The 115,343-nt window shown below is 72.2% G+C and carries 95 protein-coding genes and 1 pseudogene (1 of these 96 running past the window's edge); 46 read left to right on the top strand and 50 right to left on the bottom strand.

Translation table 11 applies throughout. The annotated features are described in order from the left end of the window. From ACFU97_RS02310 to ACFU97_RS02285, 6 genes are all read right to left on the bottom strand, one after another. Positions 1 to 747: the 5' portion of a siderophore-interacting protein gene (locus ACFU97_RS02310; protein ID WP_384249735.1), read on the bottom strand. 87 nt of this gene lie to the left of the window's left edge; the window shows 747 of its 834 coding nt (coding positions 1–747); its start codon is at positions 745 to 747; the stop codon falls past the left edge of the window. Positions 748 to 790: 43 nt separating this feature from the next. Continuing rightward, positions 791 to 1,834, bottom strand: coding sequence for an ABC transporter substrate-binding protein (locus ACFU97_RS02305; RefSeq protein WP_384249732.1), 1,044 nt, complete (start codon positions 1,832 to 1,834; stop codon positions 791 to 793). A gap of 150 nt (positions 1,835 to 1,984) precedes the next feature. Continuing rightward, a complete protein-coding gene (locus ACFU97_RS02300; RefSeq protein ID WP_384249729.1) occupies positions 1,985 to 3,145 on the bottom strand; it encodes an acyl-CoA dehydrogenase family protein in 1,161 nt (386 codons plus the stop codon). A 5-nt stretch (positions 3,146 to 3,150) separates the two neighbouring features. After that, positions 3,151 to 4,110, bottom strand: a complete 960-nt coding sequence (locus ACFU97_RS02295) for a hydroxymethylglutaryl-CoA lyase (protein WP_384249726.1) — start codon at positions 4,108 to 4,110, stop codon at positions 3,151 to 3,153. After that, positions 4,107 to 6,041, bottom strand: coding sequence for an acetyl/propionyl/methylcrotonyl-CoA carboxylase subunit alpha (locus tag ACFU97_RS02290; protein ID WP_384249724.1), 1,935 nt, complete (start codon positions 6,039 to 6,041; stop codon positions 4,107 to 4,109). Before ACFU97_RS02290 ends, ACFU97_RS02295 begins: the two co-directional genes overlap by 4 nt. 11 nt (positions 6,042 to 6,052) lie before the next feature. After that, complete coding sequence (locus ACFU97_RS02285; protein WP_384249721.1) at positions 6,053 to 7,669, bottom strand: carboxyl transferase domain-containing protein; 1,617 nt, start codon at positions 7,667 to 7,669, stop codon at positions 6,053 to 6,055. Positions 7,670 to 7,765: 96 nt separating this feature from the next. Between ACFU97_RS02285 and ACFU97_RS02280 the strand changes: the two genes are divergently transcribed. From ACFU97_RS02280 to ACFU97_RS02260, 5 genes are all read left to right on the top strand, one after another. Further along, the gene (locus ACFU97_RS02280; protein WP_384249719.1) at positions 7,766 to 8,359 is read left to right on the top strand and encodes a TetR/AcrR family transcriptional regulator; all 594 of its coding nucleotides are present in this window, start codon (positions 7,766 to 7,768) and stop codon (positions 8,357 to 8,359) included. A gap of 98 nt (positions 8,360 to 8,457) precedes the next feature. Further along, on the top strand, positions 8,458 to 9,615 hold the full coding sequence (locus ACFU97_RS02275; RefSeq protein ID WP_384249717.1) for an acyl-CoA dehydrogenase family protein: 1,158 nt from the start codon (positions 8,458 to 8,460) through the stop codon (positions 9,613 to 9,615). Between the two features lie 46 nt (positions 9,616 to 9,661). Then, positions 9,662 to 10,543, top strand: a complete 882-nt coding sequence (locus ACFU97_RS02270; protein ID WP_384249715.1) for an acyl-CoA thioesterase — start codon at positions 9,662 to 9,664, stop codon at positions 10,541 to 10,543. Between the two features lie 5 nt (positions 10,544 to 10,548). Continuing rightward, positions 10,549 to 11,514 (top strand): cation diffusion facilitator family transporter, encoded by a 966-nt coding sequence (locus ACFU97_RS02265; protein ID WP_384249713.1) that lies wholly within the window; start codon positions 10,549 to 10,551, stop codon positions 11,512 to 11,514. A 52-nt stretch (positions 11,515 to 11,566) separates the two neighbouring features. Next, complete coding sequence (locus ACFU97_RS02260) at positions 11,567 to 12,235, top strand: maleylpyruvate isomerase N-terminal domain-containing protein (protein WP_384249710.1); 669 nt, start codon at positions 11,567 to 11,569, stop codon at positions 12,233 to 12,235. A gap of 45 nt (positions 12,236 to 12,280) precedes the next feature. Here ACFU97_RS02260 and ACFU97_RS02255 read toward each other — a convergent pair whose 3' ends face one another. Continuing rightward, positions 12,281 to 13,069: a phosphatase gene (locus ACFU97_RS02255; RefSeq protein WP_384249707.1), complete on the bottom strand. Its 789-nt coding sequence runs from the start codon at positions 13,067 to 13,069 to the stop codon at positions 12,281 to 12,283. A 70-nt stretch (positions 13,070 to 13,139) separates the two neighbouring features. Beyond that, a complete protein-coding gene (locus ACFU97_RS02250) occupies positions 13,140 to 14,705 on the bottom strand; it encodes a PucR family transcriptional regulator (protein ID WP_384249704.1) in 1,566 nt (521 codons plus the stop codon). 121 nt (positions 14,706 to 14,826) lie between these two features. On the opposite strand from ACFU97_RS02250, the gene ACFU97_RS02245 reads away from it, so the two are divergent. From ACFU97_RS02245 to ACFU97_RS02235, 3 genes are all read left to right on the top strand, one after another. Continuing rightward, a complete protein-coding gene (locus ACFU97_RS02245) occupies positions 14,827 to 16,287 on the top strand; it encodes a sodium:solute symporter (RefSeq protein ID WP_384249702.1) in 1,461 nt (486 codons plus the stop codon). A gap of 66 nt (positions 16,288 to 16,353) precedes the next feature. After that, positions 16,354 to 17,322: an agmatinase gene (gene speB / locus ACFU97_RS02240; RefSeq protein WP_384249699.1), complete on the top strand. Its 969-nt coding sequence runs from the start codon at positions 16,354 to 16,356 to the stop codon at positions 17,320 to 17,322. Further along, complete coding sequence (locus ACFU97_RS02235) at positions 17,319 to 19,004, top strand: thiamine pyrophosphate-binding protein (RefSeq protein ID WP_384249697.1); 1,686 nt, start codon at positions 17,319 to 17,321, stop codon at positions 19,002 to 19,004. Before speB ends, ACFU97_RS02235 begins: the two co-directional genes overlap by 4 nt. 7 nt (positions 19,005 to 19,011) lie before the next feature. Here ACFU97_RS02235 and ACFU97_RS02230 read toward each other — a convergent pair whose 3' ends face one another. Then, positions 19,012 to 19,815 carry an endonuclease I family protein gene (locus ACFU97_RS02230; protein ID WP_384249695.1) on the bottom strand — a complete coding sequence of 268 codons (804 nt, stop codon included), beginning with the start codon at positions 19,813 to 19,815 and terminating at the stop codon, positions 19,012 to 19,014. 132 nt (positions 19,816 to 19,947) lie between these two features. Beyond that, positions 19,948 to 22,179, bottom strand: a complete 2,232-nt coding sequence (locus ACFU97_RS02225) for a glycosyltransferase family 39 protein (RefSeq protein WP_384249692.1) — start codon at positions 22,177 to 22,179, stop codon at positions 19,948 to 19,950. Positions 22,180 to 22,335: 156 nt separating this feature from the next. On the opposite strand from ACFU97_RS02225, the gene ACFU97_RS02220 reads away from it, so the two are divergent. The 5 genes from ACFU97_RS02220 (at position 22,336) to ACFU97_RS02200 (ending at position 30,101) form a co-directional block, all read left to right on the top strand. Then, entirely contained in the window at positions 22,336 to 23,187 is an 852-nt protein-coding gene (locus ACFU97_RS02220; RefSeq protein ID WP_384249690.1) for a serine hydrolase, read from the top strand. Between the two features lie 53 nt (positions 23,188 to 23,240). Further along, entirely contained in the window at positions 23,241 to 24,275 is a 1,035-nt protein-coding gene (locus ACFU97_RS02215) for an esterase-like activity of phytase family protein (protein WP_384249687.1), read from the top strand. Between the two features lie 98 nt (positions 24,276 to 24,373). Continuing rightward, positions 24,374 to 28,096, top strand: a complete 3,723-nt coding sequence (locus tag ACFU97_RS02210) for an ABC transporter ATP-binding protein (RefSeq protein ID WP_384249685.1) — start codon at positions 24,374 to 24,376, stop codon at positions 28,094 to 28,096. 94 nt (positions 28,097 to 28,190) lie between these two features. After that, the gene (locus tag ACFU97_RS02205) at positions 28,191 to 28,586 is read left to right on the top strand and encodes a hypothetical protein (RefSeq protein ID WP_384249683.1); all 396 of its coding nucleotides are present in this window, start codon (positions 28,191 to 28,193) and stop codon (positions 28,584 to 28,586) included. A 75-nt stretch (positions 28,587 to 28,661) separates the two neighbouring features. Then, positions 28,662 to 30,101 carry a S28 family serine protease gene (locus tag ACFU97_RS02200; RefSeq protein ID WP_384249681.1) on the top strand — a complete coding sequence of 480 codons (1,440 nt, stop codon included), beginning with the start codon at positions 28,662 to 28,664 and terminating at the stop codon, positions 30,099 to 30,101. A 35-nt stretch (positions 30,102 to 30,136) separates the two neighbouring features. Here ACFU97_RS02200 and ACFU97_RS02195 read toward each other — a convergent pair whose 3' ends face one another. Then, the gene (locus ACFU97_RS02195; protein WP_384249679.1) at positions 30,137 to 30,778 is read right to left on the bottom strand and encodes a hypothetical protein; all 642 of its coding nucleotides are present in this window, start codon (positions 30,776 to 30,778) and stop codon (positions 30,137 to 30,139) included. A 128-nt stretch (positions 30,779 to 30,906) separates the two neighbouring features. Beyond that, positions 30,907 to 32,700: a glycoside hydrolase family 3 protein gene (locus tag ACFU97_RS02190; RefSeq protein ID WP_384249677.1), complete on the bottom strand. Its 1,794-nt coding sequence runs from the start codon at positions 32,698 to 32,700 to the stop codon at positions 30,907 to 30,909. A gap of 523 nt (positions 32,701 to 33,223) precedes the next feature. On the opposite strand from ACFU97_RS02190, the gene aroA reads away from it, so the two are divergent. Beyond that, positions 33,224 to 34,465, top strand: coding sequence for a 3-phosphoshikimate 1-carboxyvinyltransferase (gene aroA / locus ACFU97_RS02185; RefSeq protein ID WP_384249675.1), 1,242 nt, complete (start codon positions 33,224 to 33,226; stop codon positions 34,463 to 34,465). Here aroA and ACFU97_RS02180 read toward each other — a convergent pair. Continuing rightward, positions 34,462 to 36,063 (bottom strand): DnaJ C-terminal domain-containing protein, encoded by a 1,602-nt coding sequence (locus tag ACFU97_RS02180; RefSeq protein ID WP_384249672.1) that lies wholly within the window; start codon positions 36,061 to 36,063, stop codon positions 34,462 to 34,464. The genes aroA and ACFU97_RS02180 overlap by 4 nt on opposite strands. 16 nt (positions 36,064 to 36,079) lie before the next feature. Next, positions 36,080 to 36,481 (bottom strand): hypothetical protein, encoded by a 402-nt coding sequence (locus ACFU97_RS02175; protein ID WP_384249670.1) that lies wholly within the window; start codon positions 36,479 to 36,481, stop codon positions 36,080 to 36,082. Positions 36,482 to 36,590: 109 nt separating this feature from the next. Between ACFU97_RS02175 and ACFU97_RS02170 the strand changes: the two genes are divergently transcribed. Continuing rightward, entirely contained in the window at positions 36,591 to 37,271 is a 681-nt protein-coding gene (locus ACFU97_RS02170; RefSeq protein WP_384249668.1) for a GNAT family N-acetyltransferase, read from the top strand. Continuing rightward, on the top strand, positions 37,268 to 37,855 hold the full coding sequence (locus ACFU97_RS02165; RefSeq protein ID WP_384249666.1) for an RBBP9/YdeN family alpha/beta hydrolase: 588 nt from the start codon (positions 37,268 to 37,270) through the stop codon (positions 37,853 to 37,855). Before ACFU97_RS02170 ends, ACFU97_RS02165 begins: the two co-directional genes overlap by 4 nt. Positions 37,856 to 37,864: 9 nt before the next feature. On the opposite strand, the gene ACFU97_RS02160 is transcribed toward ACFU97_RS02165, so the two are convergent. The 4 genes from ACFU97_RS02160 to ACFU97_RS02145 form a co-directional block, all read right to left on the bottom strand. Continuing rightward, positions 37,865 to 38,665 carry a sugar phosphate isomerase/epimerase family protein gene (locus ACFU97_RS02160; protein ID WP_384249663.1) on the bottom strand — a complete coding sequence of 267 codons (801 nt, stop codon included), beginning with the start codon at positions 38,663 to 38,665 and terminating at the stop codon, positions 37,865 to 37,867. Positions 38,666 to 38,676: 11 nt separating this feature from the next. Next, positions 38,677 to 39,609 carry a GNAT family N-acetyltransferase gene (locus ACFU97_RS02155; RefSeq protein ID WP_384249661.1) on the bottom strand — a complete coding sequence of 311 codons (933 nt, stop codon included), beginning with the start codon at positions 39,607 to 39,609 and terminating at the stop codon, positions 38,677 to 38,679. A 76-nt stretch (positions 39,610 to 39,685) separates the two neighbouring features. Next, complete coding sequence (locus ACFU97_RS02150; protein WP_384249658.1) at positions 39,686 to 40,285, bottom strand: dihydrofolate reductase family protein; 600 nt, start codon at positions 40,283 to 40,285, stop codon at positions 39,686 to 39,688. A gap of 472 nt (positions 40,286 to 40,757) precedes the next feature. After that, on the bottom strand, positions 40,758 to 41,822 hold the full coding sequence (locus ACFU97_RS02145; protein ID WP_384249655.1) for a LacI family DNA-binding transcriptional regulator: 1,065 nt from the start codon (positions 41,820 to 41,822) through the stop codon (positions 40,758 to 40,760). Positions 41,823 to 42,110: 288 nt separating this feature from the next. Between ACFU97_RS02145 and ACFU97_RS02140 the strand changes: the two genes are divergently transcribed. Genes ACFU97_RS02140 through ACFU97_RS02130 form a run of 3 tightly spaced genes read left to right on the top strand, consistent with a single transcriptional unit; the run spans position 42,111 to position 45,243 of the window. Further along, positions 42,111 to 43,262, top strand: a complete 1,152-nt coding sequence (locus ACFU97_RS02140; RefSeq protein ID WP_384249653.1) for a Gfo/Idh/MocA family protein — start codon at positions 42,111 to 42,113, stop codon at positions 43,260 to 43,262. Continuing rightward, positions 43,259 to 44,410: a dihydrodipicolinate synthase family protein gene (locus ACFU97_RS02135; protein ID WP_384249650.1), complete on the top strand. Its 1,152-nt coding sequence runs from the start codon at positions 43,259 to 43,261 to the stop codon at positions 44,408 to 44,410. Before ACFU97_RS02140 ends, ACFU97_RS02135 begins: the two co-directional genes overlap by 4 nt. 38 nt (positions 44,411 to 44,448) lie before the next feature. Further along, the gene (locus tag ACFU97_RS02130; RefSeq protein WP_384250289.1) at positions 44,449 to 45,243 is read left to right on the top strand and encodes a sugar phosphate isomerase/epimerase family protein; all 795 of its coding nucleotides are present in this window, start codon (positions 44,449 to 44,451) and stop codon (positions 45,241 to 45,243) included. Between the two features lie 66 nt (positions 45,244 to 45,309). Here ACFU97_RS02130 and ACFU97_RS02125 read toward each other — a convergent pair whose 3' ends face one another. The 10 genes from ACFU97_RS02125 to ACFU97_RS02080 all read right to left on the bottom strand — a co-directional run bounded on the left by ACFU97_RS02125 (position 45,310) and on the right by ACFU97_RS02080 (position 59,405). Next, positions 45,310 to 48,720, bottom strand: coding sequence for an SAV_2336 N-terminal domain-related protein (locus ACFU97_RS02125; RefSeq protein WP_384249648.1), 3,411 nt, complete (start codon positions 48,718 to 48,720; stop codon positions 45,310 to 45,312). A gap of 3 nt (positions 48,721 to 48,723) precedes the next feature. After that, positions 48,724 to 49,674 (bottom strand): AAA family ATPase, encoded by a 951-nt coding sequence (locus ACFU97_RS02120; protein ID WP_384249645.1) that lies wholly within the window; start codon positions 49,672 to 49,674, stop codon positions 48,724 to 48,726. 43 nt (positions 49,675 to 49,717) lie between these two features. Next, positions 49,718 to 51,889, bottom strand: coding sequence for a trypsin-like peptidase domain-containing protein (locus ACFU97_RS02115; RefSeq protein ID WP_384249643.1), 2,172 nt, complete (start codon positions 51,887 to 51,889; stop codon positions 49,718 to 49,720). 3 nt (positions 51,890 to 51,892) lie between these two features. Beyond that, positions 51,893 to 52,273 carry a CU044_2847 family protein gene (locus ACFU97_RS02110; RefSeq protein ID WP_384249640.1) on the bottom strand — a complete coding sequence of 127 codons (381 nt, stop codon included), beginning with the start codon at positions 52,271 to 52,273 and terminating at the stop codon, positions 51,893 to 51,895. A 284-nt stretch (positions 52,274 to 52,557) separates the two neighbouring features. Beyond that, on the bottom strand, positions 52,558 to 52,947 hold the full coding sequence (gene rbsD, locus ACFU97_RS02105) for a D-ribose pyranase (RefSeq protein ID WP_384249638.1): 390 nt from the start codon (positions 52,945 to 52,947) through the stop codon (positions 52,558 to 52,560). After that, entirely contained in the window at positions 52,944 to 53,846 is a 903-nt protein-coding gene (locus tag ACFU97_RS02100) for a ribokinase (RefSeq protein ID WP_384249636.1), read from the bottom strand. Before ACFU97_RS02100 ends, rbsD begins: the two co-directional genes overlap by 4 nt. An 87-nt stretch (positions 53,847 to 53,933) precedes the next feature. Further along, positions 53,934 to 55,880: a substrate-binding domain-containing protein gene (locus ACFU97_RS02095; RefSeq protein WP_384249634.1), complete on the bottom strand. Its 1,947-nt coding sequence runs from the start codon at positions 55,878 to 55,880 to the stop codon at positions 53,934 to 53,936. Further along, entirely contained in the window at positions 55,870 to 57,390 is a 1,521-nt protein-coding gene (locus tag ACFU97_RS02090) for a sugar ABC transporter ATP-binding protein (protein ID WP_384249632.1), read from the bottom strand. Before ACFU97_RS02090 ends, ACFU97_RS02095 begins: the two co-directional genes overlap by 11 nt. After that, positions 57,387 to 58,415 (bottom strand): LacI family DNA-binding transcriptional regulator, encoded by a 1,029-nt coding sequence (locus ACFU97_RS02085; protein ID WP_384249630.1) that lies wholly within the window; start codon positions 58,413 to 58,415, stop codon positions 57,387 to 57,389. Before ACFU97_RS02085 ends, ACFU97_RS02090 begins: the two co-directional genes overlap by 4 nt. Before the next feature lie 351 nt (positions 58,416 to 58,766). Next, positions 58,767 to 59,405, bottom strand: a complete 639-nt coding sequence (locus ACFU97_RS02080; RefSeq protein ID WP_384249627.1) for a hypothetical protein — start codon at positions 59,403 to 59,405, stop codon at positions 58,767 to 58,769. A 96-nt stretch (positions 59,406 to 59,501) separates the two neighbouring features. On the opposite strand from ACFU97_RS02080, the gene ACFU97_RS02075 reads away from it, so the two are divergent. Both ACFU97_RS02075 and ACFU97_RS02070 read left to right on the top strand, forming a co-directional pair. Beyond that, positions 59,502 to 61,760 carry an ATP-dependent RecD-like DNA helicase gene (locus ACFU97_RS02075; protein ID WP_384249625.1) on the top strand — a complete coding sequence of 753 codons (2,259 nt, stop codon included), beginning with the start codon at positions 59,502 to 59,504 and terminating at the stop codon, positions 61,758 to 61,760. 251 nt (positions 61,761 to 62,011) lie between these two features. Further along, positions 62,012 to 63,301, top strand: coding sequence for a citrate synthase (locus ACFU97_RS02070; RefSeq protein WP_384249622.1), 1,290 nt, complete (start codon positions 62,012 to 62,014; stop codon positions 63,299 to 63,301). A 583-nt stretch (positions 63,302 to 63,884) separates the two neighbouring features. Here the strand turns inward: ACFU97_RS02070 and ACFU97_RS02065 are convergent. The 3 genes from ACFU97_RS02065 to ACFU97_RS02055 form a co-directional block, all read right to left on the bottom strand. Next, on the bottom strand, positions 63,885 to 66,143 hold the full coding sequence (locus tag ACFU97_RS02065) for a heavy metal translocating P-type ATPase (protein ID WP_384249620.1): 2,259 nt from the start codon (positions 66,141 to 66,143) through the stop codon (positions 63,885 to 63,887). 20 nt (positions 66,144 to 66,163) lie between these two features. Continuing rightward, complete coding sequence (locus tag ACFU97_RS02060) at positions 66,164 to 66,403, bottom strand: heavy-metal-associated domain-containing protein (RefSeq protein ID WP_384249617.1); 240 nt, start codon at positions 66,401 to 66,403, stop codon at positions 66,164 to 66,166. 126 nt (positions 66,404 to 66,529) lie between these two features. After that, on the bottom strand, positions 66,530 to 67,207 hold the full coding sequence (locus ACFU97_RS02055) for a TetR/AcrR family transcriptional regulator (RefSeq protein ID WP_384249615.1): 678 nt from the start codon (positions 67,205 to 67,207) through the stop codon (positions 66,530 to 66,532). Between the two features lie 124 nt (positions 67,208 to 67,331). Here ACFU97_RS02055 and ACFU97_RS02050 point away from each other — a divergent pair, with 124 nt between their 5' ends. Next, entirely contained in the window at positions 67,332 to 69,623 is a 2,292-nt protein-coding gene (locus tag ACFU97_RS02050; protein WP_384249612.1) for an MMPL family transporter, read from the top strand. Further along, positions 69,574 to 70,617 (top strand): zinc-dependent alcohol dehydrogenase family protein, encoded by a 1,044-nt coding sequence (locus tag ACFU97_RS02045; protein ID WP_384249610.1) that lies wholly within the window; start codon positions 69,574 to 69,576, stop codon positions 70,615 to 70,617. Before ACFU97_RS02050 ends, ACFU97_RS02045 begins: the two co-directional genes overlap by 50 nt. On the opposite strand, the gene ACFU97_RS02040 is transcribed toward ACFU97_RS02045, so the two are convergent. From ACFU97_RS02040 to ACFU97_RS02025, 4 genes are all read right to left on the bottom strand, one after another. Then, positions 70,598 to 71,161 (bottom strand): GNAT family N-acetyltransferase, encoded by a 564-nt coding sequence (locus ACFU97_RS02040; RefSeq protein ID WP_384249607.1) that lies wholly within the window; start codon positions 71,159 to 71,161, stop codon positions 70,598 to 70,600. The genes ACFU97_RS02045 and ACFU97_RS02040 overlap by 20 nt on opposite strands. A 75-nt stretch (positions 71,162 to 71,236) precedes the next feature. Continuing rightward, a complete protein-coding gene (locus ACFU97_RS02035) occupies positions 71,237 to 71,446 on the bottom strand; it encodes a helix-turn-helix transcriptional regulator (protein ID WP_384249605.1) in 210 nt (69 codons plus the stop codon). Between the two features lie 437 nt (positions 71,447 to 71,883). Continuing rightward, positions 71,884 to 72,732: a helix-turn-helix domain-containing protein gene (locus ACFU97_RS02030; protein ID WP_384250287.1), complete on the bottom strand. Its 849-nt coding sequence runs from the start codon at positions 72,730 to 72,732 to the stop codon at positions 71,884 to 71,886. Between the two features lie 255 nt (positions 72,733 to 72,987). Continuing rightward, positions 72,988 to 73,908, bottom strand: a complete 921-nt coding sequence (locus ACFU97_RS02025) for a sugar phosphate isomerase/epimerase family protein (protein WP_384249602.1) — start codon at positions 73,906 to 73,908, stop codon at positions 72,988 to 72,990. Positions 73,909 to 74,033: 125 nt separating this feature from the next. Here ACFU97_RS02025 and iolC point away from each other — a divergent pair, with 125 nt between their 5' ends. The 5 genes and pseudogenes from iolC to mmsA all read left to right on the top strand — a co-directional run bounded on the left by iolC (position 74,034) and on the right by mmsA (position 79,716). After that, entirely contained in the window at positions 74,034 to 74,984 is a 951-nt protein-coding gene (iolC, locus tag ACFU97_RS02020) for a 5-dehydro-2-deoxygluconokinase (RefSeq protein WP_384249600.1), read from the top strand. A 53-nt stretch (positions 74,985 to 75,037) separates the two neighbouring features. Next, on the top strand, positions 75,038 to 75,919 hold the full coding sequence (locus ACFU97_RS02015; RefSeq protein WP_384250285.1) for a deoxyribose-phosphate aldolase: 882 nt from the start codon (positions 75,038 to 75,040) through the stop codon (positions 75,917 to 75,919). 40 nt (positions 75,920 to 75,959) lie between these two features. Next, positions 75,960 to 76,256: pseudogene (locus ACFU97_RS02010) on the top strand (hypothetical protein); the annotation flags it as partial. 50 nt (positions 76,257 to 76,306) lie between these two features. Next, positions 76,307 to 78,199 (top strand): 3D-(3,5/4)-trihydroxycyclohexane-1,2-dione acylhydrolase (decyclizing), encoded by a 1,893-nt coding sequence (gene iolD, locus ACFU97_RS02005; protein ID WP_384249597.1) that lies wholly within the window; start codon positions 76,307 to 76,309, stop codon positions 78,197 to 78,199. 14 nt (positions 78,200 to 78,213) lie between these two features. After that, positions 78,214 to 79,716: a CoA-acylating methylmalonate-semialdehyde dehydrogenase gene (gene mmsA / locus ACFU97_RS02000; RefSeq protein WP_384249594.1), complete on the top strand. Its 1,503-nt coding sequence runs from the start codon at positions 78,214 to 78,216 to the stop codon at positions 79,714 to 79,716. 78 nt (positions 79,717 to 79,794) lie between these two features. On the opposite strand, the gene ACFU97_RS01995 is transcribed toward mmsA, so the two are convergent. Further along, a complete protein-coding gene (locus ACFU97_RS01995; RefSeq protein ID WP_384249591.1) occupies positions 79,795 to 80,634 on the bottom strand; it encodes a hypothetical protein in 840 nt (279 codons plus the stop codon). A gap of 300 nt (positions 80,635 to 80,934) precedes the next feature. Between ACFU97_RS01995 and ACFU97_RS01990 the strand changes: the two genes are divergently transcribed. The 6 genes from ACFU97_RS01990 to ACFU97_RS01965 all read left to right on the top strand — a co-directional run bounded on the left by ACFU97_RS01990 (position 80,935) and on the right by ACFU97_RS01965 (position 91,128). After that, entirely contained in the window at positions 80,935 to 82,338 is a 1,404-nt protein-coding gene (locus ACFU97_RS01990) for an APC family permease (protein ID WP_384249588.1), read from the top strand. A 201-nt stretch (positions 82,339 to 82,539) separates the two neighbouring features. Continuing rightward, positions 82,540 to 85,197 (top strand): alpha/beta fold hydrolase, encoded by a 2,658-nt coding sequence (locus tag ACFU97_RS01985; protein WP_384249585.1) that lies wholly within the window; start codon positions 82,540 to 82,542, stop codon positions 85,195 to 85,197. Next, positions 85,194 to 86,057 carry an ABC transporter permease gene (locus ACFU97_RS01980; RefSeq protein WP_384249582.1) on the top strand — a complete coding sequence of 288 codons (864 nt, stop codon included), beginning with the start codon at positions 85,194 to 85,196 and terminating at the stop codon, positions 86,055 to 86,057. Before ACFU97_RS01985 ends, ACFU97_RS01980 begins: the two co-directional genes overlap by 4 nt. A gap of 147 nt (positions 86,058 to 86,204) precedes the next feature. After that, the gene (locus ACFU97_RS01975) at positions 86,205 to 87,773 is read left to right on the top strand and encodes a von Willebrand factor type A domain-containing protein (RefSeq protein ID WP_384249579.1); all 1,569 of its coding nucleotides are present in this window, start codon (positions 86,205 to 86,207) and stop codon (positions 87,771 to 87,773) included. Between the two features lie 86 nt (positions 87,774 to 87,859). Continuing rightward, a complete protein-coding gene (locus ACFU97_RS01970) occupies positions 87,860 to 89,779 on the top strand; it encodes an AMP-dependent synthetase/ligase (protein WP_384249576.1) in 1,920 nt (639 codons plus the stop codon). A gap of 119 nt (positions 89,780 to 89,898) precedes the next feature. Continuing rightward, positions 89,899 to 91,128 (top strand): glycoside hydrolase family 26 protein, encoded by a 1,230-nt coding sequence (locus ACFU97_RS01965; protein ID WP_384249573.1) that lies wholly within the window; start codon positions 89,899 to 89,901, stop codon positions 91,126 to 91,128. A gap of 3 nt (positions 91,129 to 91,131) precedes the next feature. Here the strand turns inward: ACFU97_RS01965 and ACFU97_RS01960 are convergent, their stop codons facing one another. From ACFU97_RS01960 to ACFU97_RS01925, 8 genes are read right to left on the bottom strand one after another with little or no spacing between them, the layout of a single operon-like run. After that, entirely contained in the window at positions 91,132 to 92,241 is a 1,110-nt protein-coding gene (locus ACFU97_RS01960; RefSeq protein ID WP_384249570.1) for a GNAT family N-acetyltransferase, read from the bottom strand. Continuing rightward, positions 92,238 to 92,909, bottom strand: a complete 672-nt coding sequence (locus ACFU97_RS01955) for a lipopolysaccharide biosynthesis protein (protein WP_384249567.1) — start codon at positions 92,907 to 92,909, stop codon at positions 92,238 to 92,240. The genes ACFU97_RS01960 and ACFU97_RS01955 overlap by 4 nt, the downstream gene beginning before the upstream one ends. After that, entirely contained in the window at positions 92,906 to 94,048 is a 1,143-nt protein-coding gene (locus ACFU97_RS01950) for a glycosyltransferase (RefSeq protein ID WP_384249564.1), read from the bottom strand. Before ACFU97_RS01950 ends, ACFU97_RS01955 begins: the two co-directional genes overlap by 4 nt. Continuing rightward, complete coding sequence (locus ACFU97_RS01945; RefSeq protein WP_384249562.1) at positions 94,045 to 94,836, bottom strand: polysaccharide deacetylase family protein; 792 nt, start codon at positions 94,834 to 94,836, stop codon at positions 94,045 to 94,047. The genes ACFU97_RS01950 and ACFU97_RS01945 overlap by 4 nt, the downstream gene beginning before the upstream one ends. Next, positions 94,826 to 96,517 carry a murein biosynthesis integral membrane protein MurJ gene (gene murJ / locus ACFU97_RS01940; protein WP_384249559.1) on the bottom strand — a complete coding sequence of 564 codons (1,692 nt, stop codon included), beginning with the start codon at positions 96,515 to 96,517 and terminating at the stop codon, positions 94,826 to 94,828. The genes ACFU97_RS01945 and murJ overlap by 11 nt, the downstream gene beginning before the upstream one ends. Continuing rightward, positions 96,514 to 97,842, bottom strand: coding sequence for an O-antigen ligase family protein (locus ACFU97_RS01935; protein WP_384249556.1), 1,329 nt, complete (start codon positions 97,840 to 97,842; stop codon positions 96,514 to 96,516). The genes murJ and ACFU97_RS01935 overlap by 4 nt, the downstream gene beginning before the upstream one ends. A 6-nt stretch (positions 97,843 to 97,848) precedes the next feature. Beyond that, positions 97,849 to 99,309, bottom strand: coding sequence for an exopolysaccharide biosynthesis polyprenyl glycosylphosphotransferase (locus tag ACFU97_RS01930; protein WP_384249553.1), 1,461 nt, complete (start codon positions 99,307 to 99,309; stop codon positions 97,849 to 97,851). A 20-nt stretch (positions 99,310 to 99,329) separates the two neighbouring features. Then, positions 99,330 to 100,454 (bottom strand): glycosyltransferase, encoded by a 1,125-nt coding sequence (locus tag ACFU97_RS01925; RefSeq protein WP_384249550.1) that lies wholly within the window; start codon positions 100,452 to 100,454, stop codon positions 99,330 to 99,332. Positions 100,455 to 100,813: 359 nt separating this feature from the next. Here ACFU97_RS01925 and ACFU97_RS01920 point away from each other — a divergent pair, with 359 nt between their 5' ends. Beyond that, positions 100,814 to 101,143, top strand: coding sequence for a hypothetical protein (locus ACFU97_RS01920; protein WP_384249548.1), 330 nt, complete (start codon positions 100,814 to 100,816; stop codon positions 101,141 to 101,143). Positions 101,144 to 101,575: 432 nt separating this feature from the next. Here the strand turns inward: ACFU97_RS01920 and ACFU97_RS01915 are convergent, their stop codons facing one another. The 4 genes from ACFU97_RS01915 to ACFU97_RS01900 all read right to left on the bottom strand — a co-directional run bounded on the left by ACFU97_RS01915 (position 101,576) and on the right by ACFU97_RS01900 (position 103,482). Further along, a complete protein-coding gene (locus ACFU97_RS01915; protein WP_384249545.1) occupies positions 101,576 to 101,896 on the bottom strand; it encodes a hypothetical protein in 321 nt (106 codons plus the stop codon). 58 nt (positions 101,897 to 101,954) lie between these two features. Further along, positions 101,955 to 102,272, bottom strand: coding sequence for a hypothetical protein (locus tag ACFU97_RS01910; protein WP_384249542.1), 318 nt, complete (start codon positions 102,270 to 102,272; stop codon positions 101,955 to 101,957). Positions 102,273 to 102,334: 62 nt separating this feature from the next. Then, positions 102,335 to 102,655: a hypothetical protein gene (locus ACFU97_RS01905; RefSeq protein ID WP_384249540.1), complete on the bottom strand. Its 321-nt coding sequence runs from the start codon at positions 102,653 to 102,655 to the stop codon at positions 102,335 to 102,337. Positions 102,656 to 103,095: 440 nt separating this feature from the next. Continuing rightward, positions 103,096 to 103,482: a hypothetical protein gene (locus ACFU97_RS01900; RefSeq protein ID WP_384249538.1), complete on the bottom strand. Its 387-nt coding sequence runs from the start codon at positions 103,480 to 103,482 to the stop codon at positions 103,096 to 103,098. Between the two features lie 276 nt (positions 103,483 to 103,758). On the opposite strand from ACFU97_RS01900, the gene ACFU97_RS01895 reads away from it, so the two are divergent. From ACFU97_RS01895 to ACFU97_RS01870, 6 genes are all read left to right on the top strand, one after another. After that, positions 103,759 to 104,514: a beta-glucanase gene (locus ACFU97_RS01895; RefSeq protein ID WP_384249536.1), complete on the top strand. Its 756-nt coding sequence runs from the start codon at positions 103,759 to 103,761 to the stop codon at positions 104,512 to 104,514. A 106-nt stretch (positions 104,515 to 104,620) separates the two neighbouring features. Continuing rightward, complete coding sequence (locus ACFU97_RS01890; RefSeq protein ID WP_384249533.1) at positions 104,621 to 105,280, top strand: hypothetical protein; 660 nt, start codon at positions 104,621 to 104,623, stop codon at positions 105,278 to 105,280. 271 nt (positions 105,281 to 105,551) lie between these two features. Beyond that, a complete protein-coding gene (locus ACFU97_RS01885; RefSeq protein WP_384249530.1) occupies positions 105,552 to 106,055 on the top strand; it encodes a DUF5949 family protein in 504 nt (167 codons plus the stop codon). Continuing rightward, positions 106,055 to 106,636: a vitamin K epoxide reductase family protein gene (locus ACFU97_RS01880; protein WP_384249527.1), complete on the top strand. Its 582-nt coding sequence runs from the start codon at positions 106,055 to 106,057 to the stop codon at positions 106,634 to 106,636. Before ACFU97_RS01885 ends, ACFU97_RS01880 begins: the two co-directional genes overlap by 1 nt. A 108-nt stretch (positions 106,637 to 106,744) precedes the next feature. After that, positions 106,745 to 107,260, top strand: a complete 516-nt coding sequence (locus ACFU97_RS01875) for a tyrosinase family oxidase copper chaperone (protein WP_384249524.1) — start codon at positions 106,745 to 106,747, stop codon at positions 107,258 to 107,260. Then, a complete protein-coding gene (locus ACFU97_RS01870; protein WP_384249521.1) occupies positions 107,244 to 108,113 on the top strand; it encodes a tyrosinase family protein in 870 nt (289 codons plus the stop codon). The genes ACFU97_RS01875 and ACFU97_RS01870 overlap by 17 nt, the downstream gene beginning before the upstream one ends. A 51-nt stretch (positions 108,114 to 108,164) precedes the next feature. Here ACFU97_RS01870 and ACFU97_RS01865 read toward each other — a convergent pair whose 3' ends face one another. Continuing rightward, positions 108,165 to 109,124, bottom strand: coding sequence for a D-2-hydroxyacid dehydrogenase family protein (locus ACFU97_RS01865; protein WP_384250282.1), 960 nt, complete (start codon positions 109,122 to 109,124; stop codon positions 108,165 to 108,167). Between the two features lie 73 nt (positions 109,125 to 109,197). Next, complete coding sequence (locus tag ACFU97_RS01860) at positions 109,198 to 109,758, bottom strand: hypothetical protein (protein WP_384249518.1); 561 nt, start codon at positions 109,756 to 109,758, stop codon at positions 109,198 to 109,200. A gap of 106 nt (positions 109,759 to 109,864) precedes the next feature. Between ACFU97_RS01860 and ACFU97_RS01855 the strand changes: the two genes are divergently transcribed. From ACFU97_RS01855 to ACFU97_RS01835, 5 genes are all read left to right on the top strand, one after another. Beyond that, positions 109,865 to 110,377: a PadR family transcriptional regulator gene (locus ACFU97_RS01855; protein ID WP_384249516.1), complete on the top strand. Its 513-nt coding sequence runs from the start codon at positions 109,865 to 109,867 to the stop codon at positions 110,375 to 110,377. A gap of 102 nt (positions 110,378 to 110,479) precedes the next feature. Beyond that, positions 110,480 to 110,842, top strand: coding sequence for an ArsR/SmtB family transcription factor (locus tag ACFU97_RS01850; RefSeq protein ID WP_384249513.1), 363 nt, complete (start codon positions 110,480 to 110,482; stop codon positions 110,840 to 110,842). After that, a complete protein-coding gene (mgtA, locus tag ACFU97_RS01845) occupies positions 110,835 to 113,513 on the top strand; it encodes a magnesium-translocating P-type ATPase (RefSeq protein WP_384249511.1) in 2,679 nt (892 codons plus the stop codon). Before ACFU97_RS01850 ends, mgtA begins: the two co-directional genes overlap by 8 nt. 108 nt (positions 113,514 to 113,621) lie before the next feature. Continuing rightward, the gene (gene tatA / locus ACFU97_RS01840) at positions 113,622 to 113,819 is read left to right on the top strand and encodes a Sec-independent protein translocase subunit TatA (RefSeq protein WP_384249508.1); all 198 of its coding nucleotides are present in this window, start codon (positions 113,622 to 113,624) and stop codon (positions 113,817 to 113,819) included. A 448-nt stretch (positions 113,820 to 114,267) separates the two neighbouring features. Next, positions 114,268 to 115,343, top strand: a 1,076-nt coding sequence (locus tag ACFU97_RS01835; protein WP_384250280.1) for an LCP family protein, incomplete at its 3' end; no start/stop codon positions are given.

Genomic DNA, 115,343 nt, shown 5'->3' with positions numbered 1-115,343 from the left:
GCCGACGAGGTGCCGGCGCAGCTGCTTCACGCACCCGCTCTCGCCCGCGATCCAGGCGTACGGGCGCTCGGCGGGCGGGAGTTGGGCGGAGCGCAGGGCGTCGAGGGCCATGGGGGACCCCTCGACGCCGTTCGCGTCCTGGACCAGCCAGGTGATCTCGGCGTCGGCCTCGGTCGCCAGATCCTGGATGTCTCCCGCGTCCCGCACCTCCAGCCAGGCGCGGGCGCGGGTGCCCGCGGGCAGGGACTCGAGGATCGCGGAGACGGCCGGGACGGCGGTCCCGTCGCCCCAGAGCAACAGCAGGTCGGTGTCGGCGGGCGGCCGGAACCGGATCGCGCGGTTGTCCGCGAGCGCGGGGCCGAGCAGCACGACGCGGTCGCCGGCGGCGGCCCGTGCGGCCCAGCGCGAGGCGGGGCCGGCCGGGGTGTGCAGGACGAAGTCGATGTCGATCTCGTCGGGGTCGCGGCGCAGCGAGCGGAGCGTGTACGAGCGCATCACCGCTCGTACGCCGTCCGGCAGTTCACGCCAGGCCTGCCACCAGCTGTCGCCGAGCTCGTAGGGCACGGCGGGCTCGCGCTGGCCCGGGTGCGGCAGGAAGAGGGAGAGGGACTGGTCGCATCCGCCGGAGCGGAACGCGTGCAGGTCCTCGCCGCCGAAGGTGACACGCAGCAGCGACGGCCCCAGCCGCCTCGTCCGCGTGACCTGAAGGGAGAAGAAACGGAACGGGGCGGCTACGGCCGTCGTCATGGCATGGCTCCTGAATCGACGTCAGGGGAGGGCGTGCCGGCTGTCAGCTGACCTTCTTCGCCTTCTCGAGCGCTTCCGCGAGGCTCGTGAGAAGGGGGGTGCACTTGTCGTACGACAGGATCGGCTCGGGGGAGCGGCCGATGACCTGGCCCGCCTTGACCGCGGGCAGCTTCTTCCAGGTCGCCTTGGTGATGTCGGCCGGCTGGATCGCCGAGGTCCGGTCGTCCATCATGATGATGTCCGCCTGGTACTTGTCGACGTTCTCCCAGCTCAGCGACTCGTACCAGCCGCCGCCCTTGGCCTTCGCCTTCTCCGGGGGCTCGACGAAGTTCACGCCGAGCGCCTTGAAGTACTCCAGGTCGACGGAGAGGTTCGTGCCGGAGACGTAGAAGAGCGTGTCGGCCGCGGAGGCGGCCATCACCTTGATGTCCGGCTTGGCCTTCGCGGCCTTGCGCAGCCGGGCCGCCGCCTCCTCGAACTTCTTCTTCGCGTCGGTGACCGCGGCGGCCTTCATGTCCGCGCCGAGCGACTCCGCGAGCGCCCACATGCGCTGCAGCGGCTCGGTCAGCTGGCGGTCGTAGACGGAGATGCCGACGCTGGGGGCCAGCTGGGCGATCTTGTCCTTGGATGCCTCGGGGACGTACCAGAGCGTGCCGGCGTCGTCGAACATCGTGCTGATGAGGACGTCGGGCGCGAGGGCCGCGTACTTCTCGACGTTGAACTGGTCCCAGACGTTGCCGAGGATCGTGACCTTGCTGATGTCCATGTCGCCGGCCTGGACGTCGGGCTTGCCGTCGGTGGTCTTCGTCGGGCCGAAGACGCCCTTGACGCTGATGCCGTAGTCGTAGAGGGCGGCGGCGACGCCGGTGAACGCGACGATGTTCTTGGGTGCCTGGTCGAGCTTCACCGTCTTGCCGCGGTCGTCCTTGAAGGTCCAGGGGCCGGACTTGGCGGCGGTCGTCGCGTCGGAGCCCCCGCTTTTCGCGTCGTCGTCACCGCAGGCGGCGAGCGCGGCACCGAGGCCGAGGGCGCCGCCGGCGGCCAGGATGCCGCGACGGGTGAGATGGGTGGCTCTGGCGTTGGACATGGTGAGGCTGCTTTCGAACGGGGCGGAACGCCCGCCGGACAACTTTCAACGTAGGTTAGCCTAACCTCAGTCGATGTCCAGGGGTGGGGGCGTTCCGCGCCCGAGCCTGTCCTCAGCCTGTGAACCGCCGGTGCCCCGCGGTGCCGGGGATCAGCCGGCCAGGCCCAACTCCCGTGCGATCAGCATCCGTTGCACCTCGCTCGTGCCCTCGCCGATCTCCAGGATCTTGGAGTCGCGCCACATCCGGGCCACCGGGTACTCGTTCATGAAGCCGTAGCCGCCGTGGATCTGGGTGGCGTCGCGGGCGTTGTCGACCGCGACCGTGGAGGAGTGGAGCTTGGCGAGCGCGGCCTCCTTCTTGAAGGGGGCGCCGGTCACCAGCCGGGCGGCCGCGTCCCGCCAGGCGAGCCGGGCGGTGTGCGCCTTCATCTCCATGTCGGCGATCTTGAACTGGATGGCCTGGTTGGCGCCGATGGGGCGGCCGAAGGCGTGGCGCTCCTTGGCGTACTTCACCGACTCGTCCACACAGCCCTGGGCGAGGCCGGTGGCGAGCGCCGCGATGGCGACGCGGCCCTCGTCGAGGATGCGCAGGAACTGCGCGTACCCGCGGCCCTCGGTGCCGAGCAGGTTCGCCGCCGGGACGCGGACGTCCGCGAAGGACAGCTCGCGGGTGTCCGAGGCGTTCCAGCCGACCTTGGAGTACGGCGCCGCGACCGTGAAGCCCGGGGTGCCGGACGGGACGATGATCGACGAGATCAGCGGCCTGCCGTCGGGCTTGCGGCCGGTGACCGCGGTGACCGTGACCAGGCCGGTGATGTCGGTGCCCGAGTTGGTGATGAAGCACTTGGTGCCGTTGATCACCCACTCGTTCGTCGACTCGTCGAGGCGGGCCGTGGTGCGGGTGGCGCCCGCGTCCGAGCCGCCGTCGGGCTCGGTGAGGCCGAACGCGCCCAGGATCTCGCCCGAGCACAGCCGCGGCAGCCACTCGCTCTTCTGCTCCTCGGTGCCGAAGAGGTGGATCGGCATGGCGCCCAGCGAGACGCCGGCCTCCAGGGTGATGGCGACGGAGGAGTCGACGCGGGCCAGCTCCTCCAGCGCCACGCCCAGTGCCAGGTAGTCGCCGCCCATGCCGCCGTACTCCTCGGGGAACGGCAGCCCGAACAGGCCCATGCGGCCCATCTCGCGGACGATCTCGTAGGGGAACTCGTGGTGCTCGTAGAACTCGCCGATCTTGGGCGCCACGACGTCGTGGGCGAACGCCTCGACGGTGCGGCGGAGTTCTTCGAGCTCGGGGGAGAGACGGAAGTCCATGACGGTCACTGCTCCTCAGTGGCCTCGGCGGCCTCGGTGTCCTTGTGGGACAGGGCTCGGACGGTGCGGGACGGGCTGGGTCGGCCCAGTTGGCCGGCCATCCACGCGCTGGTGGCGACGAGACGGCCGAGGTCGACTCCGGTGTCGATGCCGAGACCCTGCAGCATCCACACGAGGTCTTCGGTGGCGAGATTTCCGGTGGCCGACTTGGCGTACGGGCAGCCGCCCAGGCCGCCCGCCGATGCGTCGACGGTGGTGACGCCGTGTTCGAGGGCGGCGTAGGTGTTGGCCAGCGCCTGGCCGTAGGTGTCGTGGAAGTGGACGCCCAACCGCTCGACGGCGGTGCCCTGTTCGCCGAGCTCGTTCAGGAGCGCGCGCACATGGCCCGGTGTGGCGACCCCGATCGTGTCGCCCAGGCTCAGTTCGTCGCAGCCCATGTCCAGCAGGGCCCGGCAGACCCGGACCACCTGCGGGATCGGGACCGGCCCCTCCCAGGGGTCGCCGAAGCACATGGACAGATAGCCGCGGACATGGACCTGCTGGGACTTGGCGCGGGCCACCACCGGCTCGAACATGGCCAGCGCCTCGTCCACGGTGCGGTTGAGGTTGGCCTTCGCGAAGGACTCGGTGGCACTGGCGAAGACCGCGACGCGGCGGGCACCGAGGGCCAGGGCCCGGTCGAGGCCGCGCTCGTTCGGGACGAGCACCGGCAGGTCCACCGGGAGGCCGGAGACCTGCGGGAACAGCTGCTCCGCGTCGGCGAGTTGGGGCACCCACTTGGGGTGCACGAAGCTCGTGGCCTCGATCGTGGTCAGGCCGGCGTCGGACAGCCGGCGCACGAACTCCGCCTTGACCTCCGTCGGCACGGTCGCCTTCTCGTTCTGCAGGCCGTCACGGGCGCCGACCTCATGGATGCGGACCCGGGCCGGCAGACCGGGAGCCGGTACCGCCATGGGCAGCGTCATTTCTCCTCCTCGTGCGGTGCGATGACGGCCAGCACCTGATCCATGGCGACCGTCGTGCCCGGCGCGACGTCCAGTTCGGCGACCGTGCCGGCGTGCGGGGCGGAGATGACGTGCTCCATCTTCATCGCCTCGACGACCAGCAGGCTCTGGCCCGCGCCCACCTCGTCGCCGACGGCGACCTTCACCACGGTGACCGTGCCGGGCATGGGGGCGGTCAGCGAGTCGGCGCCGGCGTGGCCCGCGCGCGTGAGGGACGCGGCGACCGGGTCGTGGTCGCGCACGTGCCAGGCGTCGCCGTCGCGGCCGATCCAGTCGCCGGCGCGGTGGAAGGTGTGCCGCACGCCGTCCAGGGTGACCGCCACGGTGTCGCCGGTGACGGTGTGGGCGCCGCGCGCCTCGTGCGTGACGGGGTCGAGGCCCGGCAGCCGGAGGGGGAAGGCGACGGGCCGGGGCGTGCCGCCCAGCCGCCAGCCGCCGGGCACCGAGAACGGGTCGCGCCAGCCGTCGCCGGCCGGCTCCAGCGCCTGCAGCCGTACGGCCGCGGCCGCCTCGTAGACCTCGTCCGGGACGTCGGTGGAGACGAGCGAGTCCACCTCCCGCTCCACCAGGCCGGTGTCCAGCTCGCCCGCGACGACGTCAGGATGGGCCAGCAGGCGGCGCAGGAACCCGGCGTTGGTCTGCACGCCCAGCGTCACCGTCGCGGCGAGGGCCGAGCGCAGCTTGCGGATCGCCGTCTCGCGGTCCGGGCCGTAGGCGATCACCTTGGACAGCATCGGGTCGTAGAGGCTGCCGACCTCGGTGCCCTCGCTGAGCCCGGAGTCGGTGCGGATGCCGTCGCCCTGCGGTTCGCGCAGTCTGAGGACGGTGCCGCCGGAGGGCAGGAAGCCGCGCGCGGGGTCCTCGGCGCAGACACGGGCCTCGATCGCGTGCCCGGTCAGCGTGATGTCGTCCTGCGCGTACGGCAGTTGCTCGCCCGCCGCCACCCGCAGCTGCCACTCCACCAGGTCCAGGCCCGTGATCAACTCGGTGACCGGGTGCTCGACCTGGAGGCGGGTGTTCATCTCCATGAAGTAGTACGACGACGGGTCGCCGCCCGGCACGATGAACTCCACCGTGCCCGCGCCGCGGTAGCCGCAGGAGCGGGCCGCCTGCACGGCCGCCTGGCCCATGGCCGCGCGCGTGGCCTCGTCGAGGAGCACGCTGGGCGCCTCCTCGATGATCTTCTGGTGCCGGCGCTGGAGCGAGCACTCGCGCTCGCCCAGGTGCACGACGTTGCCGTGGCCGTCGGCGAGGACCTGGATCTCGATGTGCCGGGGCCGGTCCACCCACCGCTCCACCAGGAGCGTGTCGTCGCCGAAGGAGGCGCGCGCCTCGCGCCGGGCGGAGGCGATCTCGTCCGCCAGCCTCTCCTCGTCCCGCACCAGCCGCATGCCCTTGCCGCCGCCGCCGGCCGAGGGCTTCAGCAGCACCGGCATGCCGATCTCGCGGGCGGCGTCGGCGAGCTGGCCGTCCGTCAGGCCGCTGCCGCTGGAGCCGGGGACGACCGGGACCCCGGCCGCCTTCACCGTCTCCTTGGCGCGGATCTTGTCGCCCATCAGGGAGATGGCGTCCGCGGGCGGTCCGATGAAGACCAGCCCGGCGTCCTCGCAGGCCCGCGCGAAGGCGGCGTTCTCCGCGAGGAAGCCGTAGCCGGGGTGGACGGCCTGGGCGCCGGTGCGGGCGGCGGCCTCCAGCAGCCGCCCGGCCGACAGATAGCTCTCGGACGCCGGGGCCGGACCGATCCGGACCGCCGTGTCGGCCTCGCGCACATGGCGTGCTTCGGCGTCCGCGTCGGAGAAGACGGCCACCGAGCGCACGCCCAGGGAGCGGAGCGTACGGATCACGCGGACGGCGATCTCGCCCCGGTTGGCCACGAGCACTGTGTCGAACATGGGTCCCCTCCTCACATCCGGAAGACGCCGAACTGGGGGTCACCCAGGGGCGCGTTGGCACAGGCGGTCAGTGCGAGACCCAGCACCTGGCGGGTCTCCAGCGGGTCGATGACGCCGTCGTCCCAGAGGCGGGCGGTGGCGTAGTAGGCGTTGCCCTGGCGCTCGTACTGCTGCCGGATCGGCGCCTTGAAGGACTCCTCGTCCTCGGCCGGCCACCCCTCGCCCCGGGCCTCCAGCTGGTCCCGCTTGACGGTGGCGAGGACCGAGGCGGCCTGCTCGCCGCCCATGACGGAGATCTTGGCGTTGGGCCACATCCACAGGAAGCGGGGGGAGTAGGCCCGGCCGCACATCGAGTAGTTGCCCGCGCCGTACGAACCGCCCACGACGACCGTCAGCTTCGGCACGCGCGTGCAGGCCACGGCCGTGACCATCTTGGCGCCGTGCTTGGCGATGCCGCCCGCCTCGTAGTCCTTGCCGACCATGAAGCCGGAGATGTTCTGCAGGAAGACCAGGGGGATGCCGCGCTGGTCGCACAGCTCGATGAAGTGGGCGCCCTTCTGGGCGGATTCGGAGAACAGGATGCCGTTGTTGGCGACGATCCCGACCGGGTGGCCCTGGATGTGGGCGAAGCCGGTGACCAGGGTCTGCCCGAACTCCGCCTTGAACTCCGCGAACCGGGAGCCGTCGGCCACGCGGGCGATGATCTCGCGCACGTCGTACGGGGTGCGGGAGTCCACCGGCACCGCGCCGTACAGGCCGTAGGGGTCGACCTTCGGCTCGGCCGCGGGGCGCACCTCCCAGGGCAGCGCGCCGCGCGCGGGCAGCGTGGCGGCGATGGTGCGGACGATGCTCAGCGCGTGCGCGTCGTCCTCCGCGAGGTGGTCGGTGACGCCGGAGATGCGGGAGTGGACCTCGCCGCCGCCGAGCTCCTCGGCGGTCACCACCTCACCGGTGGCGGCCTTCACCAGGGGAGGGCCGCCCAGGAAGATGGTGCCCTGGTTGCGGACGATGACCGCCTCGTCGCTCATCGCCGGGACGTACGCCCCGCCGGCCGTGCACGAGCCGAGGACCGCGGCGATCTGCGGGATGCCTGCGCCCGACATCCGCGCCTGGTTGTAGAAGATCCGCCCGAAGTGCTCCCGGTCCGGGAAGACCTCGTCCTGCATGGGCAGGAAGGCGCCGCCGGAGTCGACCAGGTAGATGCAGGGCAGGCGGTTCTCCAGGGCCACCTCCTGGGCGCGCAGGTGCTTCTTCACCGTCATCGGGTAGTACGTCCCGCCCTTGACGGTGGCGTCGTTGGCGACGACCACGCACTCGCGCCCGCTGACCCGGCCGATCCCGGCGATGACGCCGGCGGCCGGTGCCGCCCCGTCGTACAGCCCGTCGGCGGCCAGCGGCGCCAGCTCCAGGAACGGTGAGCCCTGGTCGAGCAGCGTGTCCACCCGGTCGCGGGGCAGCAGCTTCCCGCGCGCGGTGTGCCTGGCCCGCGCCCTCTCGCCGCCGCCGAGCCGCGCCGCGGCCAGCTTGCCGTGCAGCTCCTCTACGAGTGCGCGGTGCGCCGCCTCGTTGGCCCGCCAGGCCTCCGACGCGGGGTCTGCCGCGCTCGTCAGCTCCGGTGCCTCGTGCATCCTGCGGTCCCCTCACCCAGTGGTCGGACTGTTAATGAGCGTTAACCATTTCCATCAGGTTAACGACCGCTAACCTTCCTGTCTAGAATTACCTTCATGGCCACCAGAACCGACGCCCCCACCCGCCGCGAGCAGATCCTCAAGGAGGCCGCGCGGCTGTTCGCCGAGCGCGGTTTCCACGGGGTCGGAGTCGACGAGATAGGTGCCGCCGTCGGCATCAGCGGCCCGGGCCTGTACCGCCACTTCGCGGGCAAGGACGCGATGCTCGCCGAGCTGCTGGTGGGGATCAGCGGCCAGCTGCTGACGGGTGCGAAGCGGCGCCTCCAGGAGGCCGACGGGACGCCCCCCGAGGCGGTCCTCGACTCGCTCATCGAAGGGCACATCGACTTCGCGCTCGACGACCGTCCCCTGATCACCCTGCACGACCGCGAGCTGGACCGCCTGCGGGACAGCGACCGCAAGCTGGTGCGCCAGCTCCAGCGGCAGTACGTCGAGCTGTGGGTGGCGGTGCTGCGGGAGGTCTACCCGGGCGTCACCGAGCCCGCGGCCCGGTCCGCCGTGCACTCGGTCTTCGGCCTGCTCAACTCCACCCCGCACCTGGGCCGCCCGGGCTCGCTGCCCGGCCGCGGGACCACGGCGGAGCTGCTGCACCGCATGGCCAAGGGGGCCTTCGCGGCCGCCGCGGCGTGACGAGCGTTACGGGATCTCCTCTGGACGCCTCTCCCTACCCGCCGGTACCTTAAGAATCTGAGCAAGCGCTTAGACACGGGAACCAGGAGGTGGCGGCGGTGCGCCGTACGGTGTTCAACGAGGACCACGAGGCGTTCCGGGAGACCATCCGGGCCTTCATCGAGGCCGAGGTCGTGCCCGTCTACGACGAGTGGTTCGCAGCCGGCCAGGCGCCGCGCGACTTCTACCACAAGCTCGGCGAGCTGGGCATCTTCGGCATCAACGTGCCCGAGGAGTTCGGCGGCGCGGGCCTGGACACCCACAAGTTCGAGGCGGTCCTCTACGAGGAGACCGCCCGCGCGGGCGTCCAGTTCGGCGGCTCCGGCGTGCACGTGCTGCTCGCCCTGCCGTACATCAAGATGCTCGCCACCGACGAGCAGAAGAAGCGCTACCTCGAGAAGTTCGTCACCGGCGAGGAGATGTGGGCCCTCGCGATGACCGAGCCGGGCACCGGCTCCGACCTCGCGGGCATGAAGACCACCGCCAAGCTCTCCGAGGACGGCACGCACTACGTCCTCAACGGCGCCAAGACGTTCATCACCGGCGGCGTCCACGCCGACCGCGTCATCGTCTGCGCCCGCACCTCCGCGCCGACCGCCGAGGACCGCCGCTTCGGCATCTCCCTGTTCGCCGTCGACACCAAGTCCGAGGGCTACTCCATCGGCCGCAAGCTGGACAAGCTGGGCCTGAAGACCTCCGACACCGCCGAGCTGGCGTTCGTCGACGTGAAGGTCCCGGTCGAGGACCTGCTCGGCGAGGAGAACAAGGGCTTCTACTACCTCGGCCACAACCTCGCCTCCGAGCGCTGGGGCATCGCCTTCGGCGCCTACGCGCAGGCCAAGGCCGCCGTGCGGTTCGCCAAGGAGTACGTCCAGGAGCGCACCGTCTTCGGCAAGACCGTCGCGTCCTTCCAGAACACCAAATTCGAGCTGGCCGCCTGCCAGGCCGAGGTGGACGCCGCCGAGGCCGTCGCCGACCGCGCCCTGGAGGCCCTGGACGCCGGCGAGCTGACCCCCGCCGAGGCCGCCAGCGCCAAGCTGTTCTGCACCGAGGTCGCGCACCGCGTCATCGACCGCTGCCTCCAGCTGCACGGCGGCTACGGCTTCATGAACGAGTACCCGATCGCCCGTCTCTACGCGGACAACCGGGTCAACCGCATCTACGGCGGCACCAGCGAGATCATGAAGACGATCATCGCCAAGAACATGGGTCTGTAAGACCCCGGAAACCCGAGGAAACGACTGGCGGGTACAACTGTCTGCCATGAGCCAGGCACTACAGGTTCTCCTCGATCTGCTCGACCTGGAGCAGATCGAGGAGAACATCTTCCGCGGGCAGTCCCGGTCCGCCGTCGTCCCGCGCGTCTTCGGCGGACAGGTGGCGGCCCAGGCCCTGGTCGCCGCCGGGCGCACGGTCCCCGCGGACCGGCACGCCCACTCCCTGCACGCGTACTTCCTGCGGCCCGGCGACCCGGGCGCGCCGATCGTCTACGACGTCGACCGCATCCGTGACGGACGCTCCTTCACCACCCGCCGGGTGGTCGCCGTCCAGCACGGCAAGCCGATCTTCCACCTCTCGGCCTCCTTCCAGGGCGACGAGGAGGGCCTGGACCACCAGGCGCCGATGCCGGCCGCGCCCGACCCGGCCACCCTGCCCACCTCCCAGGAGCGGCTGCGCGGCTACGGCCACCTCGACCCCGTGGTGGTCGAGAAGTTCCTGGAGGCACGCGAGGCCGTCGACCTGCGCTACGTCGAGGAGCCGCCGTACGGGAAGTTCGGCGAACCGCGGGAGCCGCACTCCCAGGTCTGGTTCCGCACCAACGGCAAGCTCGAGGGCGCCATCGACGAGCCCCTGCTGCACGTCGTGCTGGCCACGTACGTCTCCGACATGACCCTGCTCGACTCGGTGCTGCTCGCGCACGGCCGCGGCGGCTGGGCGGTCGGGGACGTGGTCGGGGCCTCGCTCGACCACGCCATGTGGTTCCACCGGCCCTTCCGTGCCGACGAATGGCTGCTGTACGACCAGGAGTCGCCCTCGGCGCACGGCGGGCGCGGGCTCGGACAGGCCCGTATCTACACCCAGGACGGGCAGCTCGCCATCTCCGTCATCCAGGAAGGTCTGGTGCGCGTTCCTCGGGAACACTGAGGGGCATGACGCCTGAACAGGAGGGCGGCGGCGAGAGCGTCTTCACGGTCGTGGTCGCCGCCGTCGCCAATCTCGGGATCGCCCTCGCCAAGGCGGTCGCCGGCATCATCAGCGGATCCAGCGCGATGCTCTCCGAGGCCGCGCACTCGGTCGCCGACACGGTCACCGAGGTCCTGCTGCTGACCGCCCTCAAGCGCAGCGAGAAGCCCGCCGACGAGGAACACCCCCTCGGCTACGGCCCCGAGCGCTACATCTGGGCGATGCTCGCCGCGGTCGCGACCTTCGTCGGCGGCGCGGTCTTCTCCATCTACGACGGCATCCACACGCTCGCGGCGGGTGAGGAGCTGGGCGATCCGCTCGTGTCGTACGTCGTGCTGCTGATCGCCTTCCTGCTGGAGGGGTTCTCGCTGCGCACCGGGCTGCGCCAGGCGCGCGGTGAGGCCCGGCGGGTGCGGGCACCCTTCAAGCTCTACCTCCGCCACACCCCCGACACCGCCGTGAAGGCCGTCGTCCTGGAGGACTCGGCCGCGCTGATCGGCCTGGTGCTCGCCGCGGGCGGCCTGCTCGGCGGGCAGCTCACCGGGTCCGGCGTCTGGGACGGCGTCGCCTCGCTGCTGATCGGCCTGCTGCTGCTCGTCGTCGCCTGGGTGCTGGGCCGCTCCAACGCCGAGCTGCTCATCGGGCGCCCGCTGCCGAAGCCGATGCGGCAGCGGATCCGCGCCGAGCTGCTGGAGGTCGAGCACATCGAGGCCGTCCTCGAACTCATCACCCTCATGCAGGGCCCGCGCGAAGCGCTGGTCGCCGCCAAGATCGACTTCCGTGACCGCTCGACGGCGGCACAGATCGAGTGGGCCTGCGAAACCGCCGAACTCCGCCTGCGCTCGGTCTTCCCGGCGGTCACCCGGGTGTACCTGGACCCGACACCGGGGTTCGCGCAGCGGCGGTCGGAGGGGCTGAACCCCTGGCCGTGAGGGGCCCTGAAAGTCGGTTGAGGCGGGCGGCCCGGCACGGTGGGATGGCCGTATGACGGAGACCTGGAACTGGCGCGGCGGGCGGATCAGGGACGCGTTCCTCGTGGCCGCGGACATCGCCGCCCGGCTGCTCGCCGAACCGGCCGTCGCCGCCGGCTGGGACCGGCCGAGCGTGCTGGAGCACTTCCGTGTGCGGGGGCTGGCCGGGCACATGTTCTGGCAGGAGCTCGCGCTGCCCGGGCTGCTCGCCGACCCGGTGCCCGCCCAGCCGGTGGTGTCGCTGCGCACGTACTACCTGGAGAAGGTGATCTGGCTGGACGCCGGCCCCGGCGCACCCGTCAGCGGGCGGATCCGGGAGGGCGGCGAGGCGACCGCCGCGGACGGCCACGCGGCGCTGCACGCGCGCGTGCGCGAGGCGCTGGACCTGCTGCGGACCGAGGTGCCCGGCGCGCCCGCCGCACGGCCGCTCCACATCCCCTCCTGGGGCGACTGGTCCCTCGAACTCGACGACTTCCTGCTCACCCGGCTGCTGGAACTCGTCGTGCACAGCGACGACCTGGCGTCGAGCGCGGGCCTGCCGGCTCCGGCGTTCCCCGAGCAGGTCACCGCGCCCGTGGTCGAGCTGCTCGCCCGGCTCGCGGTCCGCCGCCACGGCACCGTGGACGTGATCAGGGGGCTCGCCCGCGCCGAGCGCGCCCCCGCCTCGATCGCCGGAATCTGAACGCCGGAATCCGTCCGCCGAAGTCCGGCGAACTCCGGCGGTGGCTCAGGAGAGCCCCGCCTCCGCCAGCAGGTACGCCGTCATCGGGTCGTAGTGCCGCGGGCTGACGACGTGGTCGTCGAGCGGGACCACGACCTGGACGGTGCCCTCCGACTCCGCGAGGAAGAGCGCCGGGTCGTTGCAGTCCGCGTAGCCGACCGAGTCGACGCCGTGCTGGCCCGCGTAGCCCGCCCAGCCGTGGTCGGCGACGACCAGGTCCGGCAGCGGGCGGTCGGAGTTGCCCAGCGCCGTGAGGATGGCCTTCATCGGCTCGCCGGAGTGCGTGTGCCACAGGGAGGCGCCGTGCTCCAGGACCGCGACGTCCGCGAGCTGCCAGACGTAGCCCTCCTCCGTCTGGAGCCCCTCCGGGATCACGGTGATCTCGCAGCCGGCCCCCCGCAGCGCGGCGGCCGTGGCCCGGTGCACGTCGAGCAGCCCGCCCGGGTGGCCGGTCGCGAACAGCACCCGCTGCTGCCCGTCGGCCGCCTTGCGCAGCCGCGCCGCCATCCGGTCCAGGGCGTCGACGGTCAGCTCGGGATCGATGGTGTCCTGGCCGTACCGGTACTCGGGGTCGTCGTTGACGCCCACCCGCTCCGCCATCACCGCGAGCACGTCCTGCTCGTCCCGCCAGCGGTCGCCGAGCTCCAGGCCGAGCCAGTAGTGGCGGTCGCCGTTCGCCAGCTTGCGGTAGTGGCTGAGATTGTTCTCGCGGGGCGTCGCGACGTCGCCCGCGATGCGGGTCCGTACGAGGTGGTCGACGAGCTCGGCGCGGCTGGGTGTCCCGGGTATCGGCATGCAGCCCATTGTGGAGCAGGCGACGGTGCGAGTCCCTGGCGTCCCGCACCCTGGGACGTGGCTCACGTACTCATCGTCCTGGGTCTTCGTACCCATTGCCGTGCGCCGAACGCGCGTGCCCGTGCCCGTCTCGCGGCCCTCCCGCGCCCGTCCCATGGCCGGGTAGCGCCCCCTGGTGCTGCCGCAGCGCGAACCACAGCTCCATGCGGACGTCCGGGTCGTCCAGATCCGTGCCGAGGAGCGCGGCGCAGCGGGCGATGCGCTGGCGGACGGTGTTGCGGTGCACGGACAGGGCGACCGCCGTACGGTCCCAACTGCCGTGCAGGGAGAGCCAGGTGCGCAGCGTCTCGGTCAGCGCGGGGGTGGCCGTGACCGGTGCGAGCAGCAGCCGGGCGTGGGCCTCGGCCTCCTCGGGCGGCACCAGGTCGGCGAGGCCCGCGCGGTCGCCGTGGCGCACCAGGCCGGTGCGGGTGGCGCGGGCCCGCGCCAGCGCGCGGGCGGCCTGGGTGTCCGCGGCCGGCCACTCGGCCGGGTCCACGGCCGCGCTGACGCCCAGGGTCCAGCCCGGCTGCGCGTCCGGTTCGCGGTCGGCCGGCACGAGCACCCGTACGACGTCCTGCGCGAGGTCGACCAGCGGCGACCCGAGGGCCGCGCCCAGCGCGGAGGCCGCCACCGGGTCGGGGGACTGCGCGTCGGGCCGGGCGTGCACCACCAGCCAGCGCCCGGGCCCGAGGAGCGGGGCGACCCCGGCCGGCGGCGCGCCCAGCAGCAGCCGTACCAGCGCGGAGGACCGGGCCGCGCCCGAGCCGCTCTGCTGCTCGCCGGTGAGCAGGGTGAGCAGCACGGCGGCGACCGAGGCGATGGTGTGGTCGCCGGGGTCGCGCTGCGGTGCGGCGACCCCGAGCACGAAGCCCTGCCCGGCGCCGAGGGCGTAGGCGGCGAGGTGGGTGCCGGCCTTGCTGTCGGTCGCGGAGGTGGGGGTGCCCGGGCCCGAGGGGCGCACGACGTCGGCGAGCTGGGAGAGCGCTGCCGCGAGGTCGGTGGCGGCGGGGCGCCCCGCGGAGGCGATCCTCGCGCCGTCCGGCCCGTACAGCACCGCCCAGCCGCTCACGCGCTGGGCCAGCTGCCGCAGCACCGACGGCACCGGGTCCGGGCGGGAGGCCGCCGCCGCGAGGCTCTGCTGGGCCTCCGTGACCCGGCGCAGCTCGGCGAGCCGGGCCTGCGCCATGAGCTGCCAGACCGCGCGCGCCACACCGGAGAACGTGGTCCGCGGCGGGACCTCCAGCAGCGGGAGCCCGTGCGCCTCGCAGGCCGCCACCAGCGCGGGCGGCACCGTGTCGAACACGGGGGCCACGCCGAAGCCGACGGCGGCGCCGCCCGCCGCGACGATCCGCGCCACGTAGCCGTCGAAGTAGCCGTCCGGGCCGGCCCCCTCGGGGACGTGCACGCCGGCCGTCAGCAGCAGCTCCCCGCCCAGCAGGTAGGGATACGGATCGGCCATCTCCGAGGTGTGCACCCAGTGGATCACGGAGCCGGGCCCGGACGGCCCCGCGATCTGCCGCAGAGCCAGGTCCTCACGGGCCAGGAGCGACGCCAGGGGCACCGCCGGGGCAGGGGGGACAGCGGGATCCGGCATGGTGTGCGTTCCCTCCATGCGATGCCGTACGAATGGATGAAACGTACACTTCGCAGTCGCTTTCCGGCCACCTAAGGTCTGTGCTCATCACCCGCCGGCGAGACCGAGCGAAGGAGGCCCCGTGGCCGTCGACTACACCGTCATCGTCATCTACCTGGCCGGCATGCTGGCCATGGGCTGGTGGGGCATGCGCCGCGCCAGGTCGAAGAGCGACTTCCTGGTGGCCGGACGCCGCCTGGGACCCACCATGTACTCCGGCACCATGGCCGCGATCGTCCTGGGCGGCGCGTCCACCATCGGCGGCGTGGGCCTCGGCTACCAGTACGGCCTCTCCGGCGCCTGGATGGTCTTCACCATCGGCCTCGGCCTGCTCGCGCTGTCCGTCTTCTTCTCCGCCCGCATCGCCCGGCTGAAGGTCTACACCGTCTCCGAGATGCTGGACCTGCGCTACGGCGGCCGGGCCGGCGTCATCTCCGGCGTGGTCATGTGGGCGTACACGCTGATGCTCGCGGTCACCTCGACCATCGCGTACGCCACGATCTTCGACGTCCTGTTCGACATGAACCGGACCGTCGCGATCATCCTCGGCGGCTCGATCGTCGTCGCGTACTCGACGCTCGGCGGCATGTGGTCGATCACCCTCACCGACATGGTGCAGTTCGTGGTGAAGACGATCGGCGTGCTCCTGCTGCTGCTCCCCATCGCGGTCGTCAAGGCGGGCGGCTTCAGCGAGATGAAGGCCAAGCTGCCGACCACGTACTTCGACCCGCTGGGCATCGGCGGCGAGACGATCTTCACCTACGTCCTGATCTACACGTTCGGCATGCTGATCGGGCAGGACATCTGGCAGCGCGTGTTCACGGCCGGCAGCGACAGGACCGCCAAGTGGGGCGGCACGGTCGCGGGCACCTACTGCCTCGTCTACGCCCTGGCCGGCGCCGTCATCGGCACCGCGGCCAAGGTGCTGTACCCCAAGCTCGGCAGCGCCGACGACGCCTTCGCGACCATCGTGAAGGACGAACTGCCCGTCGGCGTCCGGGGCTTGGTCCTCGCCGCCGCCCTGGCCGCCGTGATGTCGACCTCCTCCGGCGCGCTGATCGCCTGTGCGACCGTCGCCAACAACGACATCTGGTCGCGGCTGCGCGGAGCGGTGCGCCGCTCGGACGAGCCGCACGACGAGGTCAGGGGCAACCGCGTCTTCATCCTGGTGATGGGCGTCGCGGTGATCGCCACGGCGATCGCGCTGAACAACGTCGTCGAGGCGCTGACCGTCGCCTACAACCTCCTCGTCGGCGGACTCCTCGTGCCCATCCTCGGCGGACTGCTGTGGAAGCGCGGCACCGCGCAGGGCGCCCTCGCCTCGGTCGCCGTCGGCGGCCTCGCGGTGGTCGGCCTGATGGCGGGTTACGGCATCCTGGCCAACGAGCCCGTCTACTACGGCCTGCTGTCCTCCCTCGTCGCCTACGTGGCCGTCTCCCTCGCCACACCGGCCACCGACGCCGCGGTCCTCGCCGCCTGGCGCGAACGGCTCGCCGGACGGACCCCGGAAGCCGCCGCCGAGCCTGTGCCCGCGGCCCAGTAGAGTCGTACAAGAAGCCGTACATATCGCTTCATACGCGATGAAGCGTAGGAAAGAAGGCAGCCCCCCATGAGCAGCAACGAGACGCCCCGCGGACCCGTCGACTCCTCCCGCATACCGCGGTACGCCGGACCCGCGACCTTCGCCCGGCTGCCCCGCCTCGACGAGGTCGGCACCGCCGACGTCGCCGTCGTGGGCGTGCCGTTCGACTCGGGCGTCTCGTACCGGCCGGGCGCCCGCTTCGGCGGCAACGCGATCCGCGAGGCGTCCCGGCTGCTGCGCCCCTACAACCCGGCGCAGGACGCGTCCCCCTTCGCCCTCGCCCAGGTCGCGGACGGCGGCGACATCGCGGTCAATCCGTTCAACATCAACGAGGCCGTCGACACGATCGAGGCCGCCGCCGACGAACTGCTCGGCACCGGCGCCCGCCTGATGACGCTGGGCGGCGACCACACCATCGCGCTGCCGCTGCTGCGGTCGGTGGCGAAGAGGCACGGTCCGGTGGCCCTGCTGCACTTCGACGCCCACCTCGACACCTGGGACACCTACTTCGGCGCCGAGTACACGCACGGCACGCCGTTCCGGCGCGCGGTGGAGGAGGGCATCCTCGACACCTCCGCCCTCTCCCACGTGGGCACCCGCGGCCCGCTCTACGGCAAGCAGGACCTCACCGACGACGAGAAGATGGGCTTCGGCATCGTCACCTCGGCGGACGTCTACCGCCGCGGCGCCGACGAGGTGGCCGACCAGCTGCGCGGGCGCATCGGCGACCGGCCGCTGTACATCTCCATCGACATCGACTGCCTGGACCCGGCGCACGCGCCCGGCACCGGCACCCCCGAGGCCGGCGGCATGACCTCCCGCGAGCTGCTGGAGATCCTGCGCGGGCTGGCATCCTGCCACCTGGTGTCGGCGGACGTCGTCGAGGTGGCTCCGGCCTACGACCACGCCGAGATCACGTCGGTGGCGGCCTCGCACACCGCGTACGAACTGACCACGATCATGTCCCGCCAGATTGCAGAGGCCCGCGAGAAGTGACGCACGACCACGACCTGGAACTCCGTCCGACGGCCGCGCAGACCGAGGCCGCGCTGAACCCGCCCGCCGGCCGCAACGGCGGAGACCTGGTCGTGGAGACGCTGACCGGGCTCGGCGCGACGACGGTGTTCGGGCTGCCCGGCCAGCACGCGCTGGGCATGTTCGACGCACTGCGCCGCTCCGACCTGCGCTACGTCGGCCTGCGGGTGGAGAACAACGCGGGCTTCGCGGCGGACGCGTACGGCCGCGTCACCGGCGAGGCGGCCCCGCTGCTGCTCTCGACCGGGCCCGGCGCGCTCACCTCGCTCGCCGCGCTGCAGGAGGCGCGCGCCGCCTCCGCACCGGTGCTGGCGATCAGCAGCCAGGTCCCGACGGCGGGACTGGGCGGCGGCCGCCACGGCTACCTCCACGAACTCCCGGACCAGGCAGCCTCGTTCAGGGGCGTCGTGAAGTCGGTCCACACAGTTCGCACCCCGTCCCAGATCCCGTCCGCGATCGCGGAGGCGTGGCAGTCGGCCCTGACCGCCCCGCACGGACCGGTGTGGGTGGAGATCCCGCAGGACGTGCTGCTCGCCGAGACGCACCTGCCGGTGGTGACGGCGGTCGACGCGACCCCGGACGACCTGCCGCCGCGCCCCGAACTCACCGCCGTGGCCGCCGACCTGCTCTCCCGCGCCGAGCGGCCCGCGATCATCGCGGGCGGGGGAGTGGTCCGGGCGGACGCCTCGGGCAAGCTGCGGCAGCTCGCCGAGCGGCTGCAGGCGCCGGTCGTCACGACCTTCGGCGGCAAGGGCGCCTTCCCCTGGACGCACCCGCTCTCCCTGCAGTCCTGGCTGGAGGACCGGCACACCACCGACCTGCTGGAGGACGCGGACGTCCTGCTCGTGGTCGGCTCGGGTCTCGGTGAACTCTCCTCGAACTACCACACGTTCAGGCCCCGCGGCCGGGTGATCCAGATCGAGGCGGACCTCGGCAAGCTGGAGTCCAACCACCCCGCGCTGGGCATCCACGCCGATGCGCGGCTCGCTTTGCAGGCACTGCTGGAGACCGTCTCCGAGCGCGTCGACCCGACCGCTCCGGAGCGGGTACGGGACCTGCTGTCCCGGGTCGCGGACCGCATCGCGGCGCAGGAACTCACCCTGGAACAGGACGTGCTGGCGTCCGTCCGCCGGGCCCTGCCGGCCGGCTCGCCGTCCTTCTGGGACATGACGATCCTCGCGTACTGGGCGTGGTCCGCCTTCGACGCGAAGTCCCCCAACGCCATGCACTCGGCGCAGGGCGCCGGCGGCCTCGGCTACGGCTTTCCGGCCGCGCTCGGCGCGGCCGCCGCGGACCCGACCCGCCCGGTCCTGGCCGTCTCCGGCGACGGCGGCGCCTTGTACTCCATCGCCGAACTCGCCACGGCCCGCCAGTACGACCTCGACGTCACCTGGCTCATCGTCGACGACGGCGGCTACGGCATCCTGCGCGAGTACATGACGGACGCCTTCGGGCAGCCGACGGCGACGGAGCTGACCTGCCCGGACTACGTGGCCCTCGCCGAGTCGTTCGGGGTCCCGGGGGTGCGGACGACCCCCGAGGCCCTGGAGACCGACCTGGCGAAGGCCCTCGCGTCGCCGGGCCCGTCGGTCGTCGTCCTGCCCGCCGTGCTGCGGATGTTCGCGCCGACGCACCTGGGCTGAGCGGTTCCTACCAGATCGCGTCCACCCACTCCGGGTGGTCGATGAACGGGTTCCGGTTGTGCTGGTAGGTGTCGTAGATGACCTGGTTGCGCTTCTCCTCGAAGGCGCTCGGCGGGTCCTCGTCGTTCCACTGCTTGAGGACCGAGAGCTTGCCCATGTAGGGGTTGCTGCCGTTGGCGACCCTCTCGTTGGGCTCCAGGTCGGCGAAGCCGTCGCCGCCGTCGTAGCGCACCGCCATGTAGAGGATCATGCGGGCCACGTCGCCCTTGTCGGCGTCGCGCGGCTCGAAGGAGTCGGAGTCGACCTTGCTGCCGCCGCCGTTGGTGACGGCGCTCCCGCCGTCGTCGAAGTCCAGGTTGCCGCGGATGCTGTTGACCTGGACGTCCGCCGGTCGCAGGTGGTGCAGGTCGGTGCCGGGTCCGGTGACCTCGCCGAAGTCGCCGTGCGACTTGGCCCAGGTGTGCTCCCGGTTCCAGTCGCCGACGTCCCCGCCGTTCAGGGACTTGGCGCGGGAGACGCCGCTGTAGAGCAGGATCACGTTGTTGCTGTTGTTCGGGTCCTGGTCGGTGACCTTCAGCGCGTTCCAGACCGCGGAGTACGAGATCTTGGTCTGGCTGCTGATGATCGTGTGCAGGGACGACTTGAGGCTCGCGCCCGTCTTGCCGATCGCGTTCTTGTAGTAGGTCGAGTCGTAGTCGGTCGTCGTGGCGGCGGCCGGGGCCGCGGTCAGGGCCGGGGTGGTGAGGCCGGCCAGGACGGCGGCGGTGGCCAGTGCGATCGACGTCCGGCGGCGTGTGCGTGTCGCCAGCATAAAGGGCTCCCCATCTACGCGGGTTGAACGGAGGCGGCAATCGGGAGCGTGACATGAACATGAGGTCGTGTCGATTAACGGGATGTGAAGAACGGCCCCCGACCGTGCGGTCGGGGGCCGTTGGGGGTGCCGTCAGTCGACGTCGGACGGGTCCAGCCGGTAGAGCGACGAGGAGGTGGAGGAGGACGAGGAGCTCTTGCTGTAGGCGCTCTCCTTCACGGCCGTTGCGTGCTTCTTCACCCAGTTCGACACGGCGGTGCTGACATCGTTGCCGCCGCCGCCCGGGCCGCCGCCCATGCCGCCGCCGACCTGGACGTAGTGCAACTCGCCCTTCTTCACGAGCTCCTTGAGCTTGGCGACGGTCATCGCCTTGTCGGAGCCGGTGAAGCCGAACATCGAGATGACGGGGACCTTGGCGGTCAGCTCGATCTGGCCCGCGCTCTGCGAGTTGGACACCGCGAGCAGCCAAGTGGCGCCGTCCCGGTGCTTCTCGAGGTAGGCGATGAGCTCGCTGTCGGCACCGCCCATACCGCCGCCCATGCCGCCGCCGCGGTTCCCGGAGGGTGCGTCGCCGCCGCCCGGTATCCGGCCCGTGCCGCCGCCCGGGAACTCCCCGTTCGCACCGCCCTGCCCGCCGCCCTGACCGGTGGGCGCACCGCTGGGGGCGCCGCCGCCCTGGGGGAGTTCGCCGCCGCCCGGCAGCTGGCCGTTGCCGCCGCCGGGGAACTCGCCGCCCTGCTGGGCGCCGCCCGGCAGCTCGCCGCCCTGCTGCGTACCGCCGCGCTCGGCGGCGCCCGGCATTCCGCCGCCGAAGCCGCCCCGGCCGCCACCGGGACCGCCCATGCCGCCCGTCGACGGTCCCGCCGTAGGGTTCGTGCCGCCCATCATGCCGCCGCCGGAGGAGCCGAAGGCGGGTGAGGCGGCGTACGCCGTCGGGCCCGCGAGGGCCGCCACGATCGCCGCGGCGAGGGACGCGGCCAGCAGCCGCACCCGGTTGCCCGACCGGAAGACGAACAGGCCCACGATCGCCAGGACCATGACGACGGCGACGGTCGGCCACAGCCAGGTGTGCCAGCCGGTGGCCCGGCGCAGCAGCACGACCGCCCAGATCCCGGTCACCGCGAGCCCGGCGGGCAGCACCCAGGACCAGCGGGCGTCGCCGCCGCGGAAGGCACGCCACAGCAGAACGCCGCCGCCGCCGGTGAGCGCCGCGATGCCCGGGGCGAGCGCGGTCGTGTAGTAGGGGTGCATGGTGCCCTCGGCCATCGCGAAGGTCAGGTAGTGCAGCACGAGCCAGCCGCCCCACAGCACCAGCGCGGCACGGGTGCCGTCGGCGCGCGGGGCGCGGCCGCACAGCACCAGTCCGGCGACGAGCGCGACGAAGGCGAAGGGGATGAGCCAGGAGATCTGGCCGCCGAGGATGTCGTTGAACATCCGGCCGAGGCCCGCGGTCCCGGCGAAGGTGCCTCCGCCACCGCCACCGCCACCGCCGTTGCCCTCGCCGCCGAGCACCCGGCCCAGGCCGTTGTAGCCCATGATCAGGTTCCAGGCGGAGCCGTCGGTCGAACCGCCGATGTAGGGGCGGTCGTCGGCGGGCACCAGCGACACCGCCGTCGCCCACCAGAAGCTGGAGACCGTCAGCGCCACCGCCGCCAGCGCCAGGTTGACGGCCTTCTTCCGCCAGCCCGGCCTCGAGGCGTAGAGGTACACGGCGAAGACCGCCGGCAGGGCGATGTAGCCCTGGAGCATCTTGGTGTTGAAGGCGAGTCCGAAGCAGACCGCGGAGCCGAGGAGCGGCAGCAGCCGGTCGGTGCGCACGGAGCGCAGGGCGAGGGCGGCGCCGCCGACCATCAGCAGGACCAGGAGCGTGTCGGGGTTGTTGTCCCGGTTGATGGCGACCGTGATGGGCGTGAGCGCGAGCACCAGCGCCGCGATCGCGGCCGCCGCGTGCCCGAAGTACCGCTTCACGGACGCGTGCAGGATCCAGATGGTGCCGAGCGCCGCCGCGATCTCGGGCGCCATCATCTGCCAGGTGCCGAAGCCGAACACGCGGCAGGACAGGCCCATGACCATGAGCGCGAACGGCGGCTTGTCGACGGTCATGAAGTTGCCGGCGTCGAGCGAGCCGAAGAACCACGCCTTCCAGCTCTGCGTGCCGCTGTAGACGGCGGCGCTGTAGAAGCTGTTGAGGCTGGAGCCGGACAGGTTCCAGGCGTACAGGACCGCCGCCAGGACCAGGATCGCGAGCAGGGCGGGCAGCGACCAGCGCGGGGCCTTGTCCGGGGGCCGCGCGGGCGGGGCCGGCGGCGGCCGGTCGGCGGACGTGGTCGGGGTGTGGGGGAGTGGATCGGTGGCAGATGTCACCCGCGCATCGTGCAGAGGCGGAGTGGGTGCGCGCTGTGCTGAACCTGGCCCCCGCCTGTGAATTCGCAAAGGAGGCGGTAAGGGCACGGGCAGGCTTTGCCCAACGAGTCGGGCGATGCGTACAACCATTGGCATGAACCCGTGAGTCAACACGGCATGACTCACGGCAGATTCACCGGACGCGCAAGAGCGCTCGCCATCGGACTCGGTGTCCTCATACCCGGCGTGGCCGCCGTCGCGCCCGCCGCCGCGGCCACCACACCCACCGTCAGCTGCACCTCGGCGAAGGCGGGCCTGGCCACCAAGCTCCAGAAGGACATCAACGCGGCCCTCACCAACCGCAAGGGCACGATCGCGGTCGGCCTCTACGACCGCTCCACCAGCACCACCTGCTCGCTCCGCTCGACGAGTTCCTTCGACTCCGCGAGCGTCGTCAAGGTCACCGTCCTCGCCACGCTGCTGTGGGACGCGAAGAAGCACAACCGCTACCTCACCGACACCGAGGCCTCGCTCACCAAGGCCATGATCACCAAGTCGGACAACGACGCGACCACCAAGCTGTGGAAGCAGCTCGGCATGACGAAGATCAAGGGCTTCCTGGCCGCGGCGGGGATGACGAAGACGGTGCCGGGCGCGAACGGCTACTGGGGCCTGACCCAGATCAACGTCACCGACGAGCAGAAGCTGCTCAAGCTGATCACCGCGAAGAACACGGTGCTGAGCGACAACTCCCGTGCCTACATCCTGAAGTTGATGGGCCAGGTCATCTCCTCGCAGCGCTGGGGCACGCCCTACGGCCGCCCGGCCGGCGTCACCTGGCATGTCAAGAACGGCTGGCTGCAGCGCTCCACGCACGGCTGGCGGGTGCACAGCGTCGGCACCTTCACCGGCGGCGGCCACGACTACGTGATGACCGTGCTCACCTGGGGCAACAGCGACATGAACTACGGCATCAACACCATCCAGGGCGTCGCGAAGGCCATCCACAAGGACCTGGCGGCGAGCTGACGCTTCATGAGCGGGTCTCCCGCTCGTCACCGACCCGTCCTACGGTGGCGCCCATGCGCCTGAGAACCGTACTCGCGACCGTCACCGCGGCCCTGGCGGCGGCCACCACGCTGACCGCCGCCGGGCCCGCCACGGCCACCACCGCGACCCACGCGACGACCCACGCCTGTTCCCCGGCCGTCTCGATCGACCGCTTCTCCGACGCGCTCGACAAGACGACGTACCAGGGCACCTTCGTCGGCAACTTCTCCGCGCTCGCCGTGGACCGGGACGGCTCGCTCGCCGCCCTGGAGGACCGCTCCTCGCTCTTCCGCCTGGACGCGCGGACGCTGCAGCCGAAGGGCGTCGTCCAGCTCGCCGACGAGAAGGGCGCCGCGCTCGACAGCGAGGGCCTCGTCGTCGACCGGGACGGCACCCGTCTGATCACCTCGGAGACCGAGCCCTCGATCCGCCGCTACGCGCGCGACGGGACGATCCTCGACCGCCTCCCGGTCCCCTCCTCGCTGCTCGTCGCCCCGGCCGGGCGCGCCACCTCCAACCAGACCTTCGAGGGCCTGACCCTCCTGCCCGGCGGCCGCACCCTTCTCGCGTCCATGGAGAACGCGATCTCCGGCGACTCCACCGACCTCGTCCGCCTCCAGACCTGGACCCGGACCGAGGGCGGCCACTTCCGGCTCGGCGCGCAGTACGCGTACCGCGTCGACGCGGGCCTCGGCGTCCCCGAGGTGCGGGACACCCCCGACGGCCGGCTGCTCGTCCTGGAGCGCGGCTTCACCTCGGGCGTCGGCAACACCGTCCGCCTCTACCTGGCCGACCCGCGGCACGCGACGGACACCAGCGGCGTCGAGAACCTCACCGGCCAGGCGGGTGTCCGGGTGATCAGGAAGACCCTGCTGGCCGACATCGCCGACTGCCCCTCCCTCGGCGCCACCGCCAAGCAGCCCCAGCCCAACCCCCTCCTCGACAACATCGAGGGCATGACGATCACGGGCCGTGACCACGGCCGCCTGAAGGTCCTCCTGGTCAGCGACGACAACCAGGGCGCGACCCAGACGACGCGGTTCTACCACCTCCGGGTCCGTATCTGACCGCCGTCCTCCCCGGAATTGTTTCGGAGGGATGAAATCCGCTTCGTTCCGCGTTGGTGCCTTCCGGTAGATCAGGACTGCTGACGGAGGGCACCCGCGTGGACACGCAACGGGGATGGGTACGGCGACTGGCGGGGTACGCATGGCGTCACCCCAAGGACGTCGTGCTGGCCCTGGGCTCCTCCCTCGGCGGCATGGCCGTCATGGCGCTGGTCCCGCTGGTCACCAAGGTGATCATCGACGACGTGATCGGCGACCACAGCCGCGGCATGGCCCCGTGGGCGGGCATCCTCGTGGGCGCCGCCGTCGTCGTCTACGTCCTCACCTACGTACGCCGCTACTACGGCGGCCGCCTCGCCCTCGACGTCCAGCACGACCTGCGGACCGAGATGTTCGAGACGATCACCCGGCTCGACGGCCGCCGGCAGGACGAGCTCTCCACCGGCCAGGTCGTCGGCCGCGCCACCAGCGACCTCCAGCTGATCCAGGGCCTGCTCTTCATGCTCCCGATGACCATCGGGAACCTGCTGCTCTTCCTGGTCTCCCTCGTGATCATGGCCTGGCTGTCGCTGCCGCTCACCCTGGTCGCCCTCGCCGTGGCCCCCGCCCTTTGGTTCATCGCCCGGCGCAGCCGCTCCAAGCTGCACCCCGCCACCTGGTACGCCCAGGCCCAGGCCGCCGCCGTGGCGGGCGTGGTCGACGGCGCCGTCAGCGGCGTACGCGTGGTGAAGGGCTTCGGACAGGAGGACCAGGAGACGGGCAAGCTCCGGGAGGTCGGGCGCCGGCTGTACGCCGGGCGGCTGCGCACCATCCGCCTGAACAGCAGGTACACCCCGGCCCTCCAGGCGGTGCCCGCGCTCGGCCAGGTCGCCATGCTCGCGCTCGGCGGCTGGCTGGCGGTGCGCGGCCACATCACCCTCGGCACCTTCGTGGCCTTCTCCTCCTACCTCGCCCAGCTGGTCGGCCCGGTCCGGATGCTCGCCGTGGTGCTCACGGTCGGGCAGCAGGCGCGGGCCGGCACCGAGCGCGTCCTGGAGCTGATCGACACCGAGCCGTCGATGGCGGACGGCACCAAGACCCTGCCCGCGGACGCGCCGGCCACGGTCGAGTTCGACGACGTGTCCTTCGGCTACGACGACGACCGGCCCGTGCTCGACGGGCTCAGCTTCGAGATCCGCCCCGGCGAGACCCTCGCCGTCGTCGGCTCCTCGGGGTCCGGCAAGTCCACGGTCTCGCTCCTCCTGCCGCGCTTCTACGACGTCACCCACGGCGCCGTCCTGATCGGCGGCCACGACGTCCGCGAGCTGACCCTCGACTCGCTGCGGGCCGCGATCGGCCTGGTCCCCGAGGACTCGTTCCTCTTCTCGGACACGGTCCGCTCCAACATCGCCTACGGCCGCCCCGACGCCACCGACGAGCAGATCGAGACCGCCGCCCGCGCCGCCCAGGCGGACCGTTTCATCCGGGAGCTCCCGGAGGGCTACGACACCAAGGTCGGCGAGCACGGCCTCACCCTCTCCGGCGGCCAGCGCCAGCGCGTCGCCCTCGCCCGCGCGATCCTCGCCGACCCGCGGCTGCTCGTCCTCGACGACGCGACCTCCGCCGTGGACGCCCGGGTCGAGCACGAGATCCACGAGGCGCTCAAGCAGGTCATGGAGGGCCGCACCACCCTGCTCATCGCGCACCGCCGCTCCACGCTGGGCCTCGCCGACCGGATCGCCGTGCTCGACGCGGGCCGGCTCTCCGACGTCGGCACCCACGAGGAGCTCCAGGAGCGGTCCGCGCTCTACCGGCGGCTGCTCACCGACCCGGACGAGCTGGGCGGCGTCTCGCCCGGCCACGCCCAGCCCGCCTGCCCCGAGGAGGACACCTCCGTCCGCGCGGAGCTGGACGCCGAGTTCGACGCCGAGCGCGGGGTCACCCCGCGGCTGTGGACCGGCGACCGCGAGCCCAAGGACACGGCGCTTGAGGGCATGCCGGCCACGCCCGAACTGCTCGCCCAGGTGGACGCGCTGCCCCCGGCGAGCGACACCCCGGACATCGACGAGGCGCGTGCGGTGCGGCCGGAGGAGTCGTACGGACTGAGGCGGCTGCTGCGCGGATTCGGGCTTCCCCTGCTGGTCAGCCTGGGGCTGGTCGCCGTGGACGCGGGCATGGGGCTCGCGCTGCCCGTCCTGATCCGGCACGGCATCGACCAGGGCGTCAGCAGGATGGCGCTCGGCGCGGTCTGGGCGGCCGCGCTGCTCGGGCTGCTCGCGGTGCTGGTGCAGTGGGCGGCGCAGCGGGGCGAGACCCGGATGACCGGGCGCACCGGCGAGCGGGTCCTGTACTCGCTGCGCCTGAAGATCTTCGCCCAGCTCCAGCGGCTCGGACTCGACTACTACGAGCGGGAGCTGACCGGCCGGATCATGACGCGCATGACGACGGACGTGGACGCGCTGTCCACGTTCCTGCAGACGGGGCTGGTCACCGCCTTCGTCTCGGTCGTCACCTTCTTCGGCATCATGGTCGCGCTGCTGGTGATCGACGTGCAGCTCGCGCTCGTCGTCTTCGCCACGCTGCCGCCGCTGTTCGTGGCGACGTTCTTCTTCCGGCGGGCGAGCGTGAAGGCGTACGAACTCGCGCGTGAGCGGGTGTCGGTGGTCAACGCCGACCTCCAGGAGTCGGTGTCCGGGCTGCGGATCGTGCAGGCGTTCCGGCGCGAGCGCGACGGCGGGCGGCGGTTCGCGGAGCGCAGCGACAGCTACCGGCGGGCGCGGATCCGGGGCCAGTTCCTGATCTCGATCTACTTCCCCTTCGTGCAGCTGCTGTCGTCCGTGGCCGCCGCGGCCGTGCTCGTCTCGGGCGCGGGGCGGATCGACGACGCGACGCTGACGACCGGTGCGCTGGTTGCCTACCTGCTCTACATCGACCTGTTCTTCGCGCCGGTCCAGCAGCTGTCGCAGGTCTTCGACGGCTACCAGCAGGCCACGGTGTCCCTGGGCCGCATCCAGGAACTGCTGAGGGAGAAGACCTCCACGCAGGCAGCGGGCGAGCCGCGCGAGGTGCCCGCCCTGCGCGGCGAAGTCGCCTTCGAGGACGTGCACTTCGCCTACGGCCGCGCCGGCGAGGCGGCAGGGGAGGAAGCGCTCGGCGGGATCGACCTGCGGATCCCGGCGGGGCAGACGGTGGCCTTCGTCGGCGAGACGGGCGCGGGCAAGTCGACGCTCGTCAAGCTCGTCGCGCGCTTCTACGACCCCACGGGCGGCCGTGTCACGGTCGACGGGCAGGACCTGCGGGCGCTGGACATCACCGCCTACCGGCACCGGCTGGGCGTGGTCCCGCAGGAGGCGTACCTCTTCCAGGGCACCGTCCGCGACGCCATCGCCTACGGCCGCCCCGACGCCACCGACGCCGAGGTGGAGGCGGCGGCCCGCGCGGTCGGTGCGCACGAGATGATCGCCACGCTCGACGGCGGCTATCTGCACGAGGTCGCCGAGCGCGGCCGCAACCTCTCCGCCGGGCAGCGCCAGCTCATCGCGCTGGCCCGCGCGGAACTGGTCGACCCGGACGTCCTCCTTCTCGACGAGGCGACGGCCGCGCTCGACCTGGCCACGGAGGCCCAGGTCAACCAGGCCACGGACCGCCTCGCGGGCCGCCGCACCACCCTCGTGGTGGCCCACCGCCTCACCACCGCGGCCCGCGCGGACCGCGTGGTCGTCATGGACCACGGCCGCGTCGTCGAAGACGGCACCCACGACGAACTGCTCCAACTGGGCGGCACTTACGCGGAGTTGTGGCGCACGTTCGTAGGGGCGGACGAGGAGCCGGCGGTGGCCTGACGGTGGTGTCCGGTTTGTTCTCGTGCAACCATCCGACATACGTCGTGCGTCCGTACACCAGTACGCTCATTGCCTGGGTGCGGGAGGGACGACAGTGGACAGTGGTGCGATACGGCGCCGGGGCGTGACACTCCTTTCCGTGCTGGCCGCTTCCGGGCTGCTCGCCGTTCTGGGGCCGGCGGCCGAGGCGCAGGCGGCCTCGTCGTCCTGCGCGGGCCGCAACATCAGGACGTTCACCTTCTCCACCGGCTCCGTGAAGGTCTACAAGAGCGGCAACTACCTCTGCGCCCTCACCGTCCCGAAGAACCCCGGCGCCCGCCGCCAGATGATGGTCAGCCTCCAGGTGCGCGGCTTCGAACCCGTCGTGGACAAGGGCCGGTTCGCCCGGCACGCCGGTCCCGTGCGGGCGTACGTCGGCCACCGCACCGTATGGATCAAGGGCGCCGTCGGCCACGGCTCGTACGACTCCGGCGGCTGGAAGCGCTTCTGACCCTCACGGCCCCTGGTGCGCAAGGGAGTTGCTCCGTAGGCTCCGCACGCACATCTGTCTCACAGGGGAGGGTGCATGCGCAAGGCGCTCAGATGGCTGATGGCGCTCACGGTGTGCATAGGCACGGTGAGCACGGCAGGCGCGGCCACCGCCGCGGAGCCGACGGCCACGACCACCAAGGCGACCACCGACATCAAGGATCAGCTGCTCGCGATACCGGGCATGAGCCTGATCGAGGAGAAGCCGTATCCCGGCTACCGCTTCTTCGTCCTCAACTACACCCAGCCGATCGACCACCGCCACCCGTCCAAGGGCACGTTCCAGCAGCGGATCACCGTGCTGCACAAGGACGTCAGCCGCCCGACGGTCTTCTACACCGGCGGCTACAACGTCTCCACCACGCCCAGCCGCCGCGAGCCGACCCAGATCGTGGACGGCAACCAGGTCTCCATGGAGTACCGCTTCTTCACCCCGTCCCGGCCCGACCCGGCCGACTGGTCCAAGCTGGACATCTGGCAGGCGGCCGGCGACCAGCACCGCATCTTCAAGGCGCTGAAGAAGATCTACAGCAGGAACTGGATCTCCACCGGCGGCTCCAAGGGCGGCATGACCGCCACCTACTACGAGCGCTTCTACCCGCGCGACATGGACGGCGTCGTGGCGTACGTCGCCCCCAACGACGTGGTGAACAACGAGGATTCGGCCTACGACCGCTTCTTCACCCAGGTCGGCACCAAGGAGTGCCGCGACCGCCTGAACGCGGTGCAGCGCGAGGCCCTGGTGCGCCGCGACTCGCTGGAGAAGAAGTACGCCTCCTACGCCGCCGACAACGGTTACACCTTCACGACGATCGGCAGCCTGGACCGCGCCTACGAGGCCGTCGTCCTCGACTACGTCTGGGGCTTCTGGCAGTACAACCTGCTCGCCAACTGCGGTGACGACACCCTGGTCCCGCCGGACGCGAAGACCGCGACCGACGACCAGATCTGGAACTCGGTCGACACGATCTCCGGGTTCTCGTTCTACACCGACCAGGGCCTGGAGCCGTACACGCCGTACTACTACCAGGCGGGCACCCAGCTGGGCGCACCGACGATCCACTTCCCGTACATCGAGAAGAAGTACGTCCGCTACGGCTACCAGCCGCCGCGCAACTTCGTGCCGCGCGACATCCCGATGACGTTCCAGCCGTACGCGATGCGCGACGTCGACTCGTGGGTGCGCCACCACGCCCACCACATGCTCTTCGTCTACGGCTCGAACGACCCGTGGGGCGCCGAGCGGTTCGGCGTCGGCAAGGGCTCGAAGGACGCGTACGTCTTCACGGCCCCGGGGATGAACCACGGCGCCAACGTCGCCGGCCTGGTCGCCGACCAGAAGGCGCTGGCCACCGCCCGCATCCTGGACTGGGCCGGCGTCCCGGCCGCCACCGCGGCGCAGGCGAAGCCGCTGGCGAAGTTCGACGGCCGGCTGGACGTGCGCGACGTGGAGCGCGATCCCGCCCTGCGGCCGTAAGGCCCGGCAACTCCCGAGCTGCGCCCGGCCGTCGGTCACCCCGGCCGGGCGCAGCCCACCAGCTGCGGGGCCCTCCACCGTCCGTACAACGCCGTCTCCCCCGGGGAAGTGGCACACGCGGCGACCGCCTTCACCACCTTGTACTGCGGCTTGCGCTGCCCGCTGCCGTCGCAGGCCGTCTCGCGGACCTGGCCGCTGCCCGAGCCGTAGACGCAGTCCCCGACGATGGTGCGCGGACCGCCCCCGCCGCCCGGGTCACCGGGGTGCGGCGGCTCCAGGTTGCGCATGCAGGCGTATCCCTGCGGCACCGAACCGTCCACGCCCGGCGAGGACTTCTGCGCGCTGATGTGCAGGACGAAGTCCGTGGTCGACGGGCACAGCGGACCCCGGCCGACCGGGCCGTCGAAGCGCGCCACGACCCGGGCCGCCGCCCGCTCGCTGGTGCACGGCACCTCGGTGAAGCTCGTCGTGCCGAACGAGCTGCACTCGTCGACGGCGAGGAACACCGCGCCGTTCCCCGACGGCCGCGCCGGACTCGTCCCGCCGGTGGCCGTGGGCCGCCCGCTCGCCGCGTCCCCGCCCGAACCGGACGAGGACAGCATCTGGCAGCCGGTCAGCAGAGCCACGGCCAGAACCAGCAGTGCGCAGACCACCCCCACACAACTTCTCTCACGCATCGCCAACCCCCCGGATACCCCTCATCCAGCGTGACCCGCCGCAGCGGGCGCACGCCAGACACGCGGGAGGCTTTGGGCCGGTTGACGGGTGCACGCCGGGTGTGCGGCGTATGCGCCCTACGTCCCGTCTAGTACGACAGCCCGTGCCCGATGGGGTACAGCACCTGCGCCGGGTCGTCGGCCCGCTGCACCGGCACCGGCAGGCGCCCGCGCGGCCCGACCCGCCCGGCGATCACCCGTGCGGCGGCCCGCAGCTCCACGTCGGTCCACGAGTAGCTGGCAAGGTAGGCCCGTACGGAGGGCAGTTGGGCCACGTCGTAGGGGTTGCGGACCGCGATCGCCACCACCGGCCTCCCGGTCGCCACCAGCTGCTCGACCAGGGTCTTCTGCGCGTTGCCCGCCGTGACGTTGTAGGTGCCCACGACCACCGCGTCCGCGTCCTGCGCCGCCGCGACCGCCTTCGCGATCGTCGCGGCGGAGGGGGCGGTGCCCGTGGACAGGGCCGTGGCGGTGAAGCCCAGCTCGGTGAAGGCGGCCGCGAGGACGCCGGTGGGCGGGCCCGTGGTGCCGGAGGGGGAGGCCGGGTCGGCGCCCACCACGAGGAGCTTCTTGTGCGCGGTCCGCGACAGCGGCAGCAGCCGGCCGTCGTTGACCAGCAGCGTCGTCGTGCGCTCGGCGACACGGTCGGCCGCCGCGAGGTGGGCGCGGGTGCCGACCGTGCGGTCCACGCCGTGATCGCTGACGTAGGGCTGCTGGAACAGCTTCAGGCGGGCCTTCAGGCGCAGGATGCGCAGGATCGACTCGTCGAGGCGCGCCTCGGTCAACTCGCCGCCCTGCACGGCCTTCAGGACGGCGTTCCAGGCGACGGGGAGGTCGGGCGGGTTGAGCAGCTGGTCGACGCCGGCCTTGAGCGCGAGCACGGGGACGCGGTCGTCGCCGTACTTCGTCCGTACGCCCTCCATGCCGAGCGAGTCCGTCACCACCACGCCGTCGTAGCCGAGTTCCTCGCGCAGGATGCCGGTGAGGATCGGGTGGGAGAGGGTGGCCGGGTCGCCGGAGTCGTCCAGCGCCGGGAACTGGATGTGCGCGGTCATGATCGCGTCGATGCCCGCCTGGACGGCCGCCCGGAACGGCACGGCGTCCAGCTTCTCCCACAGTTCCCGGCTGTGGGTGATGACCGGGAAGCCGTAGTGGCTGTCGACGGCCGTGTCGCCGTGGCCCGGGAAGTGCTTGGCGGTCGCGGCGACCGAGGACCGCTGGTACCCGCCGACCTCGGCGGCCACCATCGCGGCCACCGCGTCCGGGTCGGCGCCGAAGGAGCGCACGCCGATGACCGGGTTGGCCGGGTTGATGTTGACGTCGGCGTCCGGCGAGTAGTCCTGGTTGATGCCGATCGCGCGCAGCTCGGCGCCGGAGATGCGGCCGAGGGTGCGGGCGTCCTGCGGGGAGCCTCCGGCACCCATCGCCATCGCGCCCGGGAAGAGCGTCGCGGGCGCGCCGACGCGGCAGACGATGCCGTGCTCCTGGTCGGTGGCGACGAGCACCGGCAGGCCGCGCGGCTGGGTGAGCGAGGCGCGCTGGATCCCGTTGGACAGGCTCGCGATCTGGTGCGGGTCACGGGTGTTGTGCGCCCAGGTGAAGTAGATGATGCCGCCCACCCGGTACTTGGCGATCAGCTCGGCCGCGGTGCGCACGCCGATCTCGCTGAGGTTGGCGTCGATGTCGGCCTGGTCGGGGTCGGTGGCGGAGTGGCCGTAGACGCGCATGACGAAGAGCTGGCCGACCTTCTCCTCCAGCTTCATGCGGGAGATGAGGGCGCGGAGCTTCTTGTCGTCCACCGCGGCGGCGTGGGCGGGGGAGCCGAGGGCCAGGGCGGCGGTGACGCCCGCGGTGGCGGCGAGAACGGTACGTCTGGAGGGCACGTGCGCTCCTTCCGGAGGATCCACTGAAGGAAACTTCCAAGGAGTCACCAATAACCGGGAAGTTTCTGCCAGTCAAGGGAACGCACAGGACGTGAGGGGGACGAAGAGGGGCCGCCATCGGCGCTGTTGGAGGGGGGCGCGCCGATGGCGGCGTGCTGCCGGCCGCAGTACGGCGGAGAGGGTAAGTCAGCGATCGCAGCCAGCAGCGAGGGCCGACACCGCACGGCGGAGACTCATCCGGCAGCTTGCGGGTTGGACGAACCGTAAAGGGGCCGGGTTCCCCCGTTCCGGGCGATTGCGGGAAGTCGGGGGCCGAGGGGCCGGCGGGACGCGTGTGACGCGACGTGCGGGCACGGCTCCTGCAGCGGGCGTACCGTCCCTGCGATCGCCGGACGACCGGCGGCTCCTTTGCGCCACCGGTCTCACCGGGACGCGGCCGGGCCGGTGACGGCCGGGCGACGGGAAGTGGTCCATCCCGTGGACGCACCGGCATCGCCGGTCAGGGTCGGCCGATCATGACGGCATGCCCGTAGTCGACATCCCCGGTTCCAAGTCCATCACCGCCCGCGCGCTCTTCCTCGCGGCGGCGGCCGACGGCGTCACCACCCTGCGGCGCCCCCTGCGTTCGGACGACACGGAGGGCTTCGCCGAGGGGCTCGTGGCGCTCGGCCACCGCGTCGGGCGCACCCCGGACGCCTGGCAGGTGGACGGGCGCCCGCAGGGCCCGGCGGTGCCCGAGGCGGACGTGTACTGCCGCGACGGCGCCACCACCGCCCGCTTCCTGCCCACGCTCGCGGCGGCCGGCCACGGCACCTACCGCTTCGACGCCTCGCCCCAGATGCGGCGCCGCCCCCTGCTGCCCCTCACCCGCGCCCTGCGCGACCTCGGCGTGGACCTGCGGCACGAGGAGGCGGAGGGGCACCATCCGCTGACGGTGCGGGCGGCGGGCGTCGAGGGCGGCGACGTGGTCCTGGACGCGGGCCAGTCCTCGCAGTACCTGACGGCCCTGCTCCTGCTCGGCCCGCTGACCCGCAAGGGCCTGCGCATCCGGGTCACGGACCTGGTGTCGGCGCCGTACGTGGAGATCACGATCGCGATGATGCGCGCGTTCGGTGTGGAGGTGGCCCGGGAGGGCGACGTCTTCTCGGTCCCGCCGGGCGGCTACCGCGCCACCACGTACGACGTCGAACCGGACGCCTCCACGGCGAGTTACTTCTTCGCGGCGGCCGCGGTGACGCCCGGCGGCGAGGTCACGGTGCCGGGGCTGGGACAGGGCGCGCTCCAGGGCGACCTCGGCTTCGTCGACGTGCTGCGCCGGATGGGCGCCGAGGTGTCGCTGCGCCCGGACGGCACCACGGTCCGCGGCACGGGGACGCTGCGCGGCCTCACCGTCGCCATGCGGGACATCTCCGACACGATGCCGACGCTCGCGGCCATCGCCCCGTTCGCCTCAGGCCCGGTGCGCATCGAGGACGTCGCGAACACCCGCGTCAAGGAGTGCGACCGCCTGGACGCCTGCGCGGAGAACCTGCGGCGCCTGGGAGTCGACGTACGCACGGGCCCCGACTGGATCGAGATCCACCCGGGCACCCCCACCCCCGCCACGGAGATCAAGTCCTACGGCGACCACCGCATCGTGATGTCCTTCGCGGTCACGGGCCTCCGCACCCCGGACGTCTCCTTCGACGACCCTGGCTGCGTGCGGAAGACGTTCCCCGCCTTCCACGAGGCGTTCGGCGTGCTGCGGGGGGAGTTGGGCGTCTAGCCGCGGATCCGTGTGCGCGCCAGGAGGTCTCCGCGGCCGTCGGACCTGAGGTGCTTGACGCCTTGGCCGATGATGCGGATGGTCCGGCCGTCAGGGGTGCCCGAGGGTATGCGGATGGTCTTGTGGCCGTCGAGGGTGGCCACCTTCATCGTGGTACCCGACTTTGCCGCGTGCGCCGTGATCGTCAGGTCGCAGTGCAGGTCGTCGCCGACGCGCCGGAAGCGTCGGTGCGGCAGCTCCGCGACCTCGATGTACAGGTCGCCCGGCGGGCCGCCGCCGGGGCCGACCTCGCCCTCTCCGGACAGCTGGATGCGTGACCCGTTGTCGACGCCGCCCGGGACCCTGACGCTGATGGTGCGGCGGGAGCGGACCCGGGCGTCGCCCGCGCACTCCTCGCACAGGGCGGACAGGAGCGTGCCCGAGCCGTCGCACTCCGGGCAGATGTTCTTGCCCGACCTCCCGAAGGCCCGTCGCCTGCTGCCGGTTCCCTCGCAGGCGTGGCAGGTGTCCACCGTGGCGCCGCGCGCCGCTCCCGAGCCGGAACACGTCGGGCACAGGATCGCCGTGTCCAGCTGGAGTTCCTTGACCGTGCCGAGCCCGGTCTCCTCCAGGGTGAACTCGACCCGGATCACGGCGTCCTGACCGCGTTGCCTCCGCGGCCCGGGATGCCGCTCGGGCCGCTGCGCCGTGGCGTCCGGGCCGCCTTTCGCCGACTCGGCGAAGAACGCGTCCATGATGTCGGAGAAGGACCGATCGGCCGCGGGGGGCGGCGTGTCGAGGGTCACCGCTGCAGGCGTTCCGGTGGTCGGGGGTCGCGTGGCGCGCGCGTCGGACCGGCGCCCGCCGACCGCCAGGGCCACGGTCACCCGGTACTCCAGCTCCGCCCACATCCGCGGGCGCTGCTTCACGCCGGCCCGGTGCAGGGACTCGTACACGTAGTCGTACCACTCGGTGACCGTGATCCGGCCGTCGCCGTCGAGGTCCGCGGCCCCCGTGCGCAAGCCCTCGATCAGCGCGCCCGTGAAACGGGACGGCTGCGGCACCTTGGACTCGACGTGCTCGCCCTCCCAGGCGTACTCGGTCCGGTTGGTCGCGGTCAGTACGGCCCGGCCGTGCCCGCCGAGCTCGTCCCGTACATGGATCTGGTCGTCGCCCTTCGAGCCCGGCAGGAAGGCTCCGCTGTAGCAGCAGTCGAGCAGCACGACGACGGTGCGCGCCCGGCAGCGCTCCATCCGCTCGCGCAGGAACGCGGCCGGGACCGCGGTGGAGGCGGGCAGGTCGCGGTCGGTGTCGCGCGCCGCGAAGTACAGCCGGCCGTCGTCGTCCTTGATGCCGTGGCAGGAGATGTGCAGCAGAAGCAGGTCGTCGCGGCTGCGGTCCATGAAGAAGCGCTCGACGGCACGCATGACCTGGTGGGCCGGTGCGTCCCTCACCTGCTCGGTGCGGAAGGCGCCGATCCCGGGGTCGGCGAGTACGCCGGCGAGGCTCGCGCAGTCCTGTCCGGGAGAACGCAGTGTGCTCAGGGTCCGGTCGTCGTACCTTCCGGTCGCGATCAGAAGTGCGTCCCTGCGGCCCGGGCCGAGGGCGAAGTCGCTCATGTGCCGCCCGCTCCCGTCACTCCTGGCCGGCGGGCGGTTGTGCGGACTCGGCCGGGAGCGCCTCCAGGAAGGCTTCCACGAGGAGCCGCTGCTCTTCCGGGGAGGCATGGCCGAGTTCGAGGGTGCGGCCGTCGACGTCGACCTTCACGGTGCGCACGGGACGGTTCTTCAGCCATGTCTCCACCACGCGCAGCGCCGGCCGGAACACCGCGGGCGCGAGGGTGACGGCGAGCGCGCCGACGGTGATCAGCTCTCCCGGCTTGGCGCCCGGGGGAGGCGCCCCGTGGGACCGCTCCATCCGTACGTCGTCCACGTCCACTTCCAGCAGGCGCCACCTCAACTGCGCCGTGAGCGCCTCGAGTTCCTCCTGGTCGAGATCCTGTCCACCGGACAGCACCAGACGCATGCGCTCGGCCACCGCCACCTCGTCCCCCTGTTCCCCCTGCTCATCGGCGTCCCCAGTCTAGAGGCGGTGGTCCGGGGAAATCCGTTCGACGCAGCAGGGTGGGCCCGGCAGACTCGCCGGGGTGACGTTCAGATGTGAAGCGCCCCTGCTGCAGGGCTGGTTGGTGCGGCTGGAGCCGCTCGGGCAGCGGCACGTGGCCGACCTTGCGGTCGCCGCGGAGGAGAACCGCGGCACCTACGACTTCACCTGGGTGCCGCGGGCGGACGAGGTCGGGCGGTACGTCGACGAGCAGCTCGCGAGGGCGGCGACGGGGCGGCTGCTGCCGTACGCCCAGGTGTCCCTCGCGACCGGACGCGCGGTCGGTGCCACGTCGTACTGGGAGCCCCGGTGCTGGCGGGCCGACGACCGGCTCGACGCCGTGGAGGTCGGGTTCACCTGGCTCGGCGCCTCCGCACAGGGCACCGGCATCAACGCCGAGGCCAAACTGCTGCTGTTCCGGCACGCGTTCGAGGAGTGGGCCGTCTCCAGGGTCGACCTCAAGACCGACGCCCGCAACGCCCGCTCCCGCGCCGCGATCCAGAGCGTGGGTGCCCGCTTCGAGGGCGTCCTGCGCAACTGGTCGCGCTCCTGGGCGCCGGGCGAGGACGGACGCCTGCGCGACTCGGCGATCTACTCGATCACGGCCGACGAATGGCCCGAGCGCCGCAACCGGCTCGAGGAGCGGGTGGCCCGCGCCGCCGGCCGGGCGCAGGCGGCAGGCACTGGACCCGGGCCCGGTCACGGGACACGATCGGGCGCATGACCGCCCCGAACTTCCTCGTCCTGCACGGCTGGCAGAACCGCCGCCCCGAGGACCACTGGCAGCACTGGCTGACGAACCGGCTCCGCGCGCTCGGCCACCACGTCACCTACCCCCAGCTCCCCGATCCGGACGACCCGGGCCTGGAGGCCTGGCTCACGGAGCTCACCCGGCACCTGGACGAACTCCCCGGCCCCGAGCGGGTCGTCGTCGCCCACAGCGCATCCGCCGTGCTCTGGCTGCACGCCGCCTCACGCGGACTCGTGAGGGACGGCGCCGTCAGCAGGGTGCTGCTCGTCGCCCCGCCGTCCGGCTCCGTGCTGCTGAGCCATCCGGAAGTGGCCGAATTCGCCCCGCCCGCCCTGGACTTCACCCTCGCCGCGCCCACCCGCCTCGTCGCCGGCGACGACGACCCGTACTGCCCGGAAGGGGCCCGCGAGACGTACGGCGTCCCGCTCGGCCTCCCCACCGACATCCTGCCCGGGGCCGCCCACCTCGACCTGGACGCCGGCTACGGCTCCTGGCCCTCCGTGCTGGCGTGGTGCCTCGACCCGACGGCGGAGATCGCCGTCCGGCCCGCGCCGTAGGCCGGCGCCCTAGGCGCACTCGTTCAGCAACCGCCCCAGATGCTCGCGCCCCGCCGCCAGCAGGTCCTGCAGCGGCGCGGCGTCCTCGTACCACCGCTTCTCGTATTCCCAGCACAGCCAGCCGTCCCAGCCGTGGCGCGAGAGGACCTCCACGCACTCGGTGAGGGGGAGCACCCCCGCACCGAGCGCGAGCGGCGTCGTGTCGTCGGCGGAGGCGATGTCCTTCACCTGGACGTAGCCGAGGTACGGCGACAGCGCCGCGTACGACTCCGAGGGCTGCTCGCCGCCCAGCCAGGTGTGCATGACGTCCCACAGGGCGCCGACGTGACGGTGGCCGACCAGCCCGAGCACACGGATCGCGTCGGCGCCCGTGCGGTGCGAGTCGTGGGTCTCCAGCAGGATGCGTACGCCCAGGTCGGCGGCGTACTCCGCGGCCGTGCCGAGCCGCCGGGCGGCGGCCGCGTCGGCGCGCTCACGGGTCTGCTCGGAGCCGGCGCCGGGAAAGACCCGGACGTAGGGCGCGCCGAGGTCGCGGGCCAGGTCCAGCAGGTCGCGGATCTCGTCGATCACCGGCCCGTCGTCCCCGGGCGCGGCCACGCGCGCGTACCCCGCGAGGCCCAGCAGCTCGATGCCGCCGGCCTTGAACTCGGCGGCCACGTCCGCCCGTTGGTTGAGATCCAGGCCGGGGTGGACCGGCTCCTCCGGGTGCGCGCGCAGCTCCACGCCGTGGTAGCCGTGGGTGGCCGCGAGGTTGATCACGTCCGTCACGGGCAGGCCGGGGACACCGAGGGTGGAGAACGCCAGTCTCATGGTCCCTACTCTCACCCCGGGGTGCCGTGCAGGTCCAGCCGCCAGTCCTGGCCGTTCAGGTCCTTTCCGAAAGATCGGTGCGGTTTCTCCCCGACGAGCACGAAACCGTGACGCTGGTAGATGCGGCGGGCGGAGGCGAGCACGTCGTTGGTCCACAGGACCAGCTCGCGGTAGCCGACGCCGCGCGCGAAGTCGATCACCGCGCCCACGAGCCGGTCCCCGATGCCGAGGCCCCGCGCGTCGGGTTCGACCAGCAGCAGCCGCAGCCGGGCGGTGGCCGGGGCGTCGTCCCGTACGCACATCACGCAGCCCACCGGCCGGCCGTCGTGCTCGGCGATCCACACCCGCTCCAGGTGCGGGTCGTGGTCCTCGGCGAAGTCGGCGACGATCCGGGCGACCAGCCCCTCGTAGTCGGCGTTCCAGCCGAACTCGGAGGCGTACAGGGCCGCGTTGCGCTGGACGATCCAGCCGAGGTCGCCGGGGGAGGGATCGCGCAGCACGACGTCCTCGCGGCCGGGCGCCCGGCCGTCGGAGAGGATCTCGCGGACCGTGCGCAGCGCCTCGGACAGCCGCGGTCGGTCGGCGGACGGCACGGTGGCGAGCAGCGCGCCGACCGACTCGTTGGCCCGCTCGGCGAGCAGCGCGGCGGTCTCCCGGCCGCGGGCGGTGAGCGTGACGCGACGGCGCCGGGGATCACGCTTCGACGGCGCCCGCTCGATCAGCCCGTCCTCCTCGAACTTGTTCAGGATCCGGCTCAGGTACCCGGCGTCGAGGGAGAGTTCGGTCCGCAGGTCGGCGGCGTCCGTCTGCGGCGCGTGCGCGAGCTCGTAGAGCACCCGGGACTCGGTCAGGGTGTACGGGGCGTACAGCTGGCGGCTGTAGTCGAGGGCGCCGATGACGTTCGTGTAGAAGCGGTTGAAGGTGCGGATGTCCTGGACGGTCATGAGCGTCGAACCCCCGGATACTTGACTCAGTCAGAGATACCGTCGGTCCGAGACTAGGACACCCGCACCGCGCGGGCTACCCCTCGTCGGCCACCGGCCGGTAGACGCTCACCTGCACACCGGTCTTGCCCCGCGCCGTGGAGACCAGCTCGAAGCCCCGCTTCGTGCCGTCCTCGGGGAAGATGGACTTCCCGCCGCCGAGGATCACCGGCATGTGGATGAGCTGCAGCTCGTCGACCAGCCCCTCACCGATCAGCGTCCGCACGAGCGTGGGGCTGCCCATCATCGCCAGGTCGCCGCCGGGGGTCGCGCGCAGCTCCCGGATCCGCGCGACGGCCTCGCCGCCCGCGATCCGCTCGGTGTTGTTCCAGGTCAGCTCGGCGTCGGAGAGCGTGTCGGTCACTACGTACTTCTTCAGCGCGTTGAGCCGGTCCGCGAACGGGTCCCCGGCCCGCTCGGGCCAGGCCCCGGCCATCGTCAGATACGTGCGCCGTCCGTACAGCAGCGCCTCGGCGTTCTCCAGCCCCGCGGCGAAGGCGCCGCCCACCACCTCGGGATCGAAGTACGGATGCGACCACCCGCCGTGCGCGAACCCCCCGTCCGTGTCCTCCTGGGGCCCGCCGGGCGCCTGCACGACCCCGTCGAGACTGATGAACTCGCTGACCACGATGCGCATGGGACCTCTCCTGTCGCTCTTGCCGCTCGGGTCGTCCGCCGGGCCGGTGACGACTGCTACAGCGATTACGGCAAGAAGGACCGGCCCGCAACAGGAAAGTCATCGGACGTCCGGGTACGACATCGGGGCACGGCCCTCGCGATCCGCGCGACTTCCACGGCCTCGCGACTCCCGCGGTCCCTGCGATGCCCGTGGGCCCCTGTGATTCCCGGGGTCCCTGTCTTTCCGTGGGCCCTGCGACTCCTAGGCCCCTGCGATTCCCGGGGTCCCTGTGATTCCCGCGGGCCCTGTGATTTCCGGGGCCCTCGCGGTCCCCGCGGCCCTCACGACCCCTGGGGCCCTCACGACCCCCGCGGCCTATGCGCTCCCGGGGCACGTCACGGCGTCGCGGGCGCGGTTCGCGGGGGTTCCCGTGACCTCCGGGCCACGTCACGCTGCGCGCATGCGGTCTGCCGCAGCCCCCCGGGTCACATCACGCCGTCGCAGACGCCGTCTGTCGCGGTACCCCGGACGACCCGCGCACCATCAACTCCCCCCGCACCGTCGCGATCCCCCCGGGCGGTGCGTCCTCCCGCCCCATGGCGATCCGCCCGGCCCGGGCGCCCGCCTCCGCGAGCGGCAGCCGCACCGTCGTCAGCGAGGGCACCGCGTCGACGCTGAACGGCAGGTCGTCGAACCCGGCGACGGACACGTCCTGCGGAATCCGCAGCCCCGACTCCCGCAGCGCCGCGCACGCGCCCAGCGCCACGGAGTCGTTCGCCGCGACCACGGCCGTCAGCGACGCATCCCGCCGCAGCAGCTCCAGCGTCGCCTCGTACCCGGAAGTGCGGTCGTAGCGCCCGTGCACCGTCCACCCCGGATCCTCCGAGATCCCCGCCGCAGCCAGCGCGGCGCGATGCCCCTCCAGCCGGTGCCGCGTCGTCGTCCGCTCCTCCGGACCCGCGATGTATCCGAGCCGCCTGTGCCCCAGCCCGATCAGGTGCTCGGTCAGCCGCTGCCCGCCGCCGCGGTTGTCGAAGGCGAGCGCGATCGCCCCGGTCTCCGGCGCCGGCGGCCGCCCGCACAGCACCACACGCGTCCCCGCCTCCGACAGCTTGCGCAGCTTGGCGGCGACCGCCGCCGCGTGCTGCGCGTCCTCCATGGCGCCGCCGGTCAGCACGACCGCCGCCGCCCGCTGGCGCTGCAGCAGGGTCAGATACGTCAGTTCGCGCTCCGGCGAACCGCCGGTGTTGCACACGACCGCCAGCCGCTCGCCGCCGGCGCGCCCGCCCGGCCCGCCGATCTCCGCCTGGATCGCGCTCGCCATGATCCCGAAGAAGGGGTCGGCGATGTCGTTGACCAGAATCCCGACCAGGTCGGAGGTGGCGGCGGCCAGGGAGCTCGCGGGACCGTTCAGCACGTAGTCCAGCTCGTCGACCGCCTTCAGCACCCGCTCCCGGGTGGAGGCGGCCACGGGGTAGTTCCCGTTCAGCACGCGCGACACCGTCGCGGGCGAGACCTGCGCGCGGGCCGCCACGTCCGCCAGGGTCACCGTCATCTCGTCGTCCTCCGGTCACGCATCTCGTCGTACCTCGTCGTACGCCCTCGTAGACAGGCCGCCGAAGGCCCTCGGTTCCGAGTACGTCGAGCAGACCTTACGGCCAGATGCCCCCACTGTTCGTCCCCTCGAACAACTCGAAGCGGTCACGGTCTTGTCCGGACCGGTGGTCAGAGGCTAGCTTCTCATGAGAGATAGAAAGCGCTTGCTGTGACGCTCAACAGGAGGGCCGTCGCGGCGCGCACACCCGCGAACGACGCTGAGTACGACGCCTGCGAAGGGAATGACGTGACACGCAAGACGGTGCGTATCGCCATGAACGGCGTGACCGGGCGCATGGGCTACCGCCAGCACCTGGTCCGCTCCATCCTGGCCATCCGCGAACAGGGCGGCCTGGACCTCGGAGACGGCGAGGTGCTGTGGCCGGAACCGGTCCTCGTCGGCCGCCGCGAGCACGCGCTGCGCGCGCTCGCCGAGCGGCACGGCCTGGAGCACTTCTCGACGGACGTGGACGCCGTCCTCGCCGACCCGTCCGTGGACATCTACTTCGACGCCCAGGTCACCTCGGCCCGCGAGGAGGCCCTCACCAAGGCGATCGCCGCCGGGAAGCACATCTACACCGAGAAGCCCACCGCCACCAGCTTCGCGGGCGCCCTCGACCTCGCCCGGCTCGCGCACCAGAAGGGCGTCAAGCACGGCGTCGTCCAGGACAAGCTCTTCCTGCCGGGCCTGCTCAAGCTCAAGCGCCTCGTCGACGGCGGCTTCTTCGGCCGGATCCTGTCGGTCCGCGGCGAGTTCGGCTACTGGGTCTTCGAGGGCGACTGGCAGTCCTCCCAGCGCCCCTCCTGGAACTACCGCGCGGAGGACGGCGGCGGCATCGTCGTCGACATGTTCCCGCACTGGGAGTACGTCCTGCACGAGCTGTTCGGCCGGGTGAAGTCCGTCCACGCGATCGCCACCACCCACGTCCCGCAGCGCTGGGACGAGGACGGCAAGCCCTACGACGCCACCGCCGACGACGCGGCCTACGGCATCTTCGAGCTCGACGGCGGCGCCATCGCCCAGATCAACTCCTCCTGGGCCGTGCGCGTCAACCGCGACGAACTGGTCGAGTTCCAGGTCGACGGCACCGAGGGATCGGCCGTCGCGGGCCTGCGCAACTGCCGTGTCCAGCACCGCAGCATGACCCCGAAACCGGTGTGGAACCCGGACATCCCCGCCACCTACTCCTTCCGCGACCAGTGGCAGGAGATCCCGGACAACGAGGAGTTCGACAACGGCTTCAAGGCCCAGTGGGAGCTGTTCCTGCGGCACGTCTACGCCGACGCCCCCTACCGCTGGGACCTCCTCGCCGGCGCCCGCGGCGTCCAGCTCGCCGAACTGGGCCTGAGGTCCTCGTCCGAGGGCACCCGCCTCGACGTCCCGGAGATTCAGCTGTGACCCTCCGACTCCCCGACTTCCAGGGCGGGTTCAGGGCCTACGAACCCCGCACCGAGCCCCTGGTGGTGACCCCCGGGACCCCGTTCACCTCCCGTACGGTCTTCTCGGCGGCGCACGTCGTCGCCGATCCGTTCGCGGACGTGTCGCCCGGCGCGCCCGCCGCCGTCGACTGGGACGCCACCCTCGCCTTCCGCCGCCACCTGTGGTCCCACGGGCTCGGCGTCGCCGAGGCCATGGACACCGCCCAGCGCGGGATGGGCCTGGACTGGGCGGGCGCGGCCGAGCTGATCCGGCGCAGCGCCGCCGAGGCCCGGGCCGCCGGCGGGAAGATCGCCTGCGGCGTCGGCACCGACCAGATCACCGCCGGTTCGCTCGCCGAGGTCCGCGCGGCCTACGAGGAGCAGCTCGCCGTGGTGGAGGAGTGCGGCGCGCAGGCCATCCTGATGGCGTCCCGCGCACTGGCCGCCGCCGCGTCGGGCCCCGAGGACTACCTGGAGGTCTACGGCCATCTGCTGCGGCAGGCCGCCGAGCCGGTGATCCTGCACTGGCTCGGCCCGATGTTCGACCCGGCGCTGGAGGGCTACTGGGGCTCGTCCGACCTGGACGCGGCGACCGACGTCTTCCTGGACGTGATCGCCGCGCACCCGGACAAGGTGGAGGGCATCAAGGTCTCCCTGCTGGACGCCGGACGGGAGATCGCCATCCGCCGCCGGCTCCCGCAGGGCGTGCGCTGCTACACGGGCGACGACTTCCACTACCCCGAGCTGATCGCCGGCGACGAGCAGGGCTTCAGCCACGCCCTGCTCGGCATCTTCGACCCGCTGGGCCCGCTGGCGGCCGAGGCGGTGCGTGTCCTCGACACGGGGAACGTGGCCGGTTTCCGCGAGCTGCTCGACCCGACCGTCGAACTCTCCCGGCACCTGTTCCAGGCCCCGACCCGCTTCTACAAGACGGGCGTCGTGTTGTTGGCCTGGCTGGCCGGCCACCAGTCGCACTTCACCATGGTCGGCGGCCTCCAGTCGGCCCGCTCGCTGCCGCACTTCGTCCGCGCCTACGAACTCGCCGACGGGCTGGGCCTGTTCCCGGACCCGAAGCTGGCCGAGGAACGGATGAAGAACCTGCTGTCCCTGTACGGAGTGAACCAGTGAGCGCTGTCGGTGACCTGTCCCGCTTCTCCATCAACCAGATGACCGTGAAGCAGCTGTCGATGCCCGAACTCGTCGAGGCCTGCGTCGAGTTGGGCGTCCCGGGCGTAGGCCTGTGGCGCGAGCCGGTCCAGTCGTACGGCGTCGAGGCGACGGTGAAGCTGGTCCGCGACGCGGGCCTGGCCGTCACGACGCTGTGCCGCGGTGGCTTCTTCACGGCGATCGACCGGCAGGAGCGCACCCGCGCGCTGGACGACAACCGGCGGGCCGTCGACGAGGCCGCGGCGCTCGGCACCGACACCCTCGTCCTGGTCTCGGGCGGCCTCCCGGCCGGCTCCAAGGACCTGCACGGTGCGCGGGAGCGCATCGCCGACGCCCTGGCGGTGCTGGGCCCGTACGCGGAGGAGCACGGGGTGAGGCTGGCCATCGAGCCGCTCCACCCCATGTACGCCGCCGACCGCTGCGTGGTCTCGACGCTCGCCCAGGCCCTCGACCTGGCCGAACGCTTCCCCGCCCAGCAGGTCGGCGTCACCGTCGACACGTACCACATCTGGTGGGACGACAACGCCCCCGCGCAGATCGCCCGCGCGGGCGCCGGCGGCCGCATCCACACCTTCCAGCTCGCCGACTGGACGACCCCCCTGCCCGAGGGCGTCCTCAACGGCCGCGGCCAGATCGGCGACGGCGCGATCGACATGCGCGCATGGAAGGCCCACGTCGAGACCGCCGGCTACACCGGCCCCATCGAGGTCGAACTGTTCAACGACGCCCTGTGGTCCCGGGACGGCCGCGAGGTCCTGGAGGAGACGGCACGTCGGTTCGTGGAGCACACATGACCCCGCGGGTCCTATGAGTCGCCCGGCCCGCACCGGTGCACCGCCGGTGCGGGCTCCCTCGTGGCCTCACTCGCCTTCCGGATCGGTCATCGCGAGGGCCGCCAGATCCAGGAAGGCGCGGGCGGTACGGGGGCGGAGGTCGCGGAGGTCGACGGTCCTGTGGTCGGCGAGGGACGGGTCGTACGGGACGAGGACCAGATCGGCGTAGCGCTCGAGCCTGCTGAAGCGGACGGCCGCGGCCGGGGACTGGTTGCCGCCGAGGCTCGCCGCGACGACGGACCGGTCGGCCAGACGCCCCCAGCCCCTGCGGCGGAGGCCGTCGAGCACGGCCTCCACGGCTTCGCCCTCCTCGTGCCGGGCGGCACAGCAGACGATCAGCTGGTCCGTCTGTTCCAGTACCACGTCGGCCGCCTGGTCGAGACGGTGTGCGGCCCAGTCGGTCAGCACCACCGGGTAGTGGCGGGCAGTAAGCGCCACGACATGCCGGTACTCGTCGGCGTAGCCGGGACTCGGTGTGGCGAGCAGGGTGCGATGGGCGAGCACCTCCAGGCCCGAGGGAAGACGATGGGTGTAGCGGCCGATCTCCTCGTAGGAGGCGTCGGGCGGCAGCCGCGTGAGCATGCGCGGTGACGCTGAGACCTTCGGAGGCAGGTGGACGTGCAGATCGCCGGCGGCCGGAGCCCCGTCGAGAGCCAGTGCCGCCTCACCGCGCAGGGCGACGAAGAGCGCGCCGAGCGCGATGGTGGTGGTGACCCGGCCGGAGTTGGGCCGGGCGCCGACCACGGTGATGCGCCTGTTGTGCGTGAGCGGCCGCTGGACGGCGGCCATTTGAGGTCCGCGGGAACGGTTGCCGAAGAGGCCGAAGGACGGCCCTCGGGGCACCTCGGCCTCCACGCGAGTGCCGATCGGAGGTCTTCCGCCCACACGCACCTCGCGCGCGGGCGGAACCGGGCTCGGCGACAGCCGTGGTCTCTCGGCCGTCCCTCGCTCGGTGGCCGTCCCTTCCGCGTCGGTCTTCCGGGCGCCCTGCATCGCCTGCGCGATCGCCACGTACTGGCCCAGCTTGTCTGCCACTTCGCCGGCGACCGGGCGTGCCGCCGGGTCCGGGGCGAGGCACCTCAGCACGAGGTCCCGCAGCGGCTGCCAGGTGTCCCCCGACCACAGGTGCATGCCCTCCGGCAGCCCCGGAAGCGGTGCGCGCGGACGGCTGCTGACCAACCGCATGAGCTCGCCCAGTGCGCGGATGTTGTCCTCACGGGTCGGCGGGGCGCCCGTGCCGTGGAACTCGCCGTCGACGGAGCAGTCGGAGAGGCCGGTCAGCAGCACCGTTCGCTCCAGGACCACGACGGCGTCCGGCGACAGGTCGGCAGGGACGAGGCCGACCAGATGACAGATGCTCAGCGCGCTGGCCAGATGCCAGCCCAGCTGGAGGCTGCTGATCAGATCGAAGGCGCCGACCTGGTCGGGGCCGGTGTACGCCAGCAGGTCGCTCAGACGCGGCGGCTGGGCGTTCGAGCCGCCGGCCGACGGGAACAGCCGTACCGCGATCCACGGAGGGGTGTCGGTCAGGCCCGCGTCGAGGAGGGCCGGGGCGTAGCGGCCGCTCATGCGGCGCAACGCCTCGGCCTCGGTGGACAGCAACTGTGCGGTGGATGCCGGCAGTTCCGGGCGCACGGTGCGGACGGCCACCTCCTCGCCCTGTTCGTCCAGGCCGAGGTACACGACACTACGGGCGCCGGTGCGCCGGCCGCGCAGGGTGTAGGGGCCGAGTCGGGTGGGGTCCTGGGAGCCGAGCGGATTCCACACCGGGGGCCGTACGACGCGGCGTTGGGAGGGAGCCGAGGGAGCGGGGACGCTCACTCCGAACCGGGCCATCAGCCGCCGTTCCAGGGTGGTGAAGGACGGGAACGCGGCGGGCAGGGTGTCGGCGCCCTCGGGGTGGGCAAGCCACGCGGGGAAGTCTGGGGAGCGTCCCGCCAGTTGCTCCAGACGGCGGCCGATGCGGCGGCCGGTGCGCAGCAGTTCGCCACTGGGTACGGCGTCCAGGAGCGCGGTCTTGCACTCCTCGGTGAAGTCGAAGACCCGGTGCTTGGCGGGCAGCGGCCCCGGCACGGGAGCCGGGTAGGGGTGGACGAGGCCGCCGAGGAAGACCTCGGCCAGGTGCGTGGTCCTCGCCTCCCAAGGCACCGACGACTGCACCAGGCGCATCACCGGGACGGACACCGGTGCCACCGCGGCCAGGTGGGCGGCGAGGCGGTACGCCTCCGGAGAGGCCGCGTCCCTGAAGTGCTGCAGGCTGCCCGCTTCGCGGGGCGGGGCGACGGGCGCGTGCCGCCGGGGGCGGGCCAGCAGGGGCAGTTCGACGGTCGCGCCCGGCGAGGTCAGCAGCTCCGCCCAGGCGCGCAGCGAGGACGCGGTGGGGCGGAGGACCGGGACCGGTACGCCGGTGAACTCGGCCACGGCCCGGGGCAGTACGGGGTCGGTGATCTCCCACGACGTGTTGGCACCGCCCGGGCGGCGGGTGGTGGTCTGCCAGCGGTCGGCCTGGATCCCCGAACCGTCCCACAGCGCGGGCGGCAGGGTGTGCAGTACCGCGACAGGGCCGCTGGTCGCCCACTGGAGCAGGACGTCGTGCACGGCACCGGTGCGCCAGCCGGACCCCATGCCGTCGCTGACGACCAGGATCAGGGTCTGGCCGGAGGGGTCGAGCAACGTCGAGGGGGCCAGGACGGTGCTGTGCGGATCGAAGGGGTGGCCACGCAGCACCGGGGCGCCTGAGCCCCGGGTCTCGATGCCCCGAACCTGGATCGAGCGGAAGGCGCCGAGCCGGTTCAGGGCGGTCAGCAGTTCGTTGGTGAGCCGGTGCCACAGCAGCATGGACACGCCGTCGTCGACGACCACGACGAGGTTCAGCCAGCGCTCCCGGGTGGGGCGCATGACGACGTCGGGGAGCCGCGTCTCGGCCAGCTGGGCCGCCGTGGCCGCCTCGTCGAGTTCGCTCAACCGTGGGCTGGGCCGCTTGCGCTTCAGCGGCCGCAGAGACCGCCCGATCGCCAGCTCGTCGCGCAGTGCTTTCTCCTCCGGAACGAGCAGGGGGAGAGCCGATTTCCCGGGATCTGCGGGTGGCAGGTGTTGCGGCAGGTCGGGCAGGGGCGGCGGAAGCGCGGCGGCGTACAACTGGGGCGAGTGCGGGCCGGGCAGGTTGGCACCCGGGTGCGAGGGGTCCTGCTCGTCAGCCTCTGTCCCCTCGTCGTCAGCCGGCTGCCGTGGTTGGGTCTGCTGCGCTGCCGACTCCGCATGCCGTGAGGCGCGGCGCCGCAGCGGCAGGTCGTCGGCATCCTCCGGCAGCCGGCTCGCCAGCCACAGCACGTCCAGTACTTCGTGCGGATCGAGTTCGGGACCGTTCAGGGCGCCCTTGAGGATCTGCAGCACCGCACCGAGCCGGTCACCCGCGTGCGAACCGTCCCCGGTACCCACCCCTCACACCGTGCCCGTGAGCTGGTGCAGCACGGCGTCCAGCAAGCCGTCCGCGTCGAGGTCGACGCCCCCGGAGCGCAGGAAGACGGCGTTGAGGAGCTGATCGGTGGCCAGTTCCCCGGGAGCCCGCCGGCGCAGGAAAGCCTGCAGGAGGTCGTCGACCTCCTGCAGGATCTCCGGCCCGAGGTGGGCCGCGACGATGGCGCGCAGCCGCTCCTCGTCGGGCATGGGGAGGTCCAGGCGGATGCAGCGGCGCAGGAAGGCGGGTGGGAAGTCCCGTTCGCCGTTGCTGGTGATGACGACGACGGGGAACTCCGTGCACTGCACTTGACCCCGGTGCACGGTCACCGTGCCCCGGTGATCCGCGGTGAGTACCTCGACGTCCGCCATCTCCTCGGGCAGCCGGGCCAGTTCGGTGATCTCGAAGACCCCCTCCTCGAAGACCGTCAGCAGGTCGTTGGGCAGGTCGACGTCGCCCTTGTCCATCTCGTCGACGAGCAGAGCACGGGGGGTGTCCTGCGGTGCGAGGGCCGTGCCCAGCGGGCCGAGGCGGACGAACGTGCCGATGGAGGGATCGGCCTCGCCGCGGTCCCGGCTCAGCGTGGTCTCACGGAGCCGGCCGATGGCGTCGTAGCGGTAGAGCGCTTCCTGCACGCTGGAGCGGCTGTTGACAGGCCAGCGCAGCACCTCGCCGAGGCTGAGCTCGTGTGCGACGGCCCGCGCGAGCGACGACTTGCCGGTGCCCGCGGGGCCGGTCACGAGCAGGGGACGGCGCAGGTGCAGCGCGGCGTTGACGATGTCGGCATGCTCGGGCGCGATCAGATACGGCAACGCCGGGGGCGGCATGCCCGGTGCGCGGAAACGGCGCCAGGGCGGCGCCGCCGGCATGGACACCGAGCGCGGCACACCGTCCCCGCGGAATATGCGCCAGCCGTCGTTCGACGACGTGGTCATGTGCACCTCCCGTACGTACCCACGGCCCTGATCCGCATACCCCTCACGCCCTCTCCTGCGGTTCTGCCAGATGCAGCCTGGGAACGGCGCGGTCCGCGTCCGACCAGGCCACGACGGGATGCCCGGAGTACTCCCGGGGACGGCCCATGCTCTTGGCGCGATAGGCCCGTACACCCTCCGGCAGGTCGCGCACGGGCACGGCGGACATCCACTGCACGGCGGGGGAACGCTCCTGATGCGCCCGGTCCCAGACCACCACCGGCACCCCCATCATCAGACACGTCTGCACGATCACTTCACGCGAGCGCGGGGGTACGTCCACGGAGACCCGGACGGCGTCCTTGTCTCCGAGCAGGGCGCCGTAGACCTCGCTCCTGCCCTGGGCGGGGTGGTCGAACGTCAGGGACAGGTCCGTGTCGAGAAGTCTCCAGCGGTGGCGCCAGTCCGGATGAAAACGCTCGTGCCGGTGCAGGAGTTCCGGACTGGTCACGACCACCGGGTACTCGGCGCCCAGCACGCCCGGCAGGTCGTCAGGACCGGGTTGCTCGCCGGCGGCGGATCCGAGCCATTCGTCGACGGGCAGATTCAGCTCGCCCCTCTCGAGGTGCACCTCCAGCACCGGCCGCCCGCGGTCGGGGTCGGACAACTGCAGCGACTGGAGGATCCCGAGCAGTTCGCCCGCGGCCTGCTCGGCGGAGCGCACGGTCTCGCCGTCCACCGACGTCTGCCGCGGACCCGTGCCCTCGTCGCACCACATACGTAGCCGGTAGCGGTCCGCGCCCACCCGTTCCAACTGCGCCAGCACCCGGGCCGGAGCGGTCCGGTCGCGCCGCGCGCGGGCCCAGTCCTCCGCGTCCGTACGGCGCTCGGCGAGCGAGGTGGCGGGGATGCCCAGCCGGTCCACCACGCTGTTGGCCCACAGCCGTAGCTCGCCCTGTGGTCCGGGCGGAGACAGCGCGGCGAGGTACTCCACCACACGCAGCAGTCCCGGTACCCGCAGCCCGTCCGCGACGGTGCGGCTGTCGCCGGGCAGTCCCTCCAGATGGTCGAGGAGACCGGCCACGGTGTCGCCGCCCGGAAACGCCGCGGCCAGCGGCAGCGCGGCCCGCACCACCTCGGGCAACCGGGTCCGCACCGTTTCCGGCAGAGCGTCCAGAATCCGCGTCAGCCTGCGGTGTTCCCGCGGGGACAGCAGCTTGGGCACCCGGGACAGCCGACCGGCCGCGAGGAGGTCCGGCACGACGGCCGGGTCGTGTCGGCGCAGCACTCCGATCAGGGCGGGCAATGCCCGCGGTTCGGTCACCAGCAGGGCGGCGAACTCCTCCGGGGTGGGCGCGGTCGCGTCGCCCTGGTGTCCGTATCCGCACAGTTCGGCGACGGCACGTGCCTGGTCTGCCAGCAACGAGGGGGAGGGGAAGCCCCGCTCCAGCAGATCGACGATGAGGGGAAGTGCCGGGTCGTCCGGATCGGCCTGCGGCGTCTCGAACAGCTCGGCCGCGCCGACCGCGCGCAGCTCGGCCTCGATGCGCTGCCAGGGTATGCCCCAGCTGCGGCGTGCCACGTGCTGGGCATGGTGCGGCAGCGGGCGTCCGGTGACCGGGTCGGCGGGTGGCATGACGGCCGCGGCCACGATGCCCACCACCGCGTTGTCGTCGACCGACCACAGCGGACCGCCGCTGTAGGAAGGGCCGATGGCCATGCCGGTGGAGTCGCCGTCGACGTATCCGATCATCTCGTCACAGGTCTTCACCCGCACGTCGGCGAAGGAGCTGCTCAGGCCCGTGCTGTGCCAGGCGCGCAGGGTCTGGCCGGGCTCCATCGGCAGCCAGCGCGGGGGCGGGACGACCCGGCCGGGCATGATCTCCAGGCGCAGCACCGCCAGGTCACCCAGCCATTCGTGGTCCTCGCGGGCCTGTACGTCGGCCGTACCGTCACGGCGGCGGGGCGCCACCCAGTGCGCGACGCGGGTGTCGTACCGGGCGGTGGTGGCGGGGCCGTGCAGGGCGATGCGCACCGTGTGGTCGACCGGCGGCCGAGGATCGAACGGCGCTCTGCCCAGCGCGTCGTTGACCACATGGGCGCAGGTCAGCAGCTGGTCCGGGGCCAGCAGCACGCCTGCCCCCACACTCGTGCCGTCGGCGGTGTGGAGGACGGAGACCACGCAGTGCCGCGGGTCGGCCGCGGCGGACCGTCCGGCCTTCAGGAACCATCCCATGCATCAGTCCGCGGCGGGTGCGGGATGCCAGGTGGCCGACACCGTGAGATGCGCCTGGCCGTTGCCGCCGACGATGCCGAGTTTGAGATCGTGTCCCACCTGCACACCGAAAGTGATGCTCACCTGGTGCGGAGGCCGCTCGGAGGTCACCACCGAGTCGTGCACCTCCTGGAGGAAGGGCCCGAGCGGGCGCAGCGCGCTGCGCAGCGTGTCCACGGCGAACGAGGCCGCGGCCTGGCCGCCGCGGGACACCGGAACGGTGGGCCCCATGCCGTCCGGAAGGTCCGTGCCCGGCCCGGCCGGCGATGCTGTGGCACCTCCTGGATCGAGCTGGAAACGTATCAACGTCCCGTCCGTCAGCTGGAGTTCATTGAAGTCCGACACTCTTGCATTGTGCCGATCGGCGATCGGATCCATGCCCGGTTCGCCGAGATCGTCACGGGACGGGGAACCGTCGTGAAAAAAATCTGAAGAAGCCGTGCAACCCTTCCCCCACCTTGCGGGTCGTACTTGGCATCAGGACTTCTCGGAGGGGGATCTGGGGGGATCGCGGGGGGTTCTGATGTTGGAGGGGAAAAGCCGAGGGGGCCCGGTCGACGGATCGGGCCCCCTCGAATTTGCCCGGATGTGCCGGTGCGGCCTGCCCGGATCGGATCGGCTCCCCGGAATCAGAAGAAGACGCCGCAGCGCAGCAGCACGTTCGCGTACGGCCGGGCCTCGCCCGTGCGGACGATCAGGTGGGCGCCGGCCGACAGTTCCTTGAGCCGCTCGTGCGGTACCAGGTCGAGCTCCGGGAAGTGGTCGTCGAGCAGGGCCGCGGCCGGCGGGTTGGCGTCGTGCAGCTCCGTCGCCGCCGTGGCGCCCTCCACCACCAATTCGGCCAGCAGGCCGTCCAGGACCTCCGCGAAGGACGGCACCCCGGCGCGGAAGGCCAGGTCGACCACGCGCGGGCCCTTCGGTATCGGCATGCCCGCGTCGCACACCAGGACGCCGTCGCCGTGGCCCAGCTCGGCCAGCGCGCCGGCGAGATGACGGTTCAGGATTCCCGCCCTCTTCACAGCGCGTCGACCTCCTCGGCCGTCGGGAACGACACCTGCGCGCCCTCCTTGGTGACGGCGGCCGCGCCCACCCGGGCCGCATAGGCCGCGGCCTCGGCGAGGGACGCGCCCGCTCCGAGCCGGTACGCCAGCGCCGCCGTGAAAGCGTCGCCCGCACCGGTCGTGTCCACCGCGTCGACCTTCACCGAGGGCACCCGCGCGACACCGTCCGCGGAGGCCACCAGCGCGCCCTCCGCGCCCAGGGTGACCACGACCGAGCGCGGGCCCTTGGCCAGCAGCAGCCGGGCCCAGTCCTCCGGGCGGTCCGACACGCACGCCTCGCCCAGGACCACCTTCGCCTCGTGCTCGTTGACGATCAGCGGGTCGCAGGCCGCCAGCACCTCCGGCGGCAGGGGCTGCGGCGGGGACGGGTTGAGGACGAAGCGGCTGCCGGGCGAGAGGGCGCGGACCACCTCCACGACGGTCTCCAGCGGGATCTCCAGCTGCGCCGAGACCACGTGCGAGGCCTGGAAGAGGCACGCGGCGGCCCGGACGTCCGCCGGTGTGAGCCTGCCGTTGGCGCCCGGCGACACCACGATGCTGTTGTCGCCCGACGGGTCGACGGTGATCAGCGCGACGCCCGTCGGCGCCCCGCCCACCAGCACGCCCACCGTGTCGACGCCGGCCTCGCGCTGCGAGTCGAGCAGCAGCCTGCCGTACGCGTCGTCGCCGACCCGGGCCAGCAGGCCCGTACGGGCGCCGAGCCGGGCGGCAGCGACCGCCTGGTTCGCACCCTTGCCGCCCGGGTGGACGGCCAGGTCGGAGCCGAGCACGGTCTCACCGGCGCCCGGCCGGCGCTCGACTCCGATCACCAGGTCGGCGTTGGCCGACCCCACGACCAGCAGGTCGTAGTCGTACATCAGAAGGACTCCCCGTACATCAACAAGACTCCCTGAGAGATCACCTGGGGCGGGCGGTCCCCCTGACCGCCCGCCCGTCCGCCGTCGTCAGCCGCTGAAGCCGGCCACGTTGGCCTCCGTGACCACCTTCACCGGCACCTTCACCGTCTCCTCGACCTTCTTGCCCTGCAGGGCCCTGAGCGCGTTGTCCACGGCGATCCTGCCCAGCTGCGAGGGCTGTTGTGCCACAGATGCGTACAGAGTGCCCCCTTCGACCGCCTTGAGCCCGTCCGGGGTGCCGTCGAACCCGACGACCTGGACCGACTTGCCGGCCTTGGAGCCGAGCGCCTTGATGGCGCCGAGGGCCATCTCGTCGTTGGCGGCGATGACGCCCTGGACGTCCGGGTGCGCCTGCAGCAGGTTCGACATCACGTCGAGGCCCTTGGTGCGGTCGAAGTCGGCCGGCTGCTGGGCGACGACCTTCAGGCCCGGGAAGGCCTTGAGGCCGGCCGCGAAGCCCGCCGCGCGTTCGCGGGCCGCGGACGTGCCCGCCTGGCCCTGCAGGATCACGATCTTGCCCTTGCCGCCCAGCTTGTCGCCGATCGTCTTGGCCGCGAGCTCGCCGCCCTTGACGTTGTCGGAGGCCACGAGGGCGTCCACGGCCGCCTTGTTGACGCCGCGGTCGACCGCGATGACCGGGATCTTCGCCTTGTCGGCGGCCTTCACGGAGTTGCTCGCCGCGTCCGAGTCCACCGGGTTGACGATGATCGCGCCGAGGTCCGAACTGGTGAAATTCTGCAGCTGGTTGGCCTGCTGCGAGGCGTCGTTCTGGGCATCGGTGACGGTCAGGTCCACGCCCAGCTTCTTCGCCTCGGCCTGCGCGCCCGAGCGGATCTGCACGAAGAAGGGGTTGTTGAGGGTGGACAGCGACAGGCCCATCTTCGGGTTGGTGGAGCTCGAGCCGTTGTGCAGGAAGGACGTGGCGCCCACCAGCGCCACGGTGACGACGGCCGCGAGTGCGTACGTCCCCGCCTGCTTGCCCTTGTTGCTGCCCGCGCCCGCGGCGACCGGGGTCGCCCCGGCCTTGCGCCGCAGCGTGTCCAGGAGCACCGCCAGCGCGATGACGACACCGATGACGACCTGCTGCCAGAACGCGGAGACGTTCAGCAGGTTGAGGCCGTTGCGCAGCACCGCCAGGATCAGCGCGCCGATCAGGGTGCCGGACGCCTTGCCGGTGCCGCCCGCGAGGGAGGCGCCGCCGATGACGACCGCGGCGATCGCGTCCAGCTCGTAGCCGTCGGCGGCCTGCGGCTGCGCCGAGGACAGACGGGAGGCGAGCACGATGCCCGCGACCGCGGCGAACAGGCCGGAGAGGGCGTAGATGGCGAGCTTCTGCTTCTTCACCCGCAGACCGGAGAGGCGCGCGGCCTCCTCGTTGCCGCCGATCGCGTACATGGAACGGCCGATGTACGTCCGTCCGAGCACGAAGGCCGCGATCAGCCCCATCACGATCATGACCAGCACCGGCACGGGCAGCCAGCCGCCCAGGGTGTCGCCGAGGTGCGAGACCGAGTCCGGGAAGGGGATCGGGGAGCCTTCGGAGATCACCAGCGACAGACCGCGGGCCACCGACAGCATGGCGAGCGTCGCGATGAACGGCGGCAGCTTCCCGTACGCGATCAGGAAGCCGTTGACGAGACCGGCCGCGATGCCGGTGAGGACGGACAGTACGACGGCCAGGACCACCGGTACGCCGTGCGACGTGGCGCTCCAGGCGAGGACGGTGGCCGACAGGGCCGCCACCGAGCCGACCGACAGGTCGATGCCCGCCGAGACGATCACGAAGGTGACGCCGAAGGCGAGGACGGCGGTCACGGCCGCCTGCACGCCCACGTTGAGCAGGTTGTCCGTCGTCAGGAAGTCCCCGGACAGCGCCGACAGGGCGATGAGCAGGACGATCAGCGCGGTCAGCGCGCCGTTGTCGAGCAGCAGGCGGCGCAGGCCGCCGGTGGCGCCACCGGCGCCCGTTGTCCTCTTGAGCGTGTCAGTGGCCACGGCTGGCCTCCGTTCCGGTCTGGGGGTTGCTTACGGCGAGGGCCATCACGGCGTCCTGCGTGGCCTCGTCGGCCGCGAGTTCGCCGGCGATCCGGCCCTGCGCCATCACCAGCACCCGGTCGCTCATGCCGAGCACCTCGGGCAGATCGCTGGAGATCATGAGGACGGCGGCGCCGGCCGCGGTGAGTTCGTTGACGAGCTGGTAGATCTCGACCTTGGCCCCGACGTCGATGCCGCGCGTCGGCTCGTCGAGGATCAGCACCTTGGTGTCGGCGAGCAGCCACTTGCCGATGACGACCTTCTGCTGGTTGCCGCCGGACAACGTCCGTACGTGCTGGCCGAGTCCGGCCATCCGCACACCCAGCTGCTTCGCGATCCGTTCGGCCGCCCCGTGCTGGGCCCTGCGGTCGACGAGCCCCGCGTGCGTGGCGGCCCGCATGGTCACCAGGTCGAGGTTCTCCTCCACGGAGGCGTCCAGCACCAGGCCCTGGCCCTTGCGGTCCTCGGGCACGAGCCCGATGCCGGCGGCCATCGCGGCGTTGACGTCCCCGCGCCGCACCGCGGACCCGGAGACCTTCACGGCCCCCTTGTCGTAGGGGTCCGCGCCGAACACGGCCCGGACGACCTCGGTACGGCCCGCGCCGACCAGCCCCGCGATGCCGACGACCTCGCCGGCGTGCACCTCGAAGCTGACGTCGTGGAAGACGCCGTCACGGGTCAGGCCCTCGACGGTGAGCAACGCGGCGCCCTTCTCGGGCTTTTCGCGCGGATACTGCTGCTCGATCGAGCGGCCCACCATGAGGCGTACGAGCTCGTCCTCGGAGGTGGCGGCGGGCACCTGGCCGACGGACTTGCCGTCCCGGATGACCGTGACCCGGTCGCCGAGCAGGGCGATCTCGTCCAGGTGGTGGGTGATGAAGACGACGCCGACGCCGTCCTCGCGCAGCGTGCGCACGATCGCGAAGAGCTTCTCGACCTCCTCGGAGGTGAGGACGGCGGTCGGCTCGTCCATGATGAGCACGCGCGCGTCCAGGCTGAGCGCCTTCGCGATCTCGACCATCTGCAGGCGCGCGATGCCGAGTTCGCGCACCCGCGCGCGGGGCGAGACGTTGACGCCGACCCGCTTCAGCAGGACCTCGGCGTCCGCCTCCATCGTCCTGCGGTCGATCATCCCGAAGCGGCGCGGCTGGCGCCCGAGGAAGATGTTCTCGGCGACCGTGAGATCCGGTACGAGGTTGAACTCCTGGTAGATGGTGGCGATCCCGAGGCGCTCGGAGTCCTGCGCACCGTGGATGCGCACCTCCTCGCCGCCGACGAGGATCCGCCCGGCGTCGGGTGTGTACGCACCCGAGAGCATCTTGATGAGCGTGCTCTTTCCGGCGCCGTTCTCGCCGAGGAGCACATGCACCTCGCCCCGGCGCAGGTCGAAGTCGACGCCGTCGAGCGCGACCACTCCGGGGAAGCTCTTCCGTATGCCCTCGATGCGCAGCAACTCGTCCGCGTTGCTCACGACTGGCTCCTGTTCCTTGCGGGGTTCTCGGCTCGGTCCTCGCCGCAGGAGCGGCGTACGACGAGACGGGCGGGGAGGGTGACGGACTGCGGGGTCCGTCCCTCGATGCGGTCGACCAGCGCCTGTACGGCGGCCCGGCCCAGTTCGCCCGTGGGCTGGGCGACCGCGGTGATCGGCGGATCGGTGTGCACGAACCAGCGGATGTCGTCGAAGGCGGCCAGCGCCATGTCGTCCGGCACCCGCAGCCCGCGCGCGCGGATCGCGTCCAGCGCGCCGAGCGCCATCAGGTTGTCGGCGGCGAAGACGACTTCGGGCGGCTCGGGCAGGTCGAGGAAGCCCTCGGTGACCCGCCGCCCGCTCTCGGCCTGGAAGTCGCCCTGCCCGATGTAGGCGTCGGGCAGTTCGAGGCCGTACGCGCCGAGCGCCTCGCGGAAGGCGTCCACCCGCTCCCGGCCGGTCGTGGTGGCGGCCGGGCCCGCGATGATCGCGAGCCGCCGGTGCCCGAGCCCGTGCAGATGCGCGACGAGGTCCCGTACGGCGGCCCGTCCGTCGGAGCGCACCACCGGCACGTCGACACCCGGGATCCACCGGTCGACGAAGACCATCGGCGTACCCGCGCGCGCGGCGTCCAGCATCAGCGGCGATCCGCCGTCGGTGGGGGAGACGAGCAGGCCGTCTATACGGCGGTCCAGCAGGTTCCGTACGTGGTGGTCCTGCAGGTCGGGGCGCTCGTCGGCGTTGCCGATGATGACGCTGTAGCCGAGTGCGCGGGCCTCCTCCTCGACGGAGCGGGCCAGCTCGGTGAAGTAGGGGTTCAGCACGTCGCTGATGACCAGGCCCAGGGTGTGGGTCTGGTCCGTGCGCAGCGAACGGGCGACGGCGTTCGGGCGGTAGCCCAGCGCCTCGACGGCGGCCAGCACGCGCGTGCGTGCGTCGGCGCTGACGGACGGGTGGTCGTTCAGGACACGCGAGACCGTCGCGACGGAGACACCCGCCGCGGCGGCGACGTCCTTGATGCTCGCCATCGCCGTTCCACCTCCTCGTGGAATCGATTACATCGACTGCGTAACGGCGATTGGAATCGATTACATTCCCGAGAATCAAGACCCCGGCCGCGCCTGAGACCCGATCGTGATGAAGGGGGTGGGAAGGCGGGGTGGGGTGGAGGGGGAGGCCTGGGGCCGTTCGGGGCATCCGGGGTGTCTGGAGTGTCCGGGCTGTCCGGAGGCCGGGTGGCCGGGGTGCGACGCGGTGGTCGGGGGCGGGGCGCGGTGGTCGGGCGGACGCTGATGGTCGGGCGTCCGGGGCGTCCGGGGTGGCCGGAGCGGTCGGGGCGGGTCGCGGTGGTCGAGAGGCGAGTCGCGGTGGGCGGGATCTCAGGTGTCGGTGATCGGGTACATGTCGGCGTACGGGTCCGGCTCACCGGTCAGGGGATCGAGGCCGGCCACGAGCCGGCGGCGCTGCTCGCGCCAGCTCACGAAGGTGCCCGGGCTGCCCCACAGCGACGCGTCGCTCAGCGGGCACTCGTCGAACTCCGCCCGCATCATGCGGCCGAGGAACTCCACCATTCCGCACTCGAAGACCGCCCAGTGGTGCGGGTTCGCGGGACCACCGCCGTGCCGGCGCCAGACCACGACCGGCCACGCGTCCGGGTCCGGGTCGGTCGTGAGCCACCCCATCTCGTTGGCGTTGCACCCGGTGCCCCAGGGCAGGACGTCCCGCGCGTCCGCGGTGACCCCCGGCACGCCACCGCCCTCCTCCCACAGCGCGCGGAAGCCCGGCGCGTAGGCCCCGATGTGGCAGCTCTGCAGGTCGCGGACGTCGACGGACAGCGGCGGAAGGACGATCAGGTCGTCGATGTCGCCCACGCCGTACGTGTCCAGCAGCGAGACGTAGTCGCTCGGCAGCCTCGTCCCCAACGCGGCCTCCGCCGCAGCCCAGTCGACGCGCTCCTCGCCCCGGTGCGTGTCGGGAACGATCCGCAGCAACGCCTCCACGCCGGGATGAACGGTCATGACGCAGGCCCCCCTTGAGTACGGTGGCCGCCCACGCTAGCGGGCGGGTCGGACAGTCAGGTTCGCCCTGTCAGTCCCGCCCGGTACCGTCGGATCATGGCTCAACAGGCGGGGAATCCCACGGGCGAACGGCGGCTCGCCGTGCTCGAAGGAGTGCTGGAGCGCATCACCTACGCCAACGAGGAGAACGGCTACACGGTCGCCCGCGTCGACACCGGCCGCGGCGCCGGAGACCTCCTCACGGTCGTCGGCGCACTGCTCGGCGCGCAGGTCGGCGAGTCCCTGCGGATGGAAGGCCGCTGGGGCTCCCACCCGCAGTACGGCAAGCAGTTCACCGTCGAGAACTACACGACACTGCTCCCGGCCACCGTCCAGGGCATCCGCCGCTATCTCGGCTCCGGCCTGGTCAAGGGCATCGGCCCGGTCTTCGCCGACCGCATCACCCAGCACTTCGGCCTGGACACCCTGCAGATCATCGAGGAGGAGCCCAAGCGCCTGATCGAGGTGCCCGGGCTCGGCCCCAAGCGCACCAAGAAGATCGCCGACGCCTGGGAGGAGCAGAAGGCGATCAAGGAGGTCATGCTCTTCCTGCAGACCGTCGAGGTGTCCACCTCCATCGCCGTGCGCATCTACAAGAAGTACGGCGACGCCTCGATCTCCGTGGTGAAGAACCAGCCCTACCGCCTCGCGGCCGACGTCTGGGGCATCGGCTTCCTGACCGCGGACAAGATCGCCCAGTCCGTCGGCATCCCGCACGACAGCCCGGAGCGCGTGAAGGCTGGCCTGCAGTACGCCCTGTCGCAGGCCACCGACCAGGGCAACTGCTACCTCCCCGAGGAGCAGTTGATCGCCGACGCGGTGAAGCTGCTCCAGGTCGACACCGGCCTGGTCATCGAGTGCCTCGCCGAGCTCGCCCGGGAACCGGAGGAGGGCGAGGACCCGGGAGTGGTGCGGGAGAAGGTGCCGGGCCCGGACGGCGGCGACCCGGTGACGGCGGTCTACCTCGTGCCCTTCCACCGCGCCGAACTCTCCCTCTCCGCCCAGCTGTTGCGCCTCCTGCGCGCGGACGAGGACCGGATGCCCGGCTTCCATGACGTGGCCTGGGACAAGGCGCTGGGCTGGCTGAAGGAGCGCACGGGCGCGGACCTCGCCCCGGAGCAGGAGGCCGCCGTCAAGCTCGCGCTGACCAAGAAGGTCGCCGTGCTGACCGGCGGCCCCGGCTGCGGCAAGTCCTTCACCGTCCGCTCGGTGGTGGAGCTGGCCCGCGCCAAGAAGGCGAGGGTCGTCCTCGCGGCCCCCACCGGCCGCGCCGCCAAGCGCCTGTCCGAGCTCACCGGCGCCGAGGCCTCCACCGTCCACCGCCTGCTGGAGCTCAAGCCCGGCGGCGACGCGGCCTACGACAGGGACCGCCCGCTCCAGGCCGACCTGGTGGTCGTCGACGAGGCCTCCATGCTGGACCTGCTGCTGGCGAACAAGCTGGTCAAGGCGGTCCCACCGGGCGCCCACCTGCTCTTCGTCGGGGACGTCGACCAGCTGCCCAGCGTGGGCGCCGGCGAGGTCCTGCGCGACCTGCTCGCCGACGGCGGGCCGATCCCCGCCGTGCGCCTCACGCGCGTGTTCCGCCAGGCCCAGCAGTCCGGCGTGGTGACGAACGCGCACCGGATCAACTCCGGCCACCACCCGGTCACCGACGGCATGAAGGACTTCTTCCTCTTCGTCGAGGACGACACCGAGGAGGCCGGGCGGCTCACCGTGGACGTGGCCGCCCGCCGCATCCCGGCGCGGTTCGGCCTCGACCCGCGCCGGGACGTCCAGGTGCTGGCGCCCATGCACCGGGGCCCCGCCGGCGCCGGCACCCTCAACGGCCTGCTCCAGCAGGCGATCACCCCGGGCCGGCCCGACCTTCCGGAGAAGCGGTTCGGCGGCCGGGTCTTCCGCGTCGGCGACAAGGTCACCCAGATTCGCAACAATTACGAGAAGGGCAAGAACGGTGTCTTCAACGGCACCGTCGGCGTTGTCACTTCGCTCGATCCGGTCGACCAGCGCCTGACGGTGCTGACCGACGAGGACGAGGAGGTTCCGTACGAATTCGACGAACTGGACGAACTGGCCCACGCCTACGCGGTGACCATTCACCGCTCGCAGGGGAGTGAATATCCGGCGGTGGTGATCCCGGTCACCACGGGCGCCTGGATGATGCTTCAGCGCAACCTGCTCTACACGGCGGTCACGCGGGCCAAGAAGCTGGTCGTCCTCGTCGGTTCACGCAAGGCGATCGGTCAGGCGGTGCGTACGGTGTCCGCGGGACGGCGCTGTACGGCGCTCGACTTCCGGCTTTCTCCCCGACCCCTGTGAGGGCGCTTGCGGCCTCGGTGACGCCTCCGCGAGGCAGGCATCACAAAAAATGATCGATCAAATGAGTCGCGAAGGTCACAGAGCACTTCCGGATGGGGAAACAAGGGGGCAGGATGTGCAAGTTGGCGGCACTCAGTGCCGCCGATAGGCCCGATGGTCGACCCCGAGTGCACTCTCCTGAGCCAATTGGGGGATGGTAGAGACAGTCAGGGCAACCTCGAAGATGAGGCACTACGTCGGTGAGGGAAGACGTGAGCGACAACTCTGTAGTACTGCGGTACGGCGACGGCGAGTACACCTACCCGGTGATCGACAGCACCGTCGGCGACATGGGCTTCGACATCGGGAAGCTCCGCGCCCAGACCGGTCTGGTGACGCTGGACAGCGGTTACGGCAACACCGCTGCCTATAAATCCGCGATCACCTACCTCGACGGCGAGGCGGGCATTCTCCGGTACCGCGGCTACCCGATCGAGCAGCTGGCGGAGCGCTCCACCTTCCTGGAGGTCGCCTACCTGCTGATCAACGGTGAGCTTCCGACCGTGGACGAGCTCACCTCGTTCCAGAACGAGATCACGCAGCACACCCTGCTGCACGAGGACGTCAAGAACTTCTACAAGGGCTTCCCGCGCGACGCCCACCCGATGGCCATGCTGTCCTCGGTGGTCTCGGCGCTGTCCACGTTCTACCAGGACAGCCACAACCCCTTCGACGAGCGGCAGCGCAACCTCTCCACGATCCGCCTGCTCGCCAAGCTCCCGACGATCGCGGCGTACGCCTACAAGAAGTCGATCGGCCACCCGTTCGTCTACCCGCGCAACGACCTCGGCTACGTCGAGAACTTCCTGCGCATGACCTTCTCGGTCCCGGCCCAGGAGTACGACCTGGACCCGGTCGTGGTCTCCGCCCTCGACAAGCTGCTCATCCTGCACGCCGACCACGAGCAGAACTGCTCGACGTCGACGGTGCGCCTGGTGGGCTCGTCGCAGGCCAACATGTTCGCCTCGATCTCCGCCGGCATCAACGCCCTGTGGGGCCCGCTGCACGGCGGCGCCAACCAGTCCGTGCTGGAGATGCTCGAGGGCATCCAGAACAGCGGCGGCGACGTCGACTCCTTCATCCGCAAGGTGAAGAACAAGGAGGACGGCGTCCGGCTGATGGGCTTCGGCCACCGGGTCTACAAGAACTTCGACCCGCGCGCGAAGATCATCAAGGCGGCGGCGCACGACGTCCTGTCCGCGCTCGGCAAGTCCGACGAGCTGCTGGACATCGCGCTGAAGCTGGAGGAGCACGCGCTCTCCGACGACTACTTCGTCTCGCGCAGCCTCTACCCGAACGTCGACTTCTACACCGGCCTGATCTACCGCGCCATGGGCTTCCCGACCGAGATGTTCACGGTCCTGTTCGCCCTCGGCCGGCTGCCCGGCTGGATCGCCCAGTGGCACGAGATGATCAAGGAGCCGGGCTCCCGTATCGGCCGCCCGCGCCAGATCTACACCGGCGTCGTCGAGCGCGACTTCGTCCCGGTCGAGGAGCGCTGACACCCACCGTCGTGGGGCGCCGGTCCGCCGGTGCCCCGTCGCCGCCGGGGTGATCCCTCCGTAGTGCCGCCCGGTGGCGGCGAACAGGCAAAACAGAAGGCGCCCTGGCGCCGGTCCCCCCACGGGCCGACGTCCAGGGCGCCTTCCCATGTCCCGGTGCGGATTCCCCCCACGGGATCCGGCCGGGCGTCTGAGAGCACAGCGCCTGAATCGCTGTTCGTGCGGTCTGCCGGGACAACGCACGCTCGGGAGGGCCGCTCAAAGCTCCCCGGTGTACGTGCCCCGGCAACGCACCTCTGAGGAAGTCCCCCAAGACATCCCCAGATGCCAGGAAACGCCCCCCAAGACGCTGCCTGACATCGTCAACTTAGACCTTCGTACCCCTTCAATGGTTACGTTCACATCACTGTGATCTGCGTCTCTTGCATATGTCCGTTAGATGCGCAAGAGCCCCGATCGCCGACCGGGACCCAAGCGTAAGGATGATGCGCGAGCCTTGTGAAGAGCTTATGTGAGCCTGGCTCCGGACTCTAGAGGTGCTCTTACCCCGAGTTGGCCTAACCGCCGGTAACTTTGCCGCAGTTCAGTAGAACGTCCGCAGTCGCAGGCTGTTCGTCACCACGAACACCGACGAGAAGGCCATGGCGACCCCCGCGATCATCGGGTTGAGCAGCCCGGCGGCGGCCAGCGGCAGCGCCGCCACGTTGTAGCCGAAGGCCCACACGAGGTTGCCCCGGATCGTGGACAGCGTCCTGCGGGAGAGCCGGATCGCGTCCGCGGCCACCCGCAGATCGCCGCGCACCAACGTCAGATCACCGGCCTCGATCGCCGCGTCCGTGCCGGTGCCCATCGCCAGCCCCAGGTCGGCGGTGGCCAGCGCGGCCGCGTCGTTGACGCCGTCGCCGACCATCGCGACGCACCGGCCCTCGGCCTGCAGCCGCCGTACGGCCTCGACCTTCTCCTCGGGCAGGACCTCCGCGATCACCTGCTCGATGCCGACCGCGTGCGCCACCGCCTCGGCCACCGCCCGGTTGTCCCCGGTCAGCAGCACCGGCGTGAGCCCCAGCGCGCGCAGCTCGCGCACCGCCTCGGCGCTGGTCTGCTTGACCGCGTCGGCGACGGCGACGACACCGCGTGCCACGCCGTCCCAGCCGACCACCACGGCCGTCCGCCCGCCGCGCTCGGCCTCGGCCTTCGCGCGGGCCAGTTCGGGTGGCAGCTCCGCGGCGTACTCGGCGAGCCGTCCCACGGACACCTCGCGGCCCTCCACGCGGCCGCGTACGCCCCGACCGGGCACGTTCTCGAACTCCGCGACCTCCGGGAGTCGTCCGGCCCGCTCGGCGGCGCCCACGGCGATCGCCCGCGCGACGGGGTGCTCCGAGGCGTGCTCGACGGCGCCCGCCAGCCGCAGCACCTCCTTCTCGTCGGTGCCGTCGGCGGCGTACACCTCGTGGAGGGTCATCCGGCCGGTGGTGACCGTGCCGGTCTTGTCGAGTACGACGGTGTCGACGCGGCGCGTGGACTCCAGGACCTCGGGACCCTTGATCAGGATGCCGAGCTGGGCGCCGCGCCCCGTGCCCACCATCAGCGCGGTGGGCGTGGCCAGGCCCAGTGCGCACGGGCAGGCGATGATCAGGACCGCGACGGCGGCGGTGAACGCGGCGACCGGGTCGCCGGTGGCGCCGAGCCAGCCGCCGAACGTCGCGACGGCGACGAGCATGACGACCGGGACGAAGACTGCCGAGATCCGGTCGGCGAGGCGCTGCACCTCGGCCTTGCCGCTCTGCGCGTCCTCCACCAGCTTCGCCATCCGCGCGAGCTGCGTGCCGGCACCCACGCGCGTGGCCTCGACCACGAGCCGGCCCCCGGCGTTCACGGTGGCCCCGGTGACGGCGTCGCCCGTGACCACGTCCACCGGCACCGACTCGCCGGTCAGCATCGAGGCGTCCACGGCGGACGCGCCCTCGACGACGACGCCGTCGGTCGCGATCTTCTCCCCGGGCCGTACGACGAAGCGGTCCCCGACCGCCAGCCGGGACACCGGGACGCGCGTCTCGCGGCCGTCGCGCAGCACCGCCACGTCCTTGGCGCCGAGCTCCATCAACGCCCGCAGCGCCGCCCCGGCCCGCCGCTTGGAGCGGGCCTCCAGATAGCGGCCGAGCAGGATGAAGGCGACGACGCCGGCGGCGACCTCGAGGTAGATCGTGGAGGCCCCGTCCGTACGGGAGACGGTGAAGCTGAACCCGTCGCGCATGCCCGGTATGCCCGCGTCGCCGAGGAACAGCGCCCACAAGGACCAGCCGAACGCCGCCAGTGTGCCGACGGAGACCAGCGTGTCCATGGTGGCCGCGCCGTGCCGGGCGTTCGTCCAGGCCGCGCGGTGGAAGGGCAGCCCGCCCCAGACGACGACCGGCGCGGCGAGCGTGAGCGCCGGCCACTGCCAGTCGTCGAACTGGAAGGCGGGGACCATCGACAGCAGCACCACGGGCAGCGCAAGCACGGCGGAGACCGTGAACCGCCTGCGCCAGGAGGCCAGTTCCGGGTCCTCCCGGGACTCCTGCGCGGCGGGCTCCGGCTGCGGCGGGGGCGGCTCCTCGGCCGTGTACCCCGTCTTCACCACCGTGGCGATCAGATCGGCGACCTGGGTGCCCGCTGCGTAGGTGATCTTCGCCTTCTCCGTGGCGTAGTTCACCGTGGCGGTGACGCCGTCCATGCGGTTGAGCTTCTTCTCGACGCGGGCGGCGCAGGAGGCGCAGGTCATCCCGCCGATGAGCAGCTCGACCTCGGAGGCGTCCGCGGCCGTGCGTATCGGTGCCGGAGTCCGTGCCGTGGTGCTGGTCATCCTGGGTACCCGGCCGGTGGTCAGACCTGGCCGACGAGCTCGAAGCCGGCCTCGTCGACCGCGGCGCGGACGGCGGCTTCGTCGAGCGGGGCGGCGGAGACGACGGTGACCTCGCCGGAGGAGGCGACGGCCGTCACGGAGGTGACACCGGGGAGTTCGGAGATCTCGCCGGAGACGGCGCCCTCGCAGTGGCCGCAGCTCATCCCGCTCACCTTGTAGACGGCGGTGACGGTCCCCGGGGTGTCGGTCTGGGCGGTCATGTCGTTCTCCTCGTCGAGGCGTGTGCGGCGTGCGGAACGTACGGGGCCCGCGGGGGGCCCGCCACTCCAAGACTATACCCCTAGGGGGTACTTTTCCATCGCCGCGCCCGTGCGCCGGGGCGACCGTCAGGCGGTCCGGGCCGTCGTCGTCCCCGGGGTGCCGAGCCGGTCGCCGACCAGCGGGCCGAGGTAGCCGATCAGGACCTTCTTGATCTCCTCGATGTACGCGTCGCGCTCGGCGCCCTCGTGGGCGAGGACCAGCTCCAGGCCCGCCTTGTACATCCCGAGGCAGACGTGCGCGGTCCGCGTGACGTCGGCCGGCCGGGCGTCCGGCAGCAGGGAGAGGAGCAGGTCCTCGACCCGGGAGATGAGCGTCGCGTGCAGGGCGTCGTGCTCCTCGGCGATCCGGCCCGGGATGTCGGGGCCGTGCATCAGCGCGAAGAACACCGGGTGGTCGCAGTTGAAGGCGATGAACCGGTCGACGGCGGCGCCGACCGCCTGCTCCAGCGGGGTCGCCGGGTCGACCGGGGCGAGCGCCTCGCCGTACGCCTCCCGCATCTCGTGCATCAGCCGGTCGCCCAGCTCGATCGCGATCGCTTCCTTGTTCGGGAAGAACTGGTACAGCGTGCCGGGTGAGACGCCGGCCTCGCGGGCGATCGCGTTCGTGCTGGCGGCCATGTAGCCCGTGGTGCAGAAGACCGAGGCCGCGGCCTCGAGCAGCTGGGCGATACGGCGCTCACCCCGGGCCTGGCGGCGGCGCGGCTGTTCCTTCTGTGGACTGTCCTTCTGCGAGTTGTCGGGCACGCGTTATCCCCAGATCTCCGTACGCCGTTGACAAACGCGAGCGGTCGCTCGCATTCTGGAGAAACGCGAGCGATCTCTCGTGTTTCCAGTCTATGGTTTTCCTCGGTGAAGGGGACACCGCACGATGACCGAAGTCAACAAGCCACCACACCTGGGCGGCTGGACCCGTTTCGTCACCGCCCGACCGCGGTTGTCGCTGCTCGTCGCCCTGGTGATCACCGCCCTCGCCGTGCTGGCCGGCAGCGGCGTCGCCGACCGCCTCGGCAGCGGCGGCTGGGAGGACCCGGACGCCCAGTCGACGTACGCCACCAAGGCGCTGGAGCGGGAGTTCCCCGCCTCCCAGCCCAACCTTCTGCTGCTCGTCGACTCCGGCCGCTCGTCGGTGGACGACCCGGCGGTGGCAGCCGAGGCCCGGCGCCTGACCGAGCGCCTGTCCGAGGAGAAGGGCGTCACGGGCGTCGGCTCCTACTGGCAGGCGGACGCCTCGGCGAAACCGTCCCTGCGCGCCGAGGACGGCCACGAGGCGCTGATCGCCGCCCGCATCACGGGCGACGAGAACGCGATGGGCAGGACCCTGGACCGCGTCGCGCCCTCCTTCCGCGGCGCCCACGGCCCGGTGGAGGTCAAGGTCGGCGGCATCGTCGCGGTGCGCCACGAGATGCAGACGACCATCAAGGAGGACCTGACCCGCGCCGAGCTGATCGCCCTGCCGGTCACACTCGTGCTGCTGGTGATGGTCTTCGGCAGCGCCGTCGCCGCACTGCTGCCGCTGGGCATCGGCATCGTCGCGATCCTGGGGACCAACGCGGTGCTGCGCGCCCTCACCGAGTTCACCGACGTCTCCGTCTTCGCGCTGAACCTCACCACGGCTCTCGGCCTCGGACTCGCCATCGACTACGCCCTGTTCGTCGTCCGGCGCTTCCGCGAGGAGCTGTCCGCCGGCGCCGAACCCCTGCGCGCGGTGGCGACCACCCTGCGCACCGCCGGTCGCACGGTCCTGTTCTCGGCGCTCACGGTCGCCGTCTCGCTGGCCGCGATGCTGCTCTTCCCGCAGTACTTCCTGCGGTCGTTCGCCTACGCCGGCATCGCCGTGGTGCTGCTGGCGGCCGCGGCCGCCCTGATCCTGCTCCCGGCCGCCCTGGTCCTGCTGGGAGACCGGGTCAACGCCCTTGACCTGCGGCGCCTGCTGCGGCGCGGACGCCCGGCGCGGACCTCGGGCGAGGAGGGCACGGCGTGGGCGCGGGCGGCGACGCTCGTCATGCGCCGCGCGCCGTTCTTCGCCGTGGCGACCACCGCCGTCCTGATCGTCCTCGGACTGCCCTTCCTGGGCGTCAAGTTCGGCACCGCGGACGACCGCCAGCTGCCCTCGGGCGCCGAGTCGCACGTGGTGCAGCAGCACATCCGCGACGGCTTCCCGGGCAGCCCCGGCGGCGGCCTGGAAGTGCTCGCAGAAGGGAGGGCGACACCCGCCGAGTACGCGGCGTACAAGGAGCGCATCGCGGAGCTGCCCGGTGCGCTGCGGGTCGACGGCCCGCTGGTGAAGGGGAGTACGGCGTACTTCACCGTGCAGCCGAAGGGCGAGGCCGTCGACGGCACGGCGCAGCGCCTGGTGGGCGAACTGCGTGCCGCCGACGCTCCCTTCGACACCAAGGTGACCGGCACGGCGGCCGTCCTGGTCGACTCCAAGCACGCGATAGCCGAGCGCCTGCCCTGGGCGGCCGCCTTCATCGCCGTGGTCACCCTGCTGCTGGTGTTCCTGCTGACGGGCAGCGTGCTGATACCGATCCAGGCCGTGGTGCTGAACGCCCTCAGTCTGAGCGCCATGTTCGGCGCGGTGGTCTGGGTCTTCCAGGACGGCCATCTCTCCGGCCTGCTCGGCTTCACCAGCCCCGGCTCCATCGAGACCACCCTGCCGGTCCTGATGTTCTGCGTGGCCTTCGGCCTCTCCATGGACTACGGCGTCTTCCTGCTCTCCCGCATCAAGGAGGAGTACGACAGAACCGGCGACCACACCACCTCGGTCCGGTACGGCCTCCAGCGCACGGGCGGGCTGATCACGGCGGCGGCGGTGATCCTGGCCGTGGTGATGGTCGCGATCGGCACCTCGCGGGTGACCAACACCAAGATGCTCGGGCTGGGCATCGCCCTGGCGGTCCTGATGGACGCGATGATCGTACGAAGCCTGCTGGTCCCGGCGGTCATGCGGCTGACGGGCAGGGCGACCTGGTGGGCCCCGGCGCCCTTGCGGAGACTGCACGCACGGTTCGGTCTGAGCGAGGGTGGCGACAATCGCCCCGCCAGGGCCGCGGGGAACTGCGCGACCGGCCACGATGGATCCGCAGACGAAGACGGCGATGGGAGCGCAGATGCGGGCAGTGGTGTTCGAGCAGTACGGGAACCAGCTCGACGTACGTGAGGTGCCCGACCCTCACCCGGCCGAACACGGAGTCGTCGTACGCGTGGAAGCCACCGGCCTCTGCCGGAGCGACTGGCACGGCTGGCAGGGCCACGACCCCGACATCACCCTCCCGCACGTGCCCGGCCACGAACTCGCCGGTGTGGTGGAGGCGGTGGGCGCCCGGGTGGGCAACTGGCGCCCCGGCGACCGCGTCACCGTCCCCTTCGTCTGCGCCTGCGGGACGTGTGCGGCGTGCGCGGCCGGGGACCAGCAGGTGTGCGAGCGGCAGACCCAGCCCGGGTTCACCCACTGGGGCTCGTTCGCGCAGTACGTGGCGCTGGACCACGCCGACGTCAACCTGGTGGCGATCCCGGAGGGCCTGTCGTTCGCCACGGCGGCGGCGCTGGGCTGCCGGTTCGCCACGGCGTTCCGGGCCGTGGTGCAGCAGGGCCGGGTGGCGGCAGGGGAGTGGGTCGCGGTGCACGGCTGCGGGGGAGTGGGCCTGTCCGCCGTGATGATCGCGGCGGCGTCGGGGGCGCGGGTGATCGCGGTGGACGTGTCGCCGCGGGCCCTGGACCTGGCGCGGAAGTTCGGCGCGGTCGAGTGCGTGGACGGGTCGGTGACCCCTGACACGGCCGCGGCGGTCCGTGAACTGACCGGCGGCGGTGCCCAGTTGTCCCTCGACGCCCTGGGCTCGCCGGTGACCTGCGCCGCGTCCGTGAACGGCCTGCGCCGCCGGGGCCGACACGTCCAGGTGGGCCTGCTCCCGTCGCCGACCGGCACGACCCCCGTCCCGATGGCCCGCGCGATCGCCCTGGAGCTGGAAGTGCTGGGCAGCCACGGGATGGCGGCGCACACCTACCCGCCGATGCTGGAGCTGGTGAAGGCGGGGGTGCTGCGTCCCGATCTGCTGGTGACCTCGGCCATCACCCTGGACGCGACGCCCGCGGCACTGGCGGCGATGGGGACGGCGCCCGGAGCGGGGGTGACCGTCATCGAGCCGTGGAGCTGAGGGCGGCCCACTCGCGGTCGAGGATGCCCATCATCACCTGGTCGACCCACTCACCGTCGCGCAACTCGGCCTCCCGCCGCACCCCTTCGACCGTGAAGCCGGCCTTCTCGTAGACCCGCAGGGCCCGGTGGTTGTGGCCGTACGCCTCCAGCTGGATGCGGTGCACGCCGAGGTGCTCGAAGGCGTGGCCGACGATGAGCCGGGTGGCCTCCGTGCCGAGCCCGCGGTTCCGGCCGCGCGGGCCGATCAGGGTGCGGAAGGTGCAGCTGCGGGCCTGCGGGTCCCACTCGTACAGGACGACCTCGCCGACGAGTTCGCCGGTGGCGCGGTCGGTGACGGCGAGGTCGAGGCGGTCGGGCCGGTCGGCCCGGGAGCCGTACCAGGACCGTACGAACTCCGGGGTGAGCTCGCGGGAGGGTTCGCCGGTGAAGCGGACGACCTCGGGGTCCTCGATGATCTCCCACATGGTGTCGGCGTCGGCCTCGGTGAACGGCCGCAGTACGGTCCTGGCGCCGGTGAGCACGGGTTTGACGGAGAAACTCATGGAACAACCGTGCCCCACGCGCAGGGTGGGGCACAGGTGCTTTTTCCGTGGCCACAGGGGCCGTGGGCCGGCAGATCAGGAGCTCTCGTCCTCTCTGCGGCCCCGGTTGCCCGGCCGGGAGGCCACCCAGGCGCGGACCGTGTCGGCGAACCAGAAGGGCTTGCCGCTCTCGACGTGGTCGGGCGGGGGCAGCAGCCCGTGCTTGCGGTAGGAGCGCACGGTGTCCGGCTGCACCTTGATGTGCGCGGCGATCTCCTTGTACGACCAGAGCCTTCGGTCGGTCATGGGGCAGCACCTCCCTGCGCGCGCCGCGGGGTCGGCCGGGGGGTGGCCGTCGGGGGAGCCGGGCGCTGCGCTGGCGATCACACAGCCTGTGCCCCGGTCAACGAGGGGCGTGAAAGGAGGGCAGGGCCTGTGGGGCGGGTGTGACGCGGAACCCGCGTACACGGGACATGCGTGACACGAGGGGGGCGTTTGTGACACGAGTGCTGCAAAGGCGTGCGCGGGCTCGAAGGCGCGGCGCGTTGACAACGGGGGTCCGGCAATGGCCCGTTGACGCCGGCCGGCGACCGCTCGGAGCCGGAAAGGTGGGCCGGACCCGCTGCGCCGGGCCCGGCCCACCGGCTCCCCCGGTTTCCGTCCCCGAGGACGTGCCGTCGTCCCCGGGGACGTGCGGTCGGTGACCTCCCCCCGGGATCACCGGCCGGAAGATCAGCGTGCATTCAGCGGACCCTGCCGGTCTTGGAAAAAACCGCACTTCGTGCGGATGTGAGCAACAGGCTCGTCGCCTCGCCGGTCATCCGGTCGGGGGCCGGCACCCCGGGATGCGCCACGGGCGGGACCACCCGCGCCAAGGTGAACTCACGGGGCGTGCACCCCGTCATCGCCCTGAACTCCCCGCTGAGATGGGCCTGGTCGTAGAAACCGCAGATCGCCGCGGTCTCCGCCTGGCCGTGGCCCTGCGCCAGCAGCCGCCGTGCCCGCTGCAGCCGCAGCACCCGGGCAGCGACCTTCGGGCCGAGCCCGATCTGCTCGCGGAACCGGTTCTCCAGGTGCCGCACGCTCCAGCCGACCTCCTCCGCCAGCCCCCGTACCGGCACCGAGCCCCAGGTCCGCACCAGCTCCGACCAGGCCCGCACCACTCGCGCGGAGCTCGGCGTGCCGGCCTGCGACCAGCGCGTCAACTCGTCGTCCAGCAGCCCGAAACGGGCCTGCCAGCTGGGCAGTGCCGCCAGCGCGGCGGACAGCTCACCGATGCTGCGCCAGCGGCCGGCGTCCCTGCGGGCGCCGAGGACGTGCGGCAGGTCGTCCGGGTCGACGGTACGGTCGGTGAGCTCGTACTGCGGGGTGCCGAACAGCGTGAACGCCGCCCACGGCATGAGCAGCACCTCGACCCCGGACAACCGCCCGCCGTGCTCGCCGACGGCGGGTGTGGTCGTCGGCCCCGAGAACACCGAGACGAGCGTCGCCGGGGGCCGCCCCGCGCGCGTGATGCGCACCGGTTCCTCGAAGCCGAACAGCAGGGTCGCCGCCCCGATGGGCGCCTCCAGCCGCCGCCGCGGCCGGTCCAGCGCCAGCCGCACCCCGCGATAACTGATCACCCCGGGCCGCAGCCGAGGATGCGGCCGAGCCAGCACGGTCTCCCAGGCGCCCCAGGGACCCTGCCCGGCCCGAACCAGCCCCCCAGAGGTCACCCGCACATGGTCCTACGCCCACTCCAACCTGCCTAGGGGCTCGGGGAACTGCGCGACAAGCCACACTCAACCCGCACCCGCCTGCGCACAGAACCCGGCAGACGACCGGGCACCCGGCTCCACCCCGAAGGGCTACGCCCCACAGGACCGCAAGAACGCCCGGGTCCGCCGAGCGATCGGCAACGGGGCATCCGGCTCACACGGGTACATGTCCTGCTCGACGATCGCGAACAACTCCACCCCCAGAGCCTGCGCGGCATCAAGCACCGGCCCCAGCTCAGGCACCCCCGCCGGGGGCTCGCACATGACCCCCTGCGCGACCGCCGGCCCGAACGGCGTCCCCTTCGCCCGCACGTCCGCCAGGATCTCCGGGTCCACCTGCTTGAGGTGCAGATAGCCGATCCGCTCGCCGTAGGTCTCGATCAGCTTGACGCTGTCGCCGCCGCAGTAGGCGTAGTGCCCGGTGTCCAGGCAGAGCGAGACCACGCCGGAGTCGGTCCCGTCGAGGAACCGTACGACGTTCTCCTCGCTGTCGATGTGGGTGTCGGCGTGCGGGTGCACCACGATCTGCAGCCCGTACTCCTCCCGCACCCGGCGCCCCAGCCGCTCCGTCAGGGTGTTGAGGTTGCGCCACTGCCCGGGCGTCAGGGTGTCCGGCTCCAGCACCTCGCCGGTCTTGTCGTCCCGCCAGAAGGACGGGATGACCACCAGGTGGGACGCTCCCATCGCCTGCGCGAGGGCCGCGTTGTCCGCGACGTGCGCCCAGGTCTTCTCCCACACGGCCTCGCCGTGGTGCAGGCCGGTGAACACCGTGCCGGCCGACACCTTCAGGCCACGGCGGGCCGTCTCCTCGACGAGGACGGCGGGATCGGTCGGCAGGTACCCGTACGGCCCCAGTTCGATCCACTCGTAGCCCGAGTCCGCGACCTCGTCGAGGAAGCGCTGCCAGGGGACTTGGCGGGGATCGTCCGGGAACCAGACGCCCCACGAGTCGGGCGCTGAACCGACGCGGATACGGGAAAGGCCGGAAGATTGAGGTGACAACGACGTCATGGCCGCCAGCGTGCGGGTCCCGGCAGGGGGTGTCAAGGTCTGGTCCGAATGTCTGGACAAAACATTGACAGGGCTCCGTGCGCCCGGCTAGAAACCGGGGGAGGAGTTGCAACGAAGGGAAGCCGATGGCGTACGACCTGATCACCATGGGGCGGATCGGGGTGGACCTCTATCCGCTCCAGACCGGCGTTCCGCTGCCGCAGGTGACGAGTTTCGGCAAGTTCCTCGGCGGCTCGGCGAGCAACGTCGCGGTGGCCGCGGCCCGGCTCGGGCACCGCACCGCGGTGATCACCCGCACCGGCGACGACCCCTTCGGTACCTATCTGCACGAGGCTCTCAGCGGCTTCGGCGTCGACGACCGCTGGGTCACCCCGGTCCCCGGCCTGCCGACCCCGGTCACCTTCTGCGAGATCTTCCCGCCGGACGACTTCCCGCTCTACTTCTACCGGCAGCCCAAGGCCCCCGACCTGGAGATCGACGCCCACGAGCTCGACCTCGACGCCATCCGCGGCGCCCGCATCTTCTGGGTCACCGGCACCGGACTGAGCGAGGAGCCCAGCCGTACGGCGACGCTGGCGGCCCTCGCCCACCGGGCCAAGGCCGGCACCACGGTCTTCGACCTCGACTGGCGCCCGATGTTCTGGAAGGACCCCGCCTCGGCGCGCCCCTTCTACGCGGAGGCCCTGCGCCACACCACCGTCGCCGTCGGCAACCTCGACGAGGTGGAGGTCGCCACCGGGGTGCGCGAACCGCGCGCCGCCGCCCAGGCGTTGCTGGACGCCGGCTGCGAACTCGCCGTCGTCAAACAGGGCCCCAAGGGCGTGCTCGCGGTCAGCGCCAACGGCGAGTCCGCCGAGGTCCCGCCGCTGCCGGTCAGCGTCCTCAACGGCCTCGGGGCCGGCGACGCCTTCGGCGGCTCCCTCTGCGACGGACTGCTGGCGGGCCTGGACCTGGAGACGATCATGCGGCGGGCCAACGCGGCCGGTGCGATCGTCGCCTCCCGCCTGGAGTGCTCCTCCGCCATGCCGACCGCCGAGGAGATCGCGGCCGCGCTCGACGCCGGAGCGGTGCTGTGAGGGCGGGCCGGGTCTCGGGCGCCCACCACGAAGGCGACGGCGGCGTGGCGCACGTGCGCGTGGACGTCTCCGAACTCGTCCGCGTCCGCGCGCACCACCCCGAAGCCGTGGCGGAGGCCGCCGCCCGCCGCGCCCGCAGAGCGCTCTTGGGCGACTCCGGCCGGCTGATGATCGTGGCCGCCGACCATCCGGCCCGCGGCGCGCTCGGCGTCGGCGACCGCAGGTTCGCCATGGCCAACCGCGTCGACCTGCTCGAACGGCTCTGCCTCGCGCTCTCCCGCCCCGGCGTCGACGGCGTCCTCGCGACCGCCGACATCCTCGACGACCTGCTCCTGCTCGGCGCGCTGGAGAACAAGGTCGTCATGGGCTCGATGAACCGCGGCGGCCTCCAGGGCGCGAGCTTCGAGCTCGACGACCGTTTCACCGGCCACCGCGCCGAGGACATCGAGCGGCTCGGCTTCGACGCGGGCAAGCTGCTGCTGCGCATCGACTACGCCGACACGGGCTCGCTGACCACCCTGGAGTCCACGGCCCGTGCCATCGACGACATGGCGGCGCGCCGCCTCCCCGTCTTCGTCGAGCCCTTCCTCAGCCACCGCACGGGCGAGGGGAAGCTGAAGAACGACCTGTCCGCCGAGGCCGTCACCAAGTCCATCGCGATCGCCTCGGGCCTCGGCGGCACCTCGGCCTACACCTGGCTCAAGCTCCCCGTCACCGAGAACCCGGACGACATGGCCGAGGTCATGGAGACCTCCACGCTGCCCGCGGTCCTGCTCGGCGGCGAGGTCGGCGACGACCAGGACGGGGCATATGAGAAGTGGCGCGGCGCCCTCCAGCTGCCCACCGTGCGCGGCCTGGTGGTCGGCCGCTCGCTGCTGTATCCGCCGGACGGCGACGTGGCCGCCGCCGTCGACACCGCCGTAGGACTGCTGTGAGGAGCTGATGGCCGCGGCCGAGCTGTACATCGGGAGGACCGTGCTTCCGCCACCGGGCGGATGTACGGTACGGCCGGCCCGTGACGCGACGGACCAGAAGATGCAACTCCCGGGCGGGGCAGGCGTGTTCGCGACGGTCTTCGACCTCGCGTACGGTCCCCGTGACGCCCGGACCCAGATCGCCTCCGGCGCGGGAGGCCGCTTCGCCCTGGCAGGAGCGAAGTGCGAGCGACGACTCCCCGCCCGCTACGGCCCCGCGCCGGAGGTCCCGAACGGATTGCGCCGTCAGCGCGTATCTCCCTCCCGTGGGGGCGGATCCGGCGTCCTGGGACGGGAGCGGCGGATCCGCCTCCGACCGGCCCACGCAACTGGCACTGGGGGTTACCGATGACTCCGACCACCTCGACGGCGCGGCTGACGGTCGCACAGGCGCTGGTGCGCTTCCTGTCCGTCCAGTACACCGAGCGGGACGGCGTACGGCAGCGGCTGATCGACGCGACCTGGGGCATCTTCGGGCACGGCAACGTGGCGGGGATCGGCCAGGCGCTGCTCGAGTACGCGGACCACATGCCCTACCACCAGGGCCGCAACGAACAGGCCATGGTGCACGCGGCGGTCGGCTACGCCCGCCAGTCGGGCCGCCTGTCCACGCACGCCGTGACGACCTCGATCGGACCGGGTGCGACCAACCTCGTGACCGGCGCCGCCCTCGCCACCGTCAACCACCTGCCGGTCCTGCTCCTGCCGGGCGACGTCTTCGCCGCCCGCCCCGCCGACCCGGTCCTGCAGCAGCTCGAAGTCCCGTACGCGGGCGACGTGTCGGTCAACGACAGCCTGCGCCCGGTCTCCCGGTACTTCGACCGCATCACCCGCCCCGAGCAGCTCGTCCCGGCGGCCCTGCAGGCCATGCGGGTGCTCACCGACCCCGTCGAGACCGGCGCCGTGACGCTCGCCCTGCCGCAGGACGTGCAGGCGGAGGCGTACGACTGGCCCGAGGAGTTCTTCGCCGAGCGCACCTGGGTGGTCCGCCGCCCGGGCGCCGACCCGACCGAACTCGCCGAGGCGGTACGCGTGGTCAGGGCCGCGCGCCGGCCGCTGGTCGTCGCGGGCGGCGGCGTCCACCACAGCCAGGCCGAGGAGGCCCTCGCCGAGTTCGCGGCGGCCACCGGCATACCGGTCGCCTCCACCCAGGCCGGCAAGGGCTCCCTGCGCTGGGACCACCCGCAGGACGTCGGCGGCATCGGCCACACCGGCACGGCGACGGCCGACGAACTCGCCCGCACCGCCGACCTGGTGATCGGCGTCGGCACCCGCTGGACCGACTTCACCACCGCCTCCGGCACCCTGTTCGCCGGCGAGGGCGTCCGCTTCCTCAACCTCAACATCGCGCCCTACGACGGCCACAAGCTCGCCGGCCTGCCCCTGGTCGCGGACGCCCGCAGCGGCCTCCAGGAGCTGACCGCGGGCCTGGACACGCACGCGTACCGGGTCGCGTCGTCCTACGTCACCGAGTACACCGAGGACAAGGAGCGCTGGGAGCAGCGCGTCGACGCCTGCTACGAGGCCGACGAGCCGGACGTACGGCCGACGCAGCCGCAGGTCCTGGGCGCGCTCGACGCGCTGGTCGACGAGACGGACGTGATCGTCAACGCGGCCGGCTCCCTCCCGGGCGACCTGCACAAGCTGTGGCGGGCGCGCTCACGGGACCAGTACCACCTGGAGTACGGATACTCCTGCATGGGCTACGAGATCCCCGCAGCGATCGGCGTGAAGCTGGCGGCGCCGGACCGGCCGGTGTGGGCGCTGGTCGGCGACGGCACGTACCTGATGATGCCGACGGAGATCGTGACCGCCGTGCAGGAGGGCGTCGCGATCAAGGTGCTGCTGGTCCAGAACCACGGGTACGCGTCCATCGGTGGCCTGTCGGAGTCGGTGGGCGGCGAGCGGTTCGGCACCGCGTACCGCTACCCGTCGGGCGACGGCACGTACACGGGAACGCCGCTGCCCGTGGACCTCGCCGCCAACGCGGCCAGCCTGGGCATGCGCGTCCTGCGCGCCAAGACCGTCGGCGATCTGCGCGAGGCGCTCGCCGAGGCCCGCGCCGCCGACACTCCCACATGTGTCTACGTCGAGACCGAAACGGCCGACACTGTGTCGGGCCCGCCGCCCGCCCAGGCCTGGTGGGATGTACCCGTGGCCGAGACCGCGACCCGACCGTCGGCGGTCAAGGCACGAGAGCTGTACGAACGGCACGTCTCCACCCGACGCCGCCATCTGTGAAGGAGAAACCGGTCATGACGAAGATCGTCAACCACTGGATCGGCGGCAAGACCGTCGACGGCGCGTCGGGTACGTACGGGCCGGTCACCGACCCGGCGACCGGCGCGGTCACCACGAAGGTCGCGTTCGCGACGGTCGACGAGGTGGACGCCGCGGTCGCCGCCGCGAAGGACGCCTTCGCCACCTGGGGCCAGTCCTCGCTGGCCCGCCGCACGGAGATCCTCTTCCGCTTCCGCGCGCTGCTGGACGCCCACCGCGACGAGATCGCCGAGCTGATCACCGCCGAGCACGGCAAGGTGCACTCCGACGCGCTCGGCGAGGTGGCCCGCGGCCTGGAGATCGTGGACCTCGCCTGCGGCATCAACGTCCAGCTCAAGGGCGAGCTGTCCACCCAGGTCGCCAGCCGCGTCGACGTGGCCTCGATCCGCCAGCCGCTCGGTGTGGTCGCGGGCATCACGCCGTTCAACTTCCCGGCCATGGTGCCGATGTGGATGTTCCCGATCGCCATCGCGACCGGCAACACCTTCGTCCTCAAGCCGTCCGAGAAGGACCCCTCCGCCTCCCTCAAGATCGCGGAGCTGCTGGCCGAGGCCGGCCTGCCCGACGGCGTCTTCAACGTCGTGCACGGCGACAAGGTGGCCGTCGACCGTCTCCTGGAGCACCCGGACGTCAAGGCCGTCTCCTTCGTCGGCTCCACCCCCATCGCCCGCTACATCCACACCACCGCCGCCGCGAACGGCAAGCGGGTGCAGGCGCTGGGCGGCGCCAAGAACCACATGCTGGTGCTGCCGGACGCCGACCTGGACGCGGCCGCCGACGCCGCGGTGTCCGCCGCCTACGGCTCCGCGGGCGAGCGCTGCATGGCCATCTCCGCCGTCGTCGCCGTCGGCGCGGTGGGCGACACGCTGGTGGAGAAGATCCGCGAGCGCGCCGAGAAGATCAAGATCGGTCCGGGCGACGACCCGGCCTCCGAGATGGGTCCGCTGATCACCAAGGTGCACCGCGACAAGGTCGCCTCCTACGTCACCGGGGCCGCGGCCGAGGGCTGCGAGGTCGTCCTGGACGGCACCGGCTACACGGTGGAGGGCTACGAGGACGGCCACTGGATCGGCCTGTCCCTGCTCGACAAGGTGCCGACGTCGGCGAAGGCGTACCAGGACGAGATCTTCGGCCCGGTGCTGTGCGTGCTGCGCGTGGACACCTACGAGGAGGGTGTCGCGCTGATCAACAACTCGCCCTTCGGCAACGGCACCGCGATCTTCACCCGGGACGGCGGCGCCGCCCGCCGCTTCCAGCTGGAGATCGAGGCGGGCATGGTCGGCGTGAACGTCCCGATCCCGGTCCCGGTCGGCTACCACAGCTTCGGTGGCTGGAAGGACTCCCTCTTCGGCGACCACCACATCTACGGCAACGACGGCACGCACTTCTACACCCGCGGCAAGGTCGTCACCACGCGCTGGCCGGACCCGGCCGACGCCCCCGCGGGCGTCGACCTCGGCTTCCCGCGCAACCACTGAGGCCCCAGGCGCACAAACCGTACGGTGCCCCGCTCCTCCCGCTCGGCGGCGAGGGGCGGGGTACCGCCGTGTCCGGCCTCAGCCCTGCTGCTCCTGGGCCTTCTTGATCTGCTCGGTGAGGTCACCGGTCTGCGCGGCCGGCGGCGCCTTCACCGGGGCCGTGGCACCGAACTTCTGGAAGTCCATGGTGACCTCGACCGCGCCGATCGCCTGCTTCAGGCGGACCGGGAGGTCCTTGGAGCCGACCCAGATGTCCATGGTCATCGAGTCGGTGCCGCCGGTGACCGAGCCCATCAGGTTGTCACCGCCGTAGGCGTCCTTGAACTTGCCCATGTGCGCCTTGTCGACGACGGCGCGGTAGTGGGTCGTGCCCTGCCCGTCGACGGTCTCGCGGCCCAGCTCCTTGACGTTGCTCGCGTACTTCAGGCCGCGCATCGCGGCCGCCGGGTTGCCGCCCCCGCTGCTGCCGCTGAAGGCCTGCGAGCCCTTGTCGCCGAAGATGGCCGAGGAGTCGATCTTCATCCACTCCTTGCCCGCGAGCGGGCCGGAGGGCTGCGGGTCGATGTCGTAGTAGTACGCGCCGTCCACGAACAGCACCCGGGTCTTCGGGCTGTCCTGCAGCCGCTGCATCTGCGCGGCCGCGGTGTCCATCTCCGCGTCGAAGGCCAGCCCGTCGCCCCAGGAGTACGTCCCGTCCATGGCGATCGGGGTGCCCGTGCCCAGGTCGGTGGAGACCTTGACCTGGGCGGAGCCGAGCTGCTCGGTGCGGTCGGTCGCCCGGGACAGGACGGCCATGATCTTGTCCGCGTTGTCCACGGCCTTGGCCGCCGTCTTCGCGCCGTCCGCGCCGCACGCGGACACCGTGAGTGTCGCCGCCACCGTGATCCCCACCCAGGCAGCGGTGTGCTTCAGCTTCATGAGTCCCCACCCATTGCTGTGATTCGGTTGTGAGTTTCTGTGCTCGCTGACTCTAGCGGGACGTACCGACAGGTCCGGATACCGGACGTCCCCACCTTTTTTCGGCGCCCGCCCTGCGGTTCCCGTACGGCTCAAGGACCCGGAACGGTCTGCGCGGAACTGCTGTTTACGTGCCCTTGATGGCCGTCTTCCTACTGATTCCGTAGCCAGACACCTATTGACGCCTCGGTTTTCGTCGGGGTTCTATGCATCCCACCCCAGCCGCCGGAGGCATCCGCACCAGTCGATCGGAACCGCTGCATGACCGACACGCTCCGCCCTGTCGACACCGCCGCCCCCGAGGCGGCGGCCGGCGCCAGTCCCGCCACGCTCAAACGCTCCATCGGAGTCGTCGGCGGCACCCTGCTCACGCTCTCCTGCGTGACCCCCGCCTCCACGCTGTTCGTGGTCGTGCCGGACCTGTTCGGCTCCCTCGGCACCGCCACCGCCCTGACGATCGGCATCGGCTCCCTGCTCTGTATCGCCGTCGCGTTCTGCTACTCGGAGCTGGGCACCCTCATCCCCAGCGCCGGCGGCGAGTACGCGATGGTCTCGACGATGGCCGGACGGCTCGCGGGCTGGCTGGTGTTCGTCCTCTCCCTGCTGGTCGTCATGATCGTGCCGCCGGTGATCGCGATGGGCACGGCGGACTACCTGACGCCGATCGTGCACCTCGACCCGGCCGTCGCCGGGGCCGGCGTGATGCTGCTCGCCACCCTGGCCGGCCTGCTCGACCTGCGCGCCAACGCCTGGATCACCGGCGTCTTCCTGGTCCTCGAGGTCATCGCGGCGGCCGTGGTCGCCCTCCTCGGCTTCGCGCACAGCGAGCGGGGCGTGAGCAGCCTGGTGTCGATGAAGGTGGCCGGCACCCACGGCCACACGGACACGGTGACGGCGATGCTGGTGGTCTCCGGCCTCGCGATCGCCCTCTTCGTCACCCAGGGCTTCTCGACCGCGGTCTACCTCTCCGAGGAGCTGGAGCACCCGCGCCGCAACGTCGCCCGTACGGTCCTGGCCACCCTCGCCATCTCGACGGTGATCATCCTGGTGCCGGTCGCGGCGATCACCATGGGCGCCTCCGACATCTCCCAGCTGACCGGCGGCGACATCAGCGGCATGGTCACCGCCTGGTCCAACTCCGCGGTCGGCACCTTCGTCAGCCTCTGCGTGGCCCTCGCGATCATCAACGCGGGCATCGTCATGGTCATCCAGAACTCCCGCGTCCTGTTCGCCTCGGCCCGCGACAAGGCCTGGCCCGGCCCGGTCAACACCGTCTTCGCCAAGCTCGGCCGCTTCGGCTCCCCGTGGGTCGCCACCCTCGCCGTCGGCGTCCCCGGCGCCCTCCTGTGCTTCGTGAACCTGGACACCCTCTACGGCGTCACGGGCGTCTCGGTGACCGGCATGTACCTCCTCGTCGCCGTCGCCGCCCTCCTCGCCCGCCGCGGCTCCCACCGGCACACGCCCGCCTGGCGCATGCCCCTGTGGCCCGCGATGCCGGTCCTCCTGATCGCGGTCCTGGCCTACATCCTCAGCCGGCAGGAGGCGAGTTACCTCCTGTGGACCGGCGGCATCACGGCCGTGGCCACCCTCTACTGGGCGCTGTACCTCCGCCCCCGCAAGGAGACCCGCTGGCTGGTCTCCATCCCGGAGGACGCCCAGGCCTGAGAGGCCGCAGGCCGTTCACGGGCGCAGGGAACTGCGCGACCGGCCACGACGAACCAGCAGCCGTCCGACGGCACGAGCGCCCGAGCTCGTGGACGTACCACAACGGCGGTACGTCGAAACAGCTCCGTACGCCCGGAGGAGGTGCCCATGCTCACCCTCCGGGCTGCTCCAACTGTCGGAGACGCCCCGTACCGTTGAAACATGGATCTTCGACCGTCCCGCCTGCGAGGGCTGCTGCGCACACCCCGGAGGGCACTCGCCGCCGGTGCCGCCGTCGTGGTGCTCGCGGGCGCGGGCACCTGGACGGCCGTCGCCTCGGACGGGAAGGCACCCGTGCACCGGAGCGACCGCGTCATGTCGATGGACGGGGTGCGGATCGACACCTCGTACTTCACACCCGGCGACACCGGAAGCACCGGCGGACGCCACCCCGCCGTGCTGCTCGCCCACGGCTTCGGAGGCAGCAAGCAGGACGTGCGCGGGCAGGCCGAGGACCTCGCCCGGGACGGCTACGCGGTCCTGACCTGGTCCGCGCGCGGCTTCGGCAGGTCGACCGGCAGGATCGGGCTGAACGACCCGAAGGGCGAGGTCGCCGACGTCTCCAAGCTCATCGACTGGCTCGCCCGGCAGCCCCAGGTCCAGCTCGACAAACCCGGCGACCCGCGCGTGGGCGTCGCCGGCGCCTCGTACGGCGGCGCGATCTCGCTGCTGGCCGCCGGGTACGACCACCGGGTGGACGCCATCGCCCCGGCGATCACGTACTGGAACCTCGCGGACGCCCTGTTCCCCGACGGCGTGTTCAAGAAGCTGTGGGCCGGGATCTTCGTCAACTCCGGGGGCGGATGCGCGAAGTTCGAGCCCCAGCTGTGCCGGATGTACGAGCGGGTCGCGGAGTCGGGCCGCCCCGACGCGCAGGCGCGCGAGCTGCTGGAGGCCCGCTCCCCGTCCGCCGTCGCGGGCCGCATCAAGGTGCCGACGCTCCTGGTGCAGGGCCAGACGGACTCCCTCTTCCCGCTCGGCCAGGCCGACGCGGCCGCGAAGGCCATCCGCGCGGCCGGCGCCCCGGTCGACGTCGACTGGATCGCCGGCGGGCACGACGGCGGCGACATGGAGGCGAGCCGCGTCCAGGCCCGCGTGCGGAGCTGGTTCGACCGCTACCTCAAGAACGACAAGGGCACGGACACCGGCCCGGCCTTCCGCGTCAGCCGCGGCGGCGGCGTCGACTCCACGAGCGGCGCGGCGGTGCTGCGGGGCGCGAGCGCCGACGCGTACCCCGGCCTGGAGAGCGGGCGGCACCCGCTGCGGCTGCGGGGCACGGAGCAGAGCTTCGCCAACCCGGCCGGTGCCTCCCCGCCCGCCGTCTCCGCCCTGCCCGGTCTCGGCGGTTCCGGCGGACTGGCCCAGCTGTCCTCGCTCGGCGTGGGGGTGTCGCTGGACTTCCCCGGCCAGTACGCCCAGTTCGAGTCGGCGCCGCTCACAAGCGGCCTGCGGATCACCGGTTCGCCCACGGTCACCGTCCATGTGAGAGCGACGAGCGACGACGCCGTGCTCTTCGCGAAGGTGTACGACGTCCCGGCCGGCGGCGGCACACCCCAGCTGCCCGCGCAGCTGGTGACGCCCGTCCGCGTCGAGGGCGCCAAGGCGGGCAAGGACGTCACGATCACGCTCCCGGCCGTCGACCACCAGGTCGAGCAGGGCCACCGGCTGCGCCTGGTCCTCGCCTCCACCGACCTGGGCTACGCCTCGCCGGTGAACCCGGCGACGTACACCGTCTCCCTGCAGAGTGACCTCAAGGTGCCGACGGCACCCGGCGTGAGCACCGCCGCCGCCCCGCTGCCGTCCTGGGTGTGGTGGCTCCCGGTCGCCGGAGCGGTGATCGCCCTGGCCCTGCTGGTCACGGGCCGTCGCCGTACGACCGCGGTGGCCCCGGACCCGGCGCTGGCCGAAGTGCCGCTCCAGATCACGGACTTGAGCAAGCGCTACGCCCGGTCGGCGGACCGTTACGCGGTGCAGGAGCTGTCCTTCCGCGTGGAGAAGGGCCAGGTCCTCGGCCTCCTCGGGCCGAACGGCGCGGGCAAGACCACCACCCTGCGCATGCTGATGGGCCTGATCACGCCGGACGCCGGTGAGATCCGCGTCTTCGGCCACGCGATCCGTCCCGGCGCCCCGGTCCTGTCCCGGGTCGGCGCGTTCGTGGAGGGCTCGGGCTTCCTGCCGCATCTGTCCGGCCGCGAGAACCTGGAGCTGTACTGGCGGGCGACGGGCCGCCCGCCCGAGGACGCCCATCCGGAGGAGGCCCTGGAGATCGCCGGCCTCGGCGACGCGCTCGCCCGCGCGGTGCGCACGTACTCCCAGGGCATGCGCCAGCGCCTGGCCATCGCCCAGGCCATGCTCGGCCTTCCGGACCTGCTCATCCTCGACGAGCCGACCAACGGCCTCGACCCGCCGCAGATCCGCGAGATGCGCGAGGTGCTGATCCGGTACGCGGCGGCCGGCCGCACGGTGATCGTCTCCAGCCACCTCCTGGCGGAGGTCGAGCAGTCCTGCACCCATCTGGTCGTCATGGACCGCGGCCGTCTCGTCCAGGCGGGCCCGGTCGCCGAGATCGTCGGCTCCGGCGACACCCTCCTCGTGGGCCTGGCGGCCGGCATCGCGGACCCCCTGGTCGAGAAGGTGGCCGCGCTGCCGGGCGTCGAGTCGGCGGTGCGCACGGACGGCGGCCTGCTGGTCCGCCTCTCGGGCACCGGTTCCGCCCAGCTCCTCGTCGACCTCGTACGCCTGGAGGTGCCCGTGTCCTCCCTCGGCCCGCACCGCCGGCTCGAGGACGCCTTCCTCACCCTGATCGGAGGCTCCGCATGAGCACGCTCGCCGAGCGCACCGAGACCGCCTCCGGGTACCGGGCGGGCCGCACGCTGCCCCTGCGCGTCGAGCTGGTCCGCCAGCTCAAGCGGCGCCGGACGCTGATCATGGGCGCCATCCTCGCGCTGCTGCCGTTCGTGCTGCTGATCGCGTTCGCGATCGGCGGCGACCCGGGCGGCCGCAACGACACGGTGACGCTGATGGACACGGCGACCGCGTCGGGCGCCAACTTCGCCGCCGTCAACCTCTTCGTCTCCGCGGGCTTCCTGCTCGTCATCCCCGTCGCCCTGTTCTGCGGGGACACGGTCGCCTCGGAGGCCGGCTGGTCCTCGCTGCGCTATCTGCTGGCCGCACCCGTGCCGCGGGCCCGCCTGCTGTGGTCCAAGCTCCTCGTCGCCCTGGGCCTCAGCCTGGCCGCGATGATCCTGCTGCCCGTGGTGGCGCTCGCCGTCGGCACGGCCGCGTACGGCTGGGGGCCGCTGCAGATCCCCACGGGCGGCGCGCTGGACGCGGGCACGGCGACGCAGCGCCTGCTGGTGGTCGTGGCGTACATCTTCGTGTCCCAACTGGTCACCGCGGGCCTCGCGTTCTGGCTCTCGACGAAGACCGACGCGCCGCTCGGCGCGGTCGGCGGCGCGGTCGGCCTGACGATCGTGGGCAACGTCCTGGACGCCGTCACCGCCCTCGGCCACTGGCGCGACTTCCTGCCCGCGCACTGGCAGTTCGCCTGGGCGGACGCCGTCCAGCCGCATCCCGAGTGGTCCGGCATGATCCAGGGCACGGCGATTTCGGTAACGTACGCGCTCGTCCTGTTCGCCCTGGCCTTCCGGGGTTTCGCCCGCAAGGACATCGTGTCCTAGGTCAACGGAGGATCACCCACCGGTCTCGGCGGGCCATGATCGTGGCCGTCTTGAGATCCTTCCGCAACGCCCCGTGCCGCACGTTCCGCGCCCCCGCGCCGTCACAGTCACAGACATCGGCGTCAACTCACCAAGGGGGCACGGAAGATGGAGCGGTACCGAACACCCCGCCCGGACGGGCCACACCGCCGTACCCGGCGGCTGCGCACCGCCGTCCTCGCGGTCACGGCGGCGGGCGGTCTGCTGCTGACGGCCTGCTCCGCGGGCGGCGGCTCCGACAGCGGCAGCAAGGCCTCGGACGGCTCGTACCACAACGGCTTCCCCGCGCCGGCGCCCGCCGCCCCGACCGCCGGCGACCAGAGCGGCCAGGACAGATTCGCGAGCCCCTCCGCGTCCCCCGACCAGCTCTCCACCTTCGCCCTCGACGTCGACACCGCCTCCTACGAGTACGCCCGCCGCACGCTCGCCGAGGGAGGGCGCCCGGACCCCGCCACCATCCGCCCCGAGGAGTTCGTCAACAGCTTCCGCCAGGACTACGAACGCCCCGACGGCAACGGCTTCACGGTCACCGTCGACGGCGCCCGCACCGACCGCAAGGACTGGTCCCTGGTCCGCGTCGGCCTCGCCACCCGCCCCGCCGCCGCGTCCGGCGAACGCCCGCCCGCCGCCCTCACCTTCGTCATCGACATATCCGGCTCCATGGCCGAGCCCGGCCGCCTCGACCTCGCCCAGAAGTCCCTCGACACGATGACGGACCGGCTGCGCGACGACGACTCGGTCGCCCTCGTGACCTTCAGCGAGCAGGCCGAGACCGTCCTGCCGATGACCCGCCTCGGCGGCCACCGCGGCGAGATCCACGACGCGATCGACAGCCTGGAGCCGACGTACTCCACCAACCTCGGCGCCGGCGTCGAGACCGGCTACGCCACGGCCGTCGAGGGCCGCCGCGCGCACGCCACCAACCGCGTCGTGCTGATCTCCGACGCCCTCGCCAACGACGGCGACACCGACCCGGAGTCCATCCTCGACCGCATCTCCACGGCCCGCCGCGAGTACGGCATCACCCTCTTCGGCGTGGGCGTCGGCAGCGACTACGGCGACGCCCTCATGGAGCGCCTCGCCGACAAGGGCGACGGCCACACCGTGTACGTGTCGCGGGAGGCCGACGCCCGCAAGGTCTTCTGCGACCAGCTCCCGCAGAACATCGACCTGACCGCCCGCGACGCCAAGGCCCAGGTCGCCTTCGACCCCGCCACGGTCGCCGACTTCCGCCTGGTCGGCTACGACGACCGCCAGGTCGCCGACGACGACTTCCGCGACGACCGCGTCGACGGCGGCGAGGTCGGCCCCGGCCACACGGTCACCGCGCTGTACGCCGTCCGCACCCGGCCCGGCGCCGAGGGCCACCTCGCCACAGCGACCGTCCGCTGGCTCGACCCCGGCACACGCGCGCCGCACGAGCGGTCCGGGGAGGTGGAGACCGGCGGGCTGCGCGGCTCCGTCTGGGAGGCGAGCCCCCGCTTCCAGGTGACCGCCGTGGCCGCCTACTTCGCCGACGCCCTGCGCCTGGGCGACGACCGCTGGTCCACCCTCCCCGGCGACCCGGGACTGGGCGAACTGAAGGAGCGCGCGGACGAGTTGGCGAAGCGGACCGAGGACGGCGACGTACGCCGCCTCGCGGACGCGATCGGGGAGGCCGGCCGAGGTCAGGACTAGGACACCAGTTCAGTCGCGAGGTCCCATTGACCTTTTCTTACTTGCGAGTAAGTTGACCCCCCAGTCAGAGCCGACCGGGAGCCGTCATGGGTGTACGCAGGGATCTGAAAAGAGCACGGCAGCGCACCGACCTCGCGGCCCGCACCAGGGTCGAGGTCACCAAGGACGAGGACGGCGTCGTACGCGAGGCCCGCACAGCGGCCCTCGCCGCGCGCATCACTTCCGGCAGCACCGCCGACCTCCCCTACACCAACGCGGCCGAGGCCCCCGAGGCCGTGGTCCTGCGCCGCCGCCAGGGCGACGGCTGGCGGCCGGTGACCGCGGCGGCCTTCGCCCGCGAAGTCACCGCCGTGGCCAAGGGGTTGATCGCGGCGGGCCTCGAACCGGGCGGCCGGGTCGCGGTGATGTCGCGCACCCGCTACGAGTGGACGGTCCTGGACTTCGCGATCTGGGCGGCGGGCGGCCAGACCGTCCCGGTCTACGCCACGTCCTCGGCCGAGCAGGTGGAGTGGATCGTCCGCGACTCCGAGGCCCGCCTCGTCGTCACCGAGACCGCCGAGAACGCGGCCACGGTGGCGACGGGCACGGCCCGCCACGAACACCCGCCCCGCGTCTGGCGGTTGGACGAGAACGCCCTCGCCGACCTCGAGGCGCTCGGCCGCGACCTGCCCGACGAGGAGGTCACCAAGCGCCGCACCGCCCTCACCCCCGGCACGACCGCGACGATCTGCTACACCTCCGGCACCACCGGAAAACCCAAGGGCTGCGTCCTCACCCACGCCAACCTGCACGCGGAGGCCGCCAACACGGTCGAGCTGCTGCACCCGATCTTCAAGGAGGTCACGGGCCAGGTCGCCTCCACCCTGCTCTTCCTCCCGCTCGCCCACATCCTCGGCCGCACCCTCCAGATCGCCTGCCTGATGGCCCGGATCGAGATCGGCCACTGCCCGAGCATCAAGCCCGACGAACTCAGGCCCGCGCTCAAGGAGTTCCGCCCGACGTTCCTCGTGGGCGTCCCGTACCTCTTCGAAAAGATCCACGACACCGGCCGCGCGACCGCCGAGAAGATCGGCCGCGGCGCCTCCTTCGACCGCGCGGACCGCGTCGGCGTCCGCTTCGGGGAGGCGTATCTGAACAAGTTCCTCGGGACGGGCAAGGGCCCCGGCCCCGGCCTCTACGCCGCCTGGGCCCTGTACGACCTGCTGGTCTACCGCCGCGTCCGCAAGGAGCTGGGCGGCCGCATGCGCTACGCCATCAGCGGCGGCTCCCCCCTCGACCGCAACCTCAACCTGTTCTTCTACGCCGCCGGAATCATCGTCTACGAGGGCTACGGCCTGACCGAGACCAGCGCCGCCGCCACCATCGTGCCGCCCCTGAAGCCCCGCCCCGGCACCGTCGGCGTCCCGGTCCCCGGCACGTCGGTGCGGATCGCCGAGGACGGGGAGGTGCTCATCAAGGGCGGTGTCGTCTTCGGCGCGTACTGGAACAACCCGGCCGCCACCGACGCCGTGCTCCAGGACGAGTGGTTCGCCACCGGCGACCTGGGCGCCCTCGACGAGGACGGCTATCTCACCATCACCGGCCGCAAGAAGGACATCATCGTCACCTCCGGCGGCAAGAACGTCTCCCCGGCCGTCCTGGAGGACCGGCTGCGCAGCCGCCCGCCGATCGGCCAGTGCATCGTCGTGGGCGACAACCGCCCCTTCGTCGCCGCCGTCATCACCCTCGAACCGGAAGCGGTGGAGCACTGGTTGACGGTCCGTAAGCTGCCGGCGAGCACCCCGATGTCCGAGGTGGTGCGCGATCCGCGGATGCGCGCCGACGTCCAGAAGGCCGTCGACTACGCCAACGAGGCCGTCTCCCGGGCCGAGTCGATCCGCGCGTTCACCCTGGTGGAGGGTGAATTCACGGAGGACAACGGTCTGCTCACGCCGTCGCTGAAGATCAAGCGTCACGCGGTCACGACGGCATACGCCGAGGACATAGCGGCCCTGTACATCGCATGACGTCCTGCGCGGATCACTCGGGCGGGTGATCCATGCCGAGCCGCCCCCCTCAACTGGGGCAATTAAGTGATATATGACTAAGTGTCACTGAACGTAGGATCTGCGGCGAAGGAGGATGAATGATCCCTCGCCGCCGGTCCGCCCTCGTACGGCTGGCACTCGGCACCGCCGCAGTGCTCACGCTGGCCTCGCTCCTCTGGGGCCGGGTGTCCTCGCCCGACGACGGCAGCAACCCCGATCCGCCCCCGGTGGTGCCCACCGCGCCGGGCCCCACCCCCGCGGCGCCCGAGGCGCCCTTCCCCGCGGGCGCGGACAGCGAGCGGCCCGCGTTCGGCGCCTTCCTCGACTCCGAGGCCGTGGGGCTGACGCGGATGCAGAGGTTCAGCGGCTGGCTGGGCGGCACCGAACTGCGCGTCGGGCACACGTATCTGCCGGGCGACGTCTGGGAGAACATCGAGGGCGGCAACGACTTCCTCGACAGCTGGGCCCGGTGGCGGCGGGCCAAGGCCGACCGGATGCTCGTGCTCAACGTCCCGCTGATGGAGCACAACGAGGCGGAGGTCTCCGACACGGCCGTCCGGCGGCTGCTGCGGCGTGCCGCGGCCGGCGCCTACGACGACCACTTCCGGGTCCTGGCGCAGCGGCTGGTCGACCTGGGCGCCACGGACACCATCCTGGTCCTCGGCTGGGAGATGAACGGCACGACGTACACGCACCGTTGCGGCCCCGACCCCGAGCGCTGGAAGGAGTACTGGCGGCGCATCGTCACCGTCATGCGCTCGGTGCCGGGCCAGAAGTTCAGGTTCGACTTCGCCCCCAGCCGCGGCAGGGACGCGATCCCCTGGCCGGAGTGCTACCCCGGCGACGACGTCGTCGACATCGTCGGCATGGACTCCTACGACCAGCCCCACGGGATGTCCTTCGACGAGCAGGTGTCGGAGCCCTACGGCCTCCAGTTCCACGTGGACTTCGCGAAGGAGCACCACAAGCCGCTGTCGTACCCGGAGTGGGGCCTGTTCCGTAACGGCGACGACCGCATGTACATGCTGCGGATGCTGGCCTGGATGGAGGAGCACAGGCCGCTCTACAACACGCTCACCGACTACTGCCCGCACGGCGTGTGGGAGTGCGGCGGCAACCCCAAGGCCTCGGCCCTGTACCGCACGGTGATGTCCAGCGCCCCCGTGCCGCGCCCGGCGCCCGGACCGGCGGTCGCCGCCCCGCCCGCGCTGCCCGCCGTGACGACGCCGACGCCGGCACCGGTGCCGAGACCGACACCCGTGCCGACGCCACCTCCGACTCCGACTCCTGCGCCGCCGTCCCCGGCCGCCGGGCAGCCCCCGAAGTGAGCGCTACGCGTGCGCCTGGGGGCCGGGCTTGCGGCGCAGGACCTTCTTCGCCGTACGCCGGGCCGTGGCGTGCGCGACGGAGGCCGCCAACAGCGGCGCGCCGAGCGGACCGGCCATCAGAAGGCGCTCGTTGTGGACCGTCTCGGGACACCAGCGGTACTTGTACGGCTCGTCACCGCGCAGCATGCTCAGCACCCGGCCCTCGCTGCCGCAGGCGAGCTCGCTGGACGCCCGCAGCAGCATCGTCGCCACGTCCAGCTTGCTGTCCCGCAGCCGCGGATGGAAGCCGTACAGGTACTCGCCGGTCAACCCCCCTGACAGCAGATGGAGGTTGACCGCCACGACCGCGCCCTCCAGCAGGAACTCGGTCACCGCGGCCTGCCCGGACCGGGCCATCGGCACCACCGAGCGGGTCAGGTGCTCCAGGAACCGCGGCCGGGTGTGCTCGGGCGTGACCTTCTTGCCCTCCCACTGGAGCCGGTGCAGCTCGATCAGCCGCCGCAGCGCGCTCTCGGTCTCGTCGTGGCCCACCACACGCCACTCGACGCCGAGCCGCCCGAGCCGGTTCACCTTGTTGCGGATCCGCTGGGCGCGCGTGGTCGGCAGCCGCTTGATCAGCTCGCCCATGGGCAGTGCGGGCAGCTCCAGGCACGTCGAGTCGCGCAGCCGGCAGCGCGGACCGCGCCAGTGCCGGTAGACCTGCTCCACCGCGCTGCCCGGCCGGACGTCGCGGAAGTCGACCAGCGCGGTGCGGGCCGCGCCGGCCAGGGCGTGGGCCAGCACCCGGCCGCCCTCCTCGGCGGCCGTCCCGTCGAGCAGCACGTCGCGGAAGTCGGAGATGGCGCCGCCGACCGGCACCAGCCGGGGCACCGGACCCCGCACCCTCATCAGCGGCGCGGCGCCCACGAGGTGCCCGCCCCGCCGGACCAGGAAGAGCCGCAGCCCGCCGGGTGTGCCGTACGACAGCCACCAGGAGTGCAGCCAGGCGTGCGCCTGGAAGGGCGTCGCCGACGGGCAGGAGGCGTGCAGTTCCTCCCACTCCCCGGCCAGTGCGGCGAACGCCGCCTCGTCCGTGCACAGTTCGACCGACAGCGCGCGGCCGGCCGCGGTCACCCGAGCTTCCCGTGGGCGTCCACGGCGTGGGTCGGGGCAGGCACGGTCGCCGCCTGCACCGGCTCCTCCTCCGCCGACCGCCGCGGCCGGACCAGCAGCGCGAGGCCGCCGAGCAGCCCGCCGGCGCTCGCGCCGACCAGCCCGGTCAGCTTCCAGGACGGCGAGGACGGCTCGGTGGGCCTCAGGGCGGGGGAGATCCGCTCGAGGCGGATGCCCGTGGCCTTCTTGGTGCGGCCCGCCTGCGTGACGAGCGCGCCGGAGACCGCGTTGGCCATGCCGGCGGCCTGGGCGGGGCTCGCCCCGGTCGCCGAGACCGAGATCATCGGCACGTCCGGCGAGGTGGCCACCTGCACGCTGTCGCGCAGCGCCGCCGCCGGCACGCCCGCGGCGCGCGGGGCGTCCCCGGCCACCGCGAGCTGCGGTGCCACCCGGCCGTACGCCTGCGCGAAGCCGAGCGCGTCGGCGCAGTCGACGTCCGACCGGCCCGCCGCGACCGCGACGACGGAACTCGTCGCCGTGTACTGCGGCGGCTTCGCCAGCCCGTACGCGCCACCGGCCGCGGCGCCGAGCAGCACGCCGGCCGGCAGCAGCCACCACAGGGGCAGCCGCCTCCCGCGGGCACGCGCACGGCGCGCGGGCCGGGCGGGCTGAACGGGGTTGTCGGTCATGAGGAACTCACTTCCAGGGTCGAGCCGGACAGAGCGGCCGTGTACACATCCATCAACTGCCGGGCGCTGCACGCGATGTCGTAGCGGCGCACGGCGTCCGGCGCGGTGCGCCCGCCGGGGCCCGCCGCGCGCAGCCGGAGCAGTTCCCGCGCGTAGGCGCCGGCGCCGCCGGTGATCCGCCGGGCGCCGGGCGCCGCGTCCGGCGGCAGGTCCTCCACGGCGGGGCAGCTCGCGTACAGCACGGGCAGCCCGGCCGCCAGCGCCTCCACCACGGCGAGCCCGAAGGCCTCCTCGGCCGACGGCGAGACGAGCACGTCCATCGCGGACAGCAGTGCCATGACGCCGGGCACGTCGTCGCCGGGGCCCGGCAGGTAGGGCCGCTCGCCGGCCAGGACCAGCCGGTCCGCGACCCCGAGGCCCCGGGCCAGGCGCCGCAGCGCCTCCTCCTCGGGACCGCCGCCGGCCAGCAGCAGCCGTACGTCCCCGGGCAGCCGGGCCAGCGCGCGCACGAGCAGGTCGAACCGTTTGACCGGGGCGAGCCGCCCCACCCCGCCGACGACGTACGCGTCCTCGGGCAGCGCGTAGTACGCCCGCGCCTCCTTGCGCCGGACCTCGTCGAAGGCGAACCGGGACGCCTCGATGCCGTTCGGGACGACGTGGATACGGGACGCCGGCACGCCCCACTGCCGCAGCCGCCCGGCCACCGCCGGGGAGACGGCGACCGTGGCCACGCCGAGCCGCTCACCGGCCAGGTACAGCGCCCGTACGCCCGCGGTCAGCGGACGGCCCTCCAGCCGGGTGTCGCCGATCGAGTGCTCGGTGGCGACGACGGCCCGGACTCCCGCGAGGCGTGCGGCGATCCGGCCGTAGAGGCAGGCCCGGTACAGGTGGGTGTGGACGACGTCGTAACGCCCGGCGCGGATCAGCCGGGTGAGGCGGGGCAGGGCGCCCAGGTCGCGGTTGCCGCGCATCCCGAGATGGGTGACGCGGACCCCGTCGGCCGCCAGTCCCGTGGCGACCGGGCCGGGGTTGGTCAGGGTCACCACGTCGCACTGCGCGGGCAGATGCCGCAGCAGCAGCCGCAGTTGCTGCTCCGCACCCCCCACCCCGAGACCGGTGATGACGTGCAGCGCCCTCACACGGACCCCACGGCGCGGCCGAAGCGCCGCGCCAGGCGCCGCTTCAGCTCCAGCCGGGGCGCGGTGTCGGCCCGCCCGAGGTGGATGCGGGGCAGGGCGAAGTCGCCGCAGCCCGCGGGGCCGGGGGAGATCGCGCAGGCGTAGCGGTACCCGGCCCGGCGCACGGCGGCGGCGACGCGCTCGTCCATGTAGCCGTAGGGGTAGCAGAAGCCCTCGACGTCCCGGCCGGTGATCTCGGCGAGCAGCCGGCGGCTGTCGGCGACCTCGGAGGTGAGCACCTCGACCGTGGCCTTGGTCAGGTCGAGGTGGGTGAGGCCGTGCGAGGCCACCTCCATCCCCGCCGCCGCGACCCGGCGGATGCCGTCCGTGTCGAGCAGCGGCTTGCGCGGCCCGTGGGGCTCCCAGCCGTTCTCGCCGCCGAGCCGGCCGGGCAGCACGAACACGGTCGCCGTGCAGCCCCAGCGGTGCAGCACGGGCAGCGCGGTGCTCGCGAAGTCGGCGAACCCGTCGTCGAAGGTGAGCCCGACCAGGCCGCGCTCCGCGCCGCGGGCGCGTGCCGCGAGCAGCTCCCGCATGCTCACGCCGCGCACGCCGCGGCGGGTCAGCCAGGCGAGCTGGCGGCCGAGGCGCTCGGGGGTGACGGTGACGTTGTACGGGTCGTCCGGGCAGTCCGAGACGGAGTGGTACATGGCCACCCACGCGGCCGGTCCCCGCCGGGCGGAGGTGCGCGCCGGCGGCAGAGGGTTCGGTCCAGCCGTGGGCGATGCGGTGGCGGCGTCAGCGACCATGGCCCACCTTTCGTGTGACGGAGTGACGGAGGTAGTGCGCGACAGGAAGCAGGAGGGATCGGGCGCAGGCGGCGTCGAGAAGCCAGGCCAGCGCCAGGAAGACGGTGGTCACGCAGATGCCGCCGGCGGCGACGGCGGCCGCGGGAGAGGTGAACAGCCGTGCGCAGAACATGCCCGCCGCGGTGGCCCACAGGGCCGCGTACAGCGGCCGGGCCAGCTCGGCGAGGAACCGGCGCACGCGCACGGGCACGCTGCCCGGGCCCAGGCCGTGCAGCAGGAGCAGCGCGGTGACGGTGATGCCGGCCGCGTTGGCCGCGGCGATGCCGCACGCACCCCACGGCCCGACGGCCCAGGTGCCGATGGCGACGGTGGACAGCGCCCCCACACCCATCGCCCCCAGCGGGAACCAGGTGGTGCGGCCGGCCGCGAAGTACGAGCGTACGAGCGCCCCCACCAGCGTCTGCCCGAGCAGCCCGGTCGCGTAGACCCGCATCACCGAGGCGGTCGCGGCGGTGTCCTGGGCGGTGAACGCGCCCCGCTGGAACAGGAGCTGGACGATCTGCGGCGCGCAGGCCACCACGACCGCGGCGCCGAGCAGGACCAGACAGCCCATCAGCACCAGGTCCCGTTCGACGCGGTCCCGGGCCCGCCGGGTGTCGCCCTCGGCGATCGCCTGCGCCACCACCGGGAAGGTGACGACGCACACCATCGACGCCAGCGACATCGGCAACTGGGCGACCTTCTGGGCGTAGTTGAGGTGCGAGATGGCGCCCGCGGGCAGCCCGGAGGCCAGATAGCGCTCGATCAGCACCTGCGACTGCCGGCACAGCGCGAACAGCAGCACCGCGCAGACCAGGCCGGGCGCGAGCGGCACGCCGCCGTCCCCGTCGTAGGCGAGGGTCCGGCGGCCGGGACGGCCGGCGAGCCGCCGGGCCAGCGACGGCGCCTGTACGGCGACCATGAGGCACCCGCCGAGGGCGACGCCGAGCGCGGCGGCCCGCACGCCCCAGTGCGCGCCGAGGACGAACATCGAGGTGATGATCGTGAGGTTGTAGGCGATGTAGATCGCGCCGGGCGCGAGATACGCGCGATGGGCGCGCAGCGCCGCGCTGCAGTACCCGGCCAGGCCGAAGCTCAGCACACAGGTCGCGGTCAGCCGGGTGCAGGCCACGGCGAGCGAGACGTCGCGCAGGCCGGGCGCGAGCACGGACACCACCAGCGGCGCCCCGGCCACGAGGGCCGCGGCCGTGGCGGCGAAGGCCAGGCACAGCTTCGGCAGCGAGGTCGCCACCAGCGCGCGCACCGGGTCGGGCGTGCCCTTCCCGCGCGCCCGCAGCGCCAGCGCCGCACTGAACGCGGGCACCAGCACGAACGACAGTCCGTCCTCGATCAGCAGGGTCGCCGCGAGTTCGGGCACCGTCCAGGCGACCAGGAACGCGTCGGTCTCCGCGCCGGCGCCGAAGAGATGCGCGAGCGCCTGGTCGCGGCCGAGTCCGAGGACCGCCCCGGCGATGGAGAGCGCCGCGCTGAGCAGGGTCGCCCGGGCGAGGAAGCGGCGCGAGGGCGTGCCGGGCGCCGGACGGGCGGCAGCCGGGCCGGGGCTGCCGCCCGCCGTGAGCGGGCGGCCCGTAACGGTGGTCCGGTCCGGTGCGCCCGCCGTCCTCGCGGCACCGGGCCTCACAGGGCGCCCGATTCCGCGGCCGGATCCGCCGCCGGCGTGCCCGCCAGCGCCCACCAGGCGACGAAGCCGAAGCAGACGGCCGTCATCGTGGTGGAGGGTCCGCCGATGTCGGCGTAGAGGAAGTTGACGAGCTGCCACAGCAGCAGGCCCGTGGCCGCGAGGGCGCAGTCCCGGGCGCGTCCCGCGCGCCGCAGCCGGTACAGCGAGCGGACCAGCAGGGCCAGCCAGCTGCCCGCCACGGTGACCAGGCCCAGCAGGCCCTGCTCGCTCAGCAGCAGCATGTACATGTTGTGCGGGGAGAGCAGGGGCTGGCGCTTGTAGGCCTGGCCCGCGCCCTCGGTGTCGCTGCCCGACGACAGCGCGAGCGAGGCGTGGGCGTCCCGGTAGGCGGGGAAGGCCTTCAGGCCCACGCCGGCCACCGGGTGCTCGCGCCACATGTCGGTGGCCGCCGCCCACATCGTGTACCGGTCGACGACCGACTGGTCCGGTGCGTCGGTGACCTGGGTGATGCTGGTCAGCCGCTCCTGGAGCGCCGCGGCGCCCACCCCGAACCCGCCCACGAGCACCACCGCGGCCGCGGTCGCCGCCGCGAGCAGCACCAGCGCCCGCCGCACCCCGGCCAGCAGCAGCTGGGTCCCGCAGGCGACGGCCGTGGCGATCCAGGCGCCCCGGCTGAAGGACAGCGCGAGCGGTACGAGCAGCGCCAGCGCGCAGCCCACGGCCACGATCCGCTGCCGCCGCGCGGGCGTCCCGAGCGCGAGGGCGGTCAGGGCCACCACTCCGCAGGCGACGACGCTCGCCATGCCCATCACGTCGGAGGGCCCGAAGGTGCCCACCGCCCGGATGTCGGCGCCCTGGTAGGAGGCGCCGGTCCCGGTGAGGTACTGGTGCACCCCGACCGCGCCCTGCCACAGCGCGAGCCCGGCCAGCGACCACAGCACCAGCCGGGCGTCACGCCGGTCGCGCACCAGCAGCACGACCGCGAGCGGGACGAGCACGAACACCTGGAGATAGCGGGCGAGGCCCGTGATCCCGTCGCCGGGCGTCACCGCCCCGGTCGCGGCGACCGCGATGCCCACCACCGGCAGCCCGAGCACCACCGCGGCGGTCCTCGTCAGCGGACGCCGCGCCTCCCGTACGGCGCGTACGGCGGCCCAGAGCACGGCCAGTCCGCAGGCCGCGTCGGCGGGCGAGGCACCGCTGTCCGACGCGGACGGCAGCCCCATCAGGGCGATCACCGCCACGACGGGCAGCACGGGAGCGACCCGGCCGAGCGCCGCGGGCGACGGCACGAACGGCAGGGAGGCCGCCGGGGGAGAACTCACCCGCGCTCAGCTCCCCGTCGGCCGCACGAACAGCACCGCCGTGCGCACGAGGATGCAGATGTCCTGCCACAGCGACCAGTTGTCGATGTACGCGTTGTCGAAACGGCACCGGTCCTCGATGGAGGTGTCGCCGCGCAGCCCGTGGATCTGGGCGAGCCCGGTGATCCCGGTCCGCATCCGGTGCCGGTCCCGGTAGCCCGGATGAGTCTGGCTGAACACGGCGACGAAGTAGGGCCGTTCGGGCCTCGGTCCGACCAGGCTCATGTCGCCGCGGCACACGTTCCACAGCTGTGGCAGTTCGTCCAGCGAGGTGCGGCGCAGGAACTGGCAGAAGCGGCTCATCTCCTGCTCGTTCGCCACGCTCCAGCGGGTCGCGGCCTCATGCGCGCTGGCGGGCCGGTGGGTGCGGAACTTCAGCAGCGTGAAGGGCCGCCCGTCCTTGCCGATCCGTTCCTGCCGGAACACCACGCCCGGCCCGTCCATGACCCGCAGCACGACCGCGCACACCAGCAGCACCGGGCAGACGAGCAGCAGCAGCGTGCCCGACAGCACCAGGTCCAGCACCCGCTTGCCCAGGCCGCCGCGTCTTGGCCCACCGGCCGGCCACAGCAGCCGGCGCGAGAAGCCCGCCAGCTGCCCGGCGCTCTCCCGCCGCCCGCCGAAGCCGTACGACGGCGAACCGGCGTCCAGCTCCCACAGCACGCAGCCGTACGCGGCCAGATCCCGCAGCAGGGCGGCCCGTTCCACCCGGGTGGCGGCCCCCACGACCAGTACCGTCTCCACACCGTTCTGGATGACCGCGCGGTGCGTCTCCTGGTCCGTGGTGAGCACCGGCAGCTTGGGGCCCTCGGCCGGACCGGTGAGGACGTCCAGCGGATTGGTGACCAGACCCACCGGCCGTACGCCGCAGCCCGGTTGGCGCAGCAGCGCGGCCGCGACCGGCCGGGCCGCCGCGACCGGTCCGACGACCAGGGCGGGCTCGGGGCGGCGGCGCGCGGCCCGGCGTCCGTGGGCCGCACGGCCCGCGCAGGCCGCCGCGCAGTGCACGGCGAACGCGCCGGCCACCACGGCGAGCGGCACCGGCCGCAGCGGGGAGAACGCCGCCACCGCCGTCCAGCCGACGGCGATCCGCCCGCAGACGGCGGGCAGTTCGTCGAGCACACCGCGCACCAGGGCGGTGTCGTACAGACGGGCGTGCCGGTTCAGCGCCATCACGCCGGCAGCCAGCAGGGCGATGACCAAGGGGTACGCGAGGGCGCCGGGCACGACGAGCGCCCCCAGCAGCGCGGCGGCGAGGTCGACGAGGGGCAAGGACACCCGGGAGGCGCGTCGCGTACGGCGGCGGCTGCGTCCGGCGGGCAGTCGGCGTCCGGCCACGGGGCCGCGGGGCGCGAGGACGGAGACAGCGCGCTCCGCCGTCCGCGGCTGCTGCCCCGCAGGAGGGGGAACGGTACTTTCCGCAGTCATCAGGTGATGCACTTCCTGCTCTAGTTGGATACGACGGCCGGCGTGACGACGACGCCGGGCAAGGCGCGGTACACGTCGATCACTGCGTCCGTCGCGTGTCGTAGATCGTGGGCGGCGAGCACGTGCCGGCGTCCCTGTGCGCCCAGCGCCGCGCGCAGCGGCTCGTCCCGCAGCAGCGCCGTCGTCGCCCGCGCCAGCGCGCCGGGGTCCTCCGGCGCCACCAGGCAGTGCGGCACGAGCTCCCGCGGCAGGCTCTCGCACGCTCCGTCGACGTCCGTGACGACGACCGGCCGGGCGCAGGCCATGGCCTCCAGCGGGGCGAGGGCCATGCCCTCCCAGCGGGACGGCAGCACCACGACGTCGGCGGCGCGGTACCAGGGGGCGGCGTCGGCCGCGGCACCGGCGAAGGTCACCGATGCGGGCGCGGCGACGCGCAGCCGGTCCGCGTCGGGACCGTCGCCGACCAGCACCAGCCGCGCACCGGGCAGCCGCCGCACCACCTCGGGCCAGGCCCGGAGCAGGACGTCCTGCCCCTTCTGACGGCACAGCCGGCCCACGCACACGACGAGCGGCCCCGCCCCGGCCCCGGCGCGGTCCCCCTCCGGACAGAACCTGAGGGTGTCGACCCCGTTGGGGACCACCTCCCAGGCGGCGGCGATTCCGCACCGCTGCCCGGTGCGCCGCTCCGCCTCGCTCACACACAGCACGCGCGTTGCCCAGCGCGCACCCCACCGCTCCCAGGCCAGTGCCAGACGCGCGACGACACCGTCCGCGGCCTCGAACGACCAGGCGTGCGGCTGGAAGACGGTGGGGACACGGCCGCGTACGGCGAGCCGGGCCGCGAGCCCCGCCTTGGCGCTGTGCGCGTGCACCAGATGCGGCCGCACCGCGCGCAGAATCCCGGTCAACTGCCGTACCTCACCGGGCAGCCGGTGCCCCGGCGAACGGGTCGCGTCCCAGCGCAGCACCGTGCAGCCCTGTGCCCGCAGCGCGTCCGGCAGCGGGCCGCCCGCCGGACAGGCGACGGTCACGCGCAGCCCCGCGGCGAGCTGAGCCACCGCCAGGTCCGTCACGACCCGCGCGACTCCGCCCTCGACGGGCTGGGCGACATGCAGGACGTGAGGGACGCGTGGGGAATTACTCATGAGCGACGCTGCCCTTCCGAACAAAAGAGTCCGAGCCGGGGGCCAAGACGTGCGGCTCGTGTTCTTGATATAAAATCCCGCACCCGTTCGAGAGCGTGCGTTCCGTTGTTCAACCGGCATCGCTGAAATCACGAGGTGAGCCACTCTAGCCGCTCATGCGTATTTATCCGCGAACCCGCCAACTGTGTCGGAATGGTGGCGTTTCCATGGGCTATTTGTCATCTTCGGCCACCCGTTTGGAGCAGCCGCCGTCGCGGGTCCGTTCGTATGAGTTCCTCGAACTGCAGGCGACAGGGTTTCCAGGACGTCCGCCCCTCGTTAGGCGGGGAGAAGTGAGGCTTACAAAAGAAAGGCACACGATGAAGACTCTGAAGGCTGCCGCCGTCGTCGCAGGCTCCCTGGCCGTGGCCGGCGTCGCCGTGCCGGCTGTCGCGCTGGACATGCCGGCGCAGGGCCTGGTGGACAGCGGGAAGAGCGTCGCGACCGGCGTCCCCACGGCAGCCAAGGTGTCGACGAACTACGTGGGCAAGGACGTCGAGCAGGTGGCGCAGAACGTGAAGGAAGGCGTGAAGAGCAGCGTGAAGGGCGCCGGAGTGAAGACCCCCGTCGTCGGCGGCGCCCTGCCGCAGCCCGCCCTGCCGGGTTCCGTCGACGGGCAGCTGCTCGGCGGCCTTCCGCTCGGCAAGTAGCCGACGGCGGGCGGCACTTGCCGCCTCGCTGGTTCGGCGATCAGGGCCGGCTCCATTTCCGGGAGCCGGCCCTTCGGTATTTCCCGGGGGAGCGCAATGCGTGTGCGCTGGGCCAAACGAAGGACAGGCAGTGACCGGCGGCGGCGCGGTGTCGTTGTTCCCGTTGGAACAGCCCGGCGTGGACCGCATTGCGGAGCGCCGGCGGGAATGCCGTGGCGGACGGGCGCCTTTCCTCCTTGTTGGCCGCCCCGACCGAACGGCGAACCCGCCGGACTTCACCGGTCGCCTCCCGACCGCGGGGCCTGTCAGCGTCATATGCAGCAGACGCAGACAGGCCCCGCGGCCTTTTTCTGTGCGTAAGTCCTGGGCCAGGAAAAGCCGATGGCGGCCCACCGGAGAGTTCCGGCGGACCGCCATCGGGCGAAAGGCAGATCAGAGAAGCAGGCCACCCGCGTACGGGGAGTTCTGCGACTGGTCGACCTTGGCGGTGTTGCACGCGGCGTAGTGCGAGTTCGGGGCCAGGATGACACCCAGAACGGCACCGTTGGACCACGGAGCGATGCAGCGACCGTCGACGACCGTGCCGTTGACGACGGCGACACCCTGCTGGGGGGCGTTCACGACGACCGGCGACGACGAGAAGCCGTTGCCACCCGTGACGTCGGTGTTGTTGTCGCTGGCAGCGGCAGCCCCACCGGTCGCGAGGACGATGCCGGCGGCGATGGCGGAAATGGCCGTAACCTTGTTACGCATAAGATGCGCCTTTCGGTGGGCAGTTGGGGATTTCCGTGTTCCGAATGCTCGGAACAGGTCAGAGGAGCAGACCGCCCTTGTAGGCGGAGTTCTGCGACTGGTCGATGTCCGCCGTGTTGCAGGCGGCGTAGTGCGAGTTCGTGGCGAGGACGCCGCCGAGGACGGCGCCGTTGGACCACGGCGCTACGCAACGCAGGTCGGCAACCGTGCCGTTGACGACGGCGACACCCTGCTGGGGGGCGTTCACGACGACCGGGGACGACGAGAAGCCGCCACCACCCTTGACGGTGGTGCAGTTGTCGGCCGCAGCGGTGCCTGCCGCCGCGAGGACGACGCCCGCGGCGAGGGCGGAAATGGCCGTAACCTTGTTACGCATGAGTTGCGCCTTTCAGGGCTGAATGTGGGTGTTGCACCTGATCCGATGAGATCGGGCAGGGGTCAGAGGAGCAGGCCACCCACGTGGGGGGCGTTCTGCGACTGGTCGATGTCCGCCGTGTTGCAGGCGGCGTAGTGCGAGTTCGGGGCGAGGACGCCCGCGAGAACCGCACCGTTGGACCATGGCGCGATGCAACGGCCGTCGACGACCGTGCCGTTGACGACGAGAACACCCTGCTGCGGGGCGTTCACGACGACCGGGGACGACGAGAAACCGCCACCACCCTTGATTTCGGTGTTGTTGTCGTGAGCCGAAGCAACGCCGACGCTGCTGACCACAGCGCCGAGGGTGAGGGCAGTGATGACCGCGAACTTCCTGGGCAACTCAGTTCCTTCCTCAATTCACGGTTGCGCACGCTTGCATACCAGGAAACCTTGATTTGCGCGCATAAGTCACGGGAAGAGCGGCTAAACAGGTCTGATTCAATCGGATGGCGCAATGCCAGGTGCCCCGGCCGTGTCAACGGGGAATGCAGGGGGAATCCTTGCGGCCCATATGAACGACAATCCGAAAGGCGAGCGCGGCGGTCGCCGGGGAGAAAAGGACGGCTGCGCGGGGGAGGGCGTACGGACCGGGGGGCGACGCGTCTCCGGCCCACCGGAAGGGAGAGGGCCGGTGGGCCGGAGAGATGCTGCGTGGGTCCCGGCGGGTTCGCTCCGCCGAGTCCTGGGCGCGGTGTCGGTCTTGGGGTCACGGCCGCGAGAGCGTCGTGAAGCCGTGAGGGCTTTCGCCGGTGGTGCCGACTCCTACGGTCTGCGTGGTGTCACTTGCCGAGCAGGCTGCCGAGGCCGGCGGCCGTCGGTGCCTGCAGCGGGTGGACCTGGACGGCGCCCCGGCCGGCCGGGTTGTGCACGGGGATGGTGGGCTGCTTGGCGGCGTTCGGGTCCATGCCGTCCAGGTAGACGCCGGAGGCGCCGCCCGAGGGCTTCTCGTCGAACGCGCTGCCGTTGGTGATCTTGCCGTCACGGGCGATGCGCGTGACGACGTCGGCGGCCGGAACGACCGCCGGGGTGACCTTGGTCGGCGACATGACACCGAGCAGACCGGCCGAGGGGGCGGGCGCGGCAGCGGCGGAGGCCGCGGCGGCGGAGCCACCCACGAGACCGGCGCCGATGGCCAATGCAGCAGTGGTGAAAACTGCCTTCTTCATGATTCACCTCGGTTGAAAGTTACCTCTGATCCGACGGCTGGAGAACATAGCAGTCGATGCACTGCGCAAATCGACGCGTTACTCCATACGCATGAAAGTCGGGGGAGTGAAGAATGTTTTCCCGCGATGCGTTGCCGAGGGATTCACATCGTCGGTGAATCCATTGATCGTATGGTGCGCCGGATGTCGGCCACGCGGGTAGTCCGGGCGGAGGAATTCCAGGGGGTTCCGTTACTTCGGCGGAGCCGGCCGGCCGGCGGCCCTACCCTCGCGGCCATGACCGCCGACAGCAGCAAGCACACGCCGGCCGTGCCCTCCGCCGGTGCCGCCGGGCTCACCGGATCGGCCCTCGGGAAGTCGCTCGTCTGGTCGGAGGAGTTCGACATCCCGATCGCCTGGGGCGAGAGGTGGGTCGGCGACCGGACCAGTGCCTACCGGTACGCGAACCACAACCCGGACGACAACAAGCTCGACTGGCTCGACCCGGGCTGCGTGACCGTGTCGGGCAGCGTGGCCACCTTCACCGCCACCCCGGCGCACCACATCCTGGAGAACGGCCGGCGGGCCTGGCGCACCGGACTGCTCACCACCGAGTACTCCGACGAGGGCTTCCGGGTGCGCACCGGCGACTACGCGGAGGTCCGCGTCAAGCTGCCGTACCGGGCGGGCGCCTGGCCGGCGCTGTGGACCTGGAAGGACGGCGGGAACGAGGTCGACACCTTCGAGTACCACCCGGACAACCCGCACCTGCTCGAGCTGTGCAACCACGTCCACGACGCCTGCACGTATTACACCGACGCCGACGCGATCGTCCCCGACAGGTGGGTGACCGTCGGCAGCCACTACGGCGAGCGTTCCGTCGACTGGTACGTGGACGGCGAGCGGGTCTTCCGGGACGGCAAGGGCGTCGGCCACCGCTGGTCCGCGTACCTGATCCTCAACCTCTCGCTGTGCGCGGGCGAGTACCACCCGGCTCCCACCGGCACGAAGCCGGTCACCTTCGCCGTGGACCATCTGCGCGTGTACCGCTGAGGGGTTGGCGCGCGGGCCGTACCTCCAACGGGGTGTCAGCGGTTGCAGGCCACGACGGGCGATTTCACGGTGGGCTCAGGATCCGACGCATTCGAAAGGAACACCCATGCGTGGTCTGTCCGCACGGCGTATCGCGGCCACCGCCCTCTGCGCCACCCTTCTGGTCGGCATCACCGGCCCGGCCGCCGTCGCGGCCGACTCGGCCCGGGTAAGCACCCGTGCCGCGTCCCGGGGGGCACCCGTCCCCGGCGCGGACGCACTGCTCGCCCAGGTCAAGAGCCTCGGCGATCTGGGCAGTGTGCTCGCCCCGGTCTCCGCCCTGCTCGACGCGGTGCTGAAGGCCGACAACGGCCAACTCTCCGCCGACGAGGCGCAGAAGCTCGTCACCGCGGTGAAGGACGCCATCACCAAGATCACCACGCCGGCCTCGACCGTGCCCGGTGCCGCGACGGCGCCGGTCGCGCCACCGAACTCCACGGTGGCCTCGCCGGTGAAGCTGCCGTCCCTGTCGCAGCAGGGCGCCCACGGCAGGACCCCGGCACCCAAGGACCTCAAGGCCGACGCCCTCGCCGGTCTGCAGAAGGCGCTCGACACCCTGCTCGCGGCGGTGACCTCCGGCGACGCGAGCAAGGTCGTCCCGGCGGTGACCGGCGTGCTGACCGCCGTGGTCAACTTCCTCGCCGCGACGCTGCTCAACAGCGGACTGCCCGCGCCGAACCTGCCCGGTCTGCCCGCCCTGCCGTCGCTGCCGTTGCCGGTGGGGTGACGCTCCTGATGCGGCATCGCCGATCCAGTGATCAAATGAAGTGAAGTGAGTTCGTGCACTCCGCCGCCGGGCCGTCGTTCGTGACGGTCCGGCGGTGGGGTTTTCGGGGGGTGTTCGCGGGGAGTGTCTGCTGCCGCGGGGATCTCATATGTCTTCCGGGTGCGGGGTTTCCGGCCCGCACGGGACTCGTTGAGCGTGGCATCAGCTTTTCCCGAGGTGGCGTCAGGCGCCGCGAAAGGACCACGATGAGGCTCCTGAAGGACGGTGCGCGGTGACCTCCACCCCGAGCGAGACGCTTCCCTTCGATCTAGCCCAGCTCGGCACGCTCGTCCTGCTGCCCTGGAGCAGCGGGGCCGCCGACGGTGCCGACATGCCGTATCTGCTGGCCTACTCCCTCGGGGACGCCGCGGGCGGTCCCGGGACGACGGCCGCCGCGGTCGAGGCGCTGCTGGCGAGCAACGGGCTGACGGCCGGCGGCGCCCTCTTCGACGGCACCGCCGAAGGGACCGGCCTGGCCATCACGCTGCGCGTCGAGGGCGGCGAGGCCGTCGTCGACCTGCCGCAGCTGGGTGCCCGCTGCGCCGCTCCGCCCGCCTGGCTGACGGCCGTGGGCGAACGCGGCTACGCCTACCTCGTGTTCACCACCCGCCCCTGGCCCGAAGGCAGACCCGGTCAGCCGATCGACGCGGAGGTGCTGACCTCCTTCGTCACCGCCGAGCAGACCCTGCGGGCCGCCGCGCACGTCGTTCTGCCGGCGCAGGGCCCGCGCGCCTGATGCGGCGGGCCGGGAGCGGCCCCGCGCTCGCCGTGCTCCTGGTGCTCACCGGCGCGGCGGGGCTGCTGGCCTCCTGGGTCATCACCATCGACGAGTTCAAGCTGCTGAAGAACCCCGCCTTCGTGCCGGGCTGCAGCCTGAACCCGGTGGTGTCCTGCGGCAGCGTGATGAAGAGCGCCCAGGCCTCGGTCTTCGGGTTCCCCAACCCGATGCTGGGCCTGGTGGCCTACGCCGCCGTGATCTGCGTCGGCATGAGTCTGCTGGCCGGCGCGGAGTTCGCCGGGTGGTACTGGCTGACCTTCGGGGCGGGCTGCCTGTTCGGGATCGGGTTCGTGTCCTGGCTGCAGTTCCAGTCGCTGTACCGGATCAACGCGCTGTGCCTGTGGTGCTGTCTGGCCTGGGCCGCGACGATCCTGCTGTTCTGGTACGTGACGTCCTTCGTGGTGCGGGCCGGCTTCCTGCCCGCGCCGGGCCCGGTGAAGAACTTCCTGGCGGAGTTCACCTGGGTCCTGCCCGTGCTGCACATCGGCGTCGTCGGCATGCTGATCCTCACCCGCTGGTGGGACTTCTGGACGAGCTGACTCTCCGGAGTGCCAGGACAGGGCCGTTTGGCCGAATCGGTGGTGACGGTGCGGCCCGACCTGTGGTTAACCGCTGCGGACACGAGGATCTGTCCGAAGGAGTGAGCCATGACGGTCGGTGCTGACGACGGGGTGCGGACGGACGCGGAGCCGGAGCCGGGCGAGGGGGTGTACGACGGGCCCGAGCGGCGGACACGACGGGTGATAAGGCGGGGGCTGCTCGCCTGCGCCGCGGCCCTCGCGCTCGCCCCGCTCGTCGCGGCCTCGCGCGCCCCGCGGTCCGGGGCCGCTCACGCGGGCCACCGGGACACGGGGGAGCGGGCCTTCGACGAGGTGTACCGGGGCCGCCGTATCAAGGGAACGCCCGTGCCCGCCGGGGCGTGCGGGCCCGAGGGGTGTGCGTGGGAGGTCACCGTGGACGGCCATCCGCTGCATCTGATGCACCGTGCCGACGGCACCTGGCTGACCATGGTCGACCACTACAGCTCGTACCGGACCTCGCTGGAGGCGACCCGGGCGGCCGTGGACGAACTCGGGCCCGGGCGGCGGCTGCGCGATCTGGCGCCGGGACCGTTCGGCGAGCGGGACGGGCACATGGGAGGACACCATGGCGTACGTGCGTAAGAACGCCGCCAAGCTGACGCCCGACGAGCGGCGGCGGTTGGTCAACGCGCTGCTGGAGATCAAGTGGCGTGGCGAGTACGACGAGTTCGTACGGCTGCACATCGCGTTCTACACCGCCGACGGCGACAGGGGTCTGCGCGCGGCGCACATGGGCCCCTCCTTCCTGCCCTGGCACCGGCGCTTCCTGCTGGACCTGGAGCGGGCGCTGCAGCGGGTCGACCCGTCGGTGACGGTGCCGTACTGGGACTGGACGCGGGACCGTTCGGCCACGGCCACGCCCTGGACCGACGACCTGCTCGGCGGGAACGGGCGCAGCCCCGACCGCCAGGTCGTCAGCGGGCCCTTCGCCTATGCGCAGGGCTACTGGCCGATCAAGGAGGGCGTCACCGACGGCGCCTTCCTCACCAGGGACTTCGGGCGCCCCCGCAACCCCATCGAGCTGCCGACGAAGCAGGACCTGGACGCGGCGCTCGCCGACAAGGTCTACGACACCTCGCCCTGGGACTCCACCTGCACCAAGGGCTTCCGCAACAAGCTGGAGGGGTGGGGGACCGGCCAGGACCACGTCGCCTGGCGCAACCACAACCGCGTGCACCGCTGGGTGGGCGGCGCCATGCTCGGCGGGGCCTCCGTCAACGACCCCGTGTTCTGGCTGCACCACGCCTTCGTCGACCTGCAGTGGACGCGGTGGCAGCAGCGGCACCGCAAGAGCGCGCGCTATCTGCCGGCCTCGCCGCCCGGACCCGGCGACGACCAGCACGGGCGGATCGTCGCGCGGGACGAGCGCATGCCGCCGTGGGACGTGACGCCGCGCTCGATGGAGGACGTGAGCGGGATCTACCGGTACGCCTGACCGGCCGGACCGGGGAGGGTTGGGTCGGCCGGGCCGGGCCGCCGGGTCCGTTCAGCCCAGGCGCCGTACCGGTTCGCCGTCCAGGAACGCGCGGATGTCGTCCACCGCCTCGCGGTAGTACGTCTCGTAGTTCGAGCGCGACACGTAGCCGAGGTGCGGGGTGGCGAGCAGGCGGGGGGCCGTGCGCATCGGGTGGCCGGCGGGGAGCGGTTCCACGTCGAAGACGTCGACGCCCGCGCCGGCGATGCGGCCCTCGTGCAGGGCGGCGAGCAGGGCGTCCTGGTCGACGATCGCCGCGCGGGAGGTGTTGACCAGATAGGCCGTGGGCTTGAGGAGGGCGAGTTCGGCGGGGCCGAGCAGGCCGCGGGTGCGGTCGCTCAGGGCCAGGTGCACGGAGACGTAGTCGCTCTCCGCCAGCAACTCCTCCTTGGAGGCGGCGAGGTGGACGCCCACCTCGTCGGCGTACTCCTTGGTGAGGTTCTGGCTCCAGGCGCTGACGTGCATGCCGAAGGCGAGGCCCACGTGCGCGACCCGGCTGCCGATCTTGCCGAGGCCGAGCAGGCCGAGCCGGCGGCCGTGCAGGTCGGCACCGACCGTCTGCTGCCAAGGCCCGCCGGAGCGAACGGAGTTGGCCTCCTCGACGATCCCGCGGGCCAGGCCGAGGAGCAGGGCCCAGGTCAGTTCGACGGGCGGGGTCGAGGCGCTGGCCGTGCCGCAGACGGTGACGCCGAGGGCCTCGGCGGCGGCCTGGTCAATGACGCTGTTGCGCATGCCGGAGGCGACGAGGAGTCGGAGCCGGGGCAGGCGGGCGAACAGCGAGGCCGGGAAGGGGACCCGCTCGCGCAGGGTGACGACGATGTCGAACTCGGCGAGGGCGGCGGCGAGTTCGTCCTCGCCGGCGAAGTGTTCGGGGAAGCTGACGGTCTCCACCCGGTCCGCCACGGGCGACCAGTCGGCGATCCGGGTCGCGACCTGCTGGTAGTCGTCGAGCACAGCGCAGCGCAGTCGCACGGCGGGTCCCTTCGTCGGTGTCTCGGTGCAGGTCGTCATGGTCCCGCATGAGGGGTCCGGCGGCGGCGCCCGGTCAGACGGCGTGCTGCCGGGCCTTGGCCTGGACGTGGGCGGCGTAGCGGACGGTGAAGACCATCGGGACGACGAAGCCGGCCACCTGGATGAGGGTGGCGGCCGTCGAGTGGCCGTCGCCCGCGTGCGCCTCGAAGGCGAGCAGGGCGGCCGTCACGGCGAAGGCCGCGGTCCATACGGCGGTGATGATGACGTTGACGCGGACGAACGGCTTGAGTCCCCAGACCTCGGGCGGGGTGCTGCGCTTGGCGATGCCCAGCGTGAACGGCCTGCCGACGGCCAGCGAGACCCCGGCGATGACGGCCAGGGTGCCGGAGGAGAGGGCCGCGGAGTAGTCGTGCACGCCCGAGTGCGGGTCGGCGAAGGCGACCACGGCCAGGACGGCGAAGAAGGCGGCCGAGCCCAGCTCGATGATCAGGGCGTCGACTCCGGTACCCGCCCGCACCTGCTGGGCGATGACCGCGATCGCCACCACGAGGGCGGCGAGCGCGCCCCACTGCCAGCTGCCGGAGGGCGCCACGGCGAAGACGATCCAGGGGAGGAACGTGCGCAGGTAGGACATGGGGGCTCCGTCCGGTTCCGTTCGCTGGTTTCACTTGCGACATGTCAAAACTAGAAGGTCCTGTTGCGACATGTCAATGATGGAATATCGAGAGTAGGGTGGAGGCATGAGCCTTCGACACGCCCTGCTCGGACTGCTCTCCGAGCGCACCGCCAGCGGGTACGACCTGCTGAAACTGTTCGACACGTCGCTGGCCAACGTCTGGCCGGCGACGCAGAGCCAGATCTACACGGAGCTGACCAAGCTCGACGGCTCCGGTCTGATCACGGTCGCGGCGGAGGGGCCCCGGGGCCGCAAGGAGTACGCCATCACCGACGAGGGCATGGCCGAGCTCCGCCACTGGCTGACCGAGACCCGGCCGCAGCGCACCATCCGCAGCGACGTCCTGCTGCGGGTCTTCTTCCTCGGGGTGCTCACGCCCGGCCAGGCCCGCGGTTACCTCACCGAGCTGGAGGAGATGTCCGCGGCGGAGGGCGAGAGCCTGCGGCAGCTGTCGGAGACGGTGGACTGGGGCGACGACCAGCTCTCGGTCCACGGCAGGATCGCGCTGGAGTACGGGCTGCGGTTCAACGCCATGCGCCGGGAGTGGGCCCACTGGGCGGCCGCGCAGATCAAGTGAGCCTCGGCCTCTGTCCACAGGCGCCCGGACGCGCTCGTACGGGCACCTAGACTGAACCGGCGCGGTGCGGCGCACGGAACAGGGCGGGACGGGAGTAGGACAGTGGCGGCAGACACCGGTGGCTTCGAGGATCCCTCCGCCGAGGTGCTCACGGAGGCGGCCGCCGCCTTCGGGCTGCTGGCGTCCTCGGCCCGGCTGCACATCGTGTGGGCGCTGGCGCAGGGCGAGAGCGACGTCACGCATCTCGCGGACCGGGTCGGCGGCGCGCTGCCCGCGGTCAGTCAGCACCTGGCGAAGCTGAAGCTCGCCGGGCTGGTGCGCTCCCGCCGCGAGGGCCGGCGCCAGATCTACTTCGTGGACGACCCCGACGTCGTGACCGTGGTCCGGGTGATGGTGGGGCAGCTGTCGGCGCGGGCCGAGGGGGCCTCCGCGTCCGTGCACAGGCTGCGCGGGACCGGTGGCTGACAGCGCGGCGCCCTCGGAGCCCGCCGACGCCGCATCCGGCGGCCGGCGCTTCGAAGCGGTGGGGGAGCCCGGCCCGGCGACCCTGCTCCAGACACTGCGGCAGCTCGGCAGCGGCCCCCGCGGCCTGACCGAGGCGCAGGCGGCGCAGCGGCAGGCCCGTGTCGGCCCCAATGTGCTGCCGGGGCGCCGGGAGTCCTCCTGGCCGAGGGCGCTGGGGCGGAGTCTGCGCGACCCGTTCACCGCCGTGCTGCTCTGCCTCGGCCTGGTCTCGGCGGCCGTCGCCTCCTGGGGCACCGCCTGCGTGATCCTCCTGCTGGTCGCGGTGAGCTGCGCGCTGCGGGCGTCCGGGGAGCACCGGGCCGACCGGTCCATGGCCGGGCTGCGCCGCCTGGTCGCCACCACCGCGACCGTCCTGCGCCGGGACGGCGAGGACCTGCCGCCGGATGTGCGGGAGATCCCCGTGGACGAGCTGGTGCCCGGGGACGTGATCCGGCTCGGCCCGGGCGACCTGGTCCCGGCCGACGTACGGCTGCTGCGCGCCCGGGGACTGACCGTGCATCAGGCGCCGCTCACGGGCGAGTCGGCGCCTGTGGCCAAGGACGCCGACGAGGCGGCGACCACGGCCGGCGGCGGTGGGTTCGACCGGCCGCAGCTGTGCTTCCAGGGCAGCAGCGTGGCCTCCGGGAGCGCCACGGCGGTGGTCGTGGCGACCGGTGCGCGTACCCGGTTCGCCGCCGCGCACAGCGGTGACGAGGACCGGCGGGAGGCCAGCGCCTTCGACCGGTCCGTGCACGGTATCTCCTGGATCCTCATCCGGTTCATGCTGCTGACCCCGCCCCTGGTCCTGATGGCGGGCGCCGCCCTGCGCGACCGCGGCCCGGAGACGCTGCCGTTCGCCGTCGCGGTCGCCGTCGGGCTGACGCCGGAGATGCTGCCCGTCATCGTCACCCTGTGCCTGGCGCGCGGGGCCTCGCTGCTCGCGCGGCAGCACGGCGTGATCGTCAAACGGCTGCCCGCCCTGCACGACCTCGGCGCCGCCGATGTGCTGTGCCTCGACAAGACCGGCACCCTCACCCAGGACCGGCCGGTCCTGCACCGCGCCCTCGGCCCCGGCGGACGGGACGACCCCGAGGTGCTGCGCTGGGCCGCGGTCAACGCCTGGTGGACCCTCCAGCTCGCCGACCTGCCCGCACCGGACGCCCTCGACGACGCGGTGCTCGACGCCGCCGACGAGGAGGACGTCATGGCGTACGACGGCGTGGCGGCCCTGCCCTTCGATTCGCCGCGGCGCCTTGCCACCGCCGTGGTCCGCACGCCGGGCCGGCCGGGCGTGCACACCCTGGTCGTCAAGGGTGCCGCGGAAGCCGTGCTGGAGCGCTGCGTCCTGGCGGACGAGGAGCGTGCGGAGCTGCTCGCGCTCGCCGCGCGGCACGCGGACGAGGGGCTGCGGGTCCTCGCGGTCGCCACCGCCGAGCGCTCCGCACGCACGCGTGACTACACGCCGGCCGACGAACGGGGCCTGGAACTCCGGGGGTTCGTCACCTTCAGGGACGCGCTCGCCCCGACCGCCGCCACCGCACTGCGCGTGCTCGCGGGACGGGGCGTCTGCGTCAGGGTCGTCACCGGCGACCACCCGGGCACGGCGGTGCGCGCCTGCCGGGACCTGGGCATCGACGTGCCGCCGGACGGCGTCCTGACCGGCGAGCGCGTCGACGACCTGACCGATGCCGAGCTAGCCGAGGCCGCCGCCGGGACCGTCGTCTTCGCCCGCTGCGCCCCCGAGCACAAGGCCCGTGTCGTCACCGCGCTGCGCGCGAGCGGGCACACGGTCGGCCATCTCGGCGACGGGGTCAACGACCTGCCCGCGCTGCGCGCCGCCGACGTCGGCATCGCACCACGCGACGCCGTGGACGTCGCCCGCGAGAGCGCCGACCTGGTCCTCGCCGAGAAGGACCTCACCGCGATCGACCACGGCATCGCGGCCGGACGGTACGCGGGCGGCAACATCGCCACCTACCTGCGCATCACCCTGTCCTCGAACCTCGGCAACGTCATCGCGATGCTCGCGGCCGGCCTCCTGCTGCCCTTCCTGCCGATGCTCCCGGCGCAGGTGCTGGCGCAGAACCTCTGCTTCGACGCCGCCCAGCTCGCCTTCGCCCACGACCGGCCGCACCCCTCGGTGCTGCGCCGCCCGACCGTGCTGCGCCCGCGCCAACTGCTGCGCTTCATCACCGGCTTCGGCGTCCTGAACGCGGTCGCCGACCTCGCCACCTTCGGGGTGCTGGCGTTCGCGCTGAGCGGGTTCGAGGGGCTGGCGGACGCCTCGGCCTTCCACTCCGGCTGGTTCACCGAGAACCTGCTGACCCAGGCGCTGGTGATGGTCCTCCTGCGCGCCGGGCGGCGGAGCGCGACCGGCGGGCGGCCGGGGCCGATCGGCTGGGCGGCGGGCGCGCTGGCCACCGTAGGGCTGCTGGTGCCGGTGTCGCCGCTGGGATCGCTGCTCGGGCTGTCGCCGCTGCCGCTCCTGTACTACCTGCTGCTGGCGGCCGTACTCGCGCTGTACGCGGTGGGGTTGGTGGCGGTCCGGGCGCGGCAGGAGCGGGGGATGGCGGAACGGGCGCGGCAGGAGCGGAAGATGGCGGAACGGGAGCCGTCCGGGCGGAGCGTGTAGGACCGCGCAGCGCGATCCGTGCAGGACCGCGCCGGGCGGGACGCGGAGCCATTGGTTGTACAGTTGCGCAATGTAGCAACCATCAACCGTGGGAGAGGGGTGGGCGGGATGCTCCGCAACGGACTGGAACCGTGGCACCTGCTGATCGTGGCGATCGTCATCATCTTGCTGTTCGGATCGAAGAAGCTGCCCGAGGCCGCCCGCGGTCTGGGCAAGTCGATGCGCATCCTCAAGAGCGAGGCGAAGGCGATGAAGGACGACGAGGGTGCCGTCCACTCCGTGCCCGGGGACGGTGCGGCCCAGTGAGCCGCGGCACCCTTCTGTAACCGCGTTGTCGCAGCGTGTGCGTGTGGTGTAAACCACCTGCGCGCTCAGGCACAGTTGCTATATTGCGCAATCATCCAATCCGTGGGGTGCGCCCTGACGTGCGGGGCGGTGTCCTGCTCCCGGCCGTCGCGCCGGCGGTTGGCGTCGGCCAGAGCAGAGGGAGTGGGACGTGAGCGACCCCTGGGGCGAAGGCCGCGGCCGTGCCGCCACCCGTGCCCGCTCGGCGGCGCGCGACCGGTCCGGCGGCCGCGACCGCTCGGCGCCCGTGCCGCACCAGCGTCACGCGGGCGACGACGGAGCGCACCGGTCCTCGCACGGAGGCCGCGCGGCCGCCCGGCAGGCGGCGCACGGCCGGGGGCGCCGAGCGAACCGGCGGGCCAGGCCCGTCGCCCGGCGCCGAAGGATCGCACGCATAGCCCTGTTCACGGTGTCCGCGCTGATCCTGGTCACCGCGGGTGCGGGCGCGTGGCTGTACGAGCACCTGAACGGCAACATCAACAGCGTCTCGCTCGACGGCAAGGGCGGCCAGGAGAAGGCGGACGCCTTCGGCCGGACCCCGATCAACATCCTGGTGATCGGCTCGGACGGCCGGAACAACGCCGCCGACTGCAAGCTGGGCGGCGGCTGCGGCTCGGCGAGTTCGACCGCCGGGCACAACGCGGACGTGGAGATGGTGGTGCACGTCTCCGCCGACCGCTCCAACGCCACCGTGATGAGCATCCCGCGCGACACCATGACCGATGTCCCCGCCTGCAAGGACCCGGACACCGGCCAGTCGACGTCCGGCTTCCACGGGCAGATCAACAGCGCGCTCCAGTACGGCGCGGCCTGCCAGGTCGACACCGTCCACCAGCTCACCGGCATCACCATCGACCACTTCGTGATGCTCGACTTCTCCGGCGTGGTGAAGATGTCCGACGCCGTGGGCGGGGTGTCGGTGTGCGTCAGCGACAACGTCTACGACACCTACTCGCACCTCAAGCTCGCCAAGGGCTCGCACACCCTCAAGGGCCAGGCGGCGCTCGAGTTCGTCCGCTCCCGGCACGGCTTCGGCGACGGCAGCGACCTGGGCCGCACGGTCTCCCAGCACCTCTTCCTGGGCGCCATGATCCGCAAGTTCAAGAGCGCGGGCACGCTGGCCAACCCGGCCAAGGTCTACTCGCTCGCCGACGCCGCCACCAAGGCGCTGACCGTGGACACCGGTCTCGGCAGCGTGAGCAAGCTCGTCGACCTGGCGACCGACCTGAACAAGGTGCCGTCGAAACGGATGACGTTCACGACGATGCAGACGGCGGCCGACCCGACCAACGCCGACCGCGTCGTGCCCGCGGCCGCCGCCAAGTCGCTGTTCGCGACGATCGCCGACGACCAGTCCCTGACGTCGAGCAGCGGCAAGAAGAAGGCCGCGAAGTCCGCGTCCCCGTCGCCGGCGGCCACCGTGCCGGCCTCCGAGGTCGCCGTGGAGGTCGAGAACGGCACCACCACCGCCGGACGCGCCTCGGT

The sequence above is a fragment of the Streptomyces sp. NPDC057616 genome (genome assembly GCF_042800575.1).
Taxonomy (GTDB): domain Bacteria; phylum Actinomycetota; class Actinomycetes; order Streptomycetales; family Streptomycetaceae; genus Streptomyces.
This window is presented reverse-complemented; position numbering and strand designations above follow the sequence as displayed.

Coding starts and splice junctions, on each gene's coding strand:
- ACFU97_RS02305 (WP_384249732.1), bottom strand. CDS start 1,834: ATGTCCAACGCCAGAGCCACCCATCTCACCCGTCGCGGCATCCTGGCC.
- ACFU97_RS02300 (WP_384249729.1), bottom strand. CDS start 3,145: ATGGACTTCCGTCTCTCCCCCGAGCTCGAAGAACTCCGCCGCACCGTC.
- ACFU97_RS02295 (WP_384249726.1), bottom strand. CDS start 4,110: ATGACGCTGCCCATGGCGGTACCGGCTCCCGGTCTGCCGGCCCGGGTC.
- ACFU97_RS02290 (WP_384249724.1), bottom strand. CDS start 6,041: ATGTTCGACACAGTGCTCGTGGCCAACCGGGGCGAGATCGCCGTCCGC.
- ACFU97_RS02285 (WP_384249721.1), bottom strand. CDS start 7,669: ATGCACGAGGCACCGGAGCTGACGAGCGCGGCAGACCCCGCGTCGGAG.
- ACFU97_RS02280 (WP_384249719.1), top strand. CDS start 7,766: ATGGCCACCAGAACCGACGCCCCCACCCGCCGCGAGCAGATCCTCAAG.
- ACFU97_RS02270 (WP_384249715.1), top strand. CDS start 9,662: ATGAGCCAGGCACTACAGGTTCTCCTCGATCTGCTCGACCTGGAGCAG.
- ACFU97_RS02265 (WP_384249713.1), top strand. CDS start 10,549: ATGACGCCTGAACAGGAGGGCGGCGGCGAGAGCGTCTTCACGGTCGTG.
- ACFU97_RS02260 (WP_384249710.1), top strand. CDS start 11,567: ATGACGGAGACCTGGAACTGGCGCGGCGGGCGGATCAGGGACGCGTTC.
- ACFU97_RS02255 (WP_384249707.1), bottom strand. CDS start 13,069: ATGCCGATACCCGGGACACCCAGCCGCGCCGAGCTCGTCGACCACCTC.
- ACFU97_RS02250 (WP_384249704.1), bottom strand. CDS start 14,705: ATGCCGGATCCCGCTGTCCCCCCTGCCCCGGCGGTGCCCCTGGCGTCG.
- speB (WP_384249699.1), top strand. CDS start 16,354: ATGAGCAGCAACGAGACGCCCCGCGGACCCGTCGACTCCTCCCGCATA.
- ACFU97_RS02230 (WP_384249695.1), bottom strand. CDS start 19,815: ATGCTGGCGACACGCACACGCCGCCGGACGTCGATCGCACTGGCCACC.
- ACFU97_RS02220 (WP_384249690.1), top strand. CDS start 22,336: ATGACTCACGGCAGATTCACCGGACGCGCAAGAGCGCTCGCCATCGGA.
- ACFU97_RS02215 (WP_384249687.1), top strand. CDS start 23,241: ATGCGCCTGAGAACCGTACTCGCGACCGTCACCGCGGCCCTGGCGGCG.
- ACFU97_RS02200 (WP_384249681.1), top strand. CDS start 28,662: ATGCGCAAGGCGCTCAGATGGCTGATGGCGCTCACGGTGTGCATAGGC.
- ACFU97_RS02195 (WP_384249679.1), bottom strand. CDS start 30,778: ATGCGTGAGAGAAGTTGTGTGGGGGTGGTCTGCGCACTGCTGGTTCTG.
- aroA (WP_384249675.1), top strand. CDS start 33,224: ATGCCCGTAGTCGACATCCCCGGTTCCAAGTCCATCACCGCCCGCGCG.
- ACFU97_RS02180 (WP_384249672.1), bottom strand. CDS start 36,063: ATGAGCGACTTCGCCCTCGGCCCGGGCCGCAGGGACGCACTTCTGATC.
- ACFU97_RS02165 (WP_384249666.1), top strand. CDS start 37,268: ATGACCGCCCCGAACTTCCTCGTCCTGCACGGCTGGCAGAACCGCCGC.
- ACFU97_RS02160 (WP_384249663.1), bottom strand. CDS start 38,665: ATGAGACTGGCGTTCTCCACCCTCGGTGTCCCCGGCCTGCCCGTGACG.
- ACFU97_RS02155 (WP_384249661.1), bottom strand. CDS start 39,609: ATGACCGTCCAGGACATCCGCACCTTCAACCGCTTCTACACGAACGTC.
- ACFU97_RS02150 (WP_384249658.1), bottom strand. CDS start 40,285: ATGCGCATCGTGGTCAGCGAGTTCATCAGTCTCGACGGGGTCGTGCAG.
- ACFU97_RS02145 (WP_384249655.1), bottom strand. CDS start 41,822: ATGACGGTGACCCTGGCGGACGTGGCGGCCCGCGCGCAGGTCTCGCCC.
- ACFU97_RS02130 (WP_384250289.1), top strand. CDS start 44,449: ATGACCGTGAAGCAGCTGTCGATGCCCGAACTCGTCGAGGCCTGCGTC.
- ACFU97_RS02120 (WP_384249645.1), bottom strand. CDS start 49,674: ATGACCACGTCGTCGAACGACGGCTGGCGCATATTCCGCGGGGACGGT.
- ACFU97_RS02115 (WP_384249643.1), bottom strand. CDS start 51,889: ATGGGATGGTTCCTGAAGGCCGGACGGTCCGCCGCGGCCGACCCGCGG.
- ACFU97_RS02100 (WP_384249636.1), bottom strand. CDS start 53,846: ATGTACGACTACGACCTGCTGGTCGTGGGGTCGGCCAACGCCGACCTG.
- ACFU97_RS02085 (WP_384249630.1), bottom strand. CDS start 58,415: ATGGCGAGCATCAAGGACGTCGCCGCCGCGGCGGGTGTCTCCGTCGCG.
- ACFU97_RS02080 (WP_384249627.1), bottom strand. CDS start 59,405: ATGACCGTTCATCCCGGCGTGGAGGCGTTGCTGCGGATCGTTCCCGAC.
- ACFU97_RS02075 (WP_384249625.1), top strand. CDS start 59,502: ATGGCTCAACAGGCGGGGAATCCCACGGGCGAACGGCGGCTCGCCGTG.
- ACFU97_RS02065 (WP_384249620.1), bottom strand. CDS start 66,143: ATGACCAGCACCACGGCACGGACTCCGGCACCGATACGCACGGCCGCG.
- ACFU97_RS02060 (WP_384249617.1), bottom strand. CDS start 66,403: ATGACCGCCCAGACCGACACCCCGGGGACCGTCACCGCCGTCTACAAG.
- ACFU97_RS02050 (WP_384249612.1), top strand. CDS start 67,332: ATGACCGAAGTCAACAAGCCACCACACCTGGGCGGCTGGACCCGTTTC.
- ACFU97_RS02045 (WP_384249610.1), top strand. CDS start 69,574: ATGCGGGCAGTGGTGTTCGAGCAGTACGGGAACCAGCTCGACGTACGT.
- ACFU97_RS02040 (WP_384249607.1), bottom strand. CDS start 71,161: ATGAGTTTCTCCGTCAAACCCGTGCTCACCGGCGCCAGGACCGTACTG.
- ACFU97_RS02035 (WP_384249605.1), bottom strand. CDS start 71,446: ATGACCGACCGAAGGCTCTGGTCGTACAAGGAGATCGCCGCGCACATC.
- ACFU97_RS02025 (WP_384249602.1), bottom strand. CDS start 73,908: ATGACGTCGTTGTCACCTCAATCTTCCGGCCTTTCCCGTATCCGCGTC.
- iolC (WP_384249600.1), top strand. CDS start 74,034: ATGGCGTACGACCTGATCACCATGGGGCGGATCGGGGTGGACCTCTAT.
- iolD (WP_384249597.1), top strand. CDS start 76,307: ATGACTCCGACCACCTCGACGGCGCGGCTGACGGTCGCACAGGCGCTG.
- mmsA (WP_384249594.1), top strand. CDS start 78,214: ATGACGAAGATCGTCAACCACTGGATCGGCGGCAAGACCGTCGACGGC.
- ACFU97_RS01995 (WP_384249591.1), bottom strand. CDS start 80,634: ATGAAGCTGAAGCACACCGCTGCCTGGGTGGGGATCACGGTGGCGGCG.
- ACFU97_RS01990 (WP_384249588.1), top strand. CDS start 80,935: ATGACCGACACGCTCCGCCCTGTCGACACCGCCGCCCCCGAGGCGGCG.
- ACFU97_RS01985 (WP_384249585.1), top strand. CDS start 82,540: ATGGATCTTCGACCGTCCCGCCTGCGAGGGCTGCTGCGCACACCCCGG.
- ACFU97_RS01980 (WP_384249582.1), top strand. CDS start 85,194: ATGAGCACGCTCGCCGAGCGCACCGAGACCGCCTCCGGGTACCGGGCG.
- ACFU97_RS01975 (WP_384249579.1), top strand. CDS start 86,205: ATGGAGCGGTACCGAACACCCCGCCCGGACGGGCCACACCGCCGTACC.
- ACFU97_RS01970 (WP_384249576.1), top strand. CDS start 87,860: ATGGGTGTACGCAGGGATCTGAAAAGAGCACGGCAGCGCACCGACCTC.
- ACFU97_RS01965 (WP_384249573.1), top strand. CDS start 89,899: ATGATCCCTCGCCGCCGGTCCGCCCTCGTACGGCTGGCACTCGGCACC.
- ACFU97_RS01955 (WP_384249567.1), bottom strand. CDS start 92,909: ATGACCGACAACCCCGTTCAGCCCGCCCGGCCCGCGCGCCGTGCGCGT.
- ACFU97_RS01945 (WP_384249562.1), bottom strand. CDS start 94,836: ATGGTCGCTGACGCCGCCACCGCATCGCCCACGGCTGGACCGAACCCT.
- ACFU97_RS01930 (WP_384249553.1), bottom strand. CDS start 99,309: ATGACTGCGGAAAGTACCGTTCCCCCTCCTGCGGGGCAGCAGCCGCGG.
- ACFU97_RS01925 (WP_384249550.1), bottom strand. CDS start 100,454: ATGAGTAATTCCCCACGCGTCCCTCACGTCCTGCATGTCGCCCAGCCC.
- ACFU97_RS01920 (WP_384249548.1), top strand. CDS start 100,814: ATGAAGACTCTGAAGGCTGCCGCCGTCGTCGCAGGCTCCCTGGCCGTG.
- ACFU97_RS01915 (WP_384249545.1), bottom strand. CDS start 101,896: ATGCGTAACAAGGTTACGGCCATTTCCGCCATCGCCGCCGGCATCGTC.
- ACFU97_RS01910 (WP_384249542.1), bottom strand. CDS start 102,272: ATGCGTAACAAGGTTACGGCCATTTCCGCCCTCGCCGCGGGCGTCGTC.
- ACFU97_RS01900 (WP_384249538.1), bottom strand. CDS start 103,482: ATGAAGAAGGCAGTTTTCACCACTGCTGCATTGGCCATCGGCGCCGGT.
- ACFU97_RS01895 (WP_384249536.1), top strand. CDS start 103,759: ATGACCGCCGACAGCAGCAAGCACACGCCGGCCGTGCCCTCCGCCGGT.
- ACFU97_RS01890 (WP_384249533.1), top strand. CDS start 104,621: ATGCGTGGTCTGTCCGCACGGCGTATCGCGGCCACCGCCCTCTGCGCC.
- ACFU97_RS01880 (WP_384249527.1), top strand. CDS start 106,055: ATGCGGCGGGCCGGGAGCGGCCCCGCGCTCGCCGTGCTCCTGGTGCTC.
- ACFU97_RS01875 (WP_384249524.1), top strand. CDS start 106,745: ATGACGGTCGGTGCTGACGACGGGGTGCGGACGGACGCGGAGCCGGAG.
- ACFU97_RS01870 (WP_384249521.1), top strand. CDS start 107,244: ATGGCGTACGTGCGTAAGAACGCCGCCAAGCTGACGCCCGACGAGCGG.
- ACFU97_RS01860 (WP_384249518.1), bottom strand. CDS start 109,758: ATGTCCTACCTGCGCACGTTCCTCCCCTGGATCGTCTTCGCCGTGGCG.
- ACFU97_RS01855 (WP_384249516.1), top strand. CDS start 109,865: ATGAGCCTTCGACACGCCCTGCTCGGACTGCTCTCCGAGCGCACCGCC.
- tatA (WP_384249508.1), top strand. CDS start 113,622: ATGCTCCGCAACGGACTGGAACCGTGGCACCTGCTGATCGTGGCGATC.